This is a genomic window from Novosphingobium sp. BF6, assembly GCF_058273105.1.
Genome location: NZ_CM177776.1, coordinates 1,270,380 through 1,385,722, shown reverse-complemented (window position 1 = coordinate 1,385,722; position 115,343 = coordinate 1,270,380). Strand labels below are relative to the sequence as shown.

The following is a 115,343-nucleotide window of genomic DNA, read 5'->3' as shown; positions in this document are numbered from 1 at the left end:
ACCTGCTCATGCCCCTTCTGGAGGAAGTCCTCTTCGGTCACTTCGCGACCCGATGCGCCTTCCGGTGCCTTGAACACCGAGAAGATCGTACCGACCGAAAGATCGACGTCGATATTGCTCGAACCGTCGATCGGATCGTAGAGCAGCAGATATTCGCCCTTGGGATAGCGACCCGGAATGCGGTGGATGGTTTCCATCTCTTCCGACGCCAGGGCGGCGAGGTGACCGCCCCACTCGTTGGCATCGACCAGCAGGTCATTGGCGATGACATCCAGCTTCTTCTGCACTTCGCCCTGGACGTTCTCGGAGCCGAGGCTGCCGAGCACATCACCCAGCGCGCCCTTGGAGATCGCCTGGGCGATCACCTTGCAGGCGCGGGCGACAGTCTCGATCAGGAGGCGCAGTTCGGCGGGACAGGCGGAATTGGGCTCCCGTTGCTGTTCTATCAGAAAACGGGTGAGCGTAGTCGGCTTCATGGTCGGTTCCCTGCCTGGCGGTATTGGAGGCGATGACGGCCTGAAAGTGTGGGACGCGGCGGCACGGCGGCCTCCGGTCCGGCATCCTTAGACCAAGCCGCGCCCCGCGACCATCGGCAAACGCCGGAATGAAGGATTAGAAAGGCAGACTTTTTCGCATGATCGACAGCAGAAGATCCTGGACGCGATAGTGAGGGCAAGAACAATGTTCTCTTCCACCTCGCACCGGAGAGTGGTATCCTGCCCTCAACCGCCACAGAGCGGATGAACAGGAGAGCGCCATGGAACGTCTGGAAGCCGTGTTTTGCGTCTGCGAGTTCAGGGCCTTGTGCGCCGCAGTGTGCTGCTCGGGCAGCGTCGCACTTGTCACGATTCTGCTGCTGACCTGAATTCTCGCAGTTTTACCTGTCTTCGGGACAAGTACCGCCCAGCGTGCTGGGCGCGCCCATCTCGACGATGCGCTCGTTCAGGGTCGTGAGAATCGAGAGGAACTTCTCCAGGTCCCGTTCCGAAAGGCACGCGAAGAATTCCGAGGCGAACACGTCCCGGTGAGGCTCGACCTCCCGAATGACGCCGCGCCCTGCCTCCGTCAACTTGATCCGCTTGGCCCGCCGATCGCTCGGGTCCGGGTTGCGGACGACCAGTCCGTCCCGCTCCAGCCCGTCCACCGCCTCGGTCACCGTGCGCGGCGCCTGACCGAGTGCATCGGCAATGTCGGTCGAGCGCATTTCCCCGCAACGTTCTATCAGCAATAGAAGTTTCAGCTGGGCGAGGGACGCGCCCTGCGCCCGCATCCGATCATTGAAGAGCCGGTGCATCCGCAAGTGCAGATCGCGCATCTGTTCGAGAACGTCCTGCTGGATGCTCATGGCAAGAAATATTGTGGGACCATATCAAATGGCATTGCCAGATGCATCGCGGCAGTGCAAGTGCGGGACATATCACTGCTGCGATGCAGCAATAAGGCACGAGTAGAAACCGATGGCAAACGACGTGACCGAGTCGCAGGAAAGCCCCTCCGCGCAGAAAAGTTCCCGCACGCGCTTCGTGCTGCTGGCCGGGGTGGCCGTGGCGATAGTCGCAGGCGGTGCCTGGCTGCTCCACTACGAGACCCGCGGCAAGTATCTGCAGGATACCAACGACGCCTATATCCAGGCCGATGCGGTCACCGTCTCGCCCCGGATTTCCGGCTATGTCGATGCCGTGCTGGTGGGTGACAACCAGAACGTGAAGGCCGGGCAACCGCTCGTGCGCATCGACCCACGCGACTATGACGCGCAGGCCCAGCAATATAAGGCCCAGATCGACGTCGCCAAGGCCAATGCCGAGAACGTCCGCGCCGGAATCAGCGAGCAGGAAGCCGGAATCGCCCAGGCCCGCGCCCAGCTCGCCTCGGCCGAGGAAGACGCCCGCTATGCCGAGCGCGAGGCCGCCCGCTACGCCCCGCTCGCAGCCAGCGGCGCCGAAACGAAGCAGCAGCTTGCGTCCTTGCGCAACCAGGCCGCCAAGGCCCGCGCCGCTGCCGACGCCCAGCGCGCCGCCCTGCTTTCGGCCGAGCGACGGATCGGCTCGCTCAAGGCGCAGATCCGTCAGGCCGAGGCCCAGGGCGAAGCCGCCAAGGCCCAGCTGGCCGCCGCCCACGTCAATGTCGGCGCCACCGTGCTCAAGGCCAGCGTCGACGGCCGCATCGGCGATCGCACCGTGCGCGCCGGGCAGTTCGTACAGGCCGGCACGCGGCTGATGTCGGTCGTGCCGCTGAACAAGCTCTATGTCACGGCCAACTTCAAGGAAACGCAGATCGGTCTGATGTATGCCGGCCAGCCTGCGACGATCGAAGTCGATGCGCTGGACGGCACCAAGATCGCCGGACACGTCGAAAGCATATCGCCGGGCACGGGCGCGCAGTTCTCGCTGCTGCCGCCGCAGAACGCCACCGGCAACTTCACCAAGATCGTCCAGCGCGTCCCCGTGCGCATCGCTATCGACGCCGGACCGGAAGCCCGCCGCGTGCTGGTGCCCGGTCTCTCGGTGACGGTCACTGTCGACACGATCTCGGCCAAAGGCGCGCAGCACAGCATCGCTCAGGAAGAGAAGGCCCTGCGGGACAAGCGCCCGTGAGCACGGCTCCCGCTCTTTCCGGGAGCGCCCCCGTGCCGGAACAGCGTGCCGATGCCGCCGCCTGGCTGGCGGTTGCGGCGGGCACGCTGGGCGCGCTGATGGCGACGCTCGACGTCTCCATCGTCAACAGTTCGCTGCCCACGATCCAGGGCGAGATCGGCGCCAGCGGCACCGAGGGCACCTGGATCGCCACGGCCTACCTGGTGGCGGAAATCGTCATCATCCCGCTATCCGGCTGGCTTGAGCGCCTGCTCGGCCTGAGGACGCTGCTGCTCGTGGCTTCGGCGCTGTTCACGCTGTTCTCGATGATGTGCGGGCTTTCCACCACGCTGCCGATGATGATCGTCGGCCGCATCGGTCAGGGCTTCACCGGAGGCGCGCTGATTCCCACGGCGATGACCATCGTGGCGACACGGTTGCCCCGCGCGCAGCAGCCGATCGGCAATGCCCTGTTCGGCGCCACCGCCCTGCTCGGCCCGGTGGTCGGCCCGGTGCTGGGCGGCTGGCTGACCGAGAACGTCAGCTGGCACTATGCCTTCTTCCTGAACCTGCCGGTCGGCATCGCGCTGGCGACGCTGCTGCTGGTCGCGATTCCCCACCAGAAGTCCAACCTCAGCCTCATTCGCGAGGCTGACTGGCTGGGCATCGTCGGCCTTGCGCTCGGCCTCGGTGGGCTGACCGTGGTGCTGGAGGAAGGCGAGCGCGAACAGTGGTTCTCCTCCGAGCTGATCGTCATGCTGACGGGAGTCACGATCCTCGGACTGGTCATGATCGGCCTGGGCCAGGTCTTCGCGCGCAAGCCGGTCATCAAGCTCAGGCTCCTGCTCGACCGGCAGTTCGGCAGCGTCGTCGCCATGGTCACCGTGGTCGGCATGGTGATCTACGGCACCTCCTATGTGATCCCGCAGTTCCTCTCGACGATTGCGGGCTACAACTCGCTGCAATCGGGGCAAGTGGTGATGCTCTCGGGCATTCCCGTCATGATGATGATGCCGGTGACGCCGTGGCTGATCCGCAATGTCGACATCCGGCTTTCGGTCGGCTTCGGACTCTCGGTCCTGGCGCTTAGCGCCTTTCTGGAAACCGGCCTCACGCCGCTCTCGGACGGCGGGGATTTCGTCGAATCCCAGCTCATGCGCGGCATGGGCACGGTGTTCTGCATGATGTTCCTGAACCAGGCGGCGATCCGCTCGGTGCCCAAGGAAGAGGCGGGCGACGCCTCGGGTCTCTACAACGCCGCACGCAATCTCGGCGGCTCCTTCGCGCTGGCGGGAATCGCGGTGATCCAGGACCAGCGCCTCTGGCTCCATGCGCGGCGGCTGGAGGAGAGCCTGAATGCCAACTCCGTCGCCGTGCAGGACTATGTGACCGCCCAAGGCGCCGGAGTCCTGCGCTCGCTCGAATCGACGATCCAGATCCAGTCGCTGACGATGACTTACGCCGACATGTTCTGGATGATGTCGGTAGGCATTGTCTTCGTCATTCCGCTCGTTCTGTTCCTTCGCCCGCTGCCCAAGAATGCACCGCTGGCGACCGGACATTGAGGTACACCATGCGCTCCTATTTCCTGCTGCCTCTCGTGACCGGCATTCTGGCGGGCTGTACCGTTGGGCCGAACTATGCCGGTCCGCCCAAGGCCGTTCCCGATGCCGCGACGCCGGCCGCCTTCGTGCGCGCCGATGGCGCTGCCGTGACCGAGGCCCCGCCGGTCGCGGACTGGTGGAAACCGCTCGGCGATCCGCTGCTGAACGACCTGATCGCCCGCGCGCTCGCGAACAACACCGACGTCAAGGCCGGTGAGGCCCGCCTGCGCCAGGCCCGCGCCGCGCTCGGCGAGCAACGCGCCAATCTCGCGCCCAAGGCCAATGCCTCCGCCGTCTATGCCCATGCCCATGTGCCGGGTCTCGACCTTGGATCCGGCGACAGCGGCTCGGGATCGGGCGAGCAGAGCGGTGGAAGCGGCAGCAGCGACTTCAACCTCTACAACCTCGGCTTCGATGCCAGCTGGGAAATCGACCTGTTCGGCGGCCAGCGCCGCGCCGTGGAAGCCGCCCGCGCCGGCCTCGAAGGCGCGGAGGCCAGCCTTGCCGACGTGCAGGTGAGCCTATCGGCCAATGTCGCGCAGTCCTACCTGAACTTGCGCGACCGCCAGCAGCGCATCGCGCTGGGCGAGCAGTCGATCGCGCTTCAGGAAGAAGCGCTCGGCCTGACCCGCCAGCGTTTCGAGCGCGGCACCGCCACCGCCATGGACGTGGCGCAGGCGGAAGGCCAGCTTGCTTCCACCCGCGCCCAGATCGCCCCCCTTGCCGCCGAGCGCGACGCCTACATGAACGCGCTGGCAGTGCTGACCGCGCAGGAGCCGGGCGCGCTCGATGCAAGCCTTGCTGCCGCCGGCGAAATCCCGCTGCCGCCCGCCTCGGTACCGATCGGCGATCCTGCCCGCCTGATCGCCAACCGCCCCGACATCCGCGCGGCGGAACGCGAACTCGCCGCCGATACCGCCAAGATCGGCCAGGCCGAGGCCGCACGCTTCCCGCGCCTCTCGTTCATGGGACTGATCGGCATCGGCGGCACCAAGATCGGCGATCTCGGCAAGCTCGACGATTTCACCGCGATCGCGGCGCCGCAGCTCAGCTGGAGCTTCCTCGATTTCGGTCGCAACAAGGCCAAGGTCCGCCAGTCCGAAGCCGTGCGCGATGAAGCCGAGGCCCGCTATCGCGGCACCGTGCTGACCGCGCTGCGCGATGCCGAGGACTCGCTGGCACGCTACCGCGAAGGCCGCGTCACCGTCGCCGCGCTCGCCCGCGCGCGGGACAAGGCAGCACTGGCCGAAAGCCTGACCGAACAGCGCTTCCGGGCGGGAACCACCACCAGGGTCGCCCTGCTCAAGGCGCGGGACGACCGGAACGGTGCGGAACAGAACCTCGTCTCCGCCCGCGCAACGCTGACGGCGGACTACGTGGCGATCCAGAAGGCACTGGGGCTAGCCTGGAAATAATTGGCCTGGAAATAAAAAGAAGGCTCCCCGGCCAATTTGGCCGGGGAGCCTTCGCGCCCCCGCGGTGGAACGGTTCAGCCGTGCCGCGAGATCAGTCGCAGGCCCGGCGTCGCCGGTCCCATCCGGAAGCGATCGGCTTCCGCCGCCAGGGCGACGATTTCCGAAGAAAGGTTGCGGGCGGCGGCCGAAGTTTCCTCGACCATCGCGGCATTCTGCTGGGTCGCGTGATCCATGGCGCCGACCGCCGTATTGATCTCGCCGATGGCCGCGGCCTGGGCATCGTTGTCGGCGGCGATCTGCCCGGCCAGCCGCGTCACTTCCTCGCCTGACGAAGATATCACCCCGAACGCGGAATCGACCTTCCGCACCGCCTCCACCGCCACTGCTATATCGGTCTGGGTGACCCCGAGCTGATCGCGCGCGCGCTTCGATTCTTCCTCCGCCCGCATCGCCAGAGCCGAGACGAGATCGGCAACCACCGCGAAGCCCCGCCCGGCATCGCCCGCCCGCCCTGCCTCGACAGCGGCATTCATGGCCAGCACGCGGGTCTGGAAGGCAATCTTGTCCAGCCCCTCGATAACCCCGTCGATACCTTTGGCACTATCACTGACACGGCTCATCGCCTGAACCGCCGCATCGGTGCGCGCGCGTCCCTCCAGCACCGCGCCCATCGCCTGTTCCGAAGTCGCCACCGAACGCGTGGCCGCCTGCGCGGTGGCCCGCAACCGCTCGTCGATCTGCTGGATCGCCGCTGCCGTCTGTTCGAGGCTGGCGGCATTGCTCTCGGTCCGCCGCGCGAGATCCTCCGAAGCCTGCGCGATCTCCCGCGAGCCGGTGAGGCTGTTCTGGGTGCTCGCCTTGACCGAACCGAGCAGGCTGCGCAGACTGGCCAGCGCCTCGTTGAAGCTGTCTTTCAGGGCTACATATTGCTCGGGATAGTCAGCAACGATATCGGCGGTGAGGTCCCCTTCGGAAAGACTGCGGAAATTCTCGGCCATGCCCTGGACGACAAGCGCGTTGCGCTGTGTCTCTTCGTTGGCGGCGATTTCCGCCTGCGCGGTCGCGCGGAACTGGAACATCGCCTGGGTCAAGCGCCCCACGCAGTCGCGATATTCAGTGAACTCGATCGGGCTTTCGAGATCGCCCGCCGCCAGCCCTTCCATGCGCATCACAGTCGTGACGTAAGGCCCGGCGATCGCCTCGCGATAGAACACCGCCAGAACGAGCGCCACCAGTGTCGCGCCCAGGGCCACCCAATGGGCGGCGCTTTCCTTCACCAGCAGTCCCGCCCCTCCGGAAACCGCCACAAGCACTACGAAGCTGCCAAAAGAGAGCAGCAATTTCAGACGGATCGGTGCATTAGCCTTGAACCATTCCATTTGGATTCCCCCACCCCTGAGTTGCTCGCCCCGCCGCATCAGAAATCGACAAGATGAGACATCCTCCTGTTTTATAGAAAGGAGCATGGCTTCGGTTTGAGAAATCGGTGAAATTGCAGCCGAACAGGTTCTTTCATGTATCTCAAGAAACCGGGCCCGGTAGCAACTGTAACCGATTGCTCCATCTGCGCATGACGACACATCTTCAATTAAGTGTAATGATTTCAATCGGCAGAGACTTTTCACCAAGGCAGGAAGACACCCATTCGCCGCCCCGGACCGCCCCGCCGGTGGATGAGGAGGCCGAGCGAACTTGCACCGTGTCCCGCGAGTGCTAGGGCAAAGGCAATACCCGAGAGGACAACACCCCGATGACCGCCCCTTCCCCGGCTCCCGCCGCTCTCCCCAAGACCCTGTCCTGGCCGCACCTGCTGGCGCTCGGGGTCGGCTCCATCGTCGGAACCGGCATCCTGACGCTGATCGGTGTCGGCGCCGACCGTGCGGGACCGGCAGTGCTGGTGTCCTTCGCCATCGCCGGTGCCATCTGCGCCTGCGCCGCGCTTGCCTATGCCGAGTTGTCGACGATGATGCCCACCGCGGGCAGCGCCTATAGCTACAGCCACAAGGTACTGGGCAGCACGGTGGGCTGGATCGTCGGCTGGAGCCTGATCCTCGAATATTCGCTGGTGGTCTCGACCGTGGCTGTCGGCTGGTCCGGCTATGCCGCGCCGCTAATCCATGGTCTGGGCTTCCCCAAGGCGCTGACCGAAGGACCGGAACTGGGCGGGCTCATCAACCTGCCCGCCATCGTCATCATCGCGGTCGTCGCGGGCCTGCTCGCCTTCGGCACGCGGGAGAGCGCGCGGGTCAACACGGTGCTGGTGGTCATCAAGATCCTGACGCTCAGCCTCTTCGTCGCCGTCGCCCTGCCCGCCTTCGATGCCGCCAACCTCTCCCCCTTCATGCCCTTCGGCTTCGGCAAGTCGATGAGTCCGGACGGCGTGGAGCGCGGCGTCATGGCCGCCGCCGCGATCATCTTCTTCGCCTTCTATGGCTTCGACGCGATCTCCACCGCTGCCGAGGAAACCCGCAATCCCGGTCGCGATCTGGTGATCGGCATCATCGGCTCGCTGGCGATCTGCACGCTCGTCTACGTTCTCGTCGCGGCTGCCGCGATCGGCGCCATGCCCTTTGCGCGCTTTGCCGACAGTCCGGAACCGCTGGCGCTGATCCTGCGCCAGATGGACCGTGGCGGCGTGGCGCAAGTCGTGGCGATCGCCGCCGTGATCGCCCTGCCCACGGTGCTGCTCGGCTTCCTCTACGGCCAGAGCCGCATCTTCCTCGCCATGGCGCGCGACGGTTTCCTGCCCGCCTCGCTGGCCAAGCTCTCCTCGCGCGGGACTCCGGTGCGGGTGACGACGATGACCGCGATTATCGTGGCGATCCTCGCCGGAATCCTGCCGATCTCGGAAATCGCCGCGCTGGCTAATGCCGGAACCCTGATCGCCTTCGCGGCAGTCGGCACCTGCCTGATCGTCCTGCGCAAGCGGGAGCCGGAAGCCCATCGCCCATTCCGCGTGCCAGCCGGGATTTTCGTCGGCGCCGCGACGATCCTCGGCTGCCTCTATCTCTTCGCCAGCCTGCCGACCAAGACGCTGATCGCCTGCCTCTGCTGGAACGCGCTGGGCGCGGCACTTTACCTCGTTCGCGGCAGGCGACGCGCGGGCTGAGCCTTCCACGAGCTCAGGCTGAGCGGTTTGGGGTTGGGGTGCCAGTGATGACGATCTTGTCAGGACTATAATCCAAACCCCGCCCAGCCTGAGCCTGTCGAAGGCCCGGCAAAACCGACCAGTTGGCGCAAGCCCGGCGGCGTGCTAGCCGCAAGCCATGCTGACCATCAGGCAGATCGAGATATTCCGTGCGGTGATGATCACCAAGACTGTGAGCGGTGCCGCGCGCATGCTGGGCACCTCGCAGCCCGGCCTCAGCCGCATGCTCGGGCACATGGAGGACAAGCTCCACTTCCGCCTGTTCGACCGCACGCGCGGAAGGCTGGTCCCGACCAACGAGGCCCGCGTGTTGTTCGAGGAGATCGAGCAGATCTACAAGGGCTTCAACGACCTCGAACATGTCGTCCGCCGTCTCGCCAAGGGAGAGGATCGCACGTTCCGGGTCGGCGCATCGCCCTCGCTGGGCCATTCCGTCGTGCCGCAGATGCTCTCGCGCCTGACCACCAACTACCCCGACCTCACCATCCAGTTCGACATTCTCTCGGTGGAACAGGCCGACGACTGGCTGGCGCTCCAGCGCGGCGACTATGCGCTGACGGTGTTCCCGATCGACCATCCCAACGTGCTCTCCAGTCGCATCGGCAACGGCCGCATGGTCTGCGCCGTGCCTGCCGGGCATCCCCTCGCCGAGCGCAAGCGGATCACCGTCACGGACCTCAAGGGCGAGCGCATCCAATCCTTCCAGGAGGACACCCCCCACGGCCGGATCATCGCCCGAATGTATGCCGATGCGGGCGAGGAACTGGAAGTCTCGACCTATATCCGTTTTGCCGAAACCGCCGTGGCCTTCGTCGCGCAGGGCATGGGCATCGCGCTGGTCGACAGCTTTACCGCCATGCAGCCCCATGCCGATACCGTGCGCTTCCTGGAGTTCGAGTCGCCGGGCCTCCTGCCCGTCTACGTCAGTCGCAACCTCGACGTGGCGCGCACTCTGGTCGGGGAAACTTTCGAGGAGATCGCCCGCAACATCCTGATGAACTTGCCAAGAGTTATAACCCATAACATAACGCTATAAGTCACAGTCCCGCAATGTCTGGCAATGCGCCCCCGGATCAAACACCGTTGATCCAGCTCGCAAGGTTCACAAGTCCCGGCACCGAGCAGCCGGACGACAACAGGCGCAAGGCAAGCGCCGCCGAGGATGGGAAAGGCGTTACCATGGCCAGCTATTCCGCCGCAGGATCGGTATCCGTGCGTCCTTACGTGACGGTCGGCGAGTCCGCCTCGCAGAACGTCGACGGCTGGACCGCGCGGCAGGTGCTCGTGGTCGCCGTCTGCTTCCTGCTCAACATGCTTGACGGCATGGACGTGCTCATCCTCTCCTACGTCGCCCCCGCTCTTTCCGCCGACTGGAAGGTCAGCCCGGAAAGCCTCGGCGTCGTGTTCAGTTCCAGCCTCGCCGGCATGGCCGCGGGCGGCCTGCTGATCGCGCCGCTGGCCGACAAGTTCGGCCGCCGCAAGCTCATCATCGCCTCGCTCGTGATGATGACCGTGGCGATGTTCGGATCGGCGATCGCCGGTTCGATCGCCGAACTAATCGTCTCGCGCTTCGTCGTCGGCATCGGCATCGGCACCGTGCTCGCCAGCATGGCCGCGCTGACCGCCGAATATGCACCGGCCAAGCACCGTACATTCGCGGTGGGCTTCCTCCAGGCGGGATATCCGGTCGGCGCGACGCTCACCGGCTTCATCGTCGCCCATCAGATCGACACCCACGGCTGGCAGGCCATGTTGCTGGGCGCGGCTACGCTCTGCCTGCTGGCGCTGCCGCTGGTCTGGGTCCTCCTGCCGGAATCGGTCGATTTCCTGCTGGCCCACCAGCCCAAGGGCGCGCTCGCCAAGGCCAATCGCCTGCTCCCCTCGCTCGGCCGCCCCACCCTGGAAGCCCTGCCCGAGCGCCGCACCGCCGAAAGCCATTCCGTCGGCCTGCGCGGCGTGCTCGGCGAAGGCCGCACCACCGGCACGATCCTGCTCTGGACCGCCACGATCTTCGGCTTCATGACCCTCTACTTCGTCATCAGCTGGATTCCGAAGCTCGCCGTCGAGGCAGGCCTGCCCTCGACCCAGGCGATCTACGCCGGTGCGGTCTACAACATCGGCGCCTTCATCGGCATCACCTCGATCGGCCTGATCGCCAGCCGCATCGACCTGCGCCGCCTGATCCTGCTCTACATGGTGCTGGCCGCCGTCGCCCTGGTCGTGTTCGGCGCGGTCTCGATGACGATCGCCGCGACGCTGCTGACCGCCTTCTTCATCGGCGCCTTCATCCAGGGCGGCTTCAACGGCTGCTACCCGCTCGCCACCAGCTTCTACCCGCCGCAAGTGCGCAGCACCGGCCTCGGCTGGGCCATGGGCGTGGGCCGCATCGGCGCGGTGATCGGCCCGATGCTCGGCGGCGTGCTGCTGGCCGAGAAGGTGCCGCTTTCCGCCATCTTCGCGATCTTTGCCGTGCCCGCCGTACTGGCAGGCCTCGCCGTGACGTTCATCCGAATGCCCGGACAGCGCTGAGCGCTCCACCGTTACCAAGGACTTTGACATGACCACGCCCGCTGCGGCTCCCTCGCGCTCGTCCATTCTCTGCGGCCTGATCGGTTCCGGTATCGGCGGATCGCGCAGCCCGGCCATGCACCAGACCGAGGCCAAGGCGCTCGGCCTGCCGCTGGTCTACCGCATCCTCGACAGCGACGTGATCGGCTTCGGCGCGGAGGACCTGGGCGACTTCCTCAAGACCATGGCGGCGCTCGGGTTCGACGGCACCAACGTCACCCACCCCTTCAAGCAGGCGGTGGTGCCGCTGATGGACGAACTCTCGGAGGCCGCCGCCAAGCTCGGCGCGGTCAACACCGTGCTCCTGCGCGACGGCAAGCTGATCGGCGACAATACCGACTGGTCCGGCTACCGCGCCAGCTTCCTCGCCTCGCTCGGCGTGTTACCGCGTGCGAACGTGGCGATGATCGGCGCGGGCGGCGCGGCCTCGGCAGTCGGCTATGCCCACCTCGATCTCGGTGCCGAGCGGCTGGCGATCTTCGATCCCGCCACCGAGCGCGCGGAGGCTCTTGCAAAGCGCCTCGCCGCACTGTTCCCAGAGGCCGAAGTGGTCGCCGCCAGCTCGGCAGCCGAGGCGATCTCGGACGCGAACGGCGTGGTGCAGTGCTCGCCCGTGGGCATGCTCAGCCACCCCGGCCTGCCTTTCGACCCGGCACTGCTGACGCGCGACATGTGGGTTTCCGATGTGATCTACTTCCCGCTCGAAACCGAATTGCTCAAGGCCGCGCGGGAAATCGGCTGCGCCACGCTGAACGGCGGCGGCATGGCGGTGATGCAGGCCGCCCACGCCTTCGCGCGCTTTACCGGCCGGGAGCCGGACGTGGAGCGCATGCTGGCGGACTTCGCAGCGGCCAGCAAGACGGTTTAAGAAAAGAAAGGTCGATCGCATCCCAAGGCGTTTCGCTGGAAGGTTTTGGATAAATTCCAGCGAATTCAGATATTGATCAGGCTCTCCCGTTGGCTCTAGAACCGGCGTGGACAGTGCGCGCAGTTTTGCGTCACGATCGATAACGGGGGACGTACCATGAAGTCGTCGATGATTTTCGGCCCGGTCGCAGCTCTGACACTTCTTTCCGCGACAACCTCGTCGGCGCAAGTTCAGGAGACGGCCCCTGTATCGGCATCCGACGAAATTCCTGAAGGCTTCACCCGCGCAGCGGACGGCACCACGCTGATCCACACCGCCAGCGGGCTGCACTTTCCCGCCGAGTTCGACGGCTTCAAGCGCCTGAACGAAAAGACCTTCGACCCGAGCGGCGAATATATCGCCATCGGTTACGACCGACCGCTGGACTCCGGCCGGGATCACCTCGTCGTCCGCATGGCTATCGTTCATATCGACCAGATGTCGGCCCGCGATCACTACATGATCATGCGTCAGGCGGCGATGTCGCACTTCGCCGCCCCGTCGATCGCGTCGGAAGGCCCGGCGAAAATTCCGACCAACCGGCGCCTCGAAGCCTATCGCGGCACGTTCAGCGGCTATCGCGACAACCAGCCCTGGCTCTTCAGCCTGACAACCGTGAACTACGGATACTGGAGCGGCCGGATGACCGCCGCTTTCCCGCAGAAGAACGCGGTGGAAGCCGAAAAGCATCTTGGCATTTTGCTGGGAGAAGTCCGCTCGCAGAAGCCCAAAGCGCCGAAGCACTGATCTCTCGGAACTTTCAGACTGTTGATAGGTATGGATTTTTGCAGCATAGCCCGGCCATGATCCGCAAGATTGCTCTTTCCATCGCCGTCATGGCGTCAGGCAGCGCACCGGCCATGGCCGCTGCCCCTGACTTTTTCGCCGCCGCCTTGTGCCAGCCGCCTTACACGACCGCTGTCGCCACGGAACTTTACGAAGCCGCCGAGAAAATCGCCCAGCCGGATACTTCCACGCTTGGCGCCGCGATCTATCGCTTGCCGGAACCGATCGAGAGGGACGGGTTCACCACGCAGGACGTGGTCTTCGCGGGCATGTCGGTCGGCGTCCTCCTCGATGGGCCTGTCGCGGCCGAACTCGCCCGCCGCTACGGCCTTTCACCGGAAGAGAGCCACTTGCTCGGTGCCTCCACCCTTGGTTTCGCGCGCGTCCTTCCCGACGACCAGCAGACACTCAAGGATCTCGGCCTCATTTCCATCGTCGCCCGCGAAGGACCGGCCATGGAGGGTAAGACCCTGCTGGCTTGCGAATTCGTCTCTGATGAGGACCGCAAGGCCTTGGAAGCTTACGAAAACGGCGACCACTGACGCACAACCCTGACCGGAAAGCATGAAGACTTTCCGGTCAGGTCGGCCTGTTCGATCAGCCTCGCGAGACGCCCGGTCGCGTGATCTGCGCGGCCCAACCTTCGATGCCGAGACGCTCGGGAAGGTTCTTCAGCACCCCGTCCAGCGCCTGACCGGGACCACCGGAGCAACCGCGCTGGTGCGTGGCGGTCGTCGTGCGTCCCGCCGCGTCGGTCCAGGTGATCGTATAGGAGGAAGTATCGCTGATCGCCGCGTCGCATTCGACATGGGCGGTCGTTCCGTCCGCGGGCCGGAAGGGCGCCAGCGCCTCGGCCAGCGCGCGGTAAGTCTTTTCTCCCGCCTCCCGCTCCTTCACACCCAGCACCGCCGTGTGGCGCTGGCCTTCGAACGTCACGGAACCGGCGGGAGCCACCCGCACATCATAGACCGGACAGAAACCGAAACACGGCCCGACCGCGATCGCGATCGTTTCCGGCACTGCAGCGGGCGGCGGCGCGGAGACCGGCCCGGCCGACTGCGGGGAGCAGGCTGCAAGAGCGAAAACGCCTGCAACCGCCAGCAAGCTCGATGGAAAGAGATTCGATTTAGGCACCTGAAAAGCTCCCGTTCATTGCGACAGCCGCCAAATAGCATCGCGAAGCTTAACCCAAGACGGAGCGGATTGCCGGGAGCCTCGGAAATTTTCCGGCCTCTCCGGCTCCGCTCCCGACGGGACGTGAAATTGGATACAGTTTGGATCCATCATCAAAGAGATTCCGCTCCGCTAGAATCGCTATCTTGTAGTAAACCTGCAAAAGCGTTACGCCCTGCCGATAATACCACTATGATACCGGGGATTTGGGATGACGCGACGTACGGGCCGATCCGGCACCTTCCTTTCGATACTGCTGGCTAGCGCCGGACTGAGCGGTGCTCTGGCCGAGAGCGCCACGGCGCAAGTGCCCACCCTGCCCGCGATCTATCCTGCCCCTGCGTCGATGGAATTGGGCCGGGGCCATGTCGCACTCGGAACCTCGGTCGTTCTGGTCGCCGCCCCCGGTACCGAGCCTGAAACCGTCTCGCTGATCCGCGACATCCTCAAGGCCTCGGGTGTCGATAATATCGAGACCGCGCGGAGCCTGCCCGCCACGCTCCGGCAGACCTATATCGTGATCGGCACCGGCAATTCCGCCCCCGTGCGCGAGGCGTTGAAGCGCAGCAAGACCACGCTCGACACCCATGCAGAGGGCTATACGATCGCCTCCACGGCCACGGATAGCGGCGCCCTCGTCGTGCTGGCCGGTCAGGACGGCGACGGCCTGTTCCATGCCGCGCAGACCTTCCGCCAGCTCGCGCACCGTCCGCAGTTCCCGGCCCTGGTCATCCAGGACCACCCGGCCATGCCGATCCGGGGCACGATCGAAGGCTTCTACGGCACGCCGTGGACAATGGCGGACCGCACCAAGCATCTCGATTTCCTCGCCACCGTAAAAGCGAATACGTACGTCTACAGCCCCAAGGACGATCCCTACGCCCGCGACCGCTGGCGCGAGGCCTACCCCGCCGCCACGCTTTCGCAGCTGGGTACATTGGCGGCGACGGCACAGCGCAACCATGTCGATTTCGTCTATGCGGTCTCGCCCGGCCCCTCGATCTGCTTCTCCGACCCCGCCGACCGCAAGGCGCTGGAAACCAAGCTAGATGCCGTGCGCGCGATCGGCGTCCACAGCTTCTACGTCGCGCTCGACGACATCGAATATACCAAGTGGAACTGCGAGGGCGACAAGACCGCCTTCGGACCCTCGGGCGCGGAAGCCGCCGGTGTCGCGCAGGCCAAGTTGCTGAACGCGGTGCAGGCCGACCTGCTGCGCAAGGATCCGAAGTCGCGCCCACTCATCATGGTGCCGACCGAATATTACGACGCGAAGGAAACCCCCTACAAGGCGGCCCTGCGCGAACACCTCGACCCGCGCGTCGTCGTGCAGTGGACCGGCACCGACGTCGTGCCGCCCGCGATCTCGATCCCCGACGGCAAGCAGGCGACCAAGGCCTTCGGACGCAAGACCCTGCTCTGGGACAACTATCCGGTCAACGACTATGCCCAGACCACCGGCCGCCTGCTGATGGCGCCTTATGCGCGCCGCGAAGCCGGGCTTTCCTCGGAACTGAGCGGCATTCTCTCGAACCCGATGAACCAGGAAGCGCCGAGCCGCGTCGCCGTGACCGGCCTTGCCGCCTTCGCCTGGAACGACAAGGGCTACGACGCCGACCTGACCTGGCGCGCGGCTGCCCGCGACCTTGCCGGTGGCGACGAGAAGGCAACGCAGGCGCTGCTGACCTTCTTCGACACCCAGCACATGGCCCCCACGTTCGGCAGCCAGCCCTGGCAGGAACAGGCACCGAAGCTGAAGGCCGCGCTCGACCGGGTGCGCGAAGCCCTTGCCGACGGCGACCATGCCGCACGCAAGGCGGCACTTAGCGATCTCGGCCACCGCGCCGACGAACTGGCGGGCGCACCTGACGTAATCCGCTCGGGAACCGTCGATCCGGCCATTGCGGAACAGGCGCGGCCCTGGCTCGAAGCGATGCAGATCTGGGGCCGCGCGCTCCAGTTGACAGCGGCTGGTCTCGACGCTGCGAACAGTGGCAATGCGGCGGCTTCGCGCTACTTCGCCGAGGCGAAGAAGCTTGCGGCGGAAGCTTCGGCCGTGCAGTCAATCCCCGGTGCAACCCGCTTCGACGGCCCGATCAAGATCGCCGACGGCGTGCTGGACCGCTTCGTGGCCGACGCGCCCACGCTGATCGGCTCGGCACGCTAGAACCGATCGATATCGCTTGCGAAGACCAGAGCATCGCCTAGTCTCCGCGCGATGAAGATCGAAAGGATTGGACTCCCCTCGGCGCGGCGGATCGCGCTCGCCGCGCAGGGGTTTGGCCGCAGCAGGCCGGAAACGCCGGATATCGGCCATCTGCGGCGCACGATCGAGCGGGTGCACTTGCATCAGATCGACAGCGTCAACGTCCTCTCCCGTGCGCATTACCTGCCAGCGTTTTCGCGCCTCGGCACCTACGACAGGGCCGACCTCGATATTCTGTCGTGGGGACCGAAGCGTCAGCGCAAGCTGTTCGAATACTGGGCGCACGAAGCCTCGCTGTTGCCCTTCGATATCCACCCGCTCCTCCGCTGGCGCATGGCAAGCGCCGATCGCGGCGAGACCGGCTGGGGCCGGATGCGCCTCTATGCCACCGAACGCCGCGCCGAAGCCATGGCGCTGCTGGAGCGCATCCGGCAGGAGGGTCCGCTCGCAGCTTCCGATTTCGAGGCGCACAAGGGGCAATCCGGCTGGTGGGAATGGAGCGACACCAAGCGCGCGCTAGAATGGCTGTTCTGGGCGGGCCACATCACCACGGCCACCCGCCGGCGCGGCTTCGAGCGGGTCTACGACCTCACCGAACGGGTTCTTCCCGGCAACGTGTTCGCGGTTCCGACACCTTCCGAGGCCGATGCCCACCGCGCCCTGATCGAGCGCGCCGCCCGCGCCCACGGCATCGCCACCGACAAGGAACTGCGCGACTATTTCCGCCAGTCGCCGGAACAGGCCCGCCCCGCCATCGCCGCCCTTGCCGAGGAAGGCGTGCTGGTGCCGGTCTCCATCGAGGGCAAGCGCCACGCGTGGCTACACCGCGAGGCCCGCCGCCCCCGCCGCATCGAGGCCCGCGCCCTGCTCGCCCCGTTCGATCCGCTGATCTGGGAGCGGGACCGCACCGAACGGCTGTTCGGCTTCCATTACCGGATCGAAATCTACGTACCTGCCGAAAGGCGCAGGCACGGTTACTACGTCCTGCCCTTCCTGCTTGGCGACCGGCTGGCGGCGCGGGTCGACCTCAAGAGCGACCGGGCGGCATCCCGGCTGATCGTCCAGTCGCTCCATCTGGAAGCCGATGCCCCTTCCCACACCCGCGAAGCCCTGAACGCGGAACTGGACGAAATGGCGCGCTGGCTCGGGCTGGACGCCGTTCACGTCGTGCAAATGTGATCTCGATCATGGACGGAGCCGAAACCGTTTTCGATAGTTCTTGCTGCTATCCCGGCCCTGTCGTGCCATCAAACCCGCAAGGAACCGACTGATGAACCGCTTGCACACCCTTTCGCTCGTCACCGCCGCCTTGGCGCTGAGTCCCCTTCCCGCCGTTGCGCAAGGTGCAGCACAAGCAAACCGGCCGGAAGCTGGAAATCCGGAGCAGCAGCGCAAGACGCTCAACGAGGAACAAGCCCGCGCCGCACGGGCGCAAGTCGAAGACAATGTGGCCCGCGAACAGGCCCGCGAAGCGACCATCGCCACCGAAACCGCAAGGCGCCAGCGCGAGGAAACCGCCTACAACGAAGCCGTGCGCAGCCACGAGGCCGCCGTGCGCGACTACGAAGCGGCCCACGCGCAGTGGGAAGCCAGCAATCCCTACTGCAAGCGCAACGATCCGGTGAAATGCCCCCGCTGAACGGCGGTTTGGAACCCATTCCTACAGATAGAGAAGGGGCGTTTCGGCGCCCCTTTTTCCTTGCTCGATCCGCCCCTGTTTGACTCTTATTTTTATGTAGTATACTACATATATATCACGACGCATCGAGGAGAGGACGAGACGATGCAATTTCACCTGAACGGATTCCGCACCGGCGACCCGGCCATTTCCGACCCCGAACCCTCTACCCGCGCGACGGAAGAAGTGGACGTGCTCATCGTCGGCTGCGGTCCCGCCGGTCTGACGCTGGCAGCCCAACTGGCCCGATTCCCTGCGATCCGCACCCGCATCGTCGAGCGCAAGGATGGCCCGCTCACGCTCGGTCAGGCCGACGGGATCGCCTGCCGCACGATGGAAATGTTCAACGCCTTCGGCTTTGCGGATCGCGTCACCAAGGAAGCCTACTGGGTCAACGAGACCACCTTCTGGAAGCCGGACGACAGCGAAGCCCGACGGATCACGCGCCATGGCCGCATCGCCGATACCGAGGCAGGCCTTTCGGAATTCCCCCATGTGATTCTCAACCAGGCCCGCGTCCATGACTTCTACCTTGAAGCCATGCGCAATTCGCCAAGCCGGCTCGTGCCCGATTACGGTTTGCAGCTTGTGGACCTCACCGTTCCGGAAGATCCCGAAGCGCCGGTGCTGGTACGTCTCCAGCCGGTCGGCGCACAAGGTGATGACGGGATCAAACAGGTCCGCGCCCGCTATGTCGTCGGCTGCGACGGTGCGCGCAGTCAGGTCCGCAAGGCCATGGGCCGCCGTCTCAGCGGCGAAACCGCCAACCAGGCCTGGGGTGTCATGGACGTGCTCGCCTATAGCGACTTTCCCGACATCCGCCTCAAGACCGCCATCCACTCGGCGAACGCGGGCAGTATCCTCATCATCCCGCGCGAGGGGGGCTACCTGGTGCGTCTCTATATCGAACTGGACAAGCTCGGAGAGGGCGAGCGCGTCGCGGCGAAGAACATCACCCAGGACCAGTTGATCGCCGCTGCCCAGCGGATTCTCCATCCCTACGTGCTCGACGTGAAGGAAGTGGCGTGGTGGTCGGTCTACGAGATCGGCCAGCGCATCTGCGACAAGTTCGACGACGTGCCCGCCGGGGAGGAAGCGTGCCAAGCGCCCCGCGTCTTCATCGCCGGGGACGCCTGCCATACCCACAGCCCCAAGGCGGGCCAGGGCATGAACGTGTCGATGCAGGACGCCTTCAATCTCGGCTGGAAACTTGCTGCCGTGCTTCAGGGGCAGGCGGCGCCCGACCTGCTGCACAGCTATTCGGCCGAGCGCCAGGCAATCGCCAAGGAGCTGATCGACTTCGACCGCGAATTCGCCGCCATGTTCAGCGCCAAGCCGAAGACCGACGAAGACGAAAACGGCATCGATCCCGCCGAATTCCAGCGCTATTTCGTCAAGCAGGGCCGCTTCACTGCGGGCACCGCCACGCGGTATCGTCCCTCGCCGCTCACCGGGGATGGCAAGCACCAGCATCTGGCCGAAGGCTTCCAGGTCGGCATGCGCTTCCACTCCGCACCCGTCGTGCGCCTCGCCGATGCCAGGCCGATGCACCTCGGGCATGTCGCCGAAGCGGATGGGCGCTGGCGGATCTATCTGTTCGCAGGCAGGGACGCTCTTGCTGCCGACGACGCCGTCGGCAAACTCTGCCGCTTCCTCGATAATGACCCCGGCTCGCCACTGCGCCGCCACACGCCGGCCGACGCCGACAGCGATGCCGTGTTCGATATTCGCGCCGTGTTCCAGCAGTCGCACCGATCGTTGTCGATGGACGCACTTCCCGATCGGCTCTGGCCGCGCAAGGGAAGGCTTGGCCTGCGCGATTACGAAAAGGCCTTCTGTGTCGATCCCGAGGCCGGAGACATCTTCGCCATGCGCGGAATCGATCGGGACCGCGGCTGCATGGTGGTGGTCCGCCCCGATCAGTATATCGCCGAGGTCCTGCCGCTCGATGCCCACGACCGGCTCGGCGCCTTCTTCGACGCCATTTTGAACGATCAGACCGTCAAAATCGTTACAAAACAACCGGCAGAGGCCAATCTCGCGTAACATCATCTTGAGCAGACGGCGGTTCTCACGCTAGGTGGCGCCATGAGCGACCTAGAGACCATGCCCGGACACCTGATCCGCCGCCTGCAACAGATTTCCGTTGCCCGTTTCGCGGCGCGCATGACCGAGGCCGGTCTCGACCTCACATCGGTCCAATACGCAGCGCTCCTGACGCTGTCCGATCATCCGGGGCTGGACCAGCAAACTCTGGCAGGCATGATCGCCTACGATCGCGTCACCATCGGCGGGGTGATCGACAGGCTCGTGCAGAAGCGTCTCGTCGACCGCGAGGTCAGCCCGACCGACCGGCGCGCGCGTGTGCTGATGTTAAGCAGCCAAGGCCGAGAGGTGCTGGATATCGCGGCTCCCCTGGTGGAGAAAGTTCAGGCCGACCTTATTTCGCATCTTACGACAGAAGAAGGCGCTATCTTCCTCAAACTTCTTCAGAAAACTACGCAGGCGGGTAACGAGCTGAGTCGTGCACCGCTGCGCCGCACGGTCAAAGCGCAAAGCTCCTGAACTATATCGGAGCTTTGCGCTGCAAGTTACCGAGCTCGCTTGAGAACCTGCTCCGCCCAAAGGCCGAAAGCCAGTCCGATCGTCGCCCAGAGAACCAACTGCGTGCCGATAGAAGCGACGCGGAAATTCCACAGGAGCACGGCAGGGAAATCGCCGGGGACTTCGTTGATCGTCGGCAGCAGGAACTGGCCGAGACCGACGATTCCGAGATAGACGACGAAGCCGAGCAGGGTCGCATCGAACCCCCGCCCCGGACGGGCCAGAGCGCCGCGGATGCGCGCCGCAACGACCGCCGCGCCAAGCGAGAGCGCAATCATTCCGAAGTAGGCGGCGGTGCGCAGCGCTACCGTCTCATGCTTGCCCACGGCGGGCGGGGTCTGCGGATACTTGATTGCAGGCACCACCACGACGAGCACGAACGTCAACGCCGCCAGCAGCAGCGCGAAACTGCGCGGGCCGAGGTGCCCCATGCGGCCATAGCCATAAGCGAAGACGAGCGAGAATATCCCGCCGACCGCCGCGCCGTAAAGCGCGAGCGCCGTCACCAGCCCCGCGCCCTTCTGGGTATCGCGGCTGACGAGTTCCTCTTCCTGCGGTTCGGGGTGGGCCATTCCGGCGTGTTCGGGAGCCGCATGTTCAGGCGCAGCGTGTTCAGAGGGGGCAGGGGCCGAGTGGCTTTCCTCATAGCCGATCGCCAGATCGATCTGCGGTTCCGCAAAACCGCGTGCGAAGAGCGTGGCAAGCAGCGCGCCCAGGATGCCGGCAAGCATCCCGCGCCAGAGCAGGTCTCTTGTCATCGCTGGATCAGTGGCAGGGGAAGCCGAGAAGATGGCGTCCATCGTGCACGAATTCGTGCACGTACATGCCCTGGAACAGCGAGAAAGCGCCCTGCTCGGTGCTGACGAAATAGATGAAGATCACCGCCAGCAGCGTGCCGAGCACGGCCCAGGGGGCGATGTCTTCAAGCGGAATGGCATTGCCGCCCTCTACCGGAATGAAGGCATCATCGAAAACTGCGGCGGAAACAGCCATTGTCATGCTCCTTGGCGGGATTGCGCGTCCCCGGAAAATCTGCTGCCGAGAAGGAAGGTCTGGCTCTCGACGGGACGGTTCCCGTGCGATTACAGTGGCGCGACCGCGCCGGATTCTCACCGGCTTCTTCGATACTCGACGCCGCATCCTTAGGACCGCGCGGGCTGCGGCGTCAACGACTTCACGGAATTTACGCTTGGCGACGCCCCTTCTGCTGATCTGCATCGCCGCCACGGCATCGAGCCGTGAGGGCGGTTTTCCCGACCCGGCGGAACCGCTCGATGTCGCCGGTGCCCGCGCGGCCGCGCGCGCCGCGCTTCCGGATCGCTTCCGCGCGGCGGTGTATCGCAGTCCTTCCCGCGCCGCCGCCGAGACTGTCTCGGCGATGAAGCTGGTTGCGAGCGGGGACACCGCGCTTGCCGATCTCGGCCATGGCAGCTGGACCGGCCGCTCCTTCGCCGAGATCGAGGCTGGCGAACCGGGCGCGCTGGCCCTCTGGCTCGCGGACCCGACGCGGGGTGCGCCGGGAGGCGAAACCATGGAGCAGGCCCGCAATCGCGTCGGAACATGGATGGACCGCATGGCCGCCCAGAATGCACCGGTCTGCGCGATCACCCATCCCATGATCGTCCGCGCCGCCCTCGCCCATGCGCTGGCCCTTCCCCTGCCCGCGACGCTCGCCATCGACGTGGCGCCGCTCTCGCACACGGTGCTCTCGTTCAACCGCTCATGGCGATTGCAGTCGCTGGGGCTTGCGAGCGAGCACGCGCCCAGCTAATCGCCTCCGGGTTCGAGGGACACGTTGTGCCTCGGACATGATCGCGCCGGTGCCCCGCAAGGGGCTTAATATGGGAACACGGCAAGGATGGTTCGCCATCCGGAACCGGGGCTGTCCCTGCAACTGTAAGCGGCGAGCGCGATGCACATTCGCGGCGGGACGACGATCTCCGCCGCAGCCACTGGGCCGGACGCTAAATCATGCGGGGCCTGGGAAGGCGGTGCATCGCGTGATGACCCGCGAGCCAGGAAACCTGCCGGCGTCGATGTCGCTCTTGCCCGCGTCCAGGGGATGGCCGAGGCACGGTAACTCTTCCGTCTGAGCGACGTGATGCATGCGGCCGGGGCCGCAGCGGCATGCCGTGTCGGGCGCCCGTGCGCCGGTCCGACCCGGCGCGCCGCCATCGTCGCGCCCGCGACGGGAAGCCCCGCCGTTTCAGGTCGCTGGCGCGCGGGAGACGATATATGAGCAAAGTTCCCACCACCGTCATCACCGGCTTCCTCGGCGCCGGCAAGACCACGCTGATCCGCCACCTCCTCCAGAACGCCAAGGGCCGCCGCCTCGCGCTCATCATCAACGAGTTCGGCGATGTCGGCGTCGACGGCGAACTGGTGAAGGGCTGCAATGACGAAGCCTGCCCGGAAGACGACATCGTCGAACTGGCCAACGGCTGCATCTGCTGCACCGTCGCCGACGACTTCCTGCCGACCATGCAGAAGCTGCTCGACCGCGAGAACAAGCCCGACCACATCATCATCGAAACCAGCGGTCTTGCCCTGCCCAAGCCGCTGGTAAAGGCCTTCCAGTGGCCCGACATCCGCACCCGCGCCACCGTTGACGGCGTGGTCGCGCTGATCGACGCCGATGCCGTCGCAGCGGGACGCTTCGCCACCGACGAGGCGGCACTGGCGGCGGCCCGCGCGGCGGACCCGATGCTGGACCACGAAAGCCCGCTGGAAGAATTGTTCGAGGAACAGCTCGGCTGCGCCGACATGGTCGTGCTCAACAAGACCGACCTCGTCGATGCCGATGCCCTCGCCCATGTCGAGACGCTGGTGCTGGCCGAAACGCGCCCCGGCGTGAAGATCGTGCGCGCCGATCACGGCGCTGTCGATATCGCCGCGCTGCTGGGCATCACCGCCGCTGCCGAGGACGATCTCGACTCCCGACCCTCGCACATCGACGGGTTGGACGAGGACCACGACCATGACGACTTCGACAGCTTCGTCGTCTCCGGCGGCGATGTGGCCGATCTCGACGCCCTGCTCGCTCGCCTGAAAGACCTGATCGCAGAGCATGACGTGCTGCGCGTGAAGGGCATGGTCGCGGTCGGCGGCAAGCCCAGCCGCCTTGTCGTGCAGGCCGTTGGCCCGCGCATCCAGCACTTCTACGACCGTGCATGGCTGCCGCAGGAAGTGCGCCGCACGCAGCTCGTCGTCATCGGCCAGAAAGGGCTGGACCGCGCTGCCATCGAGGCGGGGCTTGCCGGAGTTCTCGGCACTGTAGACGCCTGATGCACCTGCTGTCCGCCACGCCGGGAACGAGCTCCAACGGCGAGGAGGCGATCGACCTCGACCAGTCTCCCGGCGACATGGTGATCCTCACCGTGGCGGACAGCGAACTCGCCTGCTTCGCGGGCGCGGCGGCGCGAATGCCAGAAGGCGCGCCCAGCATTCGCCTCGCGAACCTGCTGCAACTGCGCCATCCCTACTCGATCGATCTCTATGTCGAGAAGGTGATCGCCAAGGCCACGTTCGTCTGCGTGATCCTGCTCGGCGGCAAGAGCTACTGGGGCTACGGCATCGACGAAATCGCCCGCGTCGCGCGCGAGAACGGCATTGCCTTCGCCGCCATCGCAGATGGCCGAGAGGCCGATCCCGCACTCGACCGCGCCTCCACCCTGCCCGCCGATCTGTGCGAGCGGATGCGCGACTATCTGCGGCAGGGCGGCACGGCCAATGCCCTGTCGTTCCTGCGCACCGCCGCCCGGACCATCGGCCATGACGCAGGCGAGCCGGACGATCCGGTGCCGGTGGCCGATGCCGGGCTCTACCTTGCGGGCACCGAGCGCCCCGGGCTTGCCGAAGTGCAGGCGGGCTGGACCCAAGGTCGCCCGCTCGCCCTGCTGGTGTTCTACCGCGCGCTGATGATCGCTGGCACGACGGACGCCGTGGATGCCATGATCGCGGCGCTGCGGGAGCGCGGGTTCAACGTCGCCGCCGTTCACGTCCGCGCCTTGCGGGAGCCTTTCGCCGTGGATTGGCTGGGCGGATTGCTGGGCGAGATCGCGCCAGATGTGATCGTCAATGCCACCAGCTTCGCCTCCTCCTCCGCAGGCGACGACCGCAAGCCGGGCGTTCTGGAAAAGGCCGACTGTCCGATCCTGCAAGTCGCCTTCGCGGGCGTCGAGGAAAGCGAGTGGCAGGGCGCCGCCCGCGGCCTTGGCCCGCGCGATCTCGCCATGAACGTGGCGCTGCCGGAAATCGACGGGCGCCTGTTCACCCGCGCCGTCGCCTTCAAAGCCGCCGAGCGCTTCGATGAAGTGACCCAGTGCGGCATCGTCGTTCCGCGCGTCGCGCCGGACCGGGTGACCTTCGTCGCCGATCTCGCCGCCAACTGGGCGGGCCTGCGCCGTACCCCGTCCGCCGAGCGCCGCGTTGCGCTGGTGCTGGCGAACTACCCCAACCGCGACGGACGCATCGGCAACGGCGTCGGCCTCGACACCCCCGCCAGCACCGCCGCGATCATCGCCGCGCTGACCGAGGCAGGTTACGATACCGGCGAAGCGCCAAAGGACGGCGCCGCGCTGATGCGCGTGATGACCGGCGGCGTTACCAACGACCTGACATCGCTGGACCGGCCCGGCGAAGATTCCCTGCCGCTTTCGACCTACGAAGCCGCCTTCGCCGCGGTGCCCGAAAGCGCGCGCAAGGCCATGGTCGAACGCTGGGGCGAGCCATCCGCCGATCCGTTCGTGCGGGACGGCGCGTTCCGCCTGCCGGTGCACCGCTTCGGCAATCTCGCCGTCGCCGTGCAGCCCGCGCGCGGCTACAATATCGATCCCAAGGCCAGCTACCACGATCCGGCCCTGCCGCCGCCGCACGCCTACCTCGCCTTCCACGTGTGGCTGGCGCAGGACTTCGGCGCGCAGGCGGTGGTCCATGTCGGCAAGCACGGCAATCTGGAATGGCTGCCCGGCAAAGCCATCTCGCTCTCGCGCGAGTGCTTTCCGGAGATATGCGCCGGGCCGCTGCCGCAACTTTATCCCTTCATCGTCAACGACCCCGGCGAAGGCACGCAGGCCAAGCGCCGCATCGGCGCAGTGGTCGTCGATCACCTCACCCCGCCGCTGACCCGCGCCGAGACTTACGGTCCGCTCAAGCAGCTTGAGGCGCTGGTGGACGAATACTACCTCGCCGCCGGAATGGACCCGCGCCGTCTCGACCGGCTGCGGCGGGACATTCTCGATTTGGCGCGCAGCCATGGCCTCGACCGTGATGCCGGGGCCAGCGGCGACGATGACGATGCGCTCTCGGCCATCGACAACTACCTGTGCGAGTTGAAGGAATTGCAAATCCGCGACGGTCTGCATGTCTTCACTAGATCGCCCGAAGGCCGATTGCGGCGCGACCTGCTGGTGGCACTGGCCCGCACCCCGCGCGGTTATGACCATGACGGACAGGCCTCGCTGCTGCGGGCGATGGCGGAGGACTTCGGGCTGGATTTCGATCCGCTCGACTGCCGGATGGGCGATCGCTGGAATGGCGCCCGACCGGAACCGCTCGGGGCGATATCCGATGAACCATGGCGCACCCACGGCGACACCGTCGAACGGCTCGAACTGCTCGCGGCGGAATGGGTCAGCGAAACGACCCAAACCCCGCTCGTCCTGAGCCTGTCGAAGGACCACAGCGCGGCGCCAGCATCCTTCGACAAGCTCAGGATGAGCGGAGCGGGGGACAGGACGCTGGCCGTCCTCGACGCCATCCGCACCGACCTCGCCCCCCGCATCGATCTCTGCGGCCCGCGCGAAGCCGAGGCCCTGCTGGCCGGTCTCGATGGCCGCTTCGTGCTGCCCGGCCCTTCCGGCGCGCCCACGCGCGGGCGGCCCGACGTATTGCCCACGGGGCGCAACTTCTACTCGGTCGACACCCGCGCCGTGCCCACCGCCGTTGCCTGGGAACTCGGCCGCAAGTCCGCCGATCTGCTGGTGGAGGACTATCTCCAGCGCGAGGGCGAGTACCCCAAGGCCGTGGCCCTTTCCGCATGGGGCACCGCCAACATGCGCACCGGCGGCGACGACATCGCGCAGGCTCTGGCGTTGATGGGCGTGCGCCCGCGCTGGGACTGGACTTCGGGCCGCGTGGTCGGCTTCGAGGTGATGACCGTGGCCGAACTCGGCCGCCCGCGCGTGGACGTGACCTTGCGCGTCTCCGGCTTCTTCCGCGATGCCTTCCCCGAACAGATCGACCTGATCGACAGCGCCGCACGCGCGGTGATGGCGCTCGACGAACCAGATGGCGACAACCCTGCCGCCGAGCGCCACCGCGCCGAAACCGCGAAATTGGTCGAAGATGGGGAGGCCGAAACGCAGGCCACCCGCCGCGCCGGAGCGCGCGTGTTCGGCTCCAAACCGGGTGCCTACGGTGCCGGCCTTCAGGCGATGATCGACGAGAAAATCTGGCATGAGCGCAGCGATCTGGCCGACGTCTATCTCGACTGGGGCAGCTACGCCTATGGCGGCGGCGTGGACGGTGACAGCGAACGCCAATTGTTCGCCAATCGCCTCGCCTCGGTCGATGCCGTGGTTCAGAACCAGGACAACCGCGAGCACGACCTGCTCGACAGCGACGATTACTACCAGTTCGAAGGCGGGATCGCCGCCGCCGTCGAGCACCTGAAAGGCCGCGCACCAATCAGCTACCACAACGACCACAGCCGCCCGGAGCGTCCGGTCGTCCGCACACTGGAGGACGAGATCGGCCGCATCGTACGCGGGCGCGTCACCAATCCCAAGTGGATCGCGGGCGTCATGCGCCACGGCTACAAGGGCGCGTTCGAGATCGCCGCCTCGGTCGACTACCTTTTCGCCTTCGCCGCCACGACCCACGCGGTGAAGGACCACCATTTCGACGCCGTCCACGCCGCCTTCATCGAGGACGAGGCGGTGCGCGCGTTTCTGGCGGAGGCCAACCCCGCCGCCCTGCGCGAAACCGCCGCGCGCCTTGCCGAGGCGCTGGAGCGCGGCCTCTGGAAACCCCGATCGAACAGTGCGGGCCTGACGCTCACGGCCCTCTCAGGAGCATGACCATGGTGCAACGTACCGACGAACAGCACGCCGAGAAGATGAAGAAGAAGCAGGCCGCGCATGACAAGATCATGGCCGGAAAGACGGTCGAAAAGGGCCTGCTGATCGTCCACACCGGCAAGGGCAAGGGCAAGACCACCGCCGCCCTCGGCATGGTGGTGCGCGCCATCGGCCACGGTAAGAAAGTGGGCATCGTCCAGTTCGTTAAAGGCGCGATGACCACCGGCGAGAAGGTCGTCTTCGATGCCTTCCCGGATCAGGTCGAGTTCAAGCCGATGGGCGAAGGCTTCACCTGGAACACCCAGGACCGCGCCCGCGACATCGAACTCTCGCGTGAGGCGTGGGAAGAAGTGAAGCGCATGGTCGCCGATCCGGCTTACGACATGGTACTGGCGGACGAACTCAATATCGTGCTGCGCTACGATTACCTGCCGCTCGACGAAGTGCTGGAAGTGCTGACCGCGCGCGGCGAGATGAAGCATGTTCTCGTCACCGGCCGCAATGCCCCGGAAGCGCTGATCGAGGCGGCCGATCTCGTCACCGAGATGACTCTGGTGAAGCATCCGTTCCGTTCCGGGGTGAAGGCGCAGGCGGGCATCGAATTCTGAAGATGTCGCCGCAGTTCGGCCCCGACTTCCCGCACGAACTGGCGCAGTTGCTGGCCTGGCGGCGCGACGTGCGCCATTTCCGCAGCGATCCGCTGGGTGAAGAGGTGGTGGCCGAACTGCTGGCAACGGCGCAACTTGCGCCCTCGGTCGGCAATTCGCAGCCCTGGCGCTTCGTCCGCGTCCGTTCGGGCGAACTGCGCGAGGCGCTGGCCGCCCATGCCGATGCCGAAATCGCGCGCGCCGGTGAGGCGATGGCCGAGGATCGCCGCCCGACCTATTCCGCGCTCAAACTTCACGGCATGCGCGAGGCCCCCGAACTGATCGCCGTTTTCTGCGACGATGCCACGCCCATCGGTGGCCGTCTCGGCGCGGCAACAATGCCGGAAACACGCGCCTTTTCGGTGGTGCTGGCGATCCACACGCTATGGCTGGCCGCGCGGGCCAAGGGGCTGGGTCTGGGCTGGGTCTCGGTAGTCGAACCCGGCCATGTGACCCGGCTTCTCGACGTGCCGCAGGACTGGCGCCTGATCGCACTGCTGTGCCTGGGCCAGCCACTCGAACCGGACCATGTGCCGGAACTCGAACGGCGCGGCTGGCAGGCGCGGCTCGACTGGCAGAACAACGTCAGCGAGCGCTGACCTGCGCCGCCAGCGCCTTCGCCGCCTTGACGTAGGCCGGACCGCCGCAGACGGTCCAGGCCTGCGGGATCGCCACACGCGGAATATCCCGCAGGATCGGGTGGTGGATCATCTCGGTGCCCTGATCGGAAACCCGCTGCGTGGCGCTATCGATCACGATATAATCGGGGTGTGCCAAGGCCATTTCCTCAAGGCTCATCTGCGAGAGCGAAGGCTTGCCCAGCTTCCCCGCCAGATTGACGAGACCGACCCGCGTCATCAGGTCATCCACCAGAGTGCCGGTGCCGGTAAGATAGCCGCGCCGCTGGTAATAGGCCGCAACCCTGCCGCGACCGGCGCTGCCCAGCCCGGCAAGCTGCGCATTCATCCGCGCGATCATCCCTTCGCCGCGTTCGGGATGGCCGACCGCGCGGGCCACGTCGCGGATAGAGGCGAGGATCTCCTCGTAATTCTTGGCCGACTTGAGATCGAGCGAGGCATAGTGCTGGTTCCTGAGCACTGCGATAGCGGGATTGCGCCGGGCGGGCATGCCGATCACGAGGTCGGGATCGGCGGCCAGCACCTCCTCCGCAGAGCCGCCGAAGACCGGCAGCCCCCTGGCGGCAGCGGCCACATTCGACATGGCCGGGTCGGAGGCATAGCGCGTCAGCCCGGCGATCTGGCTGCGATCCGCCAGCGCGACCAGCAACTGGTCCGCGCAGAGATTGAGCGAGACGATCCGGTGCGGGCTGATCTTCGCACTGTCGATCCGCTTACCGGAAGCCGCAGTGGGCGTTGCCCCCAACAGTACGAGGCAGGGGACAAGGCGAAGATAGCGATGGATTTTTCCGAGGCCCATGCCATGGGTCCTTACCAACACCGACCCGGGACACAAGCGTGACGGGCAGCCGATCGCATGCGAGGTTATCGTGCAGAGCCGCAGTTCGTCCCGCCAACGCCATCCGGCCGTGATCCCTCTACTGGGAATCGCGCTTTTTGCCATAGCCTTCATCTCGCTGACCGTCGGGCCGGTCTCGCTGGGCTGGGGTCGGATCTTCGCGGCGCTGACCGATCCCGCGCACGACCGCGTTGCGCGCGCGATCCTGTTCGAACTGCGCCTGCCGCGCACACTGATCGGCCTGATGGTCGGGGCCATGCTCGGCCTCGCCGGGGCAGTCCTGCAAGGCTACTTGCGCAACCCCTTGGCCGAACCCTCCGTGCTGGGCGCTTCAAACGCCTCGGCGCTCGGCGCGGTGATCGCGCTCTATTTCGGGCTTTCCGAATGGCATCCGGCGCTCCTGCCCCTGCTCGCCATCGTGACCGGCCTTCTCGCCATTGCCCTGTTGTTCGCCCTTGCCGGACATTCGGAAAGCCCGCTGAGCCTGATCCTTGCCGGAATCGCCGTCTCGACGCTGGCCGGTGCCGGGATCAGCCTGGCGCTCAATCTCTCGCCCAATCCCTTCGCGGCGATGGAGATCATGTCCTGGCTGCTCGGCTCGATCGAGAACCGATCGATGGAACATGTCTGGATCGCCCTGCCCTGCGTCGCCGTCGGCGCCGCGCTGTTGCTGGCCAATCCGCGCGCGCTCGACGCGCTATCGCTCGGCGAGGACGGCGCCCGCTCGCTGGGCGTCGATCTGCGCCGTACCCGCCGGCGCCTGATGCTCGGCGTGGCCATCGGGGTAGGCGGCGCGGTCGCGGTGTCCGGAGCGATCGGCTTCGTCGGCCTGATCGTGCCGCACCTCATCCGGCCGCTCACCGATCGCAGCCCATCGGCACTGCTTGTGCCGTCGATGCTCGGCGGCGCGGTCCTGCTGACGGCTGCCGACGTGCTCGTGCGCCTGATCCCCACCGACGCCGAACTCAAGCTGGGCGTGGTGACGGCCTTCCTCGGCGTGCCGGTCTTCCTCTTCCACCTGCTCCGGGAGCGCCGCCTATGGTGACGATCGCCATCGAAAACCTTCGCGTCCGCCTCGGCCGACGCGAGGTCCTGCGCGGCCTTTCCGCAACGCTGCGCCCCGGCGCGCTCGTCGGCGTGATCGGTCCGAACGGTGCGGGGAAGTCGACGCTGGTCCGCGCCATGCTCGGGCTGGTTCCAGCGGCCGGCGGCACAGTCTCGGTGGACGGCGAGCCGCTCTCCACCCTCCAGCCCCGTGATCTCGCCCGCCGCATCGCCTATCTGCCACAAGGCCAGACCCTGCACTGGCCGCTCACCGTCGAGCGCCTCGTCGCTCTGGGCCGCCTGCCCCATCTCGGCCCGATGTCGCGAATTTCCGCCGCCGACGAACGCGCCGTGCAGGAAGCCATGGCGCGGGCGGACGTCACCGACCTTGCAGGCAGAGTGGCGACCGAGCTTTCAGGCGGCGAACGTGCGCGCGCCATGCTCGCCCGCGCCCTCGCGGTCTGCGCTCCTGCCTTGGTGGTGGATGAGCCGCTCGCATCGCTCGATCCGGGCCACCAGATCGACGTCATGGATCTGCTCGCACGCGAGGCGCACGACGGCAAGCTCGTCGTCGCCGTGCTACACGACCTGACGATGGCGGCGCGTTACTGCGACCGATTGCTATTGGTGAATGGAGGCGAACTCGTTGCGGACGGAACGCCGCAAGAGGTGCTTACTGCCGAACGCCTGCGCGCGGTCTACGGCGTGACCAGTCATGTCGACATGGCCGGGCCGCTGCCTTTCGTCATCCCGCTGGAACGGGCACGCGACTAAAGGCGGGAAGAAGGCTCGCGGGCCTTCTTCCCGCCCCTCATCAGGTCACCTGGAAACCGGCCCAGAACGGATCGGCCTGGTCGATCCAGATCGTGTTGAAGCCGGTGGCGATGGCCGATCCCTCGATCGAGGGAATGATTGCGGGCTTGTCGCCGAGCATGACTTCCTGCTCCACCACGCCGATGAAACGGCTGCAAATGTAGCTTTCGTGTACGAAACGCTCGCCGACCTTCAGGCGGCCGGTGGCATGCAGATGTGCTATGCGCGCCGACGTGCCGGTGCCGCAGGGGCTGCGGTCGATGGCCTTGTCGCCGTAGAACACGGCATTGCGGCCATCGGCGCCCTCATGCCTGGGCTTGTCGGCCCAGAGGACGTGGCTGACGCCGCGGATCGTGGAATCGAGCGGATGGACCGGCTCGTACTTCGCCCGAACGGCTTCGCGGATGCGGCCCGAAAGCTCGATAATCCGCGAGGCGCCGAGATCGTCGAGGCTGGTATAGTTACCCTGCGGTTCGACGATGGCGTAGTAGTTGCCGCCATAGGACACGTCGATGGTCAGGGGGCCGATGCCCTCAACGTCCACTTCGATGCCGCGCTCGGCGACATAGGCGGGGACATTGGTGATGCGCACCGAAGTAACCTTCGGGCCTTCGGTTTCATAGGCGATCTCGATCACGCCCGCCGGAACCTCGACGCGCAGCTTGCCCGGCGTCGCGGGCTGGATCAGCCCGTGTTCGAGACCGAAGGTCACCATGCCGATGGTGCCGTGGCCGCACATCGGCAGGCAGCCGGAGGTCTCGATGAAGAGGATGCCGATGTCGTTGGCGGCGTCGGTCGGCGGATAGAGGAAGCCGCCCGACATCATGTCGTGCCCGCGCGGTTCGAAGCACAGGCCGGTGCGGATCCAGTCGAAGCGCGCCAGGAAATCCTGGCGCCGTTCGGACATGGAGGCGCCCTTCAACAGCGGAGCCCCGCCCGCCACAAGGCGAACGGGGTTACCGGCTGTATGGCCGTCGATGCAGAAGAAAGTGTGCCGCATCGACGCTCCCTTATGCTGCTGCCGCGACCGTCAGGTCGGGACGGGTAGCGGCAGCCTTTTCGACCATCGCGATCACCTGTGCGCGGCGTTCGCCCTCAAGGACGTAGCGCGGAGGCAGAACACGCTCCGAACCGCGACCCATGACCTGCTCGGCCAGCTTGATCGACTGGACCAGATCGTGGTCGGCGTCGAGGTGGAGGAGCGGCATGAACCAGCGATAGATTTCCATGGCCTTGGCGTGATCGCCGCGCTCGAAAGCCTTGACCAGCTCGACCGATTCCTTCGGGAAGGCGTTGGTAAGACCCGAAACCCAGCCCTGTGCGCCGAGGTAGAGACCTTCGAGAGCCACGTCGTCGAGGCCCGCGAAGAGGGTGTAGCGATCGCCGAAGATGTTCTTGAAATCGGTGAAGCGACGGGTGTCCGGCGCGGATTCCTTGACCGCGACGATGTTCTTCACGTCGACCAGAGCGGCAAGGACGTCCTTGTCGATCACGGTGCGATAGGCCGGCGGGTTGTTGTAGAGCATGATCGGCAGGCCGGTCTGCTCGGCCACGCCCTTGAAGTGCGCGACGAGTTCGTGCGGCTTGGGCACGTAGACCATCGGCGGCAGCAGCATGAGGCCATCGGCGCCGGCCTTCTCGGCGGCCTGCGCATAACGCACGGCGCGGCGCGTATCGAACTCGGAAACGCCGGTGACGACCGGAACGCGACCGTTCACCGCTTCGACGATGGCCGAGAGAACCTGGACCTTTTCGTCGTATTCGAGCGAGTTATTCTCACCCACGGTGCCGAGCGCGATCACGCCGGTCACACCGTCGTTGATGAGATCGTCTACCACGCGCTGGGTGTCGGCGAGATCGATCGACAGATCCTCACGGAGCTGAGTCGTCACTGCCGGGAACACACCCTTCCAACCAATTGCCATGAAGCTTCTTCCTACTCTCTCTGAATTGAGATATCGTATACGATATTATGTAGCGCACGACAATTGCAAAATTATCATCATATGCGGAATTTTGTGCACCGTTCTGCAATCGGAGACAATGCAGGAAAAAGAGCCGCCCCGGTTTCCCGAGACGGCTCTTTTTCACACAGACAGGGATGGGCTGACCATCAGAAGCGGAAGCGGACGCTTCCCTGAACCGTGCGCGCCAGATTGCGGACGCCGAGCGGGAGAATGTTCTGCTTGCCGAAGTAACGATAGACGTCGTTGCCCAGCAGGTTCGTACCTTCGATCGACAGCGTCATGAAGTCCACCGGAGTATAGTTGATCGCCGCATCAAGACGGGACGTATCGTCGTTGTACCAGGAATAGGCCGGGTTATCGACCCAAACGGTCATACGATAAGGCGAACGGTAATTGTAGGCGACGCGGGCGCTGAACTTGGCCGTGTCATAATAGAGCGCAGCGTTTGCCGTCCACTTCGACACTTCCGGGGCATCGAATGCGCCCGGGAAATCCTCGGGATAAGGATATTCGATGCGCGCACGGAAAATGCGAGTGGCGTTCACGCTCGCGCCGAAGTTGCTCCAGAAGCCCGGCAGGAAATCGAAGAAGGTCTGGGCGGAAAATTCGGCGCCGATGAACTGGCCATCACCCGCGTTGCGCTGTTGGGCGATGAAGCCGCTGCGGCCGGGCAAGCCATAATAGGCGAGGTCGTCCACGGCACGGCGGTCGAAATAGAACCAGTTGCTCACCTTCTTGTAATAGCCGGCAAGCGACACCGCACCGGCTCGGCCGAAGTAGTGCTCGAGGCTCGCGTCGAGCGACCACTCGCGCTGTGCCTTCAGTTCCGGATTGCCTGCATCCACGGTCGGGTTCGTCGCATTGGGATCAACGAAGTAGAACGGCCGCAGATCGTAGAAACTCGCACGGGACACATTGGTGGTGTACGAGAGACGCAACTGGGTCTTGTCGTCGAAATGTAGCGTGCCGGTGACGCTGGGCAGATAGTCCATGAAGTTGCCCCGACCGCTGGATTGCCCCACTTCCACGGCACCTCCGCCTACAGGCACACGGAAATCGAAGCTGGTAGAACTACCCCAGGTATTCACGGCGCGCAGGCCGATCACACCGTCCACGGGGATGCCGATGTCGAAGCCGTAGTTCAACTGCGCGAATGCCGCGAACGTGTGTTCGATGGAACGGTAGGTCTGCCCCCGATCGCTCGGCGGCAGTTCAGTGGCAAACGTCGCCGCGTTACCGGGATCGGTCGCCTGGATGTAGGCGCGGATATCGTCGATGGAATTCAGCAGGGTCTTGCCCGGAATGCGATACCAGATCGGCGAACCCGGAAGGTCCACGCTGGTGGCAGAGGCAAGGCTGCCGCCGGGGAACGACGTCAGCGGCGCATCCTGGCCATTCACGCGCGGATTGCCGTCACGATACCCATAGTTGCGGAAGACGTTGCGGCGGTTGAAGCGACCGCCGACTTGCAGCGAGCGCAGGAAGCCTTCCTCGCTCAGCTTCAGTGTCAGGTCCGTCTGTGCCGCGAACTCCTTGTTCTTCGAAACACCGACATTGTCCTGGAAGCGATTGACGCCGTAACCGGACGGACTGGACATATCCCCGCCGTTGAAGGTGATCGAGGGGATTGGCCGCGAATAGGCGTCCGATACGAAATCGATCGTCGCGGAGGTCAGGCCGTAGGGGCGCAGGATCTGCTGGACGTAGTAGTAGTTGTCGTTGCTCCAGTTGTATTGGGTGCCGAAGTGGAGCTGGACGGTATCGTTGTGCCAGTTCGTCTCGAAGTTCGTCGTGTAGAGATCGCGCTTCAGAGTGTTGTAGGTGCCGTCGATCCAGGCAGGAACGCCATTGGGATTGGTGATCGTCAGCTTCTTGATGGTCTGCCCGTCCGGCATCAGTTCGATACCGCTGAACTCGGTTCCGCGTTCGCGGTTGAGCGTCCAGATGCGATCGACGGAGCGGCGCTCCTTCGATCCCATGTAGCCACCCTCCAGAACGAATTCGAGCTGGTCCGACGGCTTCCAGTGGAACACGGCATTGAGTGAGGGACGGGTGATGTAGCCGCTCTCGGTACCGTATTGGGTGCGATAGGGAATGACGGTGTTGCGCAGGGATTCCGGCAGGTTGTAAAGTGCACTCCCCACCTCGCCTTCGCAGCAGACCGTATCCGGAGATTCACCCTCGACGTAGTTTTCCTGATAGAACGTCTTGGTCCAGGAACCGTTGATCAGGAAGCCCATCTCACCGATGCCGGTATCGAAGCGCTCGCCGACCAGCAGGCTGCCGTAGGGGCTGACCTTCTTCGCATATTCGTCATAGGCGCCGCGAAGACTGCCCGCGACCGTCAGTCCCTTCTTGAGATCGAGCGGGCGGCGCAGTTCGACGTTGACCGTACCGGCCACGCCGCCTTCCACCTGATCGGCCGTGCGGGTCTTGTAGACTTCAACAGACTTCAGCAGCTCAGCCGGAATGTCCGACAGGTTGATCGAGCGATCGACACCCAGATTGGTGTTGTTGCCATTGATCGTCGTCTGGACCTGGCTTAGGCCGCGGATCGTCACGCTCTGGCCCTGGCCGCGCTCGCGGGTGATCTGGACGCCGGTGACGCGCGACAGTGCTTCCGGAACGTTGTTATCGGGCAGCTTGCCGACATCTTCGGCAACGATGGCATCGACGATCTGCTTGGAATTCTTCTTCTTCGTCGCGGCGGCTTCAACGCTGCCGCGAACCCCGGTCACGATGATCGGAGCACCGTTCTGGTCCGACAATTCTGAAGTCGCGGCAGCCTGATCCTGCGCCCAGGCGGGAACGGTCATACCGGTCGCGACGACAGACGTCAGCGCCGTCGAAATTTTCAGGAATTTAAGAGATGCCATCGAAACCCCCTGTTTTTATGTCGGTGTCTTCAAACCGACACGTCTTGCTTATATCGTATACGTCCTACGATATTAGAATTTAGTCAAGGCGGTTTCCGGCGCGTGACGAATTTTTTGTCTGAGTAATTCGAGGTCGAGGAAATATCCGGAAAGCACACAGCAAAAAGGGCGCAGGTTTTGACCTGCGCCCTTCAAGACAGCTTTTGCGTGATCCGGCTATGTGGCTTTACAGGACCTCTATCCGCAAGGCTGCGGTATCGTCGTGCTTTCCCGAACGGTGATCGGAGCACTTTTGGGAGCGAGCACTTCCCACTCCTGGACGGCCAGTGCCGCGTGGGTCTTGCCGTCGGTCGAGGCGTCCATCACCGCACGCAGGCAGCGCGTGGTGAGCTTCGGGAAAGACACTTGCTGGAAGGCATCGGTGGCCGTGCCATAGGCGCTCGCGCCCGGCACCCGCTTCCAGCCCTTGGCCGCCCAATATTCCAGATGCCACTTTGCAGGCGGCGCGACGCCCACACCCGAACCTGCGGGCTGGTCGTTCCAGAACCGGATGCGCGAGCCGTCGATCGTTACCGGTTTGTCCCAGCGATACTCGATCCACTGGCGCGGCGGATTGTTCGGCGACCAGCTTCCCCACATGTCGGGCGGCAGCGGCGCCTGCTTGACCACACCGTTGTTGAGCGCCTTGATCCAGAACTGCACCGGCACCGGGTCGTTCGACGCGGTTGCCCAGGCCGAGCGCGCGATATTGCGGCTCGGTGCCTGCGGCGGTTGCGGGCGCAAGGTCGGTACGACCGTGCGGATAAGCGCGGGGCTGACGCTGTCGTCCCACTCCATCTGGTCGACCGCAACGCTGCGGCGGAAATGGCCGCCGTCTTGCGCGTCCGCCGTGTGATAGACCATGTACCACTGGCCCTTGAACTCCACCGCGCCAGGATGGGAGGTCGTGGAAGAGACCGGCTTCAGCGCCACGCCCCGGTAGGTCCATGGCCCCATCGGCGAAGGCGCGGTGCCGTAGGCGATGCAGGCGTGGTAGACCGCAGGCGTGCAGTCCGAGGTCGGACCTGCCTTGTTGCCCGCATAGAGCATGTAATACGTGCCCTTGCGCTTCATGATCCACGGCGCCTCGAAGAAGCCGGTGAGACCGGTGATGGTCTGTTCCGGCCCCTTGGGCGTGATCATGTCGCGCGCCAGTTCCATGCCGCGCATCTGGCCGAAAGTGCCCCAGTACAGGTAAACCCGACCGTCGTCATCGATCAGGATCGTCGGATCGATGTTCTGGATGTCGTTGGCGACGGGCACTTTCTGCGAGACGATCGGCCCCGAAGGATGCGCGTCCCGCCACGGGCCGACAGGGCTGTCCGCCACGGCCACGCCGATGGCGAAACGGTCCTTCGCGTCGCTGTCCTTCTCCATGACCGGGGCGTAGAGATAGAAGCGCTTGTCGGGTCCCTGGATGATCTGCCCGGCATAGGCCCTTGCCGGTTCGGCCCAGGCGAAGACGTTCTCGGGCTTGAGGAACGCGGGATAATGCGTCCACGTCGCGCCGTTCGGGCCGGGCGTGGGATCATCGGTCCGCAGCAGTTGCCAGTCCGGCATGATGAAGTCGTTGACGTCGGGCGCGGCCATGTCGTGGCCGGTCAGGATCCAGAACTGCCCGTCGGCCACGAAAGGCGCGGGGTCGGCCGAGTAATAGTCGCCGTCCGCGAGGATCGGATTGCCCGGCACGGTGATCTCCCGTCCGGTCGGGGCAGCGGACTGCTGCGCCGAGGCGGCCGACGCGAATGCGCCGGCCGCCAGGATCACTGCGAGCTTATTCCTCATCGGGGTACGGACCCTTGCCGCCATCCTTGATGAGCTGATCGACGCGCTGGTCGATCAGGGGCAGCGGCACGCCGCCGAGTTCCAGCACCGCATCATGGAAGGCGCGGATGTTGAACTTCGGGCCGAGCGCGGTTTCCGCCTTCTTGCGGGCATCGACGAAGGCCAGTTGACCCATGTAGTAGGACAGCGCCTGACCCGGCCAGGAGATGTAGCGATCGACTTCGGTCTCGATCTCGTGGTCGGACAGCGCGGTGTTGTCGCGGAAGTACTGTTGCGCCTGCTCGCGGGTCCAGCCCATGGCATGGATGCCGGTATCGACGACCAGACGCGAGGCGCGCCAGGCCTGATAGCTGAGCATGCCGAAGCGGTCGTAGGGCGTCTCGTACATGCCCATGTCCTCGCCCAGCGCCTCGCAGTAGAGCGCCCAGCCCTCTCCATAGGCGGAGAGATAGGTGTCGCGGCGGAAGGCGGGGAGGTCCTTGTTCTCCTTCGCCAGCGGCATCTGCATGGCGTGGCCCGGTGCGGACTCGTGCAGCGTCAGCGCGACTTGCGAGTAGAACGGACGGCTCGGCAGGTCATAGGTGTTGACGAGATAGATCCCCGGACCGCCGCGACCGCCGGTGTAGAACGGTGCGATGTCGTCCGGCACCGGCTTGATGGCGAAGCGGCTGCGCGGCATGTGGCCGAAGAACTGGTCCGCCTTGCCGTCGAAGGTCTTGGCGATCCAGGCGGCGCGGTAGAGCAGCTCGTTCGGGGTCTTGGGATAGAACTGCGGATCGGTGCGCAGGAAGTGCAGGAAGGCCTTGAGGTCGCCCTTGAACTCGACCTGTCTCATCACTTCGGCCATCTGCGAGCGAATGCGCGCCATTTCGCTGAGGCCGATCTGGTGGATCTGCTCCGGCGTCTTGTCGAGGGTGACGAACTCGGAGATCTTCGACTGATAGTAAGCCTTGCCGTCCGGCAGGTCATAGGCCGCCAGCGTCTTGCGCGCACCCTTCTCATACTCGTTGCGCATGAAGGCGAGCAGCTTGACGTGCGCGGGCACGACGCCGTCCGAAATCAGCTTGCGGGCCTCGGTGCGCAGCTTTTCCTGCTCGGCGGCGGGGATGGTCGAAGGCAGCTTGCGGAACGGCTCGTAGAACGGCGAAGCCTCGACCGACTTGGCCTGCGTCACCAGTTCGATACCCTTGTCGCGCCCGGTGAGCGTGACTTGCGGGCCGGTGAAGCCGCGCTTGAGGCCCGCGCGCATGTTCTCGATCTGCTGGTCGTAGTAGCGCGGGATTTCGCGCAGCATTTCGAGGTAGTTGTTAGCTGCCGCCTTGTCCTTCAGTGGATTGCGCGCCCAGTCGGCGAGATCGCCCCAGAAGCTGGTGTCGGCGTTGAAGGGCTTTTCGTAATCGCGGAACCGCTGCGATGCCAGCAGCGCATCGACCTGGCCCTTGTAGACCGCGAAGTTCACGCGATTGGCGGGCGAGAGCTGCTTCTGGTCGATGGCGGCAAGCTGGCCTTCCACCTTGGTCCAGCAGGCGAGGCGGTCGGCCTGCGCCTTGGGGCCTAGGTCCGGCAGGACGATCTTGCTGTCCTTGGGCGTATCCTCGCAAGGGCCGACCTGCTTCTGGCGCCATTCGTATTCGGCGGTATAGATCGCCTCGAAAGCCTGATCCGCGGTCTGCTTCTTGGAAACTTGCGCGGCGGGAGCGGCGACAGCCGAAACCGCAGGCGTGGCGACCAGTGCGGCACCGGCCAGCATCATGGCCCGGCCAACCGAATTCTTCACGTCATTTCCCCTTTCGAGAACCTCGATAATGTCCTGATGGAGCTTCGCCGGAATGCGCAGCCCCTCCTTGTCGGAGCGCGCCCGCGCGATCAGGCGGCGCGATCCCGGCAGGCGGGCGCCCTGCCCTTCGATCATGTCGAACATGGCCTCCGCGCGGCGCAAATGTTCGTCCACGCCCGCGCCGAGGAAGCCCGCCGGATCGATGGCGATGATGAACTCGCCGCCGATCGGAGAACCACCGCGATCCTGATCCGCCGCCATCGATTCCGCGCTGGTCATGTCGCCGATCAGCGGCCCCGCCAGCAGTTCGACCATGGCCGCCAACGCCGAACCTTTGTGCCCACCAAACGTGCGCATCGCGCCGTCGAGCACCGCCTTGGCGTCGCTCGACGGATTGCCGTCGGCATCGTAGCCCCAGTCGAGCGGGATTTCCTTGCCCGCGCGGCGGTGCAGTTCGATCTCCCCGCGCGCGACCGCACTGGTGGCGAAGTCGAACACGAACGGTGCGCGATCTGGACGCGGCCAGCCGAACGCGATCGGATTGGTGCCGAACACCGGCTTGGTGCCGCCCGCAGGCGCCACCCACGAATGGCTCGGCGTGAAGGCGAAGGCAACGAGGCCCTGCTCGGCCAGCGCCTCGACCTCGGGCCAGAGCGCGGCGAAGTGCACCACGTTGTTCAGCGCCATCGCGGCAATGCCGAACTTGCGCGCCTTCTCGACCAGCAGCGGCATGCCGCGCTCGAACGGCAGCTGGGCGAAGCCGCCCTTGCCGTCCACGCGCACCAGCGCCTGCGCCGGTTCGCTCACTTCGGGCACCGCATCGGGCACCACCACCCCGCGCTCAACCGAATTGGCCGCAACGAGGAGCCTGTAGAGCCCGTGCGAGGTACAGCCGTCCCGCTCGCCCGACACCATGGTGTGGGCGACGGCGGCGGCATGGTCGGGCGCGAGGCCCCAGGCTTCGAGCACCGTGCGGGCGAGTTCGTCCGCTTCGGCAATCGTCAGGGCAACGTCTTCACTCAAGGACTTGCTCACTTCTTGGCGGTAAACAGACGCACGCCGAAGACCGGACCGGCCGAGGTGCGATCATGCGGCACGAAGCGCACCTTTACGCTGCTCTTGCCCTTGGTAAGCGCCTCGGGCAGCGGATAATCGATGTCTAAGAACTTGCCCGGCGCGTCGTTGTCGAGCTTCTGGGTGGCCACCAGCACGTTGTCGACGAGGATGTCGAACACGCGCGAGCGCTCGCTGCCCCAGTAGCTGGCCTGAAGCAGCAGCGGACCGGGCTTCACCTTCATCTTGAACTCGAAGTAGCCGCCCGAGCGGGCATCGCGTCCATTGCGACCGCGATAGGAGACCGGGTAGGAGATTTCCGAGGTCAGTTCATGGTCGCGCTCGGGCTGCATTTCGCCAAGGTGCATGACGTCGATCGAGCGGGCGGCCAGGTCCTTCTGGCGGGCCTGTTCGGCAAGGAAAGCGGCCTCCTCGCTCTTCCAGCCGCTCTCCGTGAAGCGCTTGAAGTAGACGGCGCTGCGGCGGTCGTACTGGCTATAGAACGGTGCGAACATGCGGTCGCCCGGACGGATGATGCCGGTGGTCTGGTAGCGGGGGCGATCCGAGACCATCGGCGCGAAGGCGGCCAGCGGGTTGTCGCCGACCATCGCCGGTTCGACGCCGGTGAACTCCATCTCAGCGGGACCGAGATCCGCCGCCATGACCATCGGTCCGCGCACCACGGCCACCACGTCCTGCGAGCCTTGCGCGGTTTCGAGGCGCAGTTCGAGCGGCAGGTTCAGCGCGATCACGTCGCCCTTCTTCCAGCGACGATCGATCACCACGTAGCCGCCGACCGGGGTCGAAGGCACAGGCGCGCCGTTGACGGCAACGGTCGCCTTGCCGTTCGACCAGCCGGGAATGCGCAGCGCCACGGCGAACTTGCCCTGCTTCACCGCATCGAGCGTAATCTTCACGTCCGACTTGAACGGATACTCGGTGGCGATGGTGAAGGCCGCGCCCTTGGCCTTCCACTGCCCGGTCGAGGGGATGTAGAGGTTGACGAAGAGCGTGTCGCCGCCTTCCCAGAAGATGGAATCGCCGTGCTTCGAATGGCTCTCCATGCCCGAGCCGACGCAGCACCAGAAGGCCTCTTCGCCCGGACCGGAATAGCCGCGCGGCGCGCCGCTCATCATCGGCGTCATGTAGGTAAAGCCGCCGGTTTCGGGATTCTGCGCCGACATGACGTGGTTGAGGTGCGCACGCTCGTAATAGTCGAACAGCGCGCCGTCCGGCTGCCACGAGTAGAGCTGACGGGTCAGCTTCAGCATATTGTAGGTGTTGCAGTGCTCACAGGTCGATTCCGTGAGGTGCAGCGCGACGGTGTCGGGCTCGAAGAAGTATTCGCGGTCGGCATTGCCGCCGATCACGTAGCTGTGATGCTGGGTCACGCGCTCCCAGAAGAAGCGGGCGGCGCGGCCGGGCTCGTCCTTGCCGGTCAGTTCATGGATGCGCGCCAGGCCGATCAGTTTGGGCACCTGGGTATTGGCGTGAAAATTGGAGAGCTTGTCCTCCTGCGCCACCAGCGGATCGAGCACCTTCTTGTCGTAAATGCGCTCCGCCACCTTGAGCCAGCGCAGATCGCCGGTCTGGGCGTAGAGATCGGCGTAGCTTTCGTTCAGACCACCATATTCGCAGCCCAGCAGTTCCTGCATCTGCTTGTCGTCGAGCGCGGCGAAGACCTTCTCGAAGTAGCCGCCGAGGCCGATGACGACCTGAAGCGCCTTGGCATTGCCCCAGGCGGCATTGATGTCGAGCAGGCCCTGGAAATACTTGTGCACGGTATAGAGCGGCGACCACGATCCGTTGAGGTCGAACCCGCCCGACTTGATCTCGCCGCGCATGACTTCGGGGAAGATTTCCTGCCCGTCGACGACCTTGCCGTCCTTGGTCTTGCGACCAAGCGCGCCGATGTAGCCGTTCGTGCGCTTCGCCTGACACTCGGCCAACTCGTCAACGATATAGTCGGCGCGGCGGCGGCATTCCGGGTTGCCGGTCTGCTGCCAGGCAAGCACCAGAGCGGTCATGTAGTGGCCCAGCGTGTGCCCGGCGATCGTGTCCGATTCCCAGCCGCCGTAAATCGGCGCCTTGGGTTCGAGACCGGCGTACTTGCGGAAGTTGTGCAGGAAACGATCGGGGCTGAGCGACATCAGGTAGTCGACATTGACTTCGACGGCGGTCGCATAGTCCGACGGCGCGAGACGCACGTCGGTCAGCGGCAACGGCTTGGCCTTGATCGGCAGCTTGGACGCAATGACGGCGGCGAAGCCCTTGAGGGGAACAGAGCAAATGGCAAGCGCCGCCACGCCCGCCATCCATTCGCGCCGATTGGCCTGCATTCCAATAACTCCTATCGAATATCGTATACTGTATTGATAGAAGTCAGCCTCTCGAAGTCAATAGCTACTTTGTAACGGTGCCGTCGCAAACCTAGCGACGAAGCGCGACCTGGGTGTCGGCATGGGCCAATTCGATAAGGGTAACCATCGCCTTTCGCGCCTTGCCCGGATTGCGATCGGCAATCTGGGCATAGAGCGCGTGATGCTCCGGCATCGGATCGCGCGGACTGTCCTGCATGCCGTGCTTGATTGCAGTGGTCGAGGCGATCGCGGTCGAGATCGAATTGGAGAGCGCCAGCAGCATCTCGTTGCGTGTCGCCTCCATGAGCAGTTCGTGGAAGCGGATATCGGCAGCTCGGCCCTTGGGGCTGGTGAGCGTATAATGCTCCATCGTGTCCAGCGCATTGGCCATGTCGATCAACTGCCCCTCGTCCCGGCGCAGGGCTGCCATCTCGGCTGCCTGCGGCTCCACGACCATGCGCAGCTCGAACAAGTCGCGCAGGAATTCGTCACTGGCGCCACACTGGATCTGCCAGGACAGTACATCGGGGTCGAGCAGGTTCCACTTGCGGCGCTCGTTAACCCGCGTCCCCGCCTTGGGCCTGCTGGAGACCAGGCCTTTGGCCGTAAGCATCCGAAACGCCTCGCGCAGGACCGAGCGGGATACTCCGAGTATTTCCGCGTGCTCGACTTCCGCCGGAAAGACATGGCCCTCCAGATATTCCCCACTCACGATCTGCGTCGCCAGCCGCTGGGCCACCGCATGGTGCAGGCGTCCGCTCAACAGGGGCAGCATTTCAGAACCATCACCCGATCCGTTTACGGCCATTGTGCTCTCTTTCGTCATCGCGTCTGGTCTGTATCAAGAATAACGCTCTGGCTAGTCCAGAAAAGCGCAGATCATATATCGTATATTCTTCTTGACGATAACGCCAGTGCGCGCCATGACCAAGACGTTCTCCCGAAATAACCGATGGACCGCAGCCGTGAGCGCTTCGCATACCTCCCTGTCGAAATCCATCAGCCTGCTTGCTCTCGCCTGGGCGGTTACCGCAGTGGTTCCGGCTCATGCGCGCGAGGCCGCTCCGCGTACCGCCATCGCCCAGCCGAGCATCGACCAGCGCTATGCCGCCGCCGACAGCTTCCTTGGCAGCGCGCTCGGCGATCTGATCGACAATGCCGATATCGCCCCGCGCTTCGTCGAGGGTGGCCTGTTCTATCGCACCGGCAATCGCCTCGACCAGCGCTACCAGTTCCTCGACCTGAAGACCCAGCAGGTCCGGCAGGTCACCACGACCGCCGCCCTGCTCGCCGCACTGACGTCTGCAAAGGGCGCTCCGGTCGCTCTCGACGATGCGCATATCGCCGAGGTGGAATACGATCCGGCGAAGAACGAAGTCCGCTTCCATGCTTTCGACGGCGCGCTCTGGGCCATGGATTCCGCCGGAAAGGCCGTTCAGGTCGAGGCAGCCGACCACCAGGAACTCGACCTCCCCTCGCCGGACGGCAAGACGAAGATCGTTGCGCGCGATTACAACCTTTACGCGGTCGATATCGCGACGGGCCGCGAAGTGGCCCTCACCACCGACGGCACGCGCGAGCAGCCCTATGGACGCTCCATCCCGCAGCTTTCGGATATCCTGCGCGAAGGCACCGAGGAACCGGCCATGCCGGTATCGGCGCAGTGGTCGCCGGACGGGCGCTATCTGCTGACCTGGCGGCTCGATACGCGTGACGTGAAGAAGCTCTCGATCACCCAGCAGAACCCGCCGGGCAGCTTCTACCCCCGCAGCTTTACCTACATCTATCCGCTGGCCGGCGCCGAGAAGCTGCCGCAAGCCGCGCGCCTCGTGATCGACGTCAGGGACGCGATGAAGAAGGGCAAGGCACGGATCGTACCGATTCAGGTGCCCTCGGAATCCATCCTCTACCCTTCGCCGCCGGACATGGGCTGGCTGGACGGCAAGATCCGCATGCTCTGGACCGAGCGCGGCTACAAGCAGCAGGCCGTCTACCTTGCCGATCCGGCGACCGGAACCGCGAAGATCATCGCGCACGAGGCGGTCAAACCGGTCGTCACCGTCACCTCCAGCATGATCTTCCCCTCGCCCGAACTCGGCGGCGAACTCTCGATCTCGGAGCGGAGCGGCTGGGCGCAGCTCTATCTCCTCACGCCCGACGACCCGGACGGCGGCAAGGCGCTGACCACCGGCGCATGGGAAGTCCTCACCGTGGATAACGTGGCCGAGGACAAGTCCTCGCTCGTCGTGACCGGCGTCGGCCGCGAGGCGGCTCGCAATCCCTACTGGCGCGCACTCTACCGCGTTCCGGCCAAGGGCGGCGCGCTCACCGAACTGACCCCGGAGCCGCTAGACCACAACGCCTCGGTCTCGCCGGACGGCCAATGGATCGTCGACCAGATGTCCAGCCCGACCTCGCCGACCCGCGCCGTGCTGCGCGACGGCCAGACCGGGCGCATCGTCATGGAACTGGCCAAGGCCGACGACAGCCGCCTTCTCGCCGCCGGCTACACCCAGCCCGAGCCGTTCAAGGGCTTGGCGGCGGACGGCACGACGCCGATATACGGCATGATCTATCGCCCCGCGCACTTCGATCCGAAGCGCCGCTATCCGGTGATCGACAACGTCTACACCGGCCCGACCACCACCGACGTTCCCGCCACCTGGAGCGATGCGCGGCGCGTTTCCGGCAATAGCGTGGCGCAGATCGGCGCGATCGTCGTCATGATCGACGGCACCGGCACGTCCCGTCGCGGCCAGAAGTTCCGCCTGCCTGCCTTCCAGAACCTCGGCGAAGTCGGCCTCGACGATCACATTGCGCTGATCCGGCAGATGGCCGCGAAGTATCCCTATATGGACGTGACCCGCGTCGGCGTATTCGGCGGCTCGGCGGGCGGCTACGACACCGCGCGCTTCGTGCTGCGCCGCCCGGACTTCTTCAAGGTGGGCGTCTCCTCCTCGGGCAACCACGACCTCCGGCTGGACAAGACCTGGTGGCCGGAAGTCTCGATGGGCTATGCCGACGAGGCGACCTGGGAGCACAATTCCAACATGTCGGTCGCGGGCCAGCTCAGGGGCCACCTGCTGCTCGTCCACGGCGATATCGACGACAACGTGCCGGTCACCGAGAGCTATCGCCTCGCCAAGGCGCTGATGGATGCCGGACGCGACGTCGACCTCATCGTGATGCCCAATGCCACGCACAACGTCTACCGGCCCTTCTTCTGGAAGAAGCTGCGCGACTATTTCACCCAGTATCTGCTCGGCGAAACGCCGCCTGCCCTCGGCCCCGTCAAGGCGGCCGCTCCTGCTGCTCACGCAGCCACCAAGTAAATCCCGCGAGGACCTGAAATGAAGCGTCTCCTGAAGCCCTTGCCGCTGGTCGCCCTGGTGCTCGGCACTCTCCCCGCAATGCTGCCGACGACCATGGCCTATGCCGAGGAAGGCGAAGCGCAGAAGCCGAAGCCGGTCTATCCGCCGATCAGCAAGACCGAGATGCAGACCCCGACCTTCGATCTCGCGCTGCGGGCCGACACCCAGACGCTCGCCCACCTCTCGCCCAAGGGCAACACCGCCTTCGACTTCGTACCCGCAGGCCGCGAACCCGAGCGCGCGGGCGACGGCTACGTCCACATCGGCGATATCCATATCCGCCTGAAGACCGCCGGTTCCGGCTGGCAGGACTTCTCCTCCGCCCATGCCCGCAAGCAGATCGCCGCGCTCGCGGGCGGCAATGGTGTGCTCGCCGCCGCCGATATCACCGCCTCGATGGGTGCAGGTATCCCGCTGCGCGTTGAGCGCCGCTGGGTGAACGAGGCGGGCGTGCTCGCCATGCGCTTCACCCTCGTCAACACCAGCAGCGCGCCCGTCGAGATCGGCGGCCTCGGCATGCCGATGGTGTTCGACAACATCATTCTCGACCGCGATCTCGACCAGGCCCATGCCGAGGCGAGCTTCGTCGATCCCTATGTCGGCCGCGATGCGGGCTATCTTCAGGTCACCCGCCTCAACGGCCAAGGCCCTGCCCTGCTCGTCCTGCCCGAAAAGGGCACCCCGCTCGAAGCCTATCGCCCGATCATCGAGGCGCGCGCGGCGAAGGACGGCGACATCTTCACCGACAGGAGCCAGCGCAGCCAGGTCTCGGAAGGCTTCTACGACTGGACCGTCGCCAGCAAGGGCTTTGCCGAGAAGGAATGGGCGAAGGCAGGCCAGCAGTGGAACGAGCCGACCAGCATCACGCTTGCACCGGGCGAAAGGCGCACCATCGGCCTGCGCTTCGTGACCGCGCCCGACATCCGCAAGATCGAGGACACCCTCGTCGCCCAGAAGCGCCCGGTTGCCGTGGGCATTCCCGGCTACGTGGTTCCCACCGACCAGACCGCCAGCCTCTTCCTCAAGACGCCGAGCAAGGTCGCGAAGATCGAGTCCTTCCCCGCAGGCGCGCTCACCGCGACGTCCGAGAAGAGCGGAACCGGCTGGGCGCGCTATCAGGTCAAGGCCTCTGGCTGGGGTCAGGCCCGCCTGACGGTGACTTATGCTGACGGCCAGAAGCAGACTGTCAGCTACTACATCACCAAGCCCCTCGAACAGGTCATGGCCGACATCGGCCACTTCACCACGACCGACCAGTGGTTCGAAGGCAAGAATGACCCCTTCCACCGCAGCCCTGCGATCCTCTCCTACGACCGCGAAGACAACAAGATCCTCACGCAGGACGGCCGCGTCTGGGTCTCGGGCATGAGCGACGAAGGCGGCGCCGGTTCGTGGGTCGCGGCAATGATGAAGCAGCTCGACAATCCCAGCCCGGAAGAAGTCGCCAAGCTGGAGCGCCTCGTCAACGAAACCGTGCTCGGCACGCTTCAGGTCAAGGACGGCCCGCAGGCAGGCGCGGTCAGGAAAAGCATCTTCTATTACGATCCGGTCGAGTTCCCGAACTACTACGACCCCAAGATCAACTGGAAGAGCTGGACCGCCTGGTCGAAGAAGGATTCGGACGATCTCGGCCGTTCCTACAACTATCCGCATGTCGCCATCGGCCACTGGGTGCTCTACCGCCTCGCCCGCGACAACCAGGGGCTGGTCAAGCAGCACGACTGGAAGTTCTACCTGGAGTGGGCCTACCGCACTTCGGTCGCGATGATGCGCGATGCGCCCTACTATGCGCAGTTCGGCCAGATGGAAGGCGATGTCTTCCTCGACATCCTGAAGGACCTCAAGCGCGAGGGCCTGACCGCCGAAGCCACCGAGATGGAAGGCCTGATGAAGGGCCGCGCCGATCACTGGCGCACGCTCAAGTTCCCGTTCGGCAGCGAAATGGCCTGGGATTCCACCGGCCAGCCCGAAGTCTACGCCTGGATGCGCTATTTCGGCTATCAGCCGCAGGCGGACGAGACGCGCGAAGTCATCCTCGCCTATGACCCGACGATCCCGAGCTGGGGCTACAACGGCAATGCCCGCCGCTACTGGGACTTCCTCTACGGCGGCAAGGTCTCACGCATCGAGCGTCAGATCCACCACTACGGCTCGGCGCTGAACGCAGTGCCGCTGTTCGACGCCTATCGCCAGAACCCCACCGACCTGCACCTGCTGCGCGTCGCCTACGGCGGCATGATGGGCGGGATCACCAATATCGACCAGCAGGGCTTTGGCTCGGCGGCGTTCCACTCCTGGCCCGACATGATGAAGTGGGACGTCATCACCGGCGACTACGGCATGGGCTTCTACGGCCACGCCATCACTTCGGCGAGCTATGTCGTGAACGATCCGCAGTTCGGCTGGCTGGGCTTCGGCGGCGATCTCACTGCCAAGGCCGGCAAGGTCCATATCGAACCAAAGGACGGCGCCCGCCGCCGCCTCTTCGTCGCCCCCGCCGGTCTCTGGATCACGCTGGAAGCGGGCCGGATCAGGAGCGCCGACTACGACGCGAAGAGCGGCAAGGTGGTGCTCAAGCTAGACCCGGCCTCGGCCACCGCGCCCAGCGCGCGCCTCCTGTTCGAGACCACGACGGCAGGCGGCAAGACTTACGGAACCGACACCGGCACGGCGGATCGCGGCGGCTATGCCATCGCGCTCGGCTCCGGCGAGACCGCCGTCACGCTCAGCCCGCGCTGACAATGAAAGCCCTGTTTCAGGCTTCGGTGCTGGCAGTGCTCCTTTCGGGAGGGGCCATTCCGTCAGCACCGGCGCTTGCCTCCCCGGTCACCGGCTCCACACCGAGTGCGGCCTGCGTGGCCGGGGACTGGAAGGTCGCCGCTACGGACCCATCCGACGCCGCCAATTCCGCGCTGCCGCTCCAGATGGAAAGCAAACACTTCGCGCTCCACTGGAAGCCCGGCACGGTGGAGCCGGAAGTCGCCAAGGCGGCCACGAAGCACCTCGAATATGTCTGGAACTACTTCCTCGGCACGCTGAAATTCCCCGAGCCGCATTGCGGTTCGGCGGAGAAGTTCAAGGTCAATGCCTATATCGGCGTGGGCTACGGCCTCACCGGCGGCGCCGACCAGCTTGGCCACATGGGCATGTGGATCGACCCTGCCGCGCTCAAGGACCGCTTCGGCCTTGCGCATGAGCTGACCCACGCGTTGCAGGCCGCCACCGGCCGCCTGATGGACTCCCCCTTCACCGGCTGGCTGTTCGAAAGCCACGCCAACTGGATGACCGTGCAACTGCCGGAATTCCGCGAGAACACCCATTGCTCGGTGCTGCTCAAGCAGTACCCGCACCTCTATTACGGCTCGACCCGGACGCGCTACTGCAACTGGCAGTTCCTCGAATACCTGAAGGACACCAAGGGCTTCGAAGCGGTCAATGCGATCTGGCGCACCGCGCCCGGCAAGGACGATCCGGCCCGCCTCACCGCCGATCCCTTCAGCGTGCTCCAGCGCAACATGGGCTGGACGCAGGACCAGCTCAACGACACCTTCGGCGACTGGGCGCTCCACAGCGCCAACTGGGACTACACCAACCCGAACGGCAGCGACCAGGGCGCGGTCTTCCGCCGCAACTACGGCAGTTACGACCAGACTACCGACGCGGGCATCCTCTCCGCCACGGTGCTCGACCCCATCGATCCGAAACGCCGCCGCTTCGCCGTGCCGGAACTGTGGGCGCCGCAGCGCTGGGGCTACAACGTGATCAAGCTGCATGCCGATGCCGGACGGGATCGCGTGACCGTGACCTTCCGCGGCTTGGTCCAGCAGACGAGCGCTGTCGCTTCCCTACCCGGTCTGGCCGACGAGCCAGAGACGATCCCACCACCCGCCTCCGATTGGCGCTGGGGCATTGTCGCAGTCGACGCGGACGGCAGGAGCCGCTACACCCCGCTCCAGCGCGGCGCCAAGGGTGCGGCCTCGATCGCGGTCCGGCCCGGCGACACCGGCCTCTATCTCGTCGTCATGGCCACGCCCTCGCAGATGCAGAAGATCCGCTGGGACCAGCCCTGGTATTCGATCTATCGCTATCCATGGATGGTCCAGTTCGACGGCGCCCTTCCCGACGCGCCAGCGCCCATTCCCGGCGGCCATCGCCATCCCAACGGCGGTGGCTGGGTCGGTCCCTCGGCCAACGTTGCGGCCAGCGCCTATGTCGGCCCTTATGCCCGCGTGATCTCCGGCACCGTCTCCGGCAAGGCGCGGATCGAGGACCACGCCGTCGTGCTCGACAAGGCGCAAGTGCTGGACGATGCGGTGGTATCCGGGCTGACCGTGCTGCGCGGCGATACCGTCCTCAAGGACAAGGCCCATGGGGCAACCGCCATGCTCGGCATCGGCGAATACGAGAAGGGCATCGTCCTTTCGGGAACAGCCCGGAACATCGGCGACGTCGAGCAGCGCGGCGGCTCGGCATCGCGCGGGGTGTTCTACGGCTTCGTCGATCCGGAGACGGTGAAGGACCGGGCCCACGGCGCCGACCTCGCCGCGCCGGTGCCCGAAGTCACCGCTAAACCGGTCTATCGCTGGATACCCTGAGCACCGGGAAACCGCAGCAACACGGAGAGACCCGGCCGGTTGTCGGCAAAGACGATCCGCGCGCCGTGGACCTGTGCGATGGCGGCGACCATGCTGAGGCCCAACCCCTCGCCCGGAACGCCCGCCGAGCCTTCCGCCCGGTAGAACGGCTCCGTCACCCGCGCGAGGTCGGCCAGGGTCAGGCCGGGACCGTTGTCGGACACCGCCAGCAGCAGGTCCCCGCCCTGCCGCCCGGCTCGCACGTCCACCCGGCTACCGTCCGGCACATGCTTGAGCGCATTGTCGAGCAGGTTGGACATGGCCTGGAACACCAGATCGAGATCGAGGTCCGCCACCAGTGGCCGCCGGGCATCGAGCACGAGATCGATCCCGCGCCGCTCTGCCTCGGGCTGATAGAATTCTACCACGTCCTCCAGCAGTTGCACGACATCGATGCGCTGGATCTGCGCGACGGCCCTGCCGCCTTCGAGTCGCGAAATGCGGATCAGCGCCGCGAAGATCTGCCGCAGCCGGTTTGCCTCGACGATAGCCTCGGAGACGGCATGGCGTGCTGCAGGGTCATAGTCGAGATCGTGCTCCAGCACTTCAAGTTTTCCGGCAAGGCGCGCCAGCGGCGTGCGCAACTCATGCGCCACATTGTCCGACACCCGACGCACCGCCTCGAACAGGCTCTCGATCCGCGAGAGCATCAGGTTGAGCGTGACGCCGAGGCGGTCGAAGTCGTCGTTCGTGCCGCGCACCTGCACGCGGCCGGACAAGTCGCCCTCCATCACCTGGAGGGCGGTAGAGGCCACCATGTCGATGCGCTTGCCGATGGCGCGGCTCATCAGCCAGCCCCCGGTCAGTCCCAGCGCCAACGTGCCGCAGAGCAGCCAGATCGCCCCGGTGCGCAAGAGGTCCTCGTCATCGACGATGTCCTGCACGTCGCGCCCCACGATCAGGCGCCCGCCGTCCGGCATGGCCCGGTCGCGGACGATGGCGGAATGGTCGATCTCGAACCCGTCCACGAAGCGGTCGGCCTCAATGACCGTGAGGCCCCTGCCGGGCCTGGGCGGCCAGCTCGGCAGGTTGGCCGAGACGGTCTCGCCATCGGGGGCGACGAGGACATGGAACGGAACCCGCGCGGCAGGGCGATGCGCCCGGCGTTCGAGCGCGGCCTGTGCAGCGGCGATGCCCGACCGGCGATAGACCGCACCGATCTCACCCGCCTCCGCCTCGACGCGCGCGCGAACTTCCGCCATCGGCCGCGTCACCCGCCACCAGTAGCCCGCGCCGAACAGCACCCCGACCGACAGGCTGAACAACGCCGCGTAGGTCAACGCCAGCCGGAACGAAAGGCTGCGCAGAAGGCGCGTCATCGCCGGATCACTCCGCCCGCATCACGTAGCCGAGACCCCGGATCGTGTGGATCAGGGGCGCCTCGTCGTCCTCGGTGATCTTCTGGCGCAGCTTGGAGATATGCTGGTCGATGATATTGGTCTGCGGGTCGAAATTGTAGTCCCACACGTTTTCCAGCAGCATCGAGCGCGTGACCACCCGCCCGGCATTGCGCGCCAGATAGGCCAGGATGCGCAGTTCGCGCAGGGTCAGGTTAATGCGCCGCCCCCCGCGCGAGACGACATGGGCGACAAGGTCGATCTCCAGATCGCCCACCCGCAGGACATCGCCCGGCTCGGCCACGGCGGCGCCCCTACGGCCCAGACTGTCGACCCGCGCGAGCAGTTCGGACATCGCGAAAGGCTTGGCCATGTAGTCGTCGCCGCCTGCGCGCAGGCCGCGGACGCGCTCGTCCACGTCGCCCAGCGCGCTGACGATCAGAACCGGCGTGGTGTTCTCCGTCGCGCGCAAAGCCGCCAGCAGCTTGAGCCCGTCGAGCGAGGGCAGCATGCGATCGAGCACGATCACATCGTAAGTCTCGCAAGTGGCCTGGATCAGCCCCTCGCGCCCGTCGGCCCGGTGATCGACGAGATGCCCGGCCTCGCGAAGGCCCGCCGCGACATGAGCGGCCAGGCTGGCGTCGTCTTCGACAAGCAGGATCTGCATAAGGGGCGGTTCCGGCACGACATTACGAAAATAGGGGCGTCAAACAGCCCGCCCGTATCGATATGCCGCGCGCACGTCGAGCGGCAGGCCGCCTGCAACATGGGCAAATCCAAATGTTTCCGCAATCATTGCTAGACAAGGCTGCGGCATAGCCCGGAAAATGACCGCTACTGCCCTTTCGCACGCCCTTCCCGCCACGACCCTCAGGACCGCCGCGCCGCGCCTGATCCATGTCCTTGCCGTCGGCGGTGCGCACCAGTTGCCGCATATCGTGCCGGTCGCCTGCGAACTGGAACGGCGCCATCCCGGCAGCGTGACGATCTTCGTACCCAAGGCCGCCGATGCCCAAGCCGTCCGCGAACTATCCGCGAAGATCGGCCTGCCGCTGCCCGCCCTCGTCGAGATGCGGCTGCCGAGTGCACTGGGCGCCGCGATTCCCGGCTTCGCCCGCAAGCTGGCACGGCTGGTCTACTGGTCCTCGCTGATCCGCGATGCCGAACTGATCCTCTGCGCCGAGCGCACTTCGACCATCCTCGCGCGACTGTGGAAGCAGTGCCCGCCGCTCGTCCATATCCCGCACGGCGCGGGCGACCGGGCGGTGGGCTTCGAGAAGCGCTTCGAACTGTTCGAGCACGTGATCGTCGCTGGAAAGAAGGACCGCGATCGCCTGCTCGCCGCAGGTCTGGTGACGCCGGAAAACTGCACCGCCACCGGCCCGATCAAACTGGCCGCCATGCTCCGCGCCGGTCTGGAGCGCGCGCCGCTGTTCGACAATGACCGTAAGACAGTGCTTTACAACCCGCATTTCACAGCGAAGCTGAACTCGTTCGACGCTTTCGCGAAAAAGCTGATCGAGGCGGTGGTGCAGGACGGTCGCTACAACCTAGTCGTCGCCCCGCATGTCCGCATGGCCACGGGCTGGTCCACGCGCCAGCGCCGCGAATGGGAAGCGCTTTCCGTGCCGGGCCGGGTGATCGTCGATCTCGGCTCGCCGCGCTGCAACGACATGACGTATACGTGCGCCGCCGATCTCTATCTCGGCGATGTCAGCAGCCAGGTCTACGAGTTCCTGATCCGCCCGCGCCCTTGCCTCTTCGTCAATGCTCACGGCGCCGCGTGGCAGGACAGCGAGGACTACGCGATGTGGCACTTCGGCGATGTCGTCACGCCCGACGCCAATCCGATCGCCGCCATCGAGCAGGCCTTCGCCGATCACCGCGCCTATGTCGCCTGGCAGAAGGAGCGCACGCGCTATGCGATCGGCGGTCTCGACTGGAAGCCGGACGGCACGCCCTTCCTTGCCGGCGAGGATCCGATCCGCATTGCCGCGGACATCGTCGCGCGCGTGGCCGGACTTCAGCCCGCCCGTGCCTGATTTAGAGGCGGGGCGGGCCGAGGTCTTTCAGCTCATGCCGCCCATGGCGCGGACGTAAGCGACGTTCGCACGCATCCGCGCGGTCTGCACACCGATCCAAGACCGCTGCGCATCGAGCGCGTCGGTCTGGGCGGTCACCACTTCGAGATAGTCCGAAGCCCCGTCCCGGTAGCGCGACAGCGCGATCTCGCTGGTGCGCTGGGCCGCCTGCGCCGCGTCGCGCTGGGCCGAGGCCTGCGTTTCGAGATGGTGCATCGCCGCGATCGCGTCTTCCACGTCCTGGAAGGCGCCGAGCACGGTAGAGCGATAGTTCGCCGCCACTTCCTCGTACTCCGCCCGCGACATCTTCACCTGCGACTTGCGCGCGCCGCCGTCGAACAGCGTCAGCAGGGCCGAGACAGGGCCGAGCGACCAGAACGTATTGGGCGTGCTCAGCAGGTTGCCATGGGTGGTCTGCCAGCCTGCACCGCCGCCAAGGCCGATCGAGGGGAACCACGCCGCCTTCGCCACGCCGATGCGGGCATTGGCGGCAAAGACCCGGCGCTCGGCCGCAGCGATGTCGGGACGGCGCTGGAGCAGTTCCGAAGGCACGCCCACGACGACCTCCGGCACGTCGAGCGGCTCGCTGCGCATCGGCAGCGAGAACTCCGCAGGGGTGGTGCCGATCAGCGCCGCCAGTTCATGCTCGGTGGCCGCGCGCTCGTTGGCGACCGCCGAGACTTGCGCCCTTGCGTTCCCGAGCACGGTGCGCGCACGATTGACGTCGATGCCCGAAGCGATGCCGCCCGAATGGCGGGTGTCGGTAAGCTTGAGCGCGCGCTCGAACGCCTCGACCGAACGGTTCAGCAGATCGGCCTGCACGTCGAGACCGCGCAGGCGCAAGTAGGCATCCGCCACCGAGGCCTGAAGGCTGAGCCGCGCCGAGGCGAGATCGCCGCTGGACGCTGCCGCCTCTGCAGTGGCCGCCTTCACCGAATTGCGGACCCGGCCCCAGAGGTCGACTTCGTAGGACAAGCTGCCGCCGACCACGAAGTTGTTATAGGTCCGCGCCGTGCCGGTCGAAAGCGGACGCCCCGCCGAGACACGATCGCGCGAAGCCTCGCCGCTGACGCCGACCGTCGGATAGAGGTCGGAAGCCGCGACACCGGCGGAAGCGCGTGCCTGATCGTAGCGGGCGAGCGCGGCGGCCAGAGTCGGGCTGGCGGCCTCGGCGCGCTTTTCGAGATCGTCCAGTGTCGGATCGCCGAACATCGTCCACCACTCGCCGCGCGCCTCGGCATCGCGCGGTGCGGCCTGCGACCAGCCCTCGACTTCGCGAAAGGCGGGCGGGGCCGCGGTTTCGGGAGCGTGATAGTCGGGCGCCATCGAGCACCCGGCCACGGAACATCCGGCGAGAAGCAGCGCCGCAACTGCGCGCAGCCTAGCCGCCATGAGCGGCGCCCTTGGCAGCCGTGGGAGCAGCAGGCTTTTGAATCTTCACCTGATCGCCGCTGCGCATCGAGTCCGGCGGGCTGTCCACCACGCGGTCTCCCTGCTTGACGCCGACCGAGACCACCACCGTCTTGCCGAGATCGCGAGCGATCGTCACCGGACGCACCGTCACGCGGTCGCCCGCGCCGACCACGGCCACGCTCGGGCCGTTGTCGGTATAGAGGATCGTGCTGCCCGGCAGGGTCAGGCCCTGCACGCCGCCCGCCACGTCGAAGTGGGTCTCGACGAAAGCGCCCGGCTTCAGCGAACCGTCGCTGTTGTCGGCCTGGACTTCGACGAGGACCGCGCCCGACTGGGCATCGACCGCGCCCGCGCTGCGGGTGACGGTGCCGGGGAAGGTACGGCCGGGGAACTCGGGGAGGGTCAGGTTGACGCCGACGCCTTGCTTGACCTGCGCCGAATAGATCTGTGGCACGCGCACGTAGATGCGCATGCGGTGGACGTCGGAAACGGTGAACAGCGGCTGCGCGGCGGCATTGCCCGCCACCACCAGCGCACCGATCTGTGCCGAGCGACTGGTCACGACACCGGCGAACGGTGCAGAAAGCCGGGTGAAGCCGCGCGTCGCTTCAAGCTCGCGCACGCTGGCGAGTGCGGCATTGGCGAGCGCGGTCTTGGCGGCGAGATCGCCCGCCTTCTCGTCCACTTCCTGCTGCGAGACCGCGTCCTGCTTGAGCATGGCGCTCCAGCGCTTCGAGGTCGTGGCGGCAAGGCGCTGGTTGGCGAGCGCGGTCTGGTAGTCCGCCTTGGCCTGCGCGAGTTGCTGGTCGACTTCGGGCGCATCGAGCACGGCAAGGGTCTGTCCTGCCGCAACGCGGTCGCCGATGTCGGCCTGCCAGCTGCGCACATAGCCGTTGGTACGGGCGTAGATCGCCGCGCTGTTGAAGGCTTGCGCGGTGCCGGGCAGCGCCAGACCGCCGGCCTCGCCCGCGCCTGCCGGGGTGACGACCGCAACGGTCGGCACGGCGGCGTCCTCGGCCACGGCTTCAAGATCGCGCGTGGCGCTGAGGCGGGTGGCAATTCCGGCGCCGACGACGGCCAGCGCGATCACCGCCGCGCCGATGCCGACACGCTTCAGGGTGCGGCCCGAAAGCTGGTTGGCGGGTTCAGAGGTCGAATCATGCATGGGCGGCCTGCACTTCCTGGGGGGCTGCCTTCTCGCGGCGACGGCCGTGGACGAAGGCGAAGACGGTGGGAACGAAAAGAAGGGTTGCGATGGTGGCACAGATCAGCCCGCCAACGACGGCGCGGCCGAGCGGGGCGTTCTGCTCGCCGCCCTCGCCGAGGCCGAGCGCCATGGGGCCCATGCCGATGATCATGGCGAGCGCCGTCATCAAGACCGGGCGGAAGCGGACGAGGCCCGCCTCCATCGCGGCCTTCACCGGATCGCCCAGCTCGGCCAGCTTTTCGCGGGCGAAGCTGACGACGAGGATCGAGTTGGCGGTGGCGACGCCCATGCACATGATCGCACCTGTCAGGGCCGGGACCGACAGTGTAGTCCCGGTGGCGAAGAGCATCCAGACGATACCCGCCAGCGCCGCCGGAAGCGCGGTGATGATGACGAAGGGATCGAGCCAGGACTGGAAGTTGACCACGATCAGCAGGTAGATCAGCACGACCGCCGCCAGCAGGCCCCAACCGAGACCGGAGAAGGCGGTGTTCATCGTCTGGTACTGGCCGCGGATGGTGATCGTCGAGCCCTTCGGCGCTTCGGCCTTGAGCGAGTCGATCGCCCTCTGCACATCACCTGCCACGGCGCCGAGATCGCGGCCCTGCGGAGTGCCGTAGATGTCGATGACCGGGGCGATGTTGTAGTGCGAGACGACCGGCGCGGTGGTCGAGCGGTTCAGCGTCGCCAGTGCACCCAGCGGCTGCGGACGGGTTCCGGCAGCAGCGCCCGAGACCGGCAGGTTCGACAGCTTGCTGAGCGAATCCACCGCATATTCCGGCGCCTGGGCGACGACAGCATATTGCACACCATTGTCGGGGTTCACGAAGAACACCGGCGCGGTCTGCGAGGTGCCAGCTAGCGAGTTGCCGAGGCTGGTGGTCACGTCACGCTCGGTCAGGCCATATTGTCCCGCACGGGCGCGATCGACATCGACGTCGATCTGCGGCGAGTTGGCAGGCTGCTGAAGACGCATGTCGGCAAGGCCGGGAATGCGGTTCATCTTCGCCATCAGCTTCTGGGCATAGACGCGCGAGGCAGCGAGGTCCTTGCCCGCGATCTGGACGTCGATCGGCGAAGGCGAACCGAAGTTCAGGATCTGGCTGGTGATATCGGCGGGCAGGAACGAGAACTGGGTGCCGGGGAACAGGCGCGGCAGTTCGCGGCGCAGCTTCTCGACATAGCCGTCGGTCGGGCCATGGCCCTTGTTCAGGGTGATCAGCATGTCGCCGTCCTGCGGACCGATGGTGCCGCTGTTGTTGTAGACGGTGTTGATAGAGCTGACCGGCAGGCCGATGTTGTCGGTGATCGAACCCAGTTCGGATTTCGGAATGACCTTGCGCACTTCCTGCGAGATCCGCTGGAAACGCAGCGAGGTCTCGTCGATGCGGGTCCCCACCGGCACGCGGACGTGCATGGCGATCTGGCCGGAATCGACGGTCGGGAAGAAGTTGCTGCCGAGGAACGGCATCAGCCCGAACGAGACGACGACGATTGCCAGGAAGCCGAGCATGAAGCCTTTCTGCCCCTGAAGCGCGCGGCGCAGGAGGCCGAGGTAGCCGTCGCGCAGCTTTTCGAAGCGAGCCTCGAAGCCGCGCTGGAAACGCACGAGGGGATTGTGCGAATCCGGGGTTCCGGCGTTGTGCGGGTTCTCGCCGTGGGTCGTGTGCGGCTTCAGCAGGTACATCGCCAGCGTCGGTACAAGGGTACGCGACAGGATGAAGGAGGCAATCATCGCGAAGACCACCGAAAGCGCCATCGGCACGAAGAGATAGCCCGCGACGCCCGGAAGGAAGAACATCGGCACGAAGACGATGCAGATGCAGAGCAGCGAGACGAAGGCCGGAGTGACGATCTGGGCGGCGCCGTCGAGGATCGCCTCCATCACGCCCTTGCCCTGTTCGAGGTGCCAGTTGATGTTCTCGATAGTGACGGTCGCGTCATCGACCAGGATGCCGACCGCAAGGGCAAGGCCGCCCAGCGTCATCACGTTGAGAGTCTGCCCGAACATCGCCAGCATGGCGATGGCGGCGAGAACCGCAAGCGGGATCGACAGCGCGATGATCACGGTCGAGCGCCACGAGCCGAGGAACAGCAGGATCATCAGCGAAGTGAGCGCGGCGGCAATAGCACCCTCGTGGATGACGCCGTTGACGGCCGCCTTCACGAACAGCGACTGATCGCCGACCGGCAGGATCTTGAGGCTGTCCGGCAGGGTTTCGGCGATCTTGGGCAGCGCCGACTTCACGCCATCGACGATCGACAGCGTCGAGGTCGCACCATTCTTGAGCACCGTCAGCAAGGCCGAGCGACGGCCTTCCACATGAACGACGTTCTGCTGCTGGGCACTGCCGTCGCGCACGAAGGCCACATCGCGCATGTAGATCGTCGCGCCGTTGACGACCTTGACGGGCAGATTGTTCAAAGCTTCGATCGAATCCGGCGTATTGTTCAGACGCACCGAATACTGGGTCTCGCCGATTTTCACGAAACCGGCGGGGTTGATCTGGTTCTGCGAGGCGATGGCATTGCCGACGTCGACCGCCGAAAGGCCCTTCGACTGAAGAGCCTGCGGATCGAGGTCGATCTGGACCTGGCGCTGGCGACCGCCCGAGGGGAACGGCATTGCAAGACCAGGAATGGTGACGAGGCCGGTGCGGATCTGGTTCTGGCCGATGTCGAACAGCTGCTGCTCCGTCATGCCCTCGCCCGACAAGGCAAGCTGGAGGATCGGCACGGTCGAGGCGCTGTAGTTCAGGATCAGCGGCGGGGTAATGCCGGGCGGCATCTGGCGCAGCACCGTCTGCGAAACCGACGTCACCTGCGCGGTGGCGGTGCGGATGTCGGCGCCGGGCTGGAAGTAGATCTTGACGATGCCGGTGCCCTGGAGCGACTGGCTCTCGATATGCTCGATATCGTTGACCGTGGTGGTCAGCACGCGCTCGTAGGGCGTAACGATGCGATCCGTCATGTCCTGCGGCGCGAGGCCCGCGTAAGTCCAGGCGACGGCGATAACCGGAACCTTGATCTCGGGAAAAATGTCGACTGGCGTGCGGAAGGCCGCCAGCAAGCCGCCGATGGCGATGATAATGGCCATGACGATAAAGGTCAGGGGGCGGTGCAGCGCGGTCTTGACGATACCTAGCATCGAGTACTCCATAGGCCGTCCGGCACGCAGGCATGCGCGCAGGACAGGCGAAATCCTCTCCGGTTCATTTTTCTGGTTTGGGTTTCCGCCGCTGCGACCCTCTGCTGCACAGGGCACCAGAAACGGACGGGAAATCCTGCTGGAATAGTTCAGCCCCTAACGAACCGATCCGCGTTAGGAAAATGCGCTTTATGAAATACTCTCATGAATCAATTTCATGATTGTTGCCGCTCGATATCCCTCGCTCGTCAGGTAAGCGATTCAATTGGCAAATTCGCCGTGCAGCTTGCCGACGCCCAAGGCGACACAGGATATCCAGCCGATGGTCGCCGCCTGCTTGCAGTCGAAACCACGAGCCTCGCATCCGGCGCCGCTTCCGCCTCCGTTGCAGCCGCCGCTGCCCGCCATGGTCCTTACTTCACGTCGAGCACGAGCAGGGCGACGCCCTGGCGGGGCAGGCCCAGCGTCGCGCTGGCACCTTTCCCGTTGCGGCTCACCGCGACGTCCTGCGCCTGCATTCTGGAAGCCGCTTCCAGCTTCACGTACTGATCCTGATCGGGCGACTGGGGCGATCCCATCTTCTGCCACGCAGCAAAGGCGTTGGCGTGATCGCGGTCGACGCGCCACAGGCTGGCCTTCGCGGGTACTCCCTTCAAGCCCCTGATCTCGATCGTGACTTGCGCATCCGGCCCGGCCACATCGTCGTCGTGGTAGTGCCAGAGCAGCAGCGCGATCTTGCCGTCTGCGGTACGGGTGGCGATCGAACCGATATCGGCCTCGCCCTGCACCCCTTGCGCCATCACCCGGTCGAGCGGGATCTGCGCGGCGTTGGTCGTCGCCAGCTTCATCTCGCCCAGCTGCGCGAACAGGCGAAACACGTTGAGCACGGGCAGATCGACGCCATTGGTGGAAAGCTGGCGATAGCCCGCGAACCACGGCTGATCCTCGAACTCGAAGGACCATGAGAGCACGCCCTCCAGGTTGACCTTGCGCCGGGCGGCCAGTTCCCAGATCCGCGCGAAGCTGGCGGCGGTGTAGCTGGAGTACATCGTGCCATTGCGATAGGCGTTCTGCGGGCCGGGACAGGCGGCGCAGCCCTCCGGATCGCTCTCGCCGATCACCACCGGCTTGCCTGCCAGCGCGGGGATCGACAGGACCTTGGTGAAGCCGCCGTCCGTTTCGCGCAGATGCGTGGACAGCCCCATGCGTACGTGGCCGTCCACGAACGTGGGCCTGCCCTTCGCATGGAACGAAAGGAAGTCGGTGGGCGTGCCCACACTCCCCGTGGCGTAGTTCCTGCCGGAGGATACATGCTTCAGGAACCCGTCCATGAAAGTTCCGCCTGGCCCCGCCACGTCCGGCCCGCCGACGCGCGCGGTCGGCAGTGCCTTGCGGATCGCGGCGATGGCATAGTCGTGGAGCTTGTAAAATTCCTCGGGACTGGCGGACCAGTAGAAGTTGGAATTGGGCTCGTTCCAGACCTCGAAGTACCAGCGCTCCACTTCGGCCCGGCCGTAGCGCTCGATGTTGTGGAGTGTCCACTGATGGACCAGTTCCGCCCACTTCTCATAGTCCCTGGGCGGATAAGTCCAGCCGGTGGCAATCAGCTTGTAGTCGAAGCCGGGGCGCCAGCTATGCTGATAGGGCGTGCCTTCGGGCGCACTGGACAGGGCCTCTGGCATGAAGCCGATCTGCAGATAGGGCCGCACCCCGCGCGCCAGATAGGTATCGATGATCCCGTCCACGACCGTCCAGTCATAGACCGGCTTGCCGTCCTTATCCTCGGTATAGGCATTGGTGCTGCCCCACTTGAAGGCCGGTGTGCCGTCGCCGCTGCTCAGCAGGTTGTGCGCGCGGAAATAGACCTGGCCGGATTTCAGCTTGCCCAGTTCGACCAGCAGTTTGCGGCCGTCCTTCATGGTCGCGTAGTTGGGCTCGTCGGCACCGAAGAAGCGCCAGACCGGCGGGAGCTTGCCGTCCGTACGGGCGGCATCGACGCTCACCGTCACCGGACGCGCAGCCTCGGCTTCCTGCGCAACGGCAGGTTGAGCCAGTCCGGCCTGGGATAGGGCCATGAGCATGGCCATGGTCGCGAAAGCCCTGGAAATCGTCATCGGGTCATCCTCCTGAAGGGGAGCGGCATGGCTTCAATTACATATTGGCCCGGAAGCCGAGTGCGATCGTGAAGTGGGGATTGATCTCACAGGAAAACGACAGGTCAAGGTTGCTGATCGAACTGTTGGTGATGAAGTTGTAAGTGCCGTCGGCGCTGACACGGAACCCGCAAGGATCGAACGAGCGCTGTCAGCGCGCAATCCCTGCGCACGGTCACAAGGCCCAATCACCCGGAAAAACCTGCAGGCACTGCGAACAAACGGCCACGCGAACCATTTTCTCCTACTCGACACATCTTCCGCAGGGCGCGATGAATCTGCAACAATGGCTTTCGGTAACTCTCCTCTGCGCAATGATGGCGCTGTTCGTCTGGGGGCGCTTCCGTTTCGATATCACCGCAATCATAGCCTTGCTCGCCGGGGTTGCGCTGGGGCTGGTGCCGCCGGACAAGGCCTTTACCGGTTTTTCCGATGACATCGTCATCATCGTCGGGTCGGCGCTCGTGCTGTCGGCCGCAGTACAGCGCTCGGGACTGGTGGAAGCAGCGGTGGACCGGCTGGCCCACCGCCTGCGAAAACCCGGATCGCAACTGTTCGTCTTGACCGGCCTGGTCGGGGCCGCGTCGGGCCTCATCAAGAACATCGGCGCGCTGGCCATGCTCATGCCCGCGGCAACCCAGCTTGCGAAGAAAAGCGGCACCAACCCGTCCCGGTTCTTCATGCCGATGGCATTTGCCTCTTTACTGGGCGGACTGACGACGCTGGTCGGCACCTCTCCGAACATCATCGTCAGCCGCGTGCGCGAGGAAATGATCGGCAAACCTTTCGGTATGTTCGATTACCTGCCGACCGGGCTGAGCCTGCTGGTCATCGGCCTGATCTTCCTGCATGTCGGCCGGAGGCTCCTGCCGGAGCGGCAGGCGCCGATCACGATGGGTCAGGCTCTCAACATCTCGGCCTATGCGACCGAAGCCACGGTAACCCCGCAGTCCACCGTCATTGGCGATACGGTGGCCGCCTTCATCGAGAGTCAGGAAGGGGCCATAGAGGTAACCGCCGTGCTGCGTCACGGCCTCCGCGCGCAAGTGCATCCGGACACGATGATCGAACAGGACGATATCCTGATCCTGATGGGAGACCCGGATGCGCTGGAGCGCGCGATTGCCGCGACGGGCCTTGCCCTCCACGATCCCGAAGAGGCGGAGCAAGGAAACGACGAAACCGGCGTTATCGAAGCGGTGGTGACAGCCGGTTCGGTCCTGGTCGGCTCCAATGCCGGACGGCTGATGCTGAAGGAGCGCCTGGGGATAAGGCTGATCGCCATTTCCCGGGAAGGAAGCCGTCTCAGGAACAAGCCCAGCGGCGTGAAGCTGGTGGCCGGTGACATCCTGGCCTTGCAGGGCGTTCTCGATGCCATGCCGGGGCAGCTCAACCAACTGGGCCTGCTGCCCCTCGCCCAGCGACAGATCCGCCTGGGCCGAAAGCGCAAGGGATGGCTTGCGATCGCCATTCTGGCCGGGGCGATGCTGGCCACGGCCACGGGCCTCGTTCCGGTGGCATTGGCGTTCTTTGCGGGAGCCGGTCTCGTCCTCGTGACCGGCGCCTTGCCGGCCGAGGACGCCTACGAAGCGATCGAGTGGCCGATCCTCATCATGCTGGGCGCACTCATCCCCGTCAGCGAAACGCTGCAGACCACGGGGGCTTCGGACGTTCTCGCAGTCGAACTCGCCAATATGGCCGTCCATCTGCCGCCGTGGGGAGCCGTAGCGCTGGTTCTCCTCATCTCCATGGCGGTCACGCCGTTTCTCAACAATGCCGCAACCGTGCTCGTCATGGCACCGATCGCGGCGGTATTCGCGCATGACCTGGGTTATCGGCCGGAAGCTTTCCTGATGGCCACGGCAATCGGCGCGGGATGCGATTTCCTTACGCCGATCGGACACCAGTGCAACACTCTGGTGATGGGCCCCGGTGGCTACCGCTTCACCGATTACGCCCGGCTCGGCGCGCCGCTGTCCCTGCTTGTCCTTCTGGCAGGACCGCCGCTGATCCTGACTGTCTGGCCGCTCTAGATTCCATTGCAACAGCAACCGGAATGCAACAGGCTCGCTGAAAAATCGCGCTTACGCCCACCTCGGTATTGCAAGTGATTCGCACTAGCCTAATTAGCGGGAGATCAGGGGCCTGCACGATACCGTCAGGCAGGACGCAATTCGGGAATTCTTCATGCACCTCGCCCGCCTTAGCGTTGCCGCGCTGCTCGCTTCGACCGCATTCATCGCGGCCAATGCCCAGGCGCAATCCGCCGACACCACGGAAACGCCGCAGGACATCCTCGTCACCGCCCAGCGCCAGAACCAGACCCAGGTCAGCGGCAACGGCAGCGTAGGCGCGCTGGGCGACAAGGCAGCCGAAGACATCCCGTTCAACTTGCGCTCGTACAACGAAGCGCTGATCCTGAACCAGCAGCCCGATACGCTCGGCGAGGTTCTTGAAAACGACCCCACGATCCGCACGACGCTGGGCTTCGGGATCGCCGGTGAAGTCTTCGTCATCCGAGGGTTCGATCTGGCTTCGGACGATGTCGGCTTCGACGGCCTCTACGGCATCACCCCCCGCCAGCTGGTGGCGCCGGAGCTGTTCTCCTCGGTGCAGGTCATCAACGGCGCCAGCGCCTTCCTGAACGGCGCCGCGCCGGGCGGCAGCGGTATCGGCGGCAGCGTGAACCTGCTACCGAAGAAGGCCGACCGCGACATGACCCGCGCGACGATCGGCTATACTTCGGACTCGCATTTCTCCGGCGCACTCGATGTCGCCCGCCGCTTCGGCGAGAACAACGAATGGGGCATCCGCGTGAACGGCTCGGCACGCCGGGGCGACGTGGCGATCAATAACGAGTTCCATTCGAGCTACGTCGTGGGCGGCACGATCGACTATGACAGCGGCCCGCTGCGCGCGATGCTCAACGTGAACTACCAGCGCCTGCGCCAGTCGAACTGGCGCCCGAAAGTGGCGATCGGCTCGGTCATCCCGCGCGTGCCCAAGGCGGACGCGAACTACTCGCAGCCCTGGAGCCTGATCCAGACCAGAGACTTCTTCGGCACGTTCAGCGTCGAATACGACCTAGCCGACAATGCCATGCTCTACGCCAAGGTCGGCGCGCGCGACGGCAAGGAAGACCAGACCACCGCCAGCATCACCCTGCTCGATCCCGCCACCGGCGCTGCGACCGGCAGCGGATCCTACGTGCCCCGCACCGACAACAACGAATCCGCCACGAGCGGCCTACGCGTCAAGCTGAACGGCGGCGGCATCAGCCATGAAGTCAATGTCGGCGTGGCGGCAAGCTGGCAGGTCAACCGCAATGCCTACGACTTCTTCGGCAGCTACGATACCAACCTCTACGACACCCCGACCGTGGCCGTACCGCCGTCTGTTCTGCTCGGCGGCGATCTCGACGATCCGTTCCCGATCAGCCGGACCCGCGTGGCCAGCGTCTTCGCCTCGGATACGGTGGGCTTCTGGGATGATCGCATCCTGATCACCGGCGGTCTGCGCCTCCAGCAGATCAAGACGACTTCCTATGCCTATACCGACGGCGCGAAGTCCGGCGGATACAACAAGGATGCCGTCACGCCCGTCGTCGGTGTCGTGATCAAGCCGGTTGCAGGCCTCTCGCTCTATGGCAACCGTATCGAAGGGCTGGTGCAGGGCTCGACGGCCGGAGCCACCGTTGAAATCGGCGGCACGCCCTTCCCGGTAACGAACGGCGGCCAGGTCCTGCCTCCGGTCAAGTCGGTGCAATACGAAGTCGGCGGCAAGGTGAACATGGGCCGCTTCAATGCCGGGCTGGCACTGTTCCAGATCGACAAGCCGAACACCTTCTATCGTGCCGATGCCGACAATCCCGGTTACTACGAATACGGCAACTTCGGCACCCAGCGTAACCGTGGCGTCGAATTCACCGTCGACGGCGAGCCGGTGGACGGCCTGCGCGTGATTGGCGGCGTCACTTACACCGAAGCCAAGCTGCGCCGCACCGAAGGCGGCTTGAACCAGGGCAACGATGCGGTCGGCGTTCCCGATGTCCTGGCCAACGCCAATGTCGAATGGGACATGCCCTTCCTCCCTGCGCTGACCCTGACCGGCCGCGTGGTCTATACCGGCAAGCAGGCGGTGAATCAGGCCAATACGCTGGAACTGAACGACTGGACGCGGTTCGACCTCGGCGCCCGCTACGTCGCCCTGCTGGGCGGCGACACGCCACTGACGCTGCGCTTCAATGTCGATAACGTCGCCAACAAGCGGTATTGGGCCTCCGCCTTTAACCAATTCAGCAACTTCGGCGCTCAATTGCTCCAGGGCACCCCGCGCACGTTCAAGGCTTCCGCCTCGATCGAGTTCTGACACGGGGTTCTGGTAGCAATCCCCCTCTGAACGCCCAGCGGCAGCCGCATCCGGAAGACCGCTGGGCGACAGTTCTCGAGGATCAAATCCCGCCGAGGGCATGGGCATGAAAAAGGGCCGGAGGCGAGAGCCTGCGAGTACCTGACAGTGCAGCCTCCTCCGCATATCGTCGAGAAGCCTGCGCACCCATTTCATGATATGATGCAACATATCATTGACCTACATCGTTTGCCCTGACAGAAGCCGCCCCGACCGAGGGGACAATGATCGCTCGCGGCATATTTCATCGTGGGGATCGCATGCTTCGTTTTGCCAAGGACCGCTGCCTGCTCGCAGGTACCCTGCCGTTTGCCATGGCGCTGGCGCCGCTCGGCGAGGCGGCGGCCGAAGAAGTCGAAGGGGAAGACCGCAGCGAGGCGATCACCGTGACCGGCGTGCGCCAGGCCTATCGCGGCAACTTCGCGGTCTCGGAAATTCCGCAGTCGATCGCGGAGATTTCCTCCGAAACGCTCGCGCAGAACGGCATCCAGCGCCTGACCGACGCGCTCGACCTCAATGCCTCGGTGGTGCGGCAGAACACGCTGGGCGGTCTGTGGGATTCCTTTGCGATCCGTGGGTTCAGCGGAGACGAGAACATGCCGAGCGGCTACCTCGTCAACGGCTTCAACGGCGGGCGCGGTTTCGGCGGACAGCGCGATGCCGCCGGGATCGAGCGGGTCGAAGTGCTGAAAGGTCCCGCCGCGGCGCTCATCGGGCGCGGCGAGCCGGGCGGCACGATCAACCTCGTGACCAGGCAGGCCGAGCTGGGCCGCACCTTCGGGAGCGCCTCGATCCAGTACGGCAGTTGGGGCCGTATGCGGGGCGAGGCGGACGTCAATCTCGCGGTGACGGCAGGCCTCACCGCGCGGCTGATCGGCTATGCCGAGGACGGCGATACCTTCCGCGATCACGTTCATCAGTCGCGCTGGGGCTTTCTGCCCTCGATCGGCCTCGCTCTCGGTCCCGATACGCGCCTCACTTATGACTTCGAGAAGACGCGCGTGGCCGTGCCGTTCGATCGCGGCATCGTCGTGCTGGACGGCAACTTCGATACGGTGCCGCGTTCGCGGTTCCTTGGCGAGCCGGGAGACGGTGACACCGTGGCCCGCGCCACCGGCCACCAGCTGCGCCTGCAACACGAGTTCAGCAACCGCTGGAGCCTGCTGGTCGGCGGCAGCTTGCGCGATACGCTGCTCACCGGCTTTTCCTCGGATGCCGAGACGGTCGCCTCGCGGCAGGCGCTCTACACCGACAGCCGCTCGCTTTCGCGCCAGCGCCGTTCGCGGCGCTACGATGCCCGACACTACGTGGTCCGGGCCGAGCTTGCGGGCGAGTTCGACACCGGCTCGCTCCGCCACCGGGTGCTGATCGGCGCGGACTACGACAGCTTCGACTATGACCAGGTGTTCCTGCGCTTCCGCCCGCCCGCGCTGAGCACGAACCCCACCGGACAGCAGGGCAACGTCATCGACATCTTCGAGCCGGTCTATGGACGCTTCCCGCTGCCGGTCGGCGCAACGATGATGGACCGCGTCGATCGCCAGCGCTCCATCGCCGCCTATGTGCAGGACCAGATCGAGATCACCGCGCGCCTGCAAGTGCGCATCGGCGGCCGCTTCGATCATCTGGAGCTGGAGACCGACAACCGCCTGAGCGACGTCTACAGCCGCCGCAAGCGCAGCCGTTTCAGCCCGCAGGCGGGGGTGGTCTACAAGCTGAGCGATCCACTGACTGCCTATGCCGCCTATGGCCAGGGCTTCCGCGCCAATGTCGGCACCGATGTCAGCGGCACGATCTTCGATCCCGAGACCAGCAAGTCCATCGAGGCGGGCGTGAAGCTGACACTGCTGGGCGGGGCGCTGAACGGGACACTGGCGGCCTTCCAGCTGACCAAGGCCAATGTGCTTGCCACCGATCCGAATGCGCCGGGCTATTCGCTCGCCATCGGCAAGGCGCGCAGCCGCGGCGTGGAGTTCGATCTGGGCGGTCGCCTGCCCGGAGGCTGGGACATGCTGCTGAGCTATGCCTTCGTCGATGCCGAGGCGCGCTCGACGATGGTCGATCCCAACACCGCCTTCCAGGTCATGCCCGGCGATCCGCTGGTGAACATTCCCCGGCACAACCTGAACATGCAGGTCGTCAAGGCTTTCACTCTCGGCGAGCGCGAAGCGCAAGTCGGTGCGGGCATGCAACATGTCGGCAAGCGTGCAGGCGAGACGGGCACCGACTTCATGCTGCCGTCGCACACGCTGTTCCGTCTGTTCGGCAAGGTGGACATGATGGAACACCTCGAATTGTTCGGGTCGATCACCAACCTGTTCGACACGCACTGGTACGCCAACAGCTACTCGCCGCTCTGGGTGCAGCCCGGCGCACCGCGGACCGCGACCGTGGGCCTGCGCGCCCGATTCTGATTTCCGTCTCAAGGACAATGCAATGCTGAAGTTCGGCACTCTCGCCGCCGCTCTCGTCTCCACCCTGCCCGTCCCGGCGGTGACCGCAATGCAGGTGCCCGATCCTGCCGCCATTTTGCCGCCCGCACTGGCTTGGTCGGGCGCAAGCGAGAAGCTCCTCGCCCCTGCGGACGACCCCTGGATAACTCCGGCGGAAGCGACCGGGTTTCGCACCACGCCCCGCTATGACGAAGTGCGCGGCTGGCTGGAAAGGCTCGCAAAGGCTTCCCCGCTCATCAGCGTGGAGAATTTCGGCCAGACCGGCGAGGGACGCGACCTGCTGATGGTGCGTGCCAGTAAAGGCGGCTCCGGCAAACCGGTCGTGCTGGTGCAGGCGGGCATCCACGCGGGCGAGATCGACGGCAAGGACGCCGGGCTGATGCTGCTGCGCGACATCGCGATGCGCGGCAAGGCGCACCTGCTCGACAAGGTCGATCTCGTCTTCGTGCCGATCCTCAATATCGACGGCCACGAACGGGCCAGCCCCTGGAACTTCCTCCATGTCCGAGGCCCCGAGGCCAAGGGCACCGAGGGCAATGCCCGCGCCATCAACCTCAATCGCGATTACGCGAAACTCGACACGCCCGAAGTGCGCGCCATGGTCGCGCTGCTGCGGCGGCTGGACCCGGTGCTCTACATCGATTGCCACGTCAGCGGCGGCTTCGACATGCAGTACGACGTGACTTATACTTATGCCGGATGGGGCAAGTATGCGCGTCATCGGGCGACTGCGCAGTGGCTGGAGCAGCGCTTCGGCCCCACCGTGCAGAAGACGCTGGCCTCGGCCGGGCATGAGCCGCTCATCTACCCAAGCCCGATCGACACCCGCAATCCGCAAGCGGGCATCCGCTACAGCCCCGAAGGTCCGCGCTATTCGACCGGCTACGGCGATTTCATCGGGGTTCCGACCGTGCTGGTCGAGAACCACATGCTCAAGCCCTATCGCCAGCGCGTGCTCGGCACATATGTCCTGCTGGAGGCGGCACTGAAGCTGGCTGCGCAGGATTCAGGCCGCATCGCCGAGGCCAAGGCAATGGACCGCGCGGAACGGCCCGCCCGGCTGTTGACCCGATGGACGCCCGCGAAGGAACCGATCGGTTGGGTGGACAGCTTCAAGGGCGTCGCTTTCGAAACCTATCGATCCCCCGCGACCGGCCGGATGGAGCAGCGCTGGACCGGGCGGCGGATCACGTTCCGCATGCCGATCATCGGTCAGAACTCCACCGAACTCGTGCAACTGCCCAAGGCCTGGCTGGTCCCGGCGGCCCAGACCGAGGTGATCGAAAAGCTGCGCCTCCACGGCATCGGCTTCGAAACGCTCGAGGCCGATCGGACCGTTTCGCTCGACACGGTGCGCCTTCAGGACGTGAAGCTGGCGGCAGCACACGACGGCCGCATTCCGCTGGAGGCGCGGTTTATCCATGAGCAAGGCGAAGAGACGGTTCCGGCCGGAACCGTGCGGGTGCCGTCCGACCAGCCTCTCGGCTTGCTGGCGGCGGCACTACTGGAACCGGAGAGCCAGGACAGTTTCCTGGCCTGGGGCCTGTTTCCGGAAGTGCTGTCCGCACCGGCCGGAACGGAGGACTTCATCATGGCGCCCTTGCTGGATGCCCTCTTGGAGTCCGATGCAAAGCTCCGGACCTCTTTCGAAAGCAGGCTGACCGCCGATCCGGAATTCGCCGCCGATCCCGCCGCAAGACGAAAATGGCTGGCCGAGCGTCTCCCCCGGCGCGAAGCCTTCAGCCGCGTCTATCCGGTAAAGCGGGAAGTCGTTCCCGCAGATAGCCTCTAGTTATCGATAATTCCGGGATCATCGGTCGGCGCGGTCATAACGGCGATCCGCCCCATCGCCCGGTCCGGCGGCAGGACGATTGATGACCGGCGCGGATGGTGTAACAGCGCCGGCAAATGATCCCTTCAGGAGAACCCAAAATGTCGGCGACGATCGAACCCGGTGCAACGTTCAAGGAAAATCTGGCGAAACTGCCTTCCATCGAGGGCGTGGAGCGCATCGACCTCGTCAATGGTGGAGGGGCCATCGTCGCCACCATCGCGAACCAGCCCGGCCAGCAAGGCTCGTTGGCAGTCTATCAGTACCTGAATGAGCAGTTCGACATCCTGGGTGCCGAAGCCGCAGAGGCAGGTCTGGTCGTCTTCGCCGAACATACGCAAGATGCGCGCAATCGTCCCGGCGCCCATCCCAATATCGACCGCCTGCTCGCTATCGCCGCCGGAGCCGATCCGCTGCGCATCGAAGTCGTGGCCAGCAAGGCCTGATCCTCGAAGCGCTTTCCCGGTCGCGGTTTGAAGGTAGAACCGACACCGCCCACAGCGGTGGGGCTGGATCGACAGGAGCGATCAATCCCCGCCGCTCTCGGGGCGATAGCGGCTCGGCGAAGCGCCCAGAACGCGCCGGAACATTGTCGAGAAATTGCCCGGGCTATCATAGCCGAGATCGAGAGCGATCGCCGTGACGGATTCCCCCGATGCCAGCCGGGGCAAGGCCACCGACAGGCAAGCCTGCTGCCGCCATTCGGCAAAGCCCATCCCGGTTTCCCGCCGAAACAGCCGCGTGAAACGACGGCGATTCATGGCCAGCGCCTCGGACCACTGATCGATGGTGTCGTTCGCCTGCGGGCGTTCCAGGAAGCCATGGCAGCGCTGCGCCAGGGCGGCATGGCGGGGAAAGGGCACGACCAGTGGAATTGTCGGTGCCCGGCCAATCTCGGCCACCAGCAAGTCCATCACCAACCCGTCGCGGCCATTCTCGTCGTATTCGGCAGGCACTTGCGAGGCGGCGACGAGAAGCTGGCGCAGGAGCGGCGAGACCGTGACCACCCGGCAGGTCTTCGCCAGAGCGGCGCTTGCCGTCCCGTCGATCAGCACGCTGCGGGTCTGCACCGCGCCGACCATGCGCACGGAATGCGGCGTTCCGGCGGGGATCCAGACCGCCCGTTCCGGCGGTGCCACCCAAGCCCCCTCGGGCGTGCTGACGGCGACCACCCCGCGCGCGGCATAGAGGAACTGGCCGCGCCGATGGCTGTGCTCGGCCAGTTCGAAGGAGGGCGGATAGTCGTTGCCGATACCGACGACCGGGCGCGGCACGTCTTCGAAGTCCGCCGAATTGCGCTGCTGGAAAGACTGTCCCATTTGCATAGTTGATTGACCCATATGCCGAAGCGGGACATTCGCAAACCGAATAAGCGGACCTGACGAGAAGAAGACAAAAGGACATGCAGGACATGGCAGCGAGCAGACCCGGTGCGGCGAGGCGCACCGCAGACGATTACGCAATGAACGGAACGGTATTCGGAGTGATCGTCGCGATCAGTTTCTGTCACCTTCTGAACGACATGATGCAGTCGCTCCTGCCTGCCATCTATCCCGCGCTCAAGACCGACCTGCATCTGAACTTCGGGCAGATCGGTCTGGTGACGCTGGCCTACCAGATCACCGCCTCGATCCTTCAGCCTCTGGTCGGTCTCTACGCCGACAAGCGCCCGACCCCGCTGGCCCTGCCTGGCGGCACGCTGTTCTCCCTCGCAGGGCTGACCGTACTCTCCGCCGCCCACAGCTATGGCCTGGTCCTCGTCGGCGCCTCGCTGCTGGGCATGGGGTCTTCGGTGTTCCACCCGGAGTCCTCGCGTGTCGCGCGCATGGCGGCCGGCGGGCGTCACGGGTTGGCCCAATCCCTGTTCCAGGTCGGCGGCAATGCCGGACAGGCACTCGGACCGCTGGCCGCCGCCCTCGTCGTGGTGCGGTGGGGACAGTCCAGTCTGGCCTTCTTCGCGCTGCTGGCCTTGCTTTCCGGCGCGGTGCTGTGGAACGTCGCTGCCTGGTATCGCAACCACGGCCTCCAACGGCTTGCTGCCGGTCGCAAGACAAAGCCGGAACTTGCCCTCCCCAAGGGCCATGCGGCGCGCGGCATCGCGATCCTGCTGGCACTCATCTTCTCAAAATACGTCTACCTCGCCAGCCTGACGAGCTACTTCACCTTCTACCTGATCCACCGCTTTGGACTTTCGGTGCAGAACGCCCAGTTCCACCTGTTCGCGTTCCTGGCCGCCGTGGCCGTCGGCACCGTGATGGGCGGGCCGCTCGGCGACCGCTTCGGGCGCAAGTACGTGATCTGGTTCTCGATCCTCGGCGCCCTGCCGTTCACTCTGCTGCTGCCCCATGCCAGCCTGTTCTGGACCGGCCCGCTGACCGTGGCGATCGGCCTGATCCTGGCCTCCGCCTTCCCGGCGATCGTCGTCTTCGCGCAGGAACTCGTGCCTGGCAAAGTCGGAATGATCTCCGGCCTGTTCTTCGGCTTCTCGTTCGGCATGGGCGGCCTTGGAGCGGCCGTACTGGGGTGGCTGGCCGACCGGACGAGCATCGACACGGTCTACCAGATCTGCGCTTTCCTGCCCGCTATCGGTTTGCTGACGGCGTTCCTGCCACGCGTGGGCAAGGACTGATCCCTTCCGAAAGGACACGCCCGCACCGGCGACCTTGCCGGTCGTCGGTGCGGGCGTGCATGATCGGCCTTTAAAAGTCGACCGTGACGGAGAGCCACAAGCGGCGGCCTTCCTGGTTGATCGAATAAGCCGGGGTATAGGCGGTCAATATTCCGCTCCGATAAGGCACATAGACGGCATAGTCCGTGTCGAACACGTTGTAGACGGTCGCAGCCAGGCGGAAAGCGGGGGCGATCTGGTAGGATCCGCCGAGGTGGAATACCTCGTAGCTGCGGAAGTCTCCCACCGCCGTTTGCTGGGCGTTGTTGCCGCGATAGCGGCTCGACCGGACTTCGGCCCGTGCCCAGAGGCTGGCGGCGTCACTGACCTTCCAGCGCAAGTTGCCGTTCAGCATGTGCTTGGGCATGCCGATCAGCGGCAGGCCCTTCTCGCTGCCGCTGAGCTGCTCGGTCTCGGTATAGGTATAGTTGACCGAGACCGAGACGGCAGGCGTGAAGGCCAGGCGCGTTGCCACTTCCACGCCGCGCGTGCGCGCCTTGTCGATGTTGATCGACTGGCCGAACAGGTCGACCGCGGGGAAGTTGCCGACATCGAGACAGCCCGGACGGTTCGGATTCCCCGCGAAGGAACAGTTGGGAATACCGGGGCCGCTGGCGATCTTGTCGTCGAAGTCGTTGTTGAACAGGGTGACGTTGCCGCTGAACATGCCCTTGTCGTCGAAGTAGAGGCCCGCTTCGTAGCTGGTGCTGGTCTCCGGCGTCAGGCCGGGCGTTCCGATCAGCGGCACGCGGCCCTGACTGCCGAAACCGATGATGCCGCTGGCGATCTGCTCGACGCGCGGGGTCTTGAAGCCGCGGCTGACGCCGCCCTTCAGCGTCAGTGCATCGGTCATGTTCCAGACTGCATAGGCACGGGGCGACCACTTGTTGCCGAACGTGGAATGATCGTCATAGCGGGCGCCGCCGGTCAGGTTGAAGCCGTCCACGACCGTCACCGTCGCTTCGGCGAAAGCCGCCCACTGGGTGAACTTGAAAGGCGCCGGTGCCACGCCGTCGACCATGCGGGCACGCCAGTACTGGCCGCCGACCGTGAAGGCGACCGGCCCCGCCTTGCCTGCGAAACGGCTGTCGACGATGTCGTTGCGCGCCTTCAGGCTGCGCGCGCTGCCCGGCGTGGCGCCGGGGGTGCCATTAGGGATCAAACGACCGATGGTCTCGGTCTCGTTGCGGGTCAGCGTGGTATCGAGCTGGCCGAAGTCGCCTGCCCGCCAGGTATGGGCGGCGACGTAATTGGTGCGGTTGAACTTCTGCTTCGGCGCATAACCGCCCGATCCCAGGGTGCCGAGCTGGCCCTCGGTATTGTCGTAGATCTGCTCGTTGCGGTCGAACTCGAACCAGAGATCGTGATCGGCATGAGGCGTCAGGCTGAGACGACCGCCATACGTGTAGATGTCGGAGCGAACGGGGTTGCGGCCCAGCGTCAGGGCGGGATCGCCCGGAATCTCGATGTTGGAACTCTCGCGATGAAGGATGCTGCCGCGCAGGGTCAGGCCGACCAGATCCTTGACCACCGGCCCCTGCGCGAAACCGTTGATGGACTGGATGTTCCCGAAGCGATCGTCTTCCTGGATCGTGCTTTCGGCCGTCGCCGTCCCCACCCAGCGGCTGCCGACCTTGCGGGTGATGATGTTGACAACACCGCCCATCGCATCCGAACCATAGAGCGTGGACATCGGGCCGCGTACGACCTCGATCTGCTGGATCGCCGAGAACGGCGGCATGAAGCTGGTGGACGTCTCGCCGAAACCGTTGGGCGTGACCCCGCCCGGCGCGTTCTGACGGCGTCCGTCGATCAGGACCAGCGTGTAGTCGCTGGGCATGCCACGGATCGAGATGTTGAGGCCGCCGGTCTTGCCCGCCTCGCCGCCGACGTCGATGCCCTGAACATCCTGCAGCGCCTCGGCCAGACTGACGAAACGCTTGTCCTGAAGCTCGGTGCGATCGATCACCGTGATGCTGGCGGGCGCCATCGAGATGTCCTGGGCATAGCCCGCCGCCGTCACCACGATCGGTTCGCCGTCGCCCGCCTCTTCGGCCCGGCCGGGCTGCGCCGCCAGCGCCGCCATGGCCATGATGCTTGCCCCCGCCAGTCGGCGCTTCGGTTGCCCGGATAATGTCGTCACACCTGTTCCCCTGAAACTTGCAAGTGCGAATGACTTGCATTTGCAGGCCACTGGTTACGAGGGTGGCTCTCTGTCAATCTCTGGTCGGGGAACATGCCTTCCAGACATAAAATGTTACGGCGCGCAAACTTCCACGCACCGAAACTATGAGGTTTGCTAATGGAATATTGTCGGATGTTTCCGGATACGCGGTTGAATTCCGAAGGCCTGAGCGCCTTCCGCTGAGTGCCCGCATACCGACTCCCGCTTGTCGATGTACCTGCCCTTCGCCCCCCTCACCTCCGGTCGAAAGCAGCGAAAATCCCGTAATATGGATTGCTATTCCAAATATATAGAAGATGTTGGTGCCCGGAAAACAATAATTTGTCGGACTAATGAACACATCAGCTATCCATTCTCCACTAGAGCGGATTTCGATCAGTCTGGATCATAGCCGCAAGAGCTGAAGTAATTGGCGCATTCCGTGGGTTGGAAGATGTCGACGAGCTTGCCGATCAGGCTCCACAGGCCGCTGACCGTTCGCTCGCCGATTTTCCTGAGCAACGCCTTGAGGCGGGAGAAGGCCTTCTCGATCGGATTGAAGTCTGGGCTGTAGGGCGGAAGGAAGCGCAAGGTCGCGCCTGCAGCTTCGATCCGATCCCGGACTGCCGGACGTTTATGGCTGGACAGATTGTCCATTATGACGACGTCACCGGGCCGCAGTTCGGGTACGAGTACCTGGGCGACGTAGGCCTCGAACCAATCGCCGTTGATGGGACCGTCCAGCACCATTGGCGCGACCATGCCGGTCATGCGCAGAGCGGCGACCAGCGTGGTGGTCTTGCGGTGCCCGTGAGGGAAACCCATCCGCAGTCTCTCGCCTTTGGCGCAGCGGCCATGACTGCGGGTCATGTTGGTGGCGGTCCACGTTTCATCGATGAAAACCAGGCTTCCGGGTTCGAGATCAACCTGCCCCTCGAACCAATCATGCCGTTGCTTCAGGACGTCGGGACGGTCCTGCTCGATTGCATGGCCAGTCTTTTTTTGCGCGTCATGCCCCGACGCACGAAGAACCGATGAAGCCCGGCTACCGAGACGATCAGGTCGGCGCGGGCCAGCGTCACCCGCAGTTCTTCCAGCGAAATGTCCTTCCGCGCCTCCCAGATAGAGAGGACTTCCGCTGCTCGCTCCTCGATCCGGCGTGAACGCACATCACCACCTTGCGGTTTGGCGGCAAAGGCGCCCGTGTCGCGCCGACGCGCATGCCAACGGATCGCCGTCGAGGGGGCAACGCCAAATCGGCTTGCCGCCGCCCGGCAACTCAATCCGTTATCGATCGCTGCCAGAAGCCGAGCGCGCAAATCCATCGAAAGCGGGTGACCCATCCATGCCAGCCTCCTTCACCAGCAGGGATTAGGAATCACAAAACGCCATCGCAGGGAATCCCCATCGATTCATACCGGTCGAAATCCGCTCTAAATCAGTTGAGAACAGGATGCGATAAATGACGAAGAACCGGCAATGGAAACGCATCGCCTGCCATGCGGCGGCAACCACGATCTTGGCGGGCAACTGGGCAGTTTCCGCCGGGGCCGAGGAGGCTCCGCCACCTGAAGATCCGCAGATCGTCGTGACAGGAACCCGCGCCAGTCTCGAATCGGCGATCGCCCGCAAGCGCAGTGCGGATACCGTGGCGGATTCGATCGTGGCGGAAGACGTTTCCCAGTTCCCCGACAAGAACATCGGCGAGGCACTGCAGCGGATCACCGGCGTCCAGTTGCAGCGGGAGTTCGGCGAAGGCGTCGCCGTCTCCATCCGCGGCGTCGAGCCGGACCTCAACCGCGTCGAGATCAATGGCGTCTCCCTGCTTGGCAATAGCGGCAGCGGCGAGCGCGGGGCCGACTTCCGGGAACTCGCCTCGGAACTGGTCAAGTCGATCGACGTCTTCAAGGGCTATACGGCCGACATGACCGAAGGCGGCATCGGCGGCACGGTATCGATCCAGACCCGCAAGCCGCTGGAACTCAAAAAACCGCTCCTCTCGGCCATGCTCTCGGGCCAGGTGCTGGACGGCGCCGACAAGACGGTAAGGCCCCGCGCCAACCTGACGGCGGGACGCAAGTTCCTGGACGACCGTCTTGGCGTGCTGTTCAACGTCACGTACGATCACAATCTCACGCGCGGCGACTTCATCCGTAATACCGAGTGGGTGCGCCTTGCAGACTTCAACGGCGACGACCGGGTCGTCGTGCCCAATCCGAACTTCAGCGACATCACCTCGCTGGCCGGTTGCCGCCGGGTTCCGCAGGGACCGGACTTGCGCGCGGCCTGTCAGCGGCAGTTCTACGACAATACGCCGCGCATTCCCCGCTACGGCATCTGGACGCGCGACGACAAGCGCATCTCGGCCACGGGAACCCTGCAATACCAGTTCACCGACAATCTCAATGCCTGGGTAGAGGGACAATACAACCGCCGCCGCAACCGGATGATCGATTACAACTATGCGATCAACCTGGCAGCCGCCACGCGCTTCGCCACCGGCTCGGTGGTCACGGACGAGAACAACAACGCGATCAAGCTGATCACGGCGCCCACCGCGCCCACCGACACCTCCGGCGCGGGCTCCATCTTCAGCTCGACCAAGCGCGACTTCATCTACAACCAGCGCTCGCGCTATCTCTCGGGCGGTTTCGACTGGGAGATCGATCGTCTTCACCTGACCGGCCTTGCCGTCTCCTCGAAAGCCACGGTGAAGAGCGACAGCAAGACGATCAGCCTCAGCGCTTCGATCCCCTCGATCGCGGTCGCACTCGATCCGGATACAGGCATCCCCCGTTTCACGTTCCCGGAAGGCTACGACCCCGCCAACATTTCCACTTACACGAGCGGCATCCGTCCTGTCGGCCCTTCGCTGGAGTATCGTCCGGACGAAGTGACCACAAAGGAAACCCAGTTCAAGCTGGACGCCGATTACGATCTGGACAGCCCGGTGCTGCGCAGCCTTGAGGCGGGCGTGCAGTACAGGAAGTCGGGATCGCTGCGCTATCGCGGCGGCGGACGCGTCGAGCCGGATAGAACCACCGTGCCCACTGCCAATGTCGATTATGACGTTGCCATCCGCTCGAACGGCGCAACCGCACTGGTCTGGACTCCGGAAAAGCTCGCGCAGTTCATCGCCGTTTCCTCGGAACAGACCCCCGGCACTTTCTTCAACGGCGGCGACATCGACACGACCGACCTGCCGCAATCCTGGCTCGCGCCGAACTTCAATGCCGTGGCCGACTATTTCGACCTGTCGGGCTTCAACCGCGACTGCATCCGGACCTGCAACGGTCTGGCGCAGATCCCCGATCACGACTTGTCCGAGACGATCGCCGCGACCTATCTCAAGGCCAACCTCGAAGGCGAACTCTTCGGTCTCTCGCTCTCCGGCAATGTCGGCGTGCGCTATGTTACCACCCGCACCCATGTGACCGGCTCCAACGTCCGGCGCGAGCGGGTGACCGATCCCGTCAGCGGCACCAACAGCATCGTGATCGTCGGCACCCAGTCGGTAACGCTGAACAACCGCTACGACGACATCCTGCCCAGCGCCAACCTGTCGGTGGATTTCGGCCGCAACATCACACTGCGCCTCGGCTATGCGAAAGTGATGGCCCGTCCCAAGCCGACCGACCTCGTGCCCAATGCCAACTGCATATACGACCTCACGCTGGATGCCGAGGAAGGCGCGCTCGACACCTGCGCGGCGGGCAATCCCGACCTCAAACCCTACCGTGCCAACCAGTTCGACGTGAACCTGGCCTGGTACGCCAACCGCGACACGCTGTTCAACGCCTCGTTCTTCTACAAGGACGTGAAGAGCTTCATTCTCGGCCGCACGCTGCGTACCGGGGTGGACCTGTTCAAGGACGGGATCCTCTACGACGTGACCCAGCCGATCAACGGCGGCGGCGCCAAGATCCGCGGCGTGGAGCTTTCCGCGCAGACGGCCTTCACTTTCCTGCCCTCCCCGCTCGACGGCTTCGGGGCCATCGTCAACTATACCTACAGTACCGCGAAGGACGTCGGCCTTTATAACGAACTCGACGGTTCGGAGCTGGACTTCCCCGGACTGTCCAAGCACAGCTACAACCTGATCGCCTACTACGACAAGTACGGCGTCAATGCGCGACTGGCCTATAACGGCAGAAGCAAGTACCTGCTGACCGCCGCCGAACGTTCCGGCAATCCGGTGTACCGGGATGGCACCGGCTATCTGGATGCCCGCGTCTCCTACCGGATTCCGGGGACAGGCGTCTCGGTCTTCGTGGAGGCCAAGAACCTTACCGGCGAAACGGAACGCGCGACGGCGGGGGACATGCGCCTCACGGAAATCAGCTATCCGGGCAAGCGCTACCTCGCCGGGGCGACGATGCAGCTCTGAGACTGCCCGGCTGCGGACCGGGTTAATCGACAGCCCGCAATTCGGCCGTGCCGGATTTCAACCCTTCGGCCGTTGCGGTGATGGTGAAACGCCCCCTCCCCGCACCGCGTACGAGCGCAACGGCCATGCCGCCATCGGCGGCACGGCCGTGCGCGGGAAACGGCGTGTGATCGACCGAGGAACCGTTGTCGGTCGCAACGATCTCGCCCGCGCCGCTGACCGCAAAGTGCAGGCGATGGGTTGCGGAAGGCACCGTGACACCTTTCGCATCGACGACCCGGGCACGAACATAGGTCATGTCGTCGAAGTGCGATCCCACCTGGGGTTCGTCGGCCTGCAAGGCGATCCGCACCGGCGCGCCCGCCGTCCTCAGACTGTCCGAAACGCCCGCGCTACCGGCATCGCGGCAGACGGCACGCACTTCGCCCGGCACGTAGCGAACCGGCCAGCGGCGCGGAGACGCATCCTGGTGGATAGTCTGGATGCCGAGCGAGCGACCGTTGAGGAAGGCCTCGATCTTCTGGCAATTGCTGTAGACTTCGATCGTTTCCTCATGCGGCGCGCGATCGTCCGGCGTCCAGTCGTCGAACAAGGCGACTTTCGGCTTCGGCGTCGCGACGGCGATCATCGTCGGCAGGACCGGCTGGTTCGGTCCCCCTGCCCCGTCGGTGGCCGGGCCCGCCGCCGCCGGGTCGGCATTGCGCACGAGATGGACGACCGGACGCGGCGACCACCAGCTCTCGCGCTCCATGCCGCTGATCTTCTGGCGCCCCGTGCGGTCGAGCAGTCCCGCCGGATTCTGGATGTTCGGCCAGCCCGACCGGTTCGCCTCGCCGAGATAATCGACGCCGGTCCACAGAAACATGCCCGAGAACGGCGCATAGTCGCGCACCGGCACCCAGTTGCTGCGGTTATGCGCGTTTTCGGTGCCGACGATGCTGCGCTTCGGGTTTTGCCTGCTGGCCGCGATCAGTTCGTTCTCGCGGTAATTCTGGCCAACCACGTCGAGCATGTCGGCAAGGCCGTTCTCGTAGTCCCTGGTGACGTTGGGGCGGAACAGCGCCATCGTTACCGGGCGCGAGGGATCGGCGGCGTGCACGATATCGAGGATGCTGCGCAGCGCCGCCTTGGCCTGGACCGGATAGGCAGTGTCGTGGATCTCGTTGCCTGCACTCCACAGGACGATGCTGGGATGATTGCGGTCCCGGCGCACCATGTCGAGCGTGTCGCGCTTGTGCCAGTCGCCGAAGAACAGGTGATAGTCCTCCGGCGTCTTGGCGACGTTCCACTGGTCGAACAGTTCGTCCATCACGAGCAGTCCGAGCCGGTCCGTCAGGTCGAGGAACTCGGGGCTGGGTACATTGTGGGCCGTGCGCACGGCATTGACGCCCTGCGCCTTCAGCGCCGTCAGCCGCTGCCGCCAGACGGCGAGGGGAACCGCCGCGCCCACGGCGCCGCCGTCATGGTGCAGCGCGACGCCCTTGAGCTTGAAATTGCGGCCATTCAGCCAGAACCCGGTCGCCGGATCGAACCGCGCCTCGCGGATGCCGAACGCCACGTCCTCATTGTCGAGAACGCTGCCATCGGCGGCGAGCACGCGAATGGCAGCGTGATAGAGCGCAGGATCGTCGATATCCCAGCGGTGCACGAGGGCCAGCGGCAGGTCGAGCGGCAGCGTCTCGGTCCGCCCGGCGGCGAGGTGCGCAATCGGCGTTGTCCCGCGCGCGGCCTCGCGGCCCTCGGGATCGGTCAGAACCACCTCTATCCTGACCTCCCCGTCCTTGTCGGTGACGTTGCTCACGTCGGCCGCAATCGCGATCGTCGCCTGGTTCCCGCTTATCGTCCCGACCCGGACAAAGGCGCCGCCCTGCGGAATATGAATGTCGCCGGTCTCGATGAGCCGAACGTGCCGATAGAGGCCCGATCCCGTGTACCAGCGTGAGGAAGGCGCCGCCGAAGTATCGGCGCGCACGGCGATGACGTTCTTTCCGTCCGCGCGAAGATGGCGTGTCAGATCGTAGCGCTGGCTGACATAGCCCATCGGACGATAGCCGACATGGTGCCCGTTCACCCAGACCCCGCTGCGTTCCATGATGCCGTCGAACTCGATAAAGTATCGGCGGCCCGGCTGCGGCCTGATATCCAGCGTCTTGCGATACCAGGCAACGCCGCTCGGCAGGAAACCGTTCTCTCCCGCCGCCTTGGCCTTCGCATCGAAGGGACCGGCGATCGCCCAATCGTGCGGAACGGACACGGCCTGCCACGCGGAATCATCGAAAGCGAACGTTTCGGCGCCTTCAGGATCGGCCTGGAGGAAACGCCAACCGCCGGGCAGTTCGGCAACGGTGCGGGGGGCGGCCAAGGCGGTGCCGAAGCCCGCCATCAGCGCACCGAGGATCGCCAGAGGTGCCATGATGGCGCGCCGCCTGCGTGCGAAGGACCGGACGTCATTCGAATTGCCTTCGCCATCGCGGCAAGCCTTGCGCGCCAACATATCCATCTCTCTCCCGCACCGTTCCTGCAGTGCATTTTCGATTACTGCGCCTTTCGGCCCGACCGCGAAGATACTCCACTATTTGCAACAATGTTTCAATATACGGATTTTCCGATCTGCTATCTTCCGCTATCGGTATCGACGGGATTGACGCGCCTGACGATCAGTGGATCGGCGGTGGTCAGCGGCAGGACCGGCATATCTTCCACATTCCCGCCGAAAGTCGCGGCCAGCACGCTTCTGGAAAACGACGAAACCGCCGCCCGGTAGCCGACGTCGGCGGGCATCGGCTGGTCGAAGAAGATCAGGAAGTGGATGTCCTCCTCGCCCAGGACCTCGATCTGGTGCGGATAGGATCGCGGGATGAAATAGGCGTCTCCCGGTTGCAGTTCATACGTATCGACGCTGCCGTCTGGATCGAGGATCGACATGCGCGCATGGCCCTTATGGACGTATCCCATCTCGGCCGTTCCCGGATGCCAGTGCGGTTCGCGCATGCCGTTCTCGCGCACGACGACGGAGTACATCGCCAGGTTCTTCAGCGAAGGCCAGAACTGCGACCTTGCGACCCGCGCGGTGCCGTAAGGAAAGTCGATGGGAGGGGTTTCGTCGGCAATATCGAACTTGTGGGGATCGGGGTATTCGGCGGCAGCCGGGATTTCCGCCGCCGAGAGCCGCCGCACGAGAATAGGCGAGCCGGTATCGCGCCTGACCGGAGCCAGCGCCGAGGCGGGCAGGTCGAAAGTATTGCCCAGCACGGCATCCGTCATCGCGCCGAAAGCGGCATGGAGCGAGAAATCCTCGGGCCGCTCATCGCTGAACACGATGATCAGTTCCGCCATCCCTTCGCCGACGTTCTCGATGGTGTGGAGCGAGCCGGTGGGAATATGGAACATCTCACCCGGCCGGATCGTGAAGGAGCCGAAGACATCCGCCGTATCGAGTACCGAGATCAGCAGCGTGCCGGACAGGCAATAGGCCAGTTCATCGGCATTGGCATGCCAGTGCGGCTCGCGGATCGCGTCCGGCGCCAGGACCAGCCGCTTCATCGACATGCGCCGCAGCAACGGAAAATTGTCGGCGGTGAGCCTTCTCACCGATCCGAGTTCGCCTTCGTAGCTCGGGTCCGCTTTCAGTAGCGATCGCACGTGCCGGGATGCAGCCATCTTCATCTCCATGTCAGGCCATCGGACAACCGGGTTCGGTCGCCGCTGCCGTTCATGAAGGTGGGCGCGGTAAATGCGGGTAGTACCCATACCTTGGTTGGGACGCCTCGATCGATCGACTGGTCCCGTCTACCGGCCGCGCGATGCGATCGGGCCACCACTCGATCGCATCGTTTCAGGGATGTATTATTCGGAAAGCCTTTTCCGGAACAGCGCGCCGACCAGCCGGGCCTCCCAGATACGGCCCACGAAATAGAGTGCGGCAAAAATTCCGGCGAATATGTAAGCGGCTTTGGGAGAAGCCTTCCTGTCGCCGCCGCGCTTTTCGTCCTTCTTCGGCTTTTCGGGCGCGGGCGCGCCCAGCGCCTTGTCGATCGGGTTCTGAATGAGCATCGCGCTTTCCCGCTCGGCCTTCTTCAAGGCTTCGGCCTTGCCTGCCGCTTCGGCCGGGGGCTTGTCGAACTTGCCCTTGAGCACGGTAAGCTGCGCGAAGGCCAGGAACAGCAGCGGCGCCAGAAAACAGAACAGCAAGGCCCGGCTGGTCAGATTGTAATGTAGGACGTCCCCGCCTGCCCCTCGTTCTATCTGCAACACGCCGCCGTCGAACACAGACATCTTGTCCTGTGCCGCCGCGTCTATCTTGCGGAAGGTCAGGCTGTCGCTGGTCCGCTTGTGGCTGGTTCCCGTCTGCCGGAAGAGCGGCGCCAGCCTATCGAAGGCATCGTCGCCCGATTGCTCCGGAGACAGTGCCAGACTGCCCCGAACATGCCAGATCCAATTGATGAAACGTGAATGCATGAGATCGTTCTCTGGAAGAGTGCTGCGATTCTGGCGGATCCTGCCCGTTATTCCGCGGGAACGGCTGTCGTTCTGCCGAACCGCTCCTTCATGGTCTTCCAGCCTTCGGTGAAGGGGAAGGTCATCTGCTCGCGGATCGACATGCGGCGGCCGCCTTCCATTCCGAGCAGCTCCGCCTCGCCGTCCACGCACGTGCCGAACATGCGGTCGATGAAGATGAAGGTGTTGGAATAGTTGCTGCGGCTCGCTTCGAAGTCCTGCGAGTGATGCAGGCTGTGGTGCTCCGTCGTGTTGAACAGATAGCGCCACCAGCGCGGCGAGTTGAAGCGGACGTTGATGTGCTGGTACGTCCCGATCGCCATGCCGAAGGCACCGGCGAGCAGAGCAGCGCGCGGCAGGAAGTCGAAGAAACCGCCGATGCCGAGGCCAATCAGGAATAGCTCCACCGGATTGCCGACCGCACCCTTGTTGATGTTCAACTGGGTGATGTAGTGGTGCACGGAATGGGTCAGCCAGAGCGGATACCAGTTGTGCATGCCCCGGTGCATCCAGTACTGTCCGAAGTCGAAGATGAAGGCGATCAGGAAAGCCTGAAGCAGCAGCGGCAAACCCAAGAACCAGCTGAACTTGTCCCAATCGAACTGGTGCAGGATGCTCTCGATCATCACGCCGTCGCCGATATAGTCGTCGACCAGACGCAGCACGGTATAGCCCAGCCCGACGTAGAACAGGTCGGTGGTCAGTTCCTTCCAGGTCAGGCGCCAGCTTTCGTGGCGCGGGAAGGCCCATTCCATAGCCAGCAGCAGCACCTTGAAGCCGATGCCGATGCCGATCGCGGTCGATGCCTTGGCAATCGAGTTCGGTGCATAATACCAGAAGGCGATCAGTGCGAAAAGGATCGTCGGCTGGAACCAGGTGAAGACGAACTGCTTCACCGGGCCGCCTTCCACCTTGGGGATGTTCTCCCACCCCACGATGACCGGCGACTGTCCGCCTATGATCCGTTTACCTACGCGAACCCCTTCCATATGCCTGCCCTCGTAGAATATTCCACCCGTTCGAACGATCCGCTCCTGTAGGAGCGACCGCTCGCTGCGGCTCATCGAATGGGCGGGAGCCTATGCCGCTCTTCGCCCTGAGCTTGAGTCGAACATCCTGAAAGCGGCTTCTTCACGCCAGATGGCAATGCCATATGCAGAACATAGATCCGGTCTATGCCGGAACGACTGTCGCCGCGCAGACACAGAAAAGCCCCCTTGCTTATGGCAAGGAGGCCTTCAGCCGGGTCGATCCCTGGCCCGTTCGGACCTGCCGTCAGCGCGCGAGAGCCAGTTTTGCCGCAGGAGCACTGGAAGCGTCGGCGCGGCGATTCTCGATGCGATCGCGGATATCGGCCAGAACGGCAGCGCGGCAATCCTGCGCCTTGCGTTCGAGGGCGAGATGTACGCCGGCCATTTTCTCACCGCAAACCGAGCGCGCGGCATTGTCCATGCGAATGGCCAGGCGCTGTTGTCCTTCCGCCGTCGCGAGGTCCAGCCCCTTCAGGTCGAGAACGGCCTGATCGCGAGCGAACGGGTTTTCGCCGGTAGCGGCGCCGGTCTCAGCGGATGCAGTTGTCGCGAAGGCCAGCGATGCCAGCGCCAGAATGCCAATCTTCATCATCTTCTCCAAAGCGCGGATACAGGATCACATCTACGGTGACTGATGTCGCCATAGCGCTTTTGGGAAGATCTTGCAATATATCGAGCAGTTTTGACGCCCGTTGCAGTCGTTTATCGCTGCGGTATTACCAGATAGGCCAGTTCAGTAATACCTCCCAACATGCCGATCGGCAGATCGACTTGATTTACAACACTATCCTGCGCGCCTGGATTCTGCGTGACGACGGCAATACTGCGCGCGCCGGGCAAGGACCACTCACGCACGCTCTCGATCGGGAGAAGCACTTTCCAATCCCGCATGCCTTTCGCACGGACGAGATGCCCGTTGACGCGAACAAGCGCATCTGGGTTTTCGCGAGTCCCAGACAGAAGCAGGCAATCGCCGCTTTCGCACGACACCAGACGCGCCTTGTGATGAGACTCAGCCAAGGCCGGTTGCCCCAGCGCCGCGATGAGGGCCGCTCCACAAAGAGCGAGGGAATGCCTCGCCAGGTTCACCGGCGTCCCCGCCGACCGGAACCGCAATCCCTGGCCCCGCGTATGGCACCGGCCCGCGCCTCCATGCCTTCTCGCAGGACCTTGAGGACCATTCCCGCAAATACATGGAGGCCACCGGCGAGACCCGTCCGCTTTTCCGGGAGATTGGTTCTTAGGATCACCTGTCCACCTTCATCCTGCCTGTACCCGGCAAGACTGAAGACAAGCCCGTCATCGAGACAGAGGCGAATTCGTGATGGAAGGCATAGATCCGGTTGATGCCCCGGTCCGGCTACACGCGGGGATGCGCGCGGATCCGGCGGAACACCTCGTCCACGAACAGCTGCGTGGCGGTATCGCGTTCCGGCTCGGCGCGGGCGAGCAGGAAGATGTCGTAGCCCGGCTCGAAATCGCCGTGGAGCAGCGGCCAGAGCAATCCCCGCTCCACGTCGGCCTGAACGATCGAGGTCGGCAGAAAACCGACGCCCACACCGCAGAGGATCAGCCGGCGGACCTCGTTCATGTCGTCGGCGAGCGCCGCCACCCGCGTTCCCAGCCGGTAGCGGCGGCGCAAGTGGGTGATGATCTCGATCTCCCCCTCGCCCATGAGCACGAAAGCCTCGCTCTTGAGTTCCTGCGGCTGGGTGATGCGGTAGCCGAACAGCGGGTGGCTGCGGCTGCAATAGAGCTGCTGTCGCTCGACGAACAGCGGTTCGTAGACGAGGTTGCCGCGCACGCTGTTGTCGTAGCCGATCCCCACTTCGACTTCGCCCGACTCCAGCGCGTCGAGCACCTGGCGCCAGGAGGAGACCCGGATCTCGATCTGGATATCGGGGTTGCGCCGGTGGAAGCTGGCGATCGCCTCGTCGAATTCCTCGGATACGATGGCCGAAACGATCTGGATCCGCACAACGCCTTCGACGCGCTTGGTCGCCTGGGCGATCTGATGCGGCATCATCCGCGCGGATTCGAGCATGTCCTCGCAAAGCGCCATCATTGCCTTGCCCGCCGCCGTCATCTCCACCCCGCTCGCCGTGCGGTGCAGCAGGGTGGCGCCGACGTGATCCTCCAGCCGCTTGAGCGCGGCGCTGACGCTGGGCTGCTGCTTGTTGAGCTGCCGCGCCGCCGCGCCGATGCCGCCTGCCCGCACGATATCGACGAACGTGCGCATCAGGTTCCAGTCCACCCGGCTGGCGAACTTCCTGTCTGTCAGCGGCGTGCGTTCGCTCATGCCTCGTTCCGTACCTTTATCATTGGCGCCCTCGTCCCTGCCGATAGCACGGCATCGGATCAGGCTGATAGAACAGACCGGCGATGAAGCGCGAGCGCCATGTGCAGGCCCGGCTCTAACGTCCCGGTTTCAGTTCCGACCGGTTCCACCAGGAGAGCGTGTGCTCGTCATGGGCCGAGGTCCAGACGCCCTTGCGGGTCCAGCGCAAGGCGCCGCTACCCGCCGCCTTGCCCTTGCGCGCCTCGACCGTCATCGTGGCAGGGTCAATCACCGCGAAGACCTGATCGTCGGTGGTGCGCAGCCAGACCTTGCCCGCTCCGGTGTCGATATCGCCCCACTTGAGGTTGTCGCCCACCTTGATCCGCCCGGCGAGCGCATTGGTGGTGGGATCGATGCGGGCGACGGTGCCATCGCCCTGCTCCTGCACCCAGACGCCGCCTTCACCCGCGATGAGGAAGCCCGGCTCCTTGCCGAGCGGGATCGTCGCGGTGACGGCGTTGGTACCGGTGTCGATGCGCTGGAGCGACTGCTTCGCCGCGCTCACCGCCCAGACCGCGCCGAAGCCGTAGGTCAGATACCATGTCCCCGGATCGACCGGGACCGAGGTGACCACGGCGTTCGTTGCAGGATCGATGCGGGCAACGAGGCCCCCACGGTCATCGGCGCCATTGTCGCTGGCGACCCAGATCGCGCCGTCGCCCGCCACCACGTTGAGTTCACCGCTGGAAGCGATGCCGGTGGGGATCGTGGCGACCAGCTTCGCGGTCTTCACGTCGATCCGCTTGACCGCCTTCTCGTCGCAATCGGCCACCCACAGCGAGCCGGAGGCGATCGCCATCGCCCCGCAAGGATGCGCCATCGGAACCTCGGCCTGCTTGCCCTTGCGGGACCACTGCTCGACCCGGCCCTTGTTCGTCACCCAGACGGTCTTGCCGTCCACCGCGAGGAAATCCGCGAAGCCCGGCACCGGGATCACCTGCTCCGCCTGAGCGAGCGAAGGCAGGGCGGCACTGGCGGCCAGCAGCATAGCAACGAACTTGCGCATGGATTTCCCCCTTGATGACGTCTGCGGATCAGCCCTTGCTGGCGATATAGGCGCGCCAGCCGCCGAGATGCGTGATATCCTCCGCTCCGTCCAAGGCGCGCGGTTCGGAGACGAAGCCCTTGACGGTGGTGCCGTCGGCCAAGGTCACATTGCCGATCGCGAGCGGGGCGGGAACGTCCACGGTGAAGCTGCCGAATTCGGCGACGCCCAGTTCGTAGACCTCCACCTTGATCGCCGCACCGTCTTCGTCATGCACCAGCGCGGGCTTGGGCGGCACGCTGTCGGCGATGGCGTAGAGCTTGTAGCTGCTCGCGGTCTCGAAAGCGCCGACGAACTCGGCCTCGCGCGAGGTCAGCTGCCAGTGCAGTGGCATGTCCTTGAGGTGTGCACCGACGACGGCGAGTTTAACAGTCTGCATCTTTCCCTCCAGATCGAGTGGCGGCGGCGCGGGAAGATCCGCGGCCGCAAGGTAGGTGTCGGCCGCGTCCAGCAGGGCGCGGTCGGTGTCAGCGGGGCCGATCAGGGTGATCCCGAAGCCCGTTGCATTGGAGCGAATGCCCGCCGGGACCGCCAGTGCGGCCATGTCCAGCAAGTTCACGAAATTGGTGTAGAGCCCGAGATTGCTGTTGAGCGCCACCGGTGCGGCGAGCATCTCTGCCACGCGGTAAGTCGCGCCGGTGGTGGGGAAAGCGAGCATGTCGATCTCCTCCCACAGCAGGTCGGCGTGGCGCTTGAGATCAGCCATGCGGTAGATGCCGTTGAACAGCTCGACCGCGCTCATGTCCTTGCCGGGTTCGACCACAGCGCGCACGGTCGGATCGACGGCGAGTGGGTTGCTGGCGAGGATGCCTTCCATCGCGGCGGTGCGCTCGGCCACCCAGGGGCCGCCGTAGAGCAGTTGCGCGGCTTCCAGCAGCGGCGCGAGGTCGATCTCGACGATCTCGCCAAGGCCAGCCAGCGTCTCCAGCGCCTTGTCGTAGAGATATTCGGACTCGACATCGCCGAAGAACACACGCTGCTCGCGGCGCGGGACGCCGATGCGCTGCACGGCGAGCGGGCTGTCCGCCAGAGCCTTGGAGTAGGGATCAGCCACGTCGAACCCGGCCACCACCGCATCGACCAGTCGGGCATCGGCGGTATCGTCGGTGAAGACAGTGATGCAATCGATGGTGCGGCACGCTGGGACCAAGCCGCGCGTGGACCAGCGGCCCTTGGTGGGCTTCATGCCGATCAGGTGGTTGAAGGCGGCAGGTACGCGGCCCGATCCGGCAGTGTCGGTTCCCAGCGCGAAAGGCACCAGCCCCGCCGCCACCGCAATCGACGACCCAGAACTCGACCCGCCGCTGACATAGGCAAGGTTCGAGGCATTGCGCGGAATGCCGTAAGGACTGCGCGAGCCGTTGAGACCGGTGGCGAACTGGTCGAGGTTGGTCTTGCCCACGCAGACCGCCCCTGCCGCCAGCAGGCGCTCGATCACGCCTGCGTCGCTTTCGGGCTCATAGGCGAAGGCGGGACAGGCCGCCGTCGTCTCGAAACCGGCGACGTCGATATTGTCCTTCACCGCGAAAGGCACGCCCGCCAGCGGCAGGTCCTCGCCCGCCGCGACGCGCGCATCGACGGTACGCGCGGCGGCTAGCAGGTCTTCACGGCTGGCCCGGCTGATCCAGATCTGCGGCTGAACGGCATCGTAGGTCTCGATACGCGCCAGCGCATCTTCGGCAACGGCAACGGCGGTGGTCTCGCCGCTCCGGACGGCGGCGGCGATCTTGCTTGCGCTCTGGCGGTTCAAGGCAGTCATGCGCGCCTCCGCAGGGCCAGCATCGGTGCGCCGGGCTGGAGGGACTGCCCTTCGCGCATATAGAGCGCCTCCACCGTCCCGCTGCCGGGGCTTTCGACCGGACATTCCATCTTCATCGCCTCGATGACGGCGATCTTGTCGCCTGCTTCGATATGATCGCCCGCCGCGACCAGCAGCCGCGCAACGCTGCCGCCATAAGGTGCTTCCACCAGGTCCGAACCTTCCGGCAGGACGATTGTCGCTTCCGCAGGCACATCGGCCTCGTCGAGCTTCGCGGCATGGTCGAACTCGCCGAGCCGCTGCCATTCCTCGCGCTCGGCATCGAAAGCGGCCTTGCGGGTTTCCTCGAAGGCCGCGATGTCCCCGGCGTTCTCGGCCAGGAAGGCGCGATAGTCGGACAGGCGGAACTCGGAAGGCTCGATGCGGATCGAGCGGCGCCCGGTCGGGAATTCGCGGCGCCAGTCGGCCAGTTCGTCGGCGCTGACAGGATAGAAGCGGATCTGGTCGAAGAAGCGCAGCAGCCAGGGCTTGCCTTCGGTGAAGGCATCCGTCTGGCGATAGGTGTTCCAGACCTGAAGCGTGCGCCCGAACAGCTGGTAGCCGCCCGGCCCCTCCATGCCGTAGATACACATGTAGGCGCCGCCGATGCCTACCACGTTGGGCGGGGTCCAGGTCCGAGCCGGATTGTACTTGGTAGTGACCAGCCGGTGGCGCGGATCGACCGGGGTGGCCACCGGCGCGCCGAGATAGACGTCGCCCAGGCCCATGACGAGGTAGTTCGCCTCGAAGATCAGGTTCTCCACCGCGGCCTGATCGCGCATGCCGTTGATGCGGCGGATGAACTCGATATTGTCCGGGCACCAGGGCGCATCGTCGCGCACGGTGGCCATGTACTTCTCGATCGTCTCGATCGTCGCGGGATCGCGCCAGCTCAGCGGCAGGTGGACGATGCGCGAGGGGATCGCGAAGTCCTGAAGATCGCCGAGGCGCTCCTCCGCCGCGATCAGAGCGGCCAGCGCCGCCTGCTGCGTCAGTGCCGCACCGTCGAAATGCAGCTGGAGCGAACGGATACCCGGTACGATGTCGATCACGCCCGGCAGTGCCAGCCGCTCCAGCTCCGTCATCAGCGCATGGACGCGGATGCGCAGTTCGATGTCGAGGACGATCGGGCCGTACTCGACCAGGATGTTGCGGTCGCCCTGCTGACGATAGACCGTGCGCGGACGGCCCGGTGCTTCCGGAATCTCCCCGAGAATGGGCGAAAGATCCGCAACGGCGCGCACAGGTGACGGCGCCGGCAGCGCTCCGGTCGCCACCAGCTCGCGCTGGGCGGTTTCCGCTGCGATGGCGTCTTCGATCGTGACGGGCGCGAAGCGCAGGCGGTCGCCCGGCGTCAGTTGCCCGATCTTCCAGCGGTCGGCGGCGATCACCACGAAAGGACAGACAAAGCCGCCCAGCGACGGGCCGTCCGGTCCGAGGATGATCGGCATGTCGCCGGTGAAGTCCACCGCGCCGATGGCATAGGGGTTGTCGTGGATGTTGGAGGGATGCAGCCCCGCCTCGCCGCCGTCGCTGCGCGCCCAGCGCGGCTTGGGGCCGATCAGGCGCACGCCGGTCCGGTTGGAGTTGTAATGGACTTTCCACTCGGCGCCGAGGAAGGTCTCGACATCCTCTCCGGTGAAGAAGTCCGGGGCGCCGTGCGGGCCGTAGAGGACGCGCAGGGTCCAGTCGGTACCAATCTCGGGCAGGTCCACGGCGGGCAGTGCCGCTTTGGTGGCCTCTCCGGCGAGATGCAGCGTGTCGCCCGCCAGCAGGCGCCGCGCGGCATGGCCGCCGAACTGGCCGAGTTCGAAAGTGCTGCGGCTGCCGAGATAGGGCGCTATGTCCAGCCCTCCCGCGAACAGGATGTAACCGCGCAGGCCCCCGGTCGAAGCGCGGCCCAGTGCAAGCGTCTGGCCCGCCGCGATATCGATCGGTACGCCGCGCGAGACCGGAACTCCGTCCAGCGTCGCACCGAAATCGGCGCCCATCAGGCAGACACGCACCGCCGATACGAAGGACAGGGTCGGCCCGGTAACGGTAGCCTCCAGTCCCTCCGTCCCCTCCGGGTTGCCGAGCAGGCGGTTGCCGAGGCGGAACGACTGGTCGTCCATCGGCCCCGAGGGCGGCACGCCCACGCCCCAGAGCTTCTGGCGGCCCGGCCAGTCCTGCACCGTGGTCGCGGTGCCGCCGCTGACCACGCGGATCGAGCAAGGATGATAGGCGATGGCATCGAGCACGCGGGTCGAGACTTCGCCGCTGGTGAAGGCGGGCGAGCGGACGACATCGCGCAGCCAGCGCACATTGGTCTCGATGCCGTCGATCCGGCTGCGGTCGATCGCCACCTGTGCCGCCGCCACGGCTTCCTCGCGGGTCGGGGCATGGACGATCAACTTCGCCAGCATCGGATCGTACCAGGCGCTGACCATGCTGCCCGAGGAGCACCAGGTCTCGACGCGGATATCCTCGGGGAATTCGACGCAAGTCAGCTGACCCGAAGTCGGGCGATAATCGAGCGAGGGGTCCTCGGCATAGAGGCGCATCTGCACCGAATGGCCCTTGGGCGTAGGGGCCGGGCCATTGAGGAAGGCGAAATCGCCCGCGCCGCCACGCACCATCCATTCGACGAGATCGATGCCCATGACCTCTTCGGTCACGCCGTGCTCGACCTGGAGGCGGGTGTTCATTTCCAGGAAGAAGAACTCCTCGCGGTCGGCGTCGTAGAGATATTCGACCGTGCCTGCCGAACGGTAGCGCGCCGCCTCGCCCAGGCGCACGGCGGAGGCGATCAGTTCCCCGCGGACATGCTGCGGCAGCAGCGGCGCCGGGGCTTCCTCGACCACTTTCTGGTTGCGGCGCTGGAGCGAGCAATCGCGCTCGCCGAGTGCCATGACGCGGCCCTCGCCGTCTCCGAACAGCTGCACCTCGATATGGCGCGCCCGCCGCACATAGCGTTCGAGGAAGACGCTGGCATCGCCGAAATTGCTGAGGCCGAGCCGCGCGACCGTGGCGAAGCCTTCGCGCAGGTCCGCCTCGTTCTCGCAGACCTTCATGCCGATGCCGCCGCCCCCGGCGGTCGCCTTGAGGATCACCGGATAGCCGACCCCGGCGGCGGCGACCACCGCCTCTTCCTCGTCCGTCAGCAGGCCGGTTCCCGGCGCCAGCGGCACGTCATGGGCCGCCGCGAGCGCACGGGCGCTATGCTTGAGGCCGAAAGTGCGGATATTGTCGGGCGTCGGGCCGATGAAGACGATCCCCGCCTCGGCGCAGGCTTCGGCGAACTCGACGTTCTCTGCCAGGAAGCCGTAGCCGGGATGGATCGCCCCGGCGCCGGTCTGCTTCGCCGCATCCAGGATCGCGGCGATGTTGAGGTAACTTTCGGAGGCCTTGGCCGGGCCGATGAACACGGCCTCGTCCGCTTCCGATACGTGGTTCGAGCCTTCGTCCGCCTCGGAATAGACGGCAACCGACTTCAGGCCCATGCGGCGCAGCGTGCGGATGATGCGGGTGGCGATCGCGCCCCGGTTGGCGATCAGAACCGTGTCGAAGCTCATGCGACGACGATCATGCGAACGGGGGTGGGGTTGAAGCCGTTGCAGGGGTTGTTGACCTGCGGGCAGTTGGAGACGACGACGACGACGTCCATTTCCGCCCGCAGGTCCACAGTCAGGCCCGGCGCGGAAATTCCGTCGACGATGCCCAGCGACCCGTCCGGCTCGACCGGTACGTTCATGAAGAAGTTGATGTTGGAGACGATGTCCCGCTTGCCGCGTCCTTCGAGGAGATTTGCTTCCAGGAAGTTCTCGACGCAGGCGTGCTCGGCCTTCGTGTGGTGGCCGTAGCGCAAGGTATTGGACTCGCAGGAACAGGCGCCGCCGATGGTGTCATGGTAATCGACCGATGTGGCAGCGATCGTCATCAGCACATTGCCTTCGTTGGACAGCAGCTTCGTGCCCTCCCGCAGGAACAGGTTGCCCTGTGCCGAGACGGTATCCTGCGCACTGTAGCGCTCGGCATCGTCGGCGGCGGAGTAGAGCAGGAAGTCGACGGCCTGGTTGCCTTCGAGATCGACGATGCGCAGCGTCTGCCCGGCCTTGACGTGGTGCAGCCAGGGCGCGCGGGCGGGAACAACGACGTCGTGGACGATCGTGCCGGTGAGGCCGGACATGTGGGGATCGGTGCTCATGATCGCGTGTCCTCTATTCAGCGGCGGAAGTAGTCTTCGACGTTGGTGAAGGCGCGCAGGCCCTCGGGAGTGGCACCCCGCACGGGATCGTCCTCGGCGGTTACCGGTCCCCGCCATGCCGTGGCGCGCAGCGGTGTCACGCTCCATTCCGCGCGCGGGTCGAGGACGTGGGGGACATTGGCGATCACCACGATCACGTCCATTTCCGCGCGCAGAACCACGCTGCGACCGGGCGCAAAGGGGCCGACTTCGGGCGTGATCGTGCCGTCGGCCTCGATCCTGGCGCCCTTGAACAGGTTCACGCAAGGATGAACGTCGCGGCGGCCGAGGCCATGCTTGGCAGCGCCGAGCAGGAACCTGTCGCGCCCGCTGGGATAGGTGCCGCTGTTACGACCCTCGCCGTATTTCGCGGCGTTGGTTGCGGGGTTGGAAGTGCCGCAAAACGTGTCGTGCGTGCCCGCATCGTCTGCGAGAATACTGAACAGGACCCGGCCCATGTCGGACAGCAGCAGTTTTCCGGCACCGAGATAAGCGTTCCACTGGATCTTGACCGTATCGGCCACATTGAGCCGCTCGGTCGGCATCTCGGCATTGAAGAGCAGCAGCGAGGCACAGGCATCGCCGTGCAGGTCGATCAGGCGCAGGCGCGATCCGCGCGACAGCCGCCGCGTGGCATAGCCGCCCGCCGCAATGGTTTCCTCCCACACTAGGTCCGCGATATCGACACCGGCAGGAAGGTCGTCCGCCACCGGGGGCAGCACCGGCATGCTCTCGACGACAGTGCCGCCCTGCGCCCGCGCATGGTCGCGCGCGGCAAGCGGATCGGCCAGGGTCTGGGTCATGAATGCGCTCCGATGCTTCGAATGTCTTCACCGCCGGTATCGTAGAGCGGTGGCAGGAGGGATGTCGTGGTAACCAGCTCCAACTGCTGCACCCCGCGTACCCGGCGAATGGCGTCGCAGAGTTCCTTCAGTCTTGCTGCGGGACCCTGCACGAGAAGAACTTCCAGGGACTGGTCATCCTCCAGCACGACATGCTGCGAGGAGATCACTTCCTTCAGGTAACCGGCCTGCGTCTGCGAAAGCTGGTGGCGCACCCGCCCGCGCTCGCTGCGGTAGACCAGGGTAATCGTTCCGGCGAACATCTCCTCCGGATGCATGAGCGAGCCGTGCTCCGTCAGCGCGTGGCGGATCAGTTCGGCGATGAGCTGGGAGCGGGAAGGCAGGCCGCGTTCCGCCACCATCAGGTCGAGCTGTCTGAAGAGATCTGCCGGAAGGCTCATGCTGAGCCGCGCCAGGCCTGTGGATTCTGAGCCCATGTCCACTCTCTTTTCAGTTATTACTATTTACGTCAATCGTAATAATTTCGGTCTGGTCGATTTCCTCTTCGGGACGCTCGCGCATCGGCAGGTCATAGACCACCGTGGCGCCGAAACGGTGCGGCGCGTGGGGATCGTGACGGCGCTTGTCGAGCGCAAGGACGCGGGTTCCGAGCGTGAAAGCCTCGCGGATATCGTGCGTCACCATGACGATGGTCAGCGCCCGTTCGCGCCAGAGGCTGCGGATCAGCTTGTGCATGTCGGCGCGGATGCCGGGGTCGAGCGCGCCAAACGGCTCGTCCAGCAGGAGGATGCGCGGCCGCTTCACCAGCGCCTGCGCGATCGCCAGACGCTGCTGCATGCCGCCAGACATCTGAGCTGGATAGAGATCGAGGCTATGCCCGAGACCCACCGCCGTCAGCATCTCGACCGCCTCTTCCTCGGCGGCGCGGCGGGCGCTGCCGAACAGGCGGCCGAACACAGGCGCCTTCTCGCACTCCATGCCCAGGATCGTGTTGCGCAGCGCGGTGAGATGCGGGAACACCGAATAACGCTGGAACACCACGCCCCGGTCGGGGCCGCATTCGGGCCTGAGAGGCACGCCGTCCATCAGGATCGTGCCCTGGCTCGGCCCCTCCTGTCCCAGGATCAGGCGCAGGAAACTGCTCTTGCCCGCACCCGAAGGGCCGACGATGGAGACGAAGGCGCCTTCCTCGATATCGAGGTTCAGCTTCTCGATGATGATCCGGTCGCCATATTCGACCCAGACATCGCGAAAGCTCAGCAAAGTGCTCAATGGCTTTCTCCATGCGCCCAAGGAAACAGGCGGCGGCTGAGGAAAGTGAGCGCCAGGTCCATCAGGATGGCCAGCAGCGCGATCCAAGCGACATAGGGCAGGATGACGTCCATCGAGAGGTAACGGCGCACCAGAAAGATGCGGTAGCCGAGGCCCACGTCAGAGGCGATCGCTTCGGCGGAGATCAGGAAGACCCAGGCGGGGCCGAGCGCCAGCCGCATCGCGTGAAGCAGGCGCGGCATCGCCTGCGGCAAGGCGACGCGGATCATCACCTGCCAGCTGTTCGCGCCGAGCGTTAGCGCCTTGATGACCTGCTCGCGCGGCAGGGCGGCGACATGCGCGGCAATGTCGCGGATCATGACCGGCGCGATGCCGATCACGATCAGCGCAACCTTGGCGGTCTCGCCGAGGCCGAGGGCAATGAACAGGATCGGCAGCAACGCGATCGGCGGGATGACGGCAATGCCCGTCACAAGCGGTCCCAACGTGGCGCGCACCGGAGGCAGCACGCCCAGCGCCAGCCCCACCGTGAGCGCCATCAGCGTCGAGATGCCGAGGCCGATACCGAGACGCTGGAGGCTGGCTAACGTGTCGGCCCAGAACACCAGTTGCCCGGTCAGCTGGTCCGGCACGAAGAGCAGCGCCGACATGCTTTCGGCCATGGCGCCGGGAAGCGGCAGGATCTTGTCCGCCGGGTTCACCGCATGGCGGTTCGCCGCCATGACGATATAGACCAGCACCAAGAGCAGGATCGGCACCGCGCCGAGGAGCACCCGCCCCCCTCGCCCGACCTGACGATTCACCCAACGCATTGTCATGGCCTCACTTGATAGGTTTCGCGCCCGATCGGACCCGAACTAGAGCTTGCCGTCTGCCGCCATCTTCATGAAGCTGTCGTCGAAGCGCAGCGTCACATGCTGGGCGTCGCCGAGCGTCTTGCCGCCGGGGAAGGCCATGCCCACCGCATCGGCCGACGTCGCGCCCTTGAACAGGCCCTTCGAAAAGCTGAAGTCGCGAACCCGCGTCATCGTCGTCAGCAGCGCAGGCGCATCGGCCGCCGCGACCGCCGCCTTCGGGTCCGAATAGAGATAAGTCGTGCTGAGCTGGCTATCGAACGCCTCGGGCGTGGAGCCCGCCAGCTTCGCCATCGCCGCACGCGCCGCCTTGCCTTCGGCATCCTGACGCACCATCAGTGCGGTCGTTTCGTACCAGATGCCCGCCAGCGCCTTGCCGAGGTTCGGATTGGCTTTGAGCGTCGCTGTATCGACGCAGAGCAGATCGAGGATCTCGCCGGGAATGTCGGCAGAGCTGAACACCAGCTTCGCGCCCGGCTGCGCCTTCATGGCCGTAAGCTGCGGATTCCACGCGACCGCGACCTTGACGTCGGGACTGGCGAAGGCACCGACGATGTCCGCGTCGCCGGTATTGACCGTCTTCACGTCCTTGAGCTGGAGACCGACCGAATTGAGACCGCGCGCCAGCAAATAGTGCGACACCGAAAGCTCGACGAGGTTGACCGACTGCCCCTTGATCGCCTTCAGGTCCGTGGCACCCTTCATCAGGATACCGTCGTTGCCGTTGGAGTAGTCGCCGACGATGATCGCGCTGGTATCCTTACCGCCCGCGGCGGGGATCGTCAGCGCGTCCATGTTGGCCACGGTCACGCCGTCGAGCTTGCCCGCAGTGTACTGGTTGACCGATTCGACGTAGTCGTTGACCTGGACGATGTTGATCTTGAGGCCGTACTTGTCGGCCCACTTCTTCACGATACCGGCCTGCTGGGCATAGGGCCAAGGCATCCAGCCCGCATAGATCGACCATCCGATATTGAATTCGCTGCGCTTGGGCGCTTCGCTCGGCGCCTGGGAGCAGGCGGTGGTGGCGAGCAGCCCGGCCATCAGCGTGGCCCTGGCAATGCTGCGGATCGATGCGATCATGACTCGGTCCCCTTTCGCAGTGCAGCATTGCCGCAATCGAGGACGTTGTCCATCACAAAAATATTACGCTTAGGAGATTCTGTAATACCATACGTACCCAGGCAATCGGGCATGGCACGCGCGGCTATGCCAGCGTTCAGGAGACCTCTTCGCCTGCTGCCTGCGCCTTGCGCGAGCGACGCACAGGACGTTTGACCGCACCTTTATCGTGGAGCGGCGGCAGCAGCGCCGTGGTCGTCACCAGTTCGAGCTGGTGAACCCCGCGGATCGCTCGCAGCGCGTCGCAAAGCTCCTTGAGGCGGGCCGCAGGCCCCTGCACCAGCAGCACTTCCAGCGACTGGTCATCCTCCAGGAAGACATGCTGCGAGGAGATGACTTCCTTGAGATATTCCGCCTGACTCTGCGCCAGCTGCTGGCGCACCCGCCCGCGATCGCCGCGATAGACGAGGGTGATGGTCCCGGCGAGCATCTCCTCGGGCCGGGTCAGCGCTTCATGCTCGGCAAGGGCGTGACGAATCAGTTCGGCAATGAGCTGCGAGCGCGACGGCAAGCCACGCTCCTCCACCATCATGTCGAGCTGGCGAAACAGGTCGGCGGGCAGGCTCATGCTGAGCCGGGCCAGATTGGCGGCATCGCTGCTCACGCGGCAGCCCCTTCGGCCATGATCTCGATCGTCCGGTACATCGGCTCCATGCCTACCGGCGGGCGGGCGATCCGTCCAGAGCGGCGGCACGTCATAAACCGTATCGATGAGGCCCATCTGTTTATTACCATTGCAACGAAACGTATTATCGATACCGTTGGCGACATTGGTGCGGGCAGTTTTGGGGACCTTCCGTGGCGCAAGATTCGACATGCATTCCTACGCCTGCCGCAAAGCCGCCCGAGCGGCCCTTCTATCCAAACGGCAACATCGCGCTGGGATACAACACGCCCGGCGTGCGCCATACCGACAGCGTCGTGCCTCTCCATCGCGGACAACGGGTCGTCCATGACTACGCCTGCGACGGACCTGCGCCCGGAAGTCTGGCGTTTCGATGGACTTACGGCTCAAACGTCGCGGCGAAGAACCGCGATCCGCGCGTGCAGGTGGTGCAGTACAACGAAGATACTTTCGTGCTGCGCCAGAACGTCTGCGTCCACTGGGAAGCACCGTTCACCTACCTGCTGTTCGGCAACGCAGGCGCGCTGCTGATCGACACCGGCGCCACCGCCGATGCCCGGCACTACCCCCTGCGCGAGACCGTCGATGCCATCGTGACACGCTGGTGCAAGGCACGCGGACACACTTCGATACCGCTCACGGTCGCCCTGACCTCGGGCGAGGATATCGCGCAGAACCAGGGCCTCGTGCAGTTCGCCGGGCGGCCCGCAACCACCGTGGTTCCGAAGCCGCTGGCTGTCATGAAGCAGTTCTACGGCCTCGGCGCCAGCTGGCCCTCGGGCACGGGCCGCATCGACCTCGGCGATCGGGTGATCGAGGTGATTCCGACCCCCGGCTCGCACAAGGACGGCGTCAGCTTCTACGATCCTTACTGCGACCTGCTGTTCACCGGCGACCTGCTGTTCCCCGGCAAGATCAACATCGGCAACGACCGCGATTTCCTTGCCTCGCTGGAGCGGCTGCGGGACTTCGCCGCAAGCAAGCCCGTCAAGTGGCTGCTCGGCGGGCATGTCGAGATGATGTTCGTGCCTGGCCGCTACTACCCGCGCTTCGCCACCTACAAGCCTTACGAGCGCGTGCTGGAAATGACGCCGGACCTCATCGACGAGGCGATCGTCCACGCCCGCGCGGTGCAAGGCAAGGACATGATGCTGATCCGCCCGGATTTCGTGCTGTTCAACGGTGTCAGTCCCGACCAGAAGACCAAGGTCTGGCCCGAAGGCGTGCCCAGGATCGACGCGCCCCACCCGTTCTGACCCCTTCGAACATCAGGAACTCCAGATGGATCGCCGCACGTTCCTCGCCCACAATGCCGCCATCGCCGCCGTGCCCCTGACCGGCGCGACGCTTACAGCGGCGACCGATGCCGCCGTGGCCGCCACCCGTCCGGCACCGATCGATTTTCATAGCCATCTTCCCGCGCCGGGAGCCTTCCCGAAACGCTGGATCTGCGGCTCCTCGTCCTGCATGGACAATACCGACCCGCCGGTGCAGGTCCACTGGTACGACCCGCATACGGCGATCCTGCGCCAGAACAAGGCCTACAGTTACGAGGCCCCGTTCGCGCCGCTCTACTTCGGCAACGACCGTGTATTGCTGCTGGACGAAGGCTATGTGCAACTGCGGAGCGACTGCGACTACCGCGCCGCCGTCGACCAGTGCATCGACGAGTGGTGCCGCCGCAACCGGCGCGATCCAGCCAGTCTGGAACTGCTGGTCGCCTTCACTCACCTTCATGCCGATCACTACGCGGCGACCAACCAGTTCGCCGACCGTCCGAACACCCGCTGCATGGGCCTGACCCATGAGGAAATGGTCGGATTCTGGGGCATGACGAACTACCCGGAACAGCGCGTCACCCTGGATCTGGGCGGGCGCGAGATCCTGATCTGGGGGTCACCCGGCCATGTCGTCTCCGAATTCGCCTATTACGATAGCTATACCCAGATTCTCTACACCGGCGACATGTTCTACCGGGGTCGTTGCTACATCAGCTTCTGGCAACCGTGGTTCGACAGCATGAAACGACTGATCGACTTCTGCGACACCCATCCGGTAACGCATGTCATGGGTTGCCATGTGGAGATCAGCAAGGACGGGCAGGACTACGCCTACGGCATGACCTGGCAACCCGACGAGGCTCCGGTGGAAATGACCGTCCAGCAATTGCGCGAAGCCTATGCCCAAGCGCAGAAGATCACCGAGCCCGGCATCTACTTTACCGGCACCGTCTTCCTCTGCAACCAGACGCGCGGGACGACGACGATCGATCGTAATCCCTATCGCTACGATTGACAGATGCACCACGAATCGACGCCTGCTGCGATGAAAAGGGGACACACTTGTCGCCCTCTTTGCAGACCATTTCCGGCGTTCGACTTAAGGGGCCATTGGCGGAATTCCGGCGATCAGAAGCGGTTAACGCCAAAACTGAAACGTCGCAAATTAATACTCTTGACGATAAATGTAATATCCATACCGTGTATCAAGTCGCCTGGCAGAGCGATGAAAATCCGGGAGAGAGAAACTTTAGCAACAGGCCGGCCCACCGGCCTGGAGGGGGTTTTCAATGGAACAACTGCCAATCTCCTATGCGGTTCTCTCGGGCGACAGTTCGCATGGCGGACATTCAGCTCATGATCGCATGAAGCAGGCTCTCTTCAACCTGATCCCCCCTGCCTATCTCGTCGCCATCGCCGCGTTCTGGGGGCTGGCGCCGAAGTCGCTGGTGGAAGCTCCGTGGACGCTGACCGTCGTGACCTCGCTCATCACGCTCAGCGTGCTGGGGCTTGAATGGATCAACGAGCGCCACGCAGGCTGGCGGATGAACCGGCGAGAATTTTTCACCGACCTGTTCTATGTGGTGTTGGGCACGACGGCGATATCCTGGGCCTCGACCACGCTGGCCGAAGATCCGCTGAAAGCGCTCAAGACCTCGCTCGGCATTTCGACCGAATGGGCCATGCAACTGCCGTTTCTCGTGCAGATCGCGATGGTGATCTTCATCATCGAGTTCGGCCAATACTGGATGCATCGCCTGATGCACAATTCCACACCGTTCTGGCTGACGCACGCGCCGCACCATCACATCACCCAGCTCAATGCCGCGAAGGGCTACGTCGGCAATCCGATCGAACTGTTCCTGATCAGCCTTAGCCTGCTGGCACTGTTCGACCTGCCGCTCGCGGCTGTATTCTGCGGGCTGAACGTCCTGGGTTCGATTTCCACCTTCGCCCACGCCAATGTCCGTGCGGATCCACCGAAGTTTTACTCACTGTTCTTCACGACGATCCGCCATCACAGCCTGCACCATTCGATCGATTACGAGAGCACCCGGTGCAACTATGCCAATTCGCTGATCCTTCTGGACCGCCTGTTCAGCACCTATCGCGAGGGCGAGGCCAGTGTGGTCGGTCAGGATGACCTCAAGCGGCTGTCGATCCGCGAACAGTTCGCCTTTCCGTTCAAGCCGCTGATCGAACGCATCAAATCCCCGATCGCCTGACAGGCAAAGTCGGACACAAGAGGCGTACCGGCGCGACATCCGCGAAGATGGCCGGTCGTCATAAGAAAAAGCGTCTCCCGAAAGTCCGGCGCAGGCAGGCCGGGTGCGGGAGCCTCAAACCAAGGACAGGGAAGCAACATGACAGATCGCGCGAAATTGAGGGCAGTTCTGCTGTCCGCGACGATATTCACCGGCACTCTCGGCGCCATGCCCGCTCTGGCCCAGGACGCTTCGGCCGTTGCCGCGGATTCGGGCGACGCCATCGTCGTCACCGGCACCCGCCGTGCCACCACGATCATGGACACGCCGATCAACATCTCCGCGATCGGCGCCGAGGAACTCAACCGCCAGCGCATCGACGACGTGCGCGATCTGGCCGACTTCACTCCCGGCATGACGATCTCGGACACGGGCCCGGGTTCGACCGGCTCTATCGTGCTGCGCGGTCTCAACGCTTCGGACGTCAGCTCCAACGGCGCGAACTACGATGACTCACTCGGCATCTACCTTGGCGAAGTGCCACTCTACTACGACTTCAAACTGCTCGACATCGCCCGCGTGGAAACGCTGCTCGGGCCGCAGGGCACGCTCTACGGCCTCGGCACGCTGGCGGGCGCGATCCGCTATATCCCCAACCGCCCCAACACCGACGCCTGGGAAGCCGAAGGCCACGGTCGCCTCTACGCCAAGGGCCACTCGGACAACTTCGGATACCAGGCCGACGGGATGATCAACATTCCGCTGGTGCGCGACCATGTCGCGTTCCGGTCGGCCACCGGCTATTATTACGACCCCGGCTTCATCGATTCCCCGCTGCTGCTCAAGACGCCTGGCGTGTCGCTGCCGCAGCCGGGCGGCACCGACGGTGTCACCCGCGAGGAATTCGCCGCCAACCTGCGCCGCCGAGAGGACCTCAACTTTGAGCGTACTTTCACCACGCGCAACCAGTTGCTGCTCCAGACCACCGAAGACCTCAAGGCGATCTTCACATACGCCTTCCAGCGCACCAGGACAGACGGCGCCCAGTCCAACAGTGCGGGCGTGATGGGCACGGGCAAGTACCAGAACGCCAGCCGCTACGAGGAGCCGGTGAACCGCCGCGCCCACCTCGCCAGCATGGAGATCGACGCGAACATCGCCGATATCGTCGATCTGGTCTCGACCACGGCCTATACGAACGTCCGCACCCGCTCGCAGACCGACAACACCGACCTGCTGCTCGATCTCGACTACGACTACGAGCTTTTCCCGGCCTTTTCGAGCTGGAACGAAAGCGATGGGCGCCGCAAGCAGTTCAACCAGGAAATTCGACTGGTCTCGCGCCATGGCGGCCCGTTCAACTGGGTTCTCGGCGGCTTCTACAACCGTCAGAAATACCACAACGACTATGCAGAGCACGTCCCCGGTCTCTCGGACTTCTACGGTGTGACCGGCAATCCCGACGATCTCGAATATGTCAGCTACACCAAGTCGAAAGTCACTGAAAAGGCGATCTTCGGCGAAGGCACGCTGAAGATCACCCCGTCATGGCAGGTGACCGGCGGTGCGCGCTATTTCAAGTACACCTCCAATGTGCAGGGCGCGCTTGTTCTGCCGCTGCTCGGCGATCCGCTCAGCCCCTATGCCGTCGATCCGGCGGGCGGCAAGGCCAAGAAGGACGGCTGGGTGTGGAAGCTCAACACGTCCTACAACTTCACCCCGGACCTCATGGTCTACGCGACCTACAGCAAAGGCTACCGCATCGGCGGTCCGAACCGCGTCGCCCCCTGCCCCGATCCGGTACCTGCCAACCAGCAGAACGCCTGCGCCCTGCCGAACGAAGTCCAGTTCGGCCCCGACAAGACGAAGAACGCCGAAATCGGCGTGCGCATGCAGCTGTTCGACCGCAAGCTGGCCTTCAACTTCGACGTCTTCCATATCAAGTGGGACGGCATCCAGGTGGACTCGGCCACATATTACGGCGTGACCGGAATCACCGTGAACGGCGGTTCGGCCAAGTCGCAGGGCTTCGAAACCTCGTTCCAGTTCAGGCCGGTGCCGGAGCTCTCGATTCAGGGCACCTACTCTTACACCGATGCCAAGCTAACCGAGGACGTTCCGGGCATCATCACCATTCGCACCACGCCGAACGACTATGACGGACGGCCGAAGTTCACCCAGCTCGACGCACTCGACGGCGACCGCCTGCCGGGTTCGGCCAAGAACTCGGGCAGCCTCGGTGCGACTTACACCGTGCCGATGGGCGAAGGCAGCGTGAGCGCCAATTGGACGGCGACCTACCGCGGCAACGTGGTTTCCCGGATCGGTTGGGATCGCGGCTATGGCGACAAGATCCCCAGCTACGTCCTCCACCGTGCCAGCCTGACTTACGAGACCGACAAGTACTCCGTCAGCCTCTTCGCGAACAACATCTTCGACAAGTACGCCGTCGTCTCGGTGGGTCAGGATCGCTCGCGCATCGGCGTAAACGACGGGGTTGCGGTACGCTACTACCGCCAGGCCCTGATCTCGCCGCGCACGGTCGGCGTCGAGGCCCGCATCAAGTATTGATCGGACCTGCCGAAGAGACGCCGCCGCCCTTTTGGGGCGGCGGCGTCCTACTATCCGGTCGCTATTCCCTGCTCTTCCAGCCAGGCACGGGCGGGGGCCAGTGCGTCTGCATAGGACCGCCACTTGCCGATGCCGTCACGGTTGATCGGCCGCCGCACTTGCGCCGCGCTCGGCGTCGCCACTGCCGCCCGGTTTTCGTGGAACGACAGGCAGCTTTCGTCCCAGTCCAATCCGCAATGGGCCAGCAGCCTGCGCGTCTCGCCTTCCTGGTCGGCCACCAGGCTCTCATAGGACAGTTGCAGGACCGCGCCGGGCCACAGCCGCTCCCACAGCCCCATGAGCCGGTCGAACCGCGCATAGTAGCGCGCCGTATCCATGAGATCGTAGGAATAGGCGTAGTAGGCCGACTGGCTGGCGAACAGGTTCTTGTAATTGCTCCAGAGCGTATCCAGCGCGCCCCGCCGCAGGCAAACCACCCGCGCATCCGGCAGGGCCCGCAGGATATGGCCGATATAGAGGAAGTTCGCCGGCAGCTTGTCCGTGAAACGGGGCCTGCCCTGCCCGCGATGAACTCTGGCCCGCGCCAGATAGGCCTCGCCCAGCGCGGCCGGATCGATGGCGCCGCTCGCCGCGACGGTATCGGCATCGAGCACGCGGCGCGACGCGGTGCCCGCCTGCTTCTTCAATGCCAGCGGCATCGCCTGCAACTCGCCCGCCGCCTCCACGTCCGGGTGTGAGGACAGAATGCGATCCACCAGCGTCGTGCCCGTGCGCGGCATCCCGACGACGAAGATCGGCGCTTCCCCGCGCGGCCCCTCGCCTTGCGCCAGCGATGCGGCACCACCGGAAAACAGCGCTTCGATCGCATCGAATATCGCTTCATCCTGCCCGAAGTCGTAGCCGATCGCCTGTTTCTGCGCACAGTTGGCAACGGTGAGATGGCGCAGGGAGGCCGCCGTTTCGCCAAGGTCTTCCAGTTCCTTGGCCAAGGCATAGCGGATACGCAAGTCGTCAGCAGGAACGGAGGCCTGCGCCAGGGCCGTCTCCAGCCGCGCCACGTGATTGTCCTCGGCGGTCTGCCGCGAGAGGATCGCCAGCGCATAGTGCACGCGCGCGTTGCCGGGGTCGTGCGCGAGGATCATCTCGTAGTGATGCCGGGCCTGATCGACCCTGCCGGTGAACCCGCTCGCCGCAGCCAGATTGTAACGATATTCGGCATTCTGCGGATCGCGCTCGACCGCGGCGGCGAACGGCACCAGCGAGCCTTCGTGATCGCCCAGCCGGGCCAGAACACAACCGATCGTATCAAAAGTCAGCGGATCCCCCGGCCCGGCCGCCATCGCCCTGGAAGCAACGGACGCAGCCTGATCCTCACGTCGGACCTGAACGAGCAACTTCGCCAATTGCGCCAGATACTCGGCGCTAGCGTCCCGCTCGACGGCCGCTTCGATCAAGGGAAGTGCCTTCGCGACATGGCCGCCCTCGGTAAGGACCATCCCAAGCAAGAAATAGCCCTCCGGACGATCCGGAGCGGCATCTATCAGCCTTTTCGCGATTTGAACCGCTTGCGGAATATCTCCGCGCGCTATTGCTCCGCGAATTTCCTGTTCAGACATCGCGCAGGCACGAACAGGAAAGCGGAACTTTTCGTTTCATCAGCCTGAATCCACTCTGAGCATAGCCTTCACCGGCTCACTGTCAGCCTGGCGCGAAAATCCGCCAGCCTCAAGGTCGATAATTCCTCTCGCCCTTCAACTTTTTGCCGCTCAGCATCGGTTACCCATTGAAGCGGTCGCTGGAGCATGCGTCTGCGTTCAAAAAGCAGATTTTGCAGCGCGCTGGCCGTCACGACCGCTTATGAGCAGTATCAGGGCGAGATTGTGGATCTGACCCGATTGCGTCCTTCCTGCTTGGCTGCGTAGAGCAACTTGTCGACCGCATCGCAGAAGTGGAGCGCATCGCCCTCAAAAGGCGGAATGACCGTTCCGACGCCGACACTCGCGGTCACGAACGCACTGCAACTGGATCGTTCGTGTCGGATATGCAGGCTTTCGATTACCGCGCGGCAACGCTCCGCCAGAGCCGCCGCCGCAGCTTCGCTGGTTTCCGGGAGCAGGAGGACGAACTCCTCGCCGCCATAGCGAGCGACGATATCACGAGGGCGGATCCCGATCTCTTTCAGCGCGCTGGCTATCCTGACCAGACATTCATCGCCCTGAATGTGGCCATAGAAGTCATTGTAGTCCTTGAAATGGTCGATATCGAGCAGGATCAGTGAAAGAGGGTGCTGACCGGTCTGAGCGCCTTTCCACTCCGCCTGAAGCCGTTCGTCATAATGGCGCCGGTTGGATGTCCCCGTCAGGCCATCCTCGAACGAGAGAGCCTCGAGCTTCTTCTGCATCTTCATCAGTTCGTGCTCGATGCGTTTCCGCTCGCTGATATCGAACATGAAGCCGACCAGGCTATCGACCTCTCCATCCTCGCCTCGCACGACATGCACTACGTCGCGGATCCAGACATAACCGTCATCCTTGGTCAACGCCCGGTAATCCGCTTCGTGATCCTTGCCTGCGACAGACTGCGAGACGCAAAAATTGACGACATGATCGCGATCGTCGGGATGGATGCGCGAGGCCCAGTCGTCCACGGACAGCCAACTGTCCTGAGCCCAGCCAAGGAGCGGTTCGATCTGCGGGCCGATATACGCGAACCGCATCGTTGCCCAGTCGATCTTCCATGGAATGGCCAATGTCGATTCCAGCAGGGTCTTGTAGACGGCCGGATCGACTTCCATCCCCGGCATGGCAGCGGTCATCGGGTCTTTGGCAGCCATGGTTGGGTTCATCGAGGATCCAATCGGTTCAGGGGCACTGGCGCGGGATAGCGTCACACCAGGTTATCTTCCAGCGGGCAGATTTCTATAAGGTTAAGCGCCTTGCGGATGCGGGCCTCGTCAAAAACCTGCAATGCCCACCAAGGCGGTCTGTCACGAGACAGTAACATTCAATGCCGATAGGCCCGCAATGTCCCAGATCTTCCAGCACGCCCCCCTCCTCACCTATTCACGCCGTGGCGCGATCGCAGGCGCGCTTGCCGCGGGATCGCTGTTTTCGATCGGCGTCCACGCCGCTGCCGGTTTGCCCCGGGGCCTGTTCTCGCTCGGCGTCGCTTCGGGCGATCCCGAGCCCGACGGCGTCATTCTCTGGACCCGGCTCGCACCGCAGCCGATGGAGCCTGATGGCGGTATGCCCGCCGTGCCGGTTCCGGTGCGCTGGGAAGTCGCGGAGGATGAGGCATTCTCCCACATCGCAAGGTCCGGCCTGGTACGGGCCGAGCCGCACTGGGGCCATTCGGTCCACGTCGACGCGCGCGGACTGCGCCCGGGCCGCACCTACTTCTACCGCTTCATCGCCGGAAGCGAAGCGAGCCCGGTCGGCCGCACGCGAACCGCACCGGCACGCGGCGCGGCGGTCGATCGCCTGCGGCTGTGCTTCGCCTCCTGCCAGAAGTACGAAGCTGGCTTCTATGCCGCCTGGCGCCATGTCGTGGAGGAAGACCCGGACCTGATCCTCTTCCTCGGCGACTACATCTACGAAGGCGCGCCGAACAAGAAGAACGCGGTGCGCCTGCATCGCAATCCCGAACCCATGGACCTTGCGGGCTACCGGGTGCGCTATGCGACCTACAAGCTCGATCCGTTGCTACAGGCCGCCCACCATGCCGCGCCCTGGGCCTTGACCTGGGACGACCACGAAGTCGCCAACGACTATGCCGGCGCGCTGGACGAGGGGAACGGCGATCCGGTCGCCTTCCTGCGCCGCCGTGCCGCCGCCTATCAGGCCTATTACGAGCACCAGCCGCTCCGCGCCCGCCCGCCGCGCGGCCCGGACATGCGGCTCTATCGCACGCTAGACTGGGGCAGCCTGGCGCAATTGCAGATTGTCGACGACCGCCAGTATCGCGGCCCCCATGCCTGCCAGCCACCGGGTCTTGTGGAAGCGCACAAGCCCTACCTCAGCAAGATCAACGACTGCGCCGACCTCTACGATCCGAGCCGCACGATGCTGGGCGCTGCGCAGGAGCAGTGGCTGGACGAACGCCTCGGCAAGACGACGGCCCAGTGGAATCTGCTCACCCAGCAGACCCTGATGCGCCAGACGGTCCAGCATTATCAGGACGGCAAGGCGGAATATTCCGCCGACAACTGGTCCGGCTACCCGGCCGCGCGCGACAGGATTTTCCGCCGCTGGGCCGAGGCCGGAACCAGTAACCCGCTGGCTCTGGGCGGAGACATCCATGCCTTTGCGGCCGCCGATATCCGGAATCCGGACCGTCCCGACGATGCCCCGATCGCCGCGGAATTCGTCGGCGGCTCGATCACGTCGCTGCGGCCCGATCCGGACTTCAAGCCCCTGGCCGCCACCAATGGGCTGGCTTTCGCCGAGAACGAAATACGCGGCTACGGCCGGCTCGATATCGATGCGAAAGGCGGCAGCGTCACGTATCGCGGCCTGACCGATGCCCGGCGCGAGGATTCCGCGATTTCCGATATCGCGCGCTTCTCGCTGGAAGCCGGAAAGCCCGGTCTTCACGTCGAAACGGTCTGATCCGGCAAAAACATCGATTGTAACAATAGAGACATGTAAGCCGAATATCGGGCGCTTCACGCAAGTACGTCCGGCTTAAGATAATAATTTTATTGGCCGATTCTACCCTCTCGGTGTGCCCGTGGAGGGGGCGTGGTTGCGCGTCCACTCCACAGGGGGAATATTCGAATGCCCGTTTCCATCGCTCGCCGCCAGATTGGCACGTTCATGTTGCTTTCCGCGAGCCTGCTGTCGATCGCTGCTACCTCCGCCGCTACTTGCGCCCATGCCGAAGAGGCTGCTGATGAGGCGGCGATCGGTACCGAGAGCGCAGCCGACATTACCGTCGTTGCCCGCAAGCGTTCGGAAAACGCGCAGACCGTGCCGATCCCCATCACGGTCATCTCCGCCGAGGAACTGAAGCGTCAGAACCTCACGAACTTCACCAACTTCCAGAACAAGTTCCCAGCCTTCTCGGTCTATCTGACCAACCCGAAGCAGCTCAATCTCGGCATTCGCGGCATCGGTAACAACGGCTTCAACACCGACGGTATCGACGGCTCGGTCGGCGTCTTCGTCGACGGTGTATATACAGGCCGCCAGGGCATGGTCTCGAACGACTTCAACGACATTGCCGACGTGGAACTGCTGCGCGGCCCGCAAGGCACGCTGTTCGGCAAGAACACCACGGCCGGCGCCGTGCTCATCAACACCCTGAAGCCCGCATTCGAACTGGGCGGCACCGGCGAAGTCAGCTTCGGCAACTTCGGCCTGCGCGAGGTCAAGGCCAGCATTACCGGCCCGCTGATCGCCGACAAGCTCGCGTTCCGCGTCTCAGCCTTCGACAGCGACCGCGACGGCACCTACAAGAACGTCTACAACGGCAGCCGCCAGAATGCGCGGCAGGGCTCGGGCATTCGCGGCCAGTTGTTGGCGACGCCGACCGAAAACCTCTCGATCCGCCTGATCGGCATGCATGGCGAGCAGGACTTCAACACGATGTCGCCGGTGATCCTGTCGGTCTACAATCCGGCTGCACTCAAGGCCCGCATGGCGGCGGCCGGCTACACCCTGCTGACCAGCAATGCCAAGGACCGCACCATCAACATCGACGGCGCCCTCAACGCCCAGACCAAGGCCAATTCGGCCAGCGGCGAAGTCAACTGGGACGTCGACGGGATCGGCACCTTCACCTCTATCACGGCGTGGCAGAAGTGGTCCTGCTTCACCAACAACGACAACGACTATACCCAGCTCGACGCCATCACCGACTACGGCTCGTGCAACAAGGAACGTCAGTTCAGCCAGGAACTGCGCTGGTCCACGCCTGCCGACCAGCCGGTAGAGGCAACTCTCGGCGGCTTCCTCAGCCGCCAGCGCCTGCAAGTCGATTCCCGCATCGAATTCGGTCCCCAGTATCATATCTGGGCCGCCAACCCGAGCGCGACGGCCTTCCCGACCACCGGCGGCAGGACCTGGGCGCAGGGCGCCTACGCGGCGCGGCTCGACGGCTTCGGCATCGCCAGCCAGGCCGTGTTCCACACCGATACCGATGCCCTGTTCGGCAACGTCACCTGGCACCCGGACGCCGCGCGCAATCTCTCTATCGACGTGGGTCTGCGCCAGACCTGGGAGCGCCGCTCGCAGCTCTATGACGGTCAGGTCGTGTCCAACCCCGGCAATCTCAACGCTGCGCAGATCAAGGCAATGTCGGCTGCCGGTGCCAATGCCCAGCTTGGCCATGTCGACACCAGCCTGAAGGACAGCGCGCTCTCGGGCGAAGCGGGCATCAACTACAAGGTCACTCCCAGCATCTTCATCTACGGCAAGTATGCGCGCGGCAACAAGTCGGCGGGCTTCAACCTGCTGCCGATGGTCGATGCCCAGGCGATTGCCGTCGGTGCCGGGCAGACCGTGAAGGGCGAAACCGCCGACAACTTCGAAGCGGGAATCAAGGGCACGTTCTTCGACGACAAGGTCCTGCTGAACCTCACTGCCTTCCACACCAAGGTGAAGGACTACCAGGCCAACCAGGCCGTGGGCGTGGGCAATACCGCGCTCAAGTTCCTGTCCAACGTCGGCTCTGTCACGTCGAAGGGCATCGAGGCGGAAATGCAGACCTGGCTGCTGCAAGGCCTGCATACCAAGGGCTTCGTCGCCTACAACAAGGCGACCTATTCCTCGTTCCACAACTCGGTCTGCCCGGCGCAGTCGACCGCCCTTACTTGCGATCTCACCGGCCGCCAGGTCGCCTGGGCGCCGAAGTGGACGGCGGACTTCACCGTCGACTACACCGTGGCGATCAACGAAACCACGCAAGTCTACGGCTTGTTCGACGTGAACTGGCGCTCGAAGCAGAACACCACGATCACCCTCGATCCCTCGGCCGAAATCGGCGGCTATGCCCTCGCCAGCGCGCGGGTCGGCACCCTGCTCGACAATGGCCGTCTCGACGTGCAGTTCTGGGCCGAGAACCTGTTCAACAAGGCCTATTTCATCAACCTGCTGGGCTATACCAAGTCCACCGGCATCATTCAGGGCTACCCGGGCAATCCCCGGACTTACGGCCTGACTGTTCGCGTGAAAATGTAAGTTGGGAGCGAGGCAGGAGGCATGTCCACCTGCCTCGCTCAATCCGTAGCGCTCAGACTTGTCATTCGAGTAGCGCTTGGAACTATGGACTTGCGAAACCACAAGGACTGAGAGGCTGGTATGGAGCAAGGCAACACCATGATGAAGCAGGTCCAAACAGCCTCCAGGGTCTCGGAATGCTCTAGCTCGCAGTCTCGACCCATTGCCGGAACGATACCTTTTCGAGGCTGATGGCGCGCAGGCATTCCGGATCGGTAAAGGCCAGCGCGCAGGCATACGTCGATTCAGGTGTAAAGGACACGAGACCGGCACGCGATCCGAATCCGGTGGGAGCGCTCCCGTTCGAAAAGCCGACCTCAAGACTGTCAGGATTGCGGGAAAGTCCGCTGCCATCCAACTTGAGCACGGCCTCCTTGCGAGTCCAGAGTTCGTAAAATGCCGGATTTTTGAGCTCCGGTGCCATGGAACGCCAGAGCGCCCATTCACGGGCCGTGGTGACGTGACGTGCGAGTCCTTCCAGGTCAGGCATGGGACGAATCCGCTCGACATCCACGCCCAACTCGCGCCCGCGCCGGGTAACGGCAATCACGACCCTCGCACCCGAATGAGAGACATTGAAGGAAACATGCCCGTTTTCGAGCACCGGCTTGCCCTTGCCCGACACGACGAACTGAAGCGATCGAGGGCAATTACCGAGATAAGCGCCGAGGATCAGGCGTAAGGCAGCTCGCGATGCGACCTGACGGTCCCGATCCTGCTCGCGCAGATATTGCCCAACTTTCACTTGCTCCTCATGGTCAAGCAAGGCGTTGATCGCGCGTACCTTGCAAGTCTCGTTATCGATGCAAAGCCAGTAGAGATGAATTTCGTCCGGTTCGATCCGTCGACGTTGGAAATCGAAGAGCGGACGAGTACCGGCACGAAACACAATTTCAGCCGACATCGATTGCCAGCCTCGGTCTCGCGCGCCTGGGGACAACTTCAGCGATCGGATCTTCCGGACGGCCCAGGAGCGCCTCGAATGTCGCGCGAATGTCGCGCAGGATATCCCGTATGAGTGCAGGATCGAAATGATCCAGATTCGCGACGAGATCGAACAACAGATCCCCATCGACCGGCGTCACATCGAACCAGAGCGCGGTATGGAGACCGAACACGCGAAGATCGGCACCGAGACGCTCCAAAGCGCGGCGCGCGCCCTCGCTCGACTGCAACGTCAGGCCGATATCGAAAAGCCTGTTGCCGCCAGGGGCCGCCTCTTCGGCGGAAATACCGGCATGTTTCAGGCCCAGACGAACTTCTTCCCCTGCCTTTGCCACGGCCTCGGACAAGCTGTCTGCCCCCATCACCCGGCAGCGCAAGACCGCATGGTTGATGAAAGGCCCGGGAGAGACGGAAAAGTCCAGTCCTTGACGGCACATCACCGGCGATCCGATGGCCACCTCGGTCACCGCCCAGCGCGACCAGACCCAGCTTCGGATCAGTGCCTGAAGTCCTGCAAAAAGTGTCGTTCCGGTGGCGGCACAAAGGCTGCGGAGTTTGCCGAAAACGACGGAACCCATTTCAAAACGTTCGGATTGGCCAATATAACGCTCGCGCGATACAGGCTGAGGAAGGAGATGGCCGATCCTGCCGCCGCCATCGCATCTCCCGCGCCAGAATGCGAGC

At 64.8% G+C, this 115,343-nt stretch carries 83 protein-coding genes and 1 riboswitch (2 of these 84 cut by a window edge); of the genes, 38 read left to right on the top strand and 45 right to left on the bottom strand.

Annotation, left to right across the window (positions count from 1 at the left end; genetic code table 11):
• Nucleotides 1-476 carry the beginning of a class 1 fructose-bisphosphatase gene (locus tag AC4D6D_RS21305; protein WP_491327522.1) on the bottom strand. Its footprint begins 559 nt before the window's first position, so the window shows 476 of its 1,035 coding nt (coding positions 1-476); it begins with the start codon at nt 474-476; its stop codon lies off the left edge, out of view.
• Nucleotides 477-877: 401 nt separating this feature from the next.
• Nucleotides 878-1,345 (bottom strand): MarR family winged helix-turn-helix transcriptional regulator, encoded by a 468-nt coding sequence (locus AC4D6D_RS21300; protein ID WP_491327521.1) that lies wholly within the window; start codon nt 1,343-1,345, stop codon nt 878-880.
• 112 nt (nt 1,346-1,457) lie between these two features.
• Here AC4D6D_RS21300 and AC4D6D_RS21295 point away from each other — a divergent pair, with 112 nt between their 5' ends.
• Genes AC4D6D_RS21295 through AC4D6D_RS21285 form a run of 3 tightly spaced genes read left to right on the top strand, consistent with a single transcriptional unit; the run spans nt 1,458 to nt 5,592 of the window.
• The gene (locus AC4D6D_RS21295; RefSeq protein WP_491327520.1) at nt 1,458-2,594 is read left to right on the top strand and encodes an HlyD family secretion protein; all 1,137 of its coding nucleotides are present in this window, start codon (nt 1,458-1,460) and stop codon (nt 2,592-2,594) included.
• Nucleotides 2,591-4,138: an MDR family MFS transporter gene (locus AC4D6D_RS21290; RefSeq protein ID WP_147217418.1), complete on the top strand. Its 1,548-nt coding sequence runs from the start codon at nt 2,591-2,593 to the stop codon at nt 4,136-4,138. The genes AC4D6D_RS21295 and AC4D6D_RS21290 overlap by 4 nt, the downstream gene beginning before the upstream one ends.
• Before the next feature lie 8 nt (nt 4,139-4,146).
• The gene (locus AC4D6D_RS21285) at nt 4,147-5,592 is read left to right on the top strand and encodes an efflux transporter outer membrane subunit (RefSeq protein WP_491327519.1); all 1,446 of its coding nucleotides are present in this window, start codon (nt 4,147-4,149) and stop codon (nt 5,590-5,592) included.
• 74 nt (nt 5,593-5,666) lie between these two features.
• On the opposite strand, the gene AC4D6D_RS21280 is transcribed toward AC4D6D_RS21285, so the two are convergent.
• Nucleotides 5,667-6,971: a methyl-accepting chemotaxis protein gene (locus AC4D6D_RS21280; RefSeq protein WP_491327518.1), complete on the bottom strand. Its 1,305-nt coding sequence runs from the start codon at nt 6,969-6,971 to the stop codon at nt 5,667-5,669.
• Nucleotides 6,972-7,342: 371 nt separating this feature from the next.
• Here AC4D6D_RS21280 and AC4D6D_RS21275 point away from each other — a divergent pair, with 371 nt between their 5' ends.
• From AC4D6D_RS21275 to AC4D6D_RS21250, 6 genes are all read left to right on the top strand, one after another.
• Complete coding sequence (locus AC4D6D_RS21275; RefSeq protein WP_491327517.1) at nt 7,343-8,701, top strand: amino acid permease; 1,359 nt, start codon at nt 7,343-7,345, stop codon at nt 8,699-8,701.
• A gap of 157 nt (nt 8,702-8,858) precedes the next feature.
• Nucleotides 8,859-9,776, top strand: a complete 918-nt coding sequence (locus AC4D6D_RS21270; RefSeq protein ID WP_491327516.1) for a LysR family transcriptional regulator — start codon at nt 8,859-8,861, stop codon at nt 9,774-9,776.
• Nucleotides 9,777-9,919: 143 nt separating this feature from the next.
• Nucleotides 9,920-11,269 (top strand): MFS transporter, encoded by a 1,350-nt coding sequence (locus AC4D6D_RS21265; protein ID WP_491327515.1) that lies wholly within the window; start codon nt 9,920-9,922, stop codon nt 11,267-11,269.
• A 28-nt stretch (nt 11,270-11,297) separates the two neighbouring features.
• The gene (locus tag AC4D6D_RS21260) at nt 11,298-12,176 is read left to right on the top strand and encodes a shikimate dehydrogenase (protein WP_491327514.1); all 879 of its coding nucleotides are present in this window, start codon (nt 11,298-11,300) and stop codon (nt 12,174-12,176) included.
• A 156-nt stretch (nt 12,177-12,332) separates the two neighbouring features.
• Entirely contained in the window at nt 12,333-12,962 is a 630-nt protein-coding gene (locus AC4D6D_RS21255; protein WP_491327513.1) for a hypothetical protein, read from the top strand.
• A gap of 56 nt (nt 12,963-13,018) precedes the next feature.
• Complete coding sequence (locus tag AC4D6D_RS21250) at nt 13,019-13,543, top strand: hypothetical protein (protein WP_491327512.1); 525 nt, start codon at nt 13,019-13,021, stop codon at nt 13,541-13,543.
• 55 nt (nt 13,544-13,598) lie between these two features.
• Here the strand turns inward: AC4D6D_RS21250 and AC4D6D_RS21245 are convergent, their stop codons facing one another.
• Complete coding sequence (locus tag AC4D6D_RS21245) at nt 13,599-14,105, bottom strand: DUF6438 domain-containing protein (RefSeq protein WP_491327511.1); 507 nt, start codon at nt 14,103-14,105, stop codon at nt 13,599-13,601.
• Between the two features lie 280 nt (nt 14,106-14,385).
• On the opposite strand from AC4D6D_RS21245, the gene AC4D6D_RS21240 reads away from it, so the two are divergent.
• The 5 genes from AC4D6D_RS21240 to AC4D6D_RS21220 all read left to right on the top strand — a co-directional run bounded on the left by AC4D6D_RS21240 (nt 14,386) and on the right by AC4D6D_RS21220 (nt 20,623).
• Entirely contained in the window at nt 14,386-16,341 is a 1,956-nt protein-coding gene (locus AC4D6D_RS21240) for a glycoside hydrolase family 84 protein (RefSeq protein ID WP_491327510.1), read from the top strand.
• 51 nt (nt 16,342-16,392) lie between these two features.
• The gene (locus tag AC4D6D_RS21235) at nt 16,393-17,559 is read left to right on the top strand and encodes a winged helix-turn-helix domain-containing protein (protein WP_491327509.1); all 1,167 of its coding nucleotides are present in this window, start codon (nt 16,393-16,395) and stop codon (nt 17,557-17,559) included.
• A 91-nt stretch (nt 17,560-17,650) separates the two neighbouring features.
• Nucleotides 17,651-18,019, top strand: coding sequence for an adhesin family cell surface protein (locus AC4D6D_RS21230; RefSeq protein WP_147217439.1), 369 nt, complete (start codon nt 17,651-17,653; stop codon nt 18,017-18,019).
• Nucleotides 18,020-18,163: 144 nt separating this feature from the next.
• Nucleotides 18,164-20,104, top strand: coding sequence for an FAD-binding monooxygenase (locus tag AC4D6D_RS21225; RefSeq protein WP_491327508.1), 1,941 nt, complete (start codon nt 18,164-18,166; stop codon nt 20,102-20,104).
• Nucleotides 20,105-20,146: 42 nt separating this feature from the next.
• Nucleotides 20,147-20,623, top strand: coding sequence for a MarR family transcriptional regulator (locus AC4D6D_RS21220; protein WP_147217443.1), 477 nt, complete (start codon nt 20,147-20,149; stop codon nt 20,621-20,623).
• Nucleotides 20,624-20,649: 26 nt separating this feature from the next.
• On the opposite strand, the gene AC4D6D_RS21215 is transcribed toward AC4D6D_RS21220, so the two are convergent.
• Nucleotides 20,650-21,420 (bottom strand): CbtA family protein, encoded by a 771-nt coding sequence (locus tag AC4D6D_RS21215; RefSeq protein ID WP_491327507.1) that lies wholly within the window; start codon nt 21,418-21,420, stop codon nt 20,650-20,652.
• A gap of 7 nt (nt 21,421-21,427) precedes the next feature.
• Entirely contained in the window at nt 21,428-21,655 is a 228-nt protein-coding gene (locus AC4D6D_RS21210; RefSeq protein ID WP_147217447.1) for a CbtB domain-containing protein, read from the bottom strand.
• A gap of 196 nt (nt 21,656-21,851) precedes the next feature.
• Between AC4D6D_RS21210 and AC4D6D_RS21205 the strand changes: the two genes are divergently transcribed.
• The 5 genes from AC4D6D_RS21205 to bluB all read left to right on the top strand — a co-directional run bounded on the left by AC4D6D_RS21205 (nt 21,852) and on the right by bluB (nt 28,987).
• A complete protein-coding gene (locus AC4D6D_RS21205) occupies nt 21,852-22,433 on the top strand; it encodes a histidine phosphatase family protein (protein ID WP_491327506.1) in 582 nt (193 codons plus the stop codon).
• A 30-nt stretch (nt 22,434-22,463) separates the two neighbouring features.
• Nucleotides 22,464-22,708, top strand: a riboswitch (cobalamin riboswitch).
• A 189-nt stretch (nt 22,709-22,897) separates the two neighbouring features.
• On the top strand, nt 22,898-23,947 hold the full coding sequence (gene cobW, locus AC4D6D_RS21200; RefSeq protein WP_491327505.1) for a cobalamin biosynthesis protein CobW: 1,050 nt from the start codon (nt 22,898-22,900) through the stop codon (nt 23,945-23,947).
• Complete coding sequence (cobN, locus tag AC4D6D_RS21195; protein ID WP_491327504.1) at nt 23,947-27,741, top strand: cobaltochelatase subunit CobN; 3,795 nt, start codon at nt 23,947-23,949, stop codon at nt 27,739-27,741. Before cobW ends, cobN begins: the two co-directional genes overlap by 1 nt.
• Before the next feature lie 2 nt (nt 27,742-27,743).
• Nucleotides 27,744-28,349: a cob(I)yrinic acid a,c-diamide adenosyltransferase gene (cobO, locus tag AC4D6D_RS21190; protein ID WP_491327503.1), complete on the top strand. Its 606-nt coding sequence runs from the start codon at nt 27,744-27,746 to the stop codon at nt 28,347-28,349.
• Between the two features lie 2 nt (nt 28,350-28,351).
• Nucleotides 28,352-28,987, top strand: a complete 636-nt coding sequence (gene bluB / locus AC4D6D_RS21185) for a 5,6-dimethylbenzimidazole synthase (protein WP_491327502.1) — start codon at nt 28,352-28,354, stop codon at nt 28,985-28,987.
• Here bluB and AC4D6D_RS21180 read toward each other — a convergent pair.
• Nucleotides 28,974-29,825, bottom strand: coding sequence for an ABC transporter substrate-binding protein (locus AC4D6D_RS21180; protein WP_491327501.1), 852 nt, complete (start codon nt 29,823-29,825; stop codon nt 28,974-28,976). The genes bluB and AC4D6D_RS21180 overlap by 14 nt on opposite strands.
• On the opposite strand from AC4D6D_RS21180, the gene AC4D6D_RS21175 reads away from it, so the two are divergent.
• Nucleotides 29,824-30,909, top strand: coding sequence for a FecCD family ABC transporter permease (locus AC4D6D_RS21175; protein WP_491327500.1), 1,086 nt, complete (start codon nt 29,824-29,826; stop codon nt 30,907-30,909). The genes AC4D6D_RS21180 and AC4D6D_RS21175 overlap by 2 nt on opposite strands.
• Nucleotides 30,903-31,682 (top strand): ABC transporter ATP-binding protein, encoded by a 780-nt coding sequence (locus AC4D6D_RS21170; protein ID WP_491327499.1) that lies wholly within the window; start codon nt 30,903-30,905, stop codon nt 31,680-31,682. The genes AC4D6D_RS21175 and AC4D6D_RS21170 overlap by 7 nt, the downstream gene beginning before the upstream one ends.
• Before the next feature lie 40 nt (nt 31,683-31,722).
• Here AC4D6D_RS21170 and AC4D6D_RS21165 read toward each other — a convergent pair whose 3' ends face one another.
• The 7 genes from AC4D6D_RS21165 to AC4D6D_RS21135 form a co-directional block, all read right to left on the bottom strand.
• Complete coding sequence (locus tag AC4D6D_RS21165; RefSeq protein ID WP_491327498.1) at nt 31,723-32,721, bottom strand: 4-hydroxyproline epimerase; 999 nt, start codon at nt 32,719-32,721, stop codon at nt 31,723-31,725.
• Between the two features lie 10 nt (nt 32,722-32,731).
• Nucleotides 32,732-33,646: a dihydrodipicolinate synthase family protein gene (locus AC4D6D_RS21160; protein ID WP_491327497.1), complete on the bottom strand. Its 915-nt coding sequence runs from the start codon at nt 33,644-33,646 to the stop codon at nt 32,732-32,734.
• 188 nt (nt 33,647-33,834) lie between these two features.
• Nucleotides 33,835-36,564 (bottom strand): TonB-dependent receptor, encoded by a 2,730-nt coding sequence (locus AC4D6D_RS21155; protein ID WP_491327496.1) that lies wholly within the window; start codon nt 36,562-36,564, stop codon nt 33,835-33,837.
• A gap of 237 nt (nt 36,565-36,801) precedes the next feature.
• Complete coding sequence (locus tag AC4D6D_RS21150) at nt 36,802-38,388, bottom strand: family 43 glycosylhydrolase (RefSeq protein WP_491327495.1); 1,587 nt, start codon at nt 38,386-38,388, stop codon at nt 36,802-36,804.
• Nucleotides 38,378-41,188, bottom strand: a complete 2,811-nt coding sequence (locus AC4D6D_RS21145) for a DUF885 family protein (protein ID WP_491327494.1) — start codon at nt 41,186-41,188, stop codon at nt 38,378-38,380. The genes AC4D6D_RS21150 and AC4D6D_RS21145 overlap by 11 nt, the downstream gene beginning before the upstream one ends.
• An 8-nt stretch (nt 41,189-41,196) precedes the next feature.
• Nucleotides 41,197-43,557, bottom strand: a complete 2,361-nt coding sequence (locus tag AC4D6D_RS21140) for a beta-L-arabinofuranosidase domain-containing protein (RefSeq protein ID WP_491327493.1) — start codon at nt 43,555-43,557, stop codon at nt 41,197-41,199.
• Between the two features lie 91 nt (nt 43,558-43,648).
• A complete protein-coding gene (locus AC4D6D_RS21135; protein ID WP_491327492.1) occupies nt 43,649-44,386 on the bottom strand; it encodes a FadR/GntR family transcriptional regulator in 738 nt (245 codons plus the stop codon).
• A gap of 157 nt (nt 44,387-44,543) precedes the next feature.
• Between AC4D6D_RS21135 and AC4D6D_RS21130 the strand changes: the two genes are divergently transcribed.
• Genes AC4D6D_RS21130 through AC4D6D_RS21120 form a run of 3 tightly spaced genes read left to right on the top strand, consistent with a single transcriptional unit; the run spans nt 44,544 to nt 51,544 of the window.
• Nucleotides 44,544-46,910: a S9 family peptidase gene (locus tag AC4D6D_RS21130; protein ID WP_491327491.1), complete on the top strand. Its 2,367-nt coding sequence runs from the start codon at nt 44,544-44,546 to the stop codon at nt 46,908-46,910.
• An 18-nt stretch (nt 46,911-46,928) separates the two neighbouring features.
• Nucleotides 46,929-49,688, top strand: coding sequence for a DUF5695 domain-containing protein (locus AC4D6D_RS21125; protein WP_491327490.1), 2,760 nt, complete (start codon nt 46,929-46,931; stop codon nt 49,686-49,688).
• Nucleotides 49,689-49,690: 2 nt separating this feature from the next.
• Nucleotides 49,691-51,544, top strand: coding sequence for an Svx/AvrXca family virulence/avirulence protein (locus AC4D6D_RS21120; protein ID WP_491327489.1), 1,854 nt, complete (start codon nt 49,691-49,693; stop codon nt 51,542-51,544).
• Here the strand turns inward: AC4D6D_RS21120 and AC4D6D_RS21115 are convergent.
• Complete coding sequence (locus tag AC4D6D_RS21115) at nt 51,526-52,902, bottom strand: sensor histidine kinase (protein ID WP_491327488.1); 1,377 nt, start codon at nt 52,900-52,902, stop codon at nt 51,526-51,528. The two genes, AC4D6D_RS21120 and AC4D6D_RS21115, sit on opposite strands and share 19 nt — an antisense overlap.
• A 7-nt stretch (nt 52,903-52,909) precedes the next feature.
• Entirely contained in the window at nt 52,910-53,587 is a 678-nt protein-coding gene (locus tag AC4D6D_RS21110) for a response regulator transcription factor (protein ID WP_491327487.1), read from the bottom strand.
• 160 nt (nt 53,588-53,747) lie between these two features.
• On the opposite strand from AC4D6D_RS21110, the gene AC4D6D_RS21105 reads away from it, so the two are divergent.
• Entirely contained in the window at nt 53,748-54,962 is a 1,215-nt protein-coding gene (locus AC4D6D_RS21105) for a glycosyl transferase (protein ID WP_491327486.1), read from the top strand.
• A gap of 27 nt (nt 54,963-54,989) precedes the next feature.
• Here AC4D6D_RS21105 and AC4D6D_RS21100 read toward each other — a convergent pair whose 3' ends face one another.
• The 5 genes from AC4D6D_RS21100 to AC4D6D_RS21080 all read right to left on the bottom strand — a co-directional run bounded on the left by AC4D6D_RS21100 (nt 54,990) and on the right by AC4D6D_RS21080 (nt 62,883).
• Nucleotides 54,990-56,393 (bottom strand): efflux transporter outer membrane subunit, encoded by a 1,404-nt coding sequence (locus AC4D6D_RS21100; protein WP_491327485.1) that lies wholly within the window; start codon nt 56,391-56,393, stop codon nt 54,990-54,992.
• Entirely contained in the window at nt 56,383-57,579 is a 1,197-nt protein-coding gene (locus AC4D6D_RS21095) for an efflux RND transporter periplasmic adaptor subunit (protein ID WP_491327484.1), read from the bottom strand. The genes AC4D6D_RS21100 and AC4D6D_RS21095 overlap by 11 nt, the downstream gene beginning before the upstream one ends.
• Nucleotides 57,572-60,769 carry an efflux RND transporter permease subunit gene (locus AC4D6D_RS21090; RefSeq protein ID WP_491327483.1) on the bottom strand — a complete coding sequence of 1,066 codons (3,198 nt, stop codon included), beginning with the start codon at nt 60,767-60,769 and terminating at the stop codon, nt 57,572-57,574. Before AC4D6D_RS21090 ends, AC4D6D_RS21095 begins: the two co-directional genes overlap by 8 nt.
• Before the next feature lie 261 nt (nt 60,770-61,030).
• Complete coding sequence (locus AC4D6D_RS21085; protein ID WP_491327482.1) at nt 61,031-61,177, bottom strand: hypothetical protein; 147 nt, start codon at nt 61,175-61,177, stop codon at nt 61,031-61,033.
• Nucleotides 61,178-61,182: 5 nt separating this feature from the next.
• Nucleotides 61,183-62,883, bottom strand: a complete 1,701-nt coding sequence (locus AC4D6D_RS21080; protein ID WP_491327481.1) for a GH39 family glycosyl hydrolase — start codon at nt 62,881-62,883, stop codon at nt 61,183-61,185.
• Nucleotides 62,884-63,236: 353 nt separating this feature from the next.
• Between AC4D6D_RS21080 and AC4D6D_RS21075 the strand changes: the two genes are divergently transcribed.
• The 5 genes from AC4D6D_RS21075 (at nt 63,237) to AC4D6D_RS21055 (ending at nt 72,059) form a co-directional block, all read left to right on the top strand.
• Nucleotides 63,237-64,955 carry an SLC13 family permease gene (locus AC4D6D_RS21075; RefSeq protein ID WP_491327480.1) on the top strand — a complete coding sequence of 573 codons (1,719 nt, stop codon included), beginning with the start codon at nt 63,237-63,239 and terminating at the stop codon, nt 64,953-64,955.
• A 154-nt stretch (nt 64,956-65,109) separates the two neighbouring features.
• Entirely contained in the window at nt 65,110-67,290 is a 2,181-nt protein-coding gene (locus AC4D6D_RS21070; protein WP_491327479.1) for a TonB-dependent receptor, read from the top strand.
• Nucleotides 67,291-67,589: 299 nt separating this feature from the next.
• Entirely contained in the window at nt 67,590-69,743 is a 2,154-nt protein-coding gene (locus AC4D6D_RS21065; protein ID WP_491327478.1) for a TonB-dependent siderophore receptor, read from the top strand.
• 22 nt (nt 69,744-69,765) lie between these two features.
• A complete protein-coding gene (locus AC4D6D_RS21060; RefSeq protein WP_491327477.1) occupies nt 69,766-71,574 on the top strand; it encodes a M14 family metallopeptidase in 1,809 nt (602 codons plus the stop codon).
• Between the two features lie 140 nt (nt 71,575-71,714).
• Nucleotides 71,715-72,059 (top strand): DUF2322 family protein, encoded by a 345-nt coding sequence (locus tag AC4D6D_RS21055; RefSeq protein WP_491327476.1) that lies wholly within the window; start codon nt 71,715-71,717, stop codon nt 72,057-72,059.
• A gap of 81 nt (nt 72,060-72,140) precedes the next feature.
• Here the strand turns inward: AC4D6D_RS21055 and AC4D6D_RS21050 are convergent, their stop codons facing one another.
• Entirely contained in the window at nt 72,141-72,932 is a 792-nt protein-coding gene (locus tag AC4D6D_RS21050; RefSeq protein WP_491327475.1) for an AraC family transcriptional regulator, read from the bottom strand.
• Between the two features lie 92 nt (nt 72,933-73,024).
• Here AC4D6D_RS21050 and AC4D6D_RS21045 point away from each other — a divergent pair, with 92 nt between their 5' ends.
• Nucleotides 73,025-74,242 (top strand): MFS transporter, encoded by a 1,218-nt coding sequence (locus AC4D6D_RS21045; protein WP_491327474.1) that lies wholly within the window; start codon nt 73,025-73,027, stop codon nt 74,240-74,242.
• A 70-nt stretch (nt 74,243-74,312) separates the two neighbouring features.
• Here the strand turns inward: AC4D6D_RS21045 and AC4D6D_RS21040 are convergent, their stop codons facing one another.
• Both AC4D6D_RS21040 and AC4D6D_RS21035 read right to left on the bottom strand, forming a co-directional pair.
• A complete protein-coding gene (locus AC4D6D_RS21040; RefSeq protein ID WP_491328789.1) occupies nt 74,313-76,373 on the bottom strand; it encodes a TonB-dependent receptor domain-containing protein in 2,061 nt (686 codons plus the stop codon).
• Between the two features lie 468 nt (nt 76,374-76,841).
• Nucleotides 76,842-77,788 (bottom strand): IS630 family transposase gene (locus AC4D6D_RS21035; protein ID WP_491327473.1). Its coding sequence is split into 2 segments (ribosomal slippage): nt 76,842-77,452 and nt 77,452-77,788, totalling 948 coding nucleotides; the frame shifts between segments, so codons are not numbered across the junction.
• Nucleotides 77,789-77,907: 119 nt separating this feature from the next.
• Here AC4D6D_RS21035 and AC4D6D_RS21030 point away from each other — a divergent pair.
• The gene (locus AC4D6D_RS21030) at nt 77,908-80,832 is read left to right on the top strand and encodes a TonB-dependent receptor (protein ID WP_491327472.1); all 2,925 of its coding nucleotides are present in this window, start codon (nt 77,908-77,910) and stop codon (nt 80,830-80,832) included.
• Between the two features lie 22 nt (nt 80,833-80,854).
• Here the strand turns inward: AC4D6D_RS21030 and AC4D6D_RS21025 are convergent, their stop codons facing one another.
• From AC4D6D_RS21025 to AC4D6D_RS20945, 17 genes are all read right to left on the bottom strand, one after another.
• Nucleotides 80,855-83,245: a glycoside hydrolase family 2 TIM barrel-domain containing protein gene (locus AC4D6D_RS21025; RefSeq protein WP_491327471.1), complete on the bottom strand. Its 2,391-nt coding sequence runs from the start codon at nt 83,243-83,245 to the stop codon at nt 80,855-80,857.
• Between the two features lie 200 nt (nt 83,246-83,445).
• Nucleotides 83,446-84,492, bottom strand: a complete 1,047-nt coding sequence (locus AC4D6D_RS21020; RefSeq protein WP_491327470.1) for a cupin domain-containing protein — start codon at nt 84,490-84,492, stop codon at nt 83,446-83,448.
• 186 nt (nt 84,493-84,678) lie between these two features.
• Entirely contained in the window at nt 84,679-85,290 is a 612-nt protein-coding gene (locus AC4D6D_RS21015) for a hypothetical protein (protein WP_491327469.1), read from the bottom strand.
• A 47-nt stretch (nt 85,291-85,337) separates the two neighbouring features.
• Entirely contained in the window at nt 85,338-86,318 is a 981-nt protein-coding gene (locus tag AC4D6D_RS21010) for a sterol desaturase family protein (protein WP_491327468.1), read from the bottom strand.
• Nucleotides 86,319-86,604: 286 nt separating this feature from the next.
• Nucleotides 86,605-86,949: a UrcA family protein gene (locus AC4D6D_RS21005; protein WP_491328788.1), complete on the bottom strand. Its 345-nt coding sequence runs from the start codon at nt 86,947-86,949 to the stop codon at nt 86,605-86,607.
• A gap of 113 nt (nt 86,950-87,062) precedes the next feature.
• Nucleotides 87,063-87,449 (bottom strand): hypothetical protein, encoded by a 387-nt coding sequence (locus AC4D6D_RS21000; protein ID WP_491327467.1) that lies wholly within the window; start codon nt 87,447-87,449, stop codon nt 87,063-87,065.
• A gap of 271 nt (nt 87,450-87,720) precedes the next feature.
• On the bottom strand, nt 87,721-88,659 hold the full coding sequence (locus tag AC4D6D_RS20995) for a LysR family transcriptional regulator (RefSeq protein ID WP_491327466.1): 939 nt from the start codon (nt 88,657-88,659) through the stop codon (nt 87,721-87,723).
• Between the two features lie 115 nt (nt 88,660-88,774).
• The gene (locus AC4D6D_RS20990) at nt 88,775-89,704 is read right to left on the bottom strand and encodes a Vgb family protein (protein ID WP_491327465.1); all 930 of its coding nucleotides are present in this window, start codon (nt 89,702-89,704) and stop codon (nt 88,775-88,777) included.
• Between the two features lie 28 nt (nt 89,705-89,732).
• The gene (gene atzF / locus AC4D6D_RS20985) at nt 89,733-91,502 is read right to left on the bottom strand and encodes an allophanate hydrolase (RefSeq protein ID WP_491327464.1); all 1,770 of its coding nucleotides are present in this window, start codon (nt 91,500-91,502) and stop codon (nt 89,733-89,735) included.
• Entirely contained in the window at nt 91,499-95,095 is a 3,597-nt protein-coding gene (uca, locus tag AC4D6D_RS20980) for an urea carboxylase (protein ID WP_491327463.1), read from the bottom strand. Before uca ends, atzF begins: the two co-directional genes overlap by 4 nt.
• Nucleotides 95,092-95,727 (bottom strand): urea amidolyase associated protein UAAP2, encoded by a 636-nt coding sequence (locus AC4D6D_RS20975; RefSeq protein ID WP_491327462.1) that lies wholly within the window; start codon nt 95,725-95,727, stop codon nt 95,092-95,094. Before AC4D6D_RS20975 ends, uca begins: the two co-directional genes overlap by 4 nt.
• Before the next feature lie 17 nt (nt 95,728-95,744).
• Entirely contained in the window at nt 95,745-96,569 is an 825-nt protein-coding gene (locus AC4D6D_RS20970) for an urea amidolyase associated protein UAAP1 (protein WP_491327461.1), read from the bottom strand.
• Nucleotides 96,566-97,045: a CopG family ribbon-helix-helix protein gene (locus AC4D6D_RS20965; RefSeq protein ID WP_491327460.1), complete on the bottom strand. Its 480-nt coding sequence runs from the start codon at nt 97,043-97,045 to the stop codon at nt 96,566-96,568. The genes AC4D6D_RS20970 and AC4D6D_RS20965 overlap by 4 nt, the downstream gene beginning before the upstream one ends.
• A 13-nt stretch (nt 97,046-97,058) precedes the next feature.
• Nucleotides 97,059-97,841: an ATP-binding cassette domain-containing protein gene (locus AC4D6D_RS20960; RefSeq protein ID WP_491327459.1), complete on the bottom strand. Its 783-nt coding sequence runs from the start codon at nt 97,839-97,841 to the stop codon at nt 97,059-97,061.
• The gene (locus AC4D6D_RS20955) at nt 97,838-98,653 is read right to left on the bottom strand and encodes an ABC transporter permease (RefSeq protein ID WP_491328787.1); all 816 of its coding nucleotides are present in this window, start codon (nt 98,651-98,653) and stop codon (nt 97,838-97,840) included. Before AC4D6D_RS20955 ends, AC4D6D_RS20960 begins: the two co-directional genes overlap by 4 nt.
• Before the next feature lie 45 nt (nt 98,654-98,698).
• Nucleotides 98,699-99,778, bottom strand: a complete 1,080-nt coding sequence (locus tag AC4D6D_RS20950) for a putative urea ABC transporter substrate-binding protein (protein ID WP_491327458.1) — start codon at nt 99,776-99,778, stop codon at nt 98,699-98,701.
• 136 nt (nt 99,779-99,914) lie between these two features.
• Nucleotides 99,915-100,385, bottom strand: coding sequence for a CopG family ribbon-helix-helix protein (locus AC4D6D_RS20945; RefSeq protein WP_491328786.1), 471 nt, complete (start codon nt 100,383-100,385; stop codon nt 99,915-99,917).
• A 230-nt stretch (nt 100,386-100,615) separates the two neighbouring features.
• Here AC4D6D_RS20945 and AC4D6D_RS20940 point away from each other — a divergent pair, with 230 nt between their 5' ends.
• The 4 genes from AC4D6D_RS20940 to AC4D6D_RS20925 all read left to right on the top strand — a co-directional run bounded on the left by AC4D6D_RS20940 (nt 100,616) and on the right by AC4D6D_RS20925 (nt 106,497).
• Nucleotides 100,616-101,698 carry an MBL fold metallo-hydrolase gene (locus AC4D6D_RS20940; RefSeq protein ID WP_491327457.1) on the top strand — a complete coding sequence of 361 codons (1,083 nt, stop codon included), beginning with the start codon at nt 100,616-100,618 and terminating at the stop codon, nt 101,696-101,698.
• Between the two features lie 25 nt (nt 101,699-101,723).
• A complete protein-coding gene (locus AC4D6D_RS20935) occupies nt 101,724-102,737 on the top strand; it encodes an MBL fold metallo-hydrolase (protein WP_491327456.1) in 1,014 nt (337 codons plus the stop codon).
• Nucleotides 102,738-103,086: 349 nt separating this feature from the next.
• Complete coding sequence (locus tag AC4D6D_RS20930; RefSeq protein WP_491327455.1) at nt 103,087-103,947, top strand: sterol desaturase family protein; 861 nt, start codon at nt 103,087-103,089, stop codon at nt 103,945-103,947.
• Nucleotides 103,948-104,085: 138 nt separating this feature from the next.
• A complete protein-coding gene (locus tag AC4D6D_RS20925) occupies nt 104,086-106,497 on the top strand; it encodes a TonB-dependent receptor (RefSeq protein WP_491327454.1) in 2,412 nt (803 codons plus the stop codon).
• 50 nt (nt 106,498-106,547) lie between these two features.
• Here AC4D6D_RS20925 and AC4D6D_RS20920 read toward each other — a convergent pair whose 3' ends face one another.
• On the bottom strand, nt 106,548-108,113 hold the full coding sequence (locus AC4D6D_RS20920) for a tetratricopeptide repeat-containing sulfotransferase family protein (RefSeq protein ID WP_491327453.1): 1,566 nt from the start codon (nt 108,111-108,113) through the stop codon (nt 106,548-106,550).
• Nucleotides 108,114-108,364: 251 nt separating this feature from the next.
• Entirely contained in the window at nt 108,365-109,330 is a 966-nt protein-coding gene (locus AC4D6D_RS20915; protein WP_491327452.1) for a GGDEF domain-containing protein, read from the bottom strand.
• Nucleotides 109,331-109,520: 190 nt separating this feature from the next.
• Between AC4D6D_RS20915 and AC4D6D_RS20910 the strand changes: the two genes are divergently transcribed.
• Nucleotides 109,521-111,104 (top strand): alkaline phosphatase D family protein, encoded by a 1,584-nt coding sequence (locus AC4D6D_RS20910; RefSeq protein WP_491327451.1) that lies wholly within the window; start codon nt 109,521-109,523, stop codon nt 111,102-111,104.
• 168 nt (nt 111,105-111,272) lie between these two features.
• Nucleotides 111,273-113,675 (top strand): TonB-dependent receptor, encoded by a 2,403-nt coding sequence (locus tag AC4D6D_RS20905; protein ID WP_491327450.1) that lies wholly within the window; start codon nt 111,273-111,275, stop codon nt 113,673-113,675.
• A 181-nt stretch (nt 113,676-113,856) separates the two neighbouring features.
• On the opposite strand, the gene AC4D6D_RS20900 is transcribed toward AC4D6D_RS20905, so the two are convergent.
• Entirely contained in the window at nt 113,857-114,618 is a 762-nt protein-coding gene (locus AC4D6D_RS20900) for a 4'-phosphopantetheinyl transferase family protein (protein WP_491327449.1), read from the bottom strand.
• On the bottom strand, nt 114,608-115,343 hold the final stretch of the coding sequence (locus tag AC4D6D_RS20895; protein ID WP_491327448.1) for an amino acid adenylation domain-containing protein. It continues 6,125 nt past the right edge of the window; only the last 736 of its 6,861 coding nucleotides appear in the window; its start codon lies beyond the right edge, outside the window; the stop codon is at nt 114,608-114,610. The genes AC4D6D_RS20900 and AC4D6D_RS20895 overlap by 11 nt, the downstream gene beginning before the upstream one ends.

Excerpts from the sequence above, each read along its gene's own strand:
- AC4D6D_RS21250 (WP_491327512.1), top strand. The coding sequence starts at position 13,019 with ATGATCCGCAAGATTGCTCTTTCCATCGCCGTCATGGCGTCAGGCAGC.
- AC4D6D_RS20905 (WP_491327450.1), top strand. The coding sequence starts at position 111,273 with ATGCCCGTTTCCATCGCTCGCCGCCAGATTGGCACGTTCATGTTGCTT.
- bluB (WP_491327502.1), top strand. The coding sequence starts at position 28,352 with ATGTCGCCGCAGTTCGGCCCCGACTTCCCGCACGAACTGGCGCAGTTG.
- AC4D6D_RS20995 (WP_491327466.1), bottom strand. The coding sequence starts at position 88,659 with ATGAGCGAACGCACGCCGCTGACAGACAGGAAGTTCGCCAGCCGGGTG.
- AC4D6D_RS20950 (WP_491327458.1), bottom strand. The coding sequence starts at position 99,778 with ATGATCGCATCGATCCGCAGCATTGCCAGGGCCACGCTGATGGCCGGG.
- AC4D6D_RS20935 (WP_491327456.1), top strand. The coding sequence starts at position 101,724 with ATGGATCGCCGCACGTTCCTCGCCCACAATGCCGCCATCGCCGCCGTG.
- AC4D6D_RS21265 (WP_491327515.1), top strand. The coding sequence starts at position 9,920 with ATGGCCAGCTATTCCGCCGCAGGATCGGTATCCGTGCGTCCTTACGTG.
- AC4D6D_RS21120 (WP_491327489.1), top strand. The coding sequence starts at position 49,691 with ATGAAAGCCCTGTTTCAGGCTTCGGTGCTGGCAGTGCTCCTTTCGGGA.
- AC4D6D_RS21175 (WP_491327500.1), top strand. The coding sequence starts at position 29,824 with ATGCCATGGGTCCTTACCAACACCGACCCGGGACACAAGCGTGACGGG.
- AC4D6D_RS20990 (WP_491327465.1), bottom strand. The coding sequence starts at position 89,704 with ATGCGCAAGTTCGTTGCTATGCTGCTGGCCGCCAGTGCCGCCCTGCCT.
- AC4D6D_RS21165 (WP_491327498.1), bottom strand. The coding sequence starts at position 32,721 with ATGCGGCACACTTTCTTCTGCATCGACGGCCATACAGCCGGTAACCCC.
- AC4D6D_RS20900 (WP_491327449.1), bottom strand. The coding sequence starts at position 114,618 with ATGTCGGCTGAAATTGTGTTTCGTGCCGGTACTCGTCCGCTCTTCGAT.
- cobO (WP_491327503.1), top strand. The coding sequence starts at position 27,744 with ATGGTGCAACGTACCGACGAACAGCACGCCGAGAAGATGAAGAAGAAG.
- AC4D6D_RS21270 (WP_491327516.1), top strand. The coding sequence starts at position 8,859 with ATGCTGACCATCAGGCAGATCGAGATATTCCGTGCGGTGATGATCACC.
- AC4D6D_RS20955 (WP_491328787.1), bottom strand. The coding sequence starts at position 98,653 with ATGCGTTGGGTGAATCGTCAGGTCGGGCGAGGGGGGCGGGTGCTCCTC.
- AC4D6D_RS21240 (WP_491327510.1), top strand. The coding sequence starts at position 14,386 with ATGACGCGACGTACGGGCCGATCCGGCACCTTCCTTTCGATACTGCTG.
- AC4D6D_RS21225 (WP_491327508.1), top strand. The coding sequence starts at position 18,164 with ATGCAATTTCACCTGAACGGATTCCGCACCGGCGACCCGGCCATTTCC.
- AC4D6D_RS21255 (WP_491327513.1), top strand. The coding sequence starts at position 12,333 with ATGAAGTCGTCGATGATTTTCGGCCCGGTCGCAGCTCTGACACTTCTT.
- AC4D6D_RS20910 (WP_491327451.1), top strand. The coding sequence starts at position 109,521 with ATGTCCCAGATCTTCCAGCACGCCCCCCTCCTCACCTATTCACGCCGT.
- AC4D6D_RS21260 (WP_491327514.1), top strand. The coding sequence starts at position 11,298 with ATGACCACGCCCGCTGCGGCTCCCTCGCGCTCGTCCATTCTCTGCGGC.
- AC4D6D_RS21295 (WP_491327520.1), top strand. The coding sequence starts at position 1,458 with ATGGCAAACGACGTGACCGAGTCGCAGGAAAGCCCCTCCGCGCAGAAA.
- AC4D6D_RS21055 (WP_491327476.1), top strand. The coding sequence starts at position 71,715 with ATGTCGGCGACGATCGAACCCGGTGCAACGTTCAAGGAAAATCTGGCG.
- AC4D6D_RS21020 (WP_491327470.1), bottom strand. The coding sequence starts at position 84,492 with ATGGCTGCATCCCGGCACGTGCGATCGCTACTGAAAGCGGACCCGAGC.
- AC4D6D_RS21135 (WP_491327492.1), bottom strand. The coding sequence starts at position 44,386 with ATGGCCGTAAACGGATCGGGTGATGGTTCTGAAATGCTGCCCCTGTTG.
- AC4D6D_RS21060 (WP_491327477.1), top strand. The coding sequence starts at position 69,766 with ATGCTGAAGTTCGGCACTCTCGCCGCCGCTCTCGTCTCCACCCTGCCC.
- AC4D6D_RS21125 (WP_491327490.1), top strand. The coding sequence starts at position 46,929 with ATGAAGCGTCTCCTGAAGCCCTTGCCGCTGGTCGCCCTGGTGCTCGGC.
- AC4D6D_RS20975 (WP_491327462.1), bottom strand. The coding sequence starts at position 95,727 with ATGAGCACCGATCCCCACATGTCCGGCCTCACCGGCACGATCGTCCAC.
- AC4D6D_RS20915 (WP_491327452.1), bottom strand. The coding sequence starts at position 109,330 with ATGGCTGCCAAAGACCCGATGACCGCTGCCATGCCGGGGATGGAAGTC.
- AC4D6D_RS21070 (WP_491327479.1), top strand. The coding sequence starts at position 65,110 with ATGCACCTCGCCCGCCTTAGCGTTGCCGCGCTGCTCGCTTCGACCGCA.
- AC4D6D_RS21230 (WP_147217439.1), top strand. The coding sequence starts at position 17,651 with ATGAACCGCTTGCACACCCTTTCGCTCGTCACCGCCGCCTTGGCGCTG.
- AC4D6D_RS21065 (WP_491327478.1), top strand. The coding sequence starts at position 67,590 with ATGCTTCGTTTTGCCAAGGACCGCTGCCTGCTCGCAGGTACCCTGCCG.
- AC4D6D_RS20930 (WP_491327455.1), top strand. The coding sequence starts at position 103,087 with ATGAAGCAGGCTCTCTTCAACCTGATCCCCCCTGCCTATCTCGTCGCC.
- AC4D6D_RS21085 (WP_491327482.1), bottom strand. The coding sequence starts at position 61,177 with ATGGCGGGCAGCGGCGGCTGCAACGGAGGCGGAAGCGGCGCCGGATGC.
- AC4D6D_RS21170 (WP_491327499.1), top strand. The coding sequence starts at position 30,903 with ATGGTGACGATCGCCATCGAAAACCTTCGCGTCCGCCTCGGCCGACGC.
- AC4D6D_RS21030 (WP_491327472.1), top strand. The coding sequence starts at position 77,908 with ATGACGAAGAACCGGCAATGGAAACGCATCGCCTGCCATGCGGCGGCA.
- AC4D6D_RS21285 (WP_491327519.1), top strand. The coding sequence starts at position 4,147 with ATGCGCTCCTATTTCCTGCTGCCTCTCGTGACCGGCATTCTGGCGGGC.
- AC4D6D_RS21235 (WP_491327509.1), top strand. The coding sequence starts at position 16,393 with ATGAAGATCGAAAGGATTGGACTCCCCTCGGCGCGGCGGATCGCGCTC.
- AC4D6D_RS21155 (WP_491327496.1), bottom strand. The coding sequence starts at position 36,564 with ATGGCATCTCTTAAATTCCTGAAAATTTCGACGGCGCTGACGTCTGTC.
- AC4D6D_RS21090 (WP_491327483.1), bottom strand. The coding sequence starts at position 60,769 with ATGCTAGGTATCGTCAAGACCGCGCTGCACCGCCCCCTGACCTTTATC.
- AC4D6D_RS21040 (WP_491328789.1), bottom strand. The coding sequence starts at position 76,373 with ATGGCCATGGCGGCGCTGGCGGCGCAGCCCGGCCGGGCCGAAGAGGCG.
- uca (WP_491327463.1), bottom strand. The coding sequence starts at position 95,095 with ATGAGCTTCGACACGGTTCTGATCGCCAACCGGGGCGCGATCGCCACC.
- AC4D6D_RS21215 (WP_491327507.1), bottom strand. The coding sequence starts at position 21,420 with ATGACAAGAGACCTGCTCTGGCGCGGGATGCTTGCCGGCATCCTGGGC.
- AC4D6D_RS20965 (WP_491327460.1), bottom strand. The coding sequence starts at position 97,045 with ATGGGCTCAGAATCCACAGGCCTGGCGCGGCTCAGCATGAGCCTTCCG.
- AC4D6D_RS21050 (WP_491327475.1), bottom strand. The coding sequence starts at position 72,932 with ATGGGACAGTCTTTCCAGCAGCGCAATTCGGCGGACTTCGAAGACGTG.
- cobW (WP_491327505.1), top strand. The coding sequence starts at position 22,898 with ATGAGCAAAGTTCCCACCACCGTCATCACCGGCTTCCTCGGCGCCGGC.
- atzF (WP_491327464.1), bottom strand. The coding sequence starts at position 91,502 with ATGACTGCCTTGAACCGCCAGAGCGCAAGCAAGATCGCCGCCGCCGTC.
- AC4D6D_RS20945 (WP_491328786.1), bottom strand. The coding sequence starts at position 100,385 with ATGAGCCTGCCCGCCGACCTGTTTCGCCAGCTCGACATGATGGTGGAG.
- AC4D6D_RS20920 (WP_491327453.1), bottom strand. The coding sequence starts at position 108,113 with ATGTCTGAACAGGAAATTCGCGGAGCAATAGCGCGCGGAGATATTCCG.
- AC4D6D_RS21100 (WP_491327485.1), bottom strand. The coding sequence starts at position 56,393 with ATGGCGGCTAGGCTGCGCGCAGTTGCGGCGCTGCTTCTCGCCGGATGT.
- cobN (WP_491327504.1), top strand. The coding sequence starts at position 23,947 with ATGCACCTGCTGTCCGCCACGCCGGGAACGAGCTCCAACGGCGAGGAG.
- AC4D6D_RS21005 (WP_491328788.1), bottom strand. The coding sequence starts at position 86,949 with ATGAAGATTGGCATTCTGGCGCTGGCATCGCTGGCCTTCGCGACAACT.
- AC4D6D_RS21275 (WP_491327517.1), top strand. The coding sequence starts at position 7,343 with ATGACCGCCCCTTCCCCGGCTCCCGCCGCTCTCCCCAAGACCCTGTCC.
- AC4D6D_RS20970 (WP_491327461.1), bottom strand. The coding sequence starts at position 96,569 with ATGACCCAGACCCTGGCCGATCCGCTTGCCGCGCGCGACCATGCGCGG.
- AC4D6D_RS21210 (WP_147217447.1), bottom strand. The coding sequence starts at position 21,655 with ATGGCTGTTTCCGCCGCAGTTTTCGATGATGCCTTCATTCCGGTAGAG.
- AC4D6D_RS21160 (WP_491327497.1), bottom strand. The coding sequence starts at position 33,646 with ATGGCAATTGGTTGGAAGGGTGTGTTCCCGGCAGTGACGACTCAGCTC.
- AC4D6D_RS21105 (WP_491327486.1), top strand. The coding sequence starts at position 53,748 with ATGACCGCTACTGCCCTTTCGCACGCCCTTCCCGCCACGACCCTCAGG.
- AC4D6D_RS20925 (WP_491327454.1), top strand. The coding sequence starts at position 104,086 with ATGACAGATCGCGCGAAATTGAGGGCAGTTCTGCTGTCCGCGACGATA.
- AC4D6D_RS21280 (WP_491327518.1), bottom strand. The coding sequence starts at position 6,971 with ATGGAATGGTTCAAGGCTAATGCACCGATCCGTCTGAAATTGCTGCTC.
- AC4D6D_RS21220 (WP_147217443.1), top strand. The coding sequence starts at position 20,147 with ATGAGCGACCTAGAGACCATGCCCGGACACCTGATCCGCCGCCTGCAA.
- AC4D6D_RS21150 (WP_491327495.1), bottom strand. The coding sequence starts at position 38,388 with ATGAGGAATAAGCTCGCAGTGATCCTGGCGGCCGGCGCATTCGCGTCG.
- AC4D6D_RS21300 (WP_491327521.1), bottom strand. The coding sequence starts at position 1,345 with ATGAGCATCCAGCAGGACGTTCTCGAACAGATGCGCGATCTGCACTTG.
- AC4D6D_RS21010 (WP_491327468.1), bottom strand. The coding sequence starts at position 86,318 with ATGGAAGGGGTTCGCGTAGGTAAACGGATCATAGGCGGACAGTCGCCG.
- AC4D6D_RS21080 (WP_491327481.1), bottom strand. The coding sequence starts at position 62,883 with ATGACGATTTCCAGGGCTTTCGCGACCATGGCCATGCTCATGGCCCTA.
- AC4D6D_RS21015 (WP_491327469.1), bottom strand. The coding sequence starts at position 85,290 with ATGCATTCACGTTTCATCAATTGGATCTGGCATGTTCGGGGCAGTCTG.
- AC4D6D_RS21045 (WP_491327474.1), top strand. The coding sequence starts at position 73,025 with ATGGCAGCGAGCAGACCCGGTGCGGCGAGGCGCACCGCAGACGATTAC.
- AC4D6D_RS21075 (WP_491327480.1), top strand. The coding sequence starts at position 63,237 with ATGATGGCGCTGTTCGTCTGGGGGCGCTTCCGTTTCGATATCACCGCA.
- AC4D6D_RS21110 (WP_491327487.1), bottom strand. The coding sequence starts at position 53,587 with ATGCAGATCCTGCTTGTCGAAGACGACGCCAGCCTGGCCGCTCATGTC.
- AC4D6D_RS21180 (WP_491327501.1), bottom strand. The coding sequence starts at position 29,825 with ATGGGCCTCGGAAAAATCCATCGCTATCTTCGCCTTGTCCCCTGCCTC.
- AC4D6D_RS21095 (WP_491327484.1), bottom strand. The coding sequence starts at position 57,579 with ATGCATGATTCGACCTCTGAACCCGCCAACCAGCTTTCGGGCCGCACC.
- AC4D6D_RS21115 (WP_491327488.1), bottom strand. The coding sequence starts at position 52,902 with ATGACGCGCCTTCTGCGCAGCCTTTCGTTCCGGCTGGCGTTGACCTAC.
- AC4D6D_RS21140 (WP_491327493.1), bottom strand. The coding sequence starts at position 43,557 with ATGCAGGCCAATCGGCGCGAATGGATGGCGGGCGTGGCGGCGCTTGCC.
- AC4D6D_RS21025 (WP_491327471.1), bottom strand. The coding sequence starts at position 83,245 with ATGGCACCTCTGGCGATCCTCGGTGCGCTGATGGCGGGCTTCGGCACC.